At 59.9% G+C, this 111,357-nt stretch carries 107 protein-coding genes and 1 riboswitch (1 of these 108 running past the window's edge); of the genes, 53 read left to right on the top strand and 54 right to left on the bottom strand.

All coding sequences use genetic code 11. From position 1 onward, the window contains the following. From ACXPVS_RS03765 to ACXPVS_RS03755, 3 genes are all read right to left on the bottom strand, one after another. Window positions 1-895, bottom strand: the 5' portion of a protein-coding gene (locus ACXPVS_RS03765) for a GMC family oxidoreductase N-terminal domain-containing protein (protein ID WP_458508729.1). Its footprint begins 701 nt before the window's first position; 895 of the gene's 1,596 nt are visible here — the first part of the coding sequence; it begins with the start codon at window positions 893-895; its stop codon lies beyond the left edge, outside the window. A gap of 69 nt (window positions 896-964) precedes the next feature. Then, window positions 965-1,510, bottom strand: a complete 546-nt coding sequence (locus tag ACXPVS_RS03760) for a twin-arginine translocation pathway signal protein (RefSeq protein WP_458508728.1) — start codon at window positions 1,508-1,510, stop codon at window positions 965-967. 28 nt (window positions 1,511-1,538) lie between these two features. Then, on the bottom strand, window positions 1,539-2,969 hold the full coding sequence (locus ACXPVS_RS03755) for a coniferyl aldehyde dehydrogenase (RefSeq protein ID WP_458508727.1): 1,431 nt from the start codon (window positions 2,967-2,969) through the stop codon (window positions 1,539-1,541). 146 nt (window positions 2,970-3,115) lie between these two features. On the opposite strand from ACXPVS_RS03755, the gene ACXPVS_RS03750 reads away from it, so the two are divergent. Next, window positions 3,116-3,787: a TetR/AcrR family transcriptional regulator gene (locus tag ACXPVS_RS03750; RefSeq protein ID WP_458508726.1), complete on the top strand. Its 672-nt coding sequence runs from the start codon at window positions 3,116-3,118 to the stop codon at window positions 3,785-3,787. A gap of 44 nt (window positions 3,788-3,831) precedes the next feature. Continuing rightward, complete coding sequence (locus tag ACXPVS_RS03745; RefSeq protein WP_458508725.1) at window positions 3,832-4,686, top strand: sulfurtransferase; 855 nt, start codon at window positions 3,832-3,834, stop codon at window positions 4,684-4,686. 40 nt (window positions 4,687-4,726) lie between these two features. Here the strand turns inward: ACXPVS_RS03745 and ACXPVS_RS03740 are convergent, their stop codons facing one another. From ACXPVS_RS03740 to ACXPVS_RS03725, 4 genes are all read right to left on the bottom strand, one after another. Then, on the bottom strand, window positions 4,727-5,725 hold the full coding sequence (locus ACXPVS_RS03740) for a hydrolase (protein WP_458508724.1): 999 nt from the start codon (window positions 5,723-5,725) through the stop codon (window positions 4,727-4,729). A gap of 63 nt (window positions 5,726-5,788) precedes the next feature. Next, on the bottom strand, window positions 5,789-6,400 hold the full coding sequence (gene rsmD, locus ACXPVS_RS03735) for a 16S rRNA (guanine(966)-N(2))-methyltransferase RsmD (RefSeq protein ID WP_046053684.1): 612 nt from the start codon (window positions 6,398-6,400) through the stop codon (window positions 5,789-5,791). Continuing rightward, on the bottom strand, window positions 6,400-7,890 hold the full coding sequence (locus ACXPVS_RS03730) for a M16 family metallopeptidase (RefSeq protein WP_458508723.1): 1,491 nt from the start codon (window positions 7,888-7,890) through the stop codon (window positions 6,400-6,402). The genes rsmD and ACXPVS_RS03730 overlap by 1 nt, the downstream gene beginning before the upstream one ends. Further along, the gene (locus tag ACXPVS_RS03725; protein ID WP_458508722.1) at window positions 7,883-9,238 is read right to left on the bottom strand and encodes a M16 family metallopeptidase; all 1,356 of its coding nucleotides are present in this window, start codon (window positions 9,236-9,238) and stop codon (window positions 7,883-7,885) included. The genes ACXPVS_RS03730 and ACXPVS_RS03725 overlap by 8 nt, the downstream gene beginning before the upstream one ends. Before the next feature lie 344 nt (window positions 9,239-9,582). On the opposite strand from ACXPVS_RS03725, the gene ftsY reads away from it, so the two are divergent. The 4 genes from ftsY (at window position 9,583) to rpoH (ending at window position 13,623) form a co-directional block, all read left to right on the top strand. Beyond that, a complete protein-coding gene (gene ftsY, locus ACXPVS_RS03720) occupies window positions 9,583-10,968 on the top strand; it encodes a signal recognition particle-docking protein FtsY (protein WP_458508721.1) in 1,386 nt (461 codons plus the stop codon). Beyond that, window positions 10,965-11,636 (top strand): cell division ATP-binding protein FtsE, encoded by a 672-nt coding sequence (ftsE, locus tag ACXPVS_RS03715; protein ID WP_008152655.1) that lies wholly within the window; start codon window positions 10,965-10,967, stop codon window positions 11,634-11,636. Before ftsY ends, ftsE begins: the two co-directional genes overlap by 4 nt. Further along, on the top strand, window positions 11,633-12,655 hold the full coding sequence (ftsX, locus tag ACXPVS_RS03710; protein ID WP_458508720.1) for a permease-like cell division protein FtsX: 1,023 nt from the start codon (window positions 11,633-11,635) through the stop codon (window positions 12,653-12,655). The genes ftsE and ftsX overlap by 4 nt, the downstream gene beginning before the upstream one ends. 113 nt (window positions 12,656-12,768) lie before the next feature. Beyond that, the gene (gene rpoH, locus ACXPVS_RS03705; RefSeq protein ID WP_458508719.1) at window positions 12,769-13,623 is read left to right on the top strand and encodes an RNA polymerase sigma factor RpoH; all 855 of its coding nucleotides are present in this window, start codon (window positions 12,769-12,771) and stop codon (window positions 13,621-13,623) included. A gap of 66 nt (window positions 13,624-13,689) precedes the next feature. On the opposite strand, the gene mtgA is transcribed toward rpoH, so the two are convergent. Beyond that, window positions 13,690-14,412, bottom strand: coding sequence for a monofunctional biosynthetic peptidoglycan transglycosylase (gene mtgA / locus ACXPVS_RS03700; protein ID WP_458508718.1), 723 nt, complete (start codon window positions 14,410-14,412; stop codon window positions 13,690-13,692). 74 nt (window positions 14,413-14,486) lie between these two features. Between mtgA and ACXPVS_RS03695 the strand changes: the two genes are divergently transcribed. From ACXPVS_RS03695 to trmB, 4 genes are all read left to right on the top strand, one after another. Then, window positions 14,487-14,858 (top strand): DUF423 domain-containing protein, encoded by a 372-nt coding sequence (locus ACXPVS_RS03695; RefSeq protein WP_033060488.1) that lies wholly within the window; start codon window positions 14,487-14,489, stop codon window positions 14,856-14,858. Window positions 14,859-14,948: 90 nt separating this feature from the next. Continuing rightward, window positions 14,949-15,149, top strand: a complete 201-nt coding sequence (gene thiS / locus ACXPVS_RS03690) for a sulfur carrier protein ThiS (RefSeq protein WP_025109132.1) — start codon at window positions 14,949-14,951, stop codon at window positions 15,147-15,149. Between the two features lie 60 nt (window positions 15,150-15,209). Continuing rightward, a complete protein-coding gene (locus tag ACXPVS_RS03685) occupies window positions 15,210-16,004 on the top strand; it encodes a thiazole synthase (protein ID WP_008068101.1) in 795 nt (264 codons plus the stop codon). Window positions 16,005-16,013: 9 nt separating this feature from the next. Continuing rightward, window positions 16,014-16,739, top strand: coding sequence for a tRNA (guanosine(46)-N7)-methyltransferase TrmB (gene trmB / locus ACXPVS_RS03680; RefSeq protein WP_458508717.1), 726 nt, complete (start codon window positions 16,014-16,016; stop codon window positions 16,737-16,739). A 48-nt stretch (window positions 16,740-16,787) separates the two neighbouring features. On the opposite strand, the gene ACXPVS_RS03675 is transcribed toward trmB, so the two are convergent. The 10 genes from ACXPVS_RS03675 to ACXPVS_RS03630 all read right to left on the bottom strand — a co-directional run bounded on the left by ACXPVS_RS03675 (window position 16,788) and on the right by ACXPVS_RS03630 (window position 23,714). Further along, window positions 16,788-17,111: a DUF3392 domain-containing protein gene (locus tag ACXPVS_RS03675; protein ID WP_458508716.1), complete on the bottom strand. Its 324-nt coding sequence runs from the start codon at window positions 17,109-17,111 to the stop codon at window positions 16,788-16,790. A 22-nt stretch (window positions 17,112-17,133) separates the two neighbouring features. Next, window positions 17,134-18,339 carry a radical SAM family heme chaperone HemW gene (gene hemW / locus ACXPVS_RS03670; RefSeq protein ID WP_458508715.1) on the bottom strand — a complete coding sequence of 402 codons (1,206 nt, stop codon included), beginning with the start codon at window positions 18,337-18,339 and terminating at the stop codon, window positions 17,134-17,136. Beyond that, complete coding sequence (rdgB, locus tag ACXPVS_RS03665; RefSeq protein WP_458508714.1) at window positions 18,336-18,932, bottom strand: RdgB/HAM1 family non-canonical purine NTP pyrophosphatase; 597 nt, start codon at window positions 18,930-18,932, stop codon at window positions 18,336-18,338. The genes hemW and rdgB overlap by 4 nt, the downstream gene beginning before the upstream one ends. Continuing rightward, entirely contained in the window at window positions 18,929-19,363 is a 435-nt protein-coding gene (locus ACXPVS_RS03660; protein WP_458508713.1) for a DUF4426 domain-containing protein, read from the bottom strand. The genes rdgB and ACXPVS_RS03660 overlap by 4 nt, the downstream gene beginning before the upstream one ends. A 26-nt stretch (window positions 19,364-19,389) precedes the next feature. After that, on the bottom strand, window positions 19,390-20,010 hold the full coding sequence (gene metW, locus ACXPVS_RS03655; protein ID WP_458508712.1) for a methionine biosynthesis protein MetW: 621 nt from the start codon (window positions 20,008-20,010) through the stop codon (window positions 19,390-19,392). 7 nt (window positions 20,011-20,017) lie between these two features. After that, on the bottom strand, window positions 20,018-21,157 hold the full coding sequence (metX, locus tag ACXPVS_RS03650; protein WP_458508711.1) for a homoserine O-succinyltransferase MetX: 1,140 nt from the start codon (window positions 21,155-21,157) through the stop codon (window positions 20,018-20,020). A 108-nt stretch (window positions 21,158-21,265) separates the two neighbouring features. After that, entirely contained in the window at window positions 21,266-21,556 is a 291-nt protein-coding gene (locus ACXPVS_RS03645) for a DUF167 domain-containing protein (RefSeq protein WP_458508710.1), read from the bottom strand. A gap of 4 nt (window positions 21,557-21,560) precedes the next feature. Then, window positions 21,561-22,151, bottom strand: coding sequence for a YggT family protein (locus tag ACXPVS_RS03640; protein ID WP_150658372.1), 591 nt, complete (start codon window positions 22,149-22,151; stop codon window positions 21,561-21,563). 10 nt (window positions 22,152-22,161) lie between these two features. Beyond that, a complete protein-coding gene (proC, locus tag ACXPVS_RS03635) occupies window positions 22,162-22,980 on the bottom strand; it encodes a pyrroline-5-carboxylate reductase (protein WP_458508709.1) in 819 nt (272 codons plus the stop codon). 35 nt (window positions 22,981-23,015) lie between these two features. Next, on the bottom strand, window positions 23,016-23,714 hold the full coding sequence (locus ACXPVS_RS03630; RefSeq protein WP_458508708.1) for a YggS family pyridoxal phosphate-dependent enzyme: 699 nt from the start codon (window positions 23,712-23,714) through the stop codon (window positions 23,016-23,018). A gap of 55 nt (window positions 23,715-23,769) precedes the next feature. Between ACXPVS_RS03630 and ACXPVS_RS03625 the strand changes: the two genes are divergently transcribed. After that, a complete protein-coding gene (locus ACXPVS_RS03625; RefSeq protein WP_458508707.1) occupies window positions 23,770-24,804 on the top strand; it encodes a type IV pilus twitching motility protein PilT in 1,035 nt (344 codons plus the stop codon). Between the two features lie 49 nt (window positions 24,805-24,853). Here the strand turns inward: ACXPVS_RS03625 and ACXPVS_RS03620 are convergent, their stop codons facing one another. Beyond that, the gene (locus ACXPVS_RS03620; RefSeq protein ID WP_458508706.1) at window positions 24,854-25,471 is read right to left on the bottom strand and encodes a C40 family peptidase; all 618 of its coding nucleotides are present in this window, start codon (window positions 25,469-25,471) and stop codon (window positions 24,854-24,856) included. 250 nt (window positions 25,472-25,721) lie between these two features. On the opposite strand from ACXPVS_RS03620, the gene ACXPVS_RS03615 reads away from it, so the two are divergent. Continuing rightward, the gene (locus tag ACXPVS_RS03615; RefSeq protein WP_458508705.1) at window positions 25,722-26,141 is read left to right on the top strand and encodes an NINE protein; all 420 of its coding nucleotides are present in this window, start codon (window positions 25,722-25,724) and stop codon (window positions 26,139-26,141) included. 39 nt (window positions 26,142-26,180) lie between these two features. Here ACXPVS_RS03615 and ACXPVS_RS03610 read toward each other — a convergent pair whose 3' ends face one another. The 7 genes from ACXPVS_RS03610 to gshB form a co-directional block, all read right to left on the bottom strand. Further along, window positions 26,181-27,452, bottom strand: coding sequence for a dihydroorotase (locus ACXPVS_RS03610; RefSeq protein WP_458508704.1), 1,272 nt, complete (start codon window positions 27,450-27,452; stop codon window positions 26,181-26,183). After that, complete coding sequence (locus tag ACXPVS_RS03605; protein WP_007897943.1) at window positions 27,449-28,453, bottom strand: aspartate carbamoyltransferase catalytic subunit; 1,005 nt, start codon at window positions 28,451-28,453, stop codon at window positions 27,449-27,451. Before ACXPVS_RS03605 ends, ACXPVS_RS03610 begins: the two co-directional genes overlap by 4 nt. Before the next feature lie 27 nt (window positions 28,454-28,480). Beyond that, a complete protein-coding gene (gene pyrR, locus ACXPVS_RS03600; protein ID WP_458508703.1) occupies window positions 28,481-28,984 on the bottom strand; it encodes a bifunctional pyr operon transcriptional regulator/uracil phosphoribosyltransferase PyrR in 504 nt (167 codons plus the stop codon). Window positions 28,985-29,068: 84 nt separating this feature from the next. Further along, window positions 29,069-29,506 (bottom strand): Holliday junction resolvase RuvX, encoded by a 438-nt coding sequence (gene ruvX, locus ACXPVS_RS03595; RefSeq protein WP_458508702.1) that lies wholly within the window; start codon window positions 29,504-29,506, stop codon window positions 29,069-29,071. Then, the gene (locus ACXPVS_RS03590) at window positions 29,506-30,078 is read right to left on the bottom strand and encodes a YqgE/AlgH family protein (RefSeq protein ID WP_458508701.1); all 573 of its coding nucleotides are present in this window, start codon (window positions 30,076-30,078) and stop codon (window positions 29,506-29,508) included. The genes ruvX and ACXPVS_RS03590 overlap by 1 nt, the downstream gene beginning before the upstream one ends. 93 nt (window positions 30,079-30,171) lie before the next feature. Continuing rightward, window positions 30,172-31,071, bottom strand: coding sequence for a TonB family protein (locus tag ACXPVS_RS03585; protein WP_458508700.1), 900 nt, complete (start codon window positions 31,069-31,071; stop codon window positions 30,172-30,174). A gap of 77 nt (window positions 31,072-31,148) precedes the next feature. Next, window positions 31,149-32,102 carry a glutathione synthase gene (gshB, locus tag ACXPVS_RS03580; RefSeq protein ID WP_458508699.1) on the bottom strand — a complete coding sequence of 318 codons (954 nt, stop codon included), beginning with the start codon at window positions 32,100-32,102 and terminating at the stop codon, window positions 31,149-31,151. Window positions 32,103-32,336: 234 nt separating this feature from the next. Between gshB and pilG the strand changes: the two genes are divergently transcribed. The 15 genes from pilG (at window position 32,337) to madM (ending at window position 49,613) form a co-directional block, all read left to right on the top strand. Beyond that, window positions 32,337-32,741: a twitching motility response regulator PilG gene (pilG, locus tag ACXPVS_RS03575; protein ID WP_150711282.1), complete on the top strand. Its 405-nt coding sequence runs from the start codon at window positions 32,337-32,339 to the stop codon at window positions 32,739-32,741. 58 nt (window positions 32,742-32,799) lie between these two features. Next, complete coding sequence (pilH, locus tag ACXPVS_RS03570; RefSeq protein WP_008068134.1) at window positions 32,800-33,165, top strand: twitching motility response regulator PilH; 366 nt, start codon at window positions 32,800-32,802, stop codon at window positions 33,163-33,165. 10 nt (window positions 33,166-33,175) lie between these two features. Then, entirely contained in the window at window positions 33,176-33,709 is a 534-nt protein-coding gene (locus ACXPVS_RS03565) for a chemotaxis protein CheW (protein WP_458508698.1), read from the top strand. Window positions 33,710-33,756: 47 nt separating this feature from the next. Continuing rightward, entirely contained in the window at window positions 33,757-35,814 is a 2,058-nt protein-coding gene (locus tag ACXPVS_RS03560) for a methyl-accepting chemotaxis protein (protein ID WP_458508697.1), read from the top strand. A 52-nt stretch (window positions 35,815-35,866) separates the two neighbouring features. Then, window positions 35,867-41,773, top strand: a complete 5,907-nt coding sequence (locus ACXPVS_RS03555; RefSeq protein ID WP_458508696.1) for an Hpt domain-containing protein — start codon at window positions 35,867-35,869, stop codon at window positions 41,771-41,773. Continuing rightward, window positions 41,766-42,233, top strand: coding sequence for a chemotaxis protein CheW (locus tag ACXPVS_RS03550; RefSeq protein ID WP_458508695.1), 468 nt, complete (start codon window positions 41,766-41,768; stop codon window positions 42,231-42,233). The genes ACXPVS_RS03555 and ACXPVS_RS03550 overlap by 8 nt, the downstream gene beginning before the upstream one ends. Before the next feature lie 165 nt (window positions 42,234-42,398). Next, window positions 42,399-44,069 carry a malonate decarboxylase subunit alpha gene (gene mdcA / locus ACXPVS_RS03545; RefSeq protein WP_458508694.1) on the top strand — a complete coding sequence of 557 codons (1,671 nt, stop codon included), beginning with the start codon at window positions 42,399-42,401 and terminating at the stop codon, window positions 44,067-44,069. Beyond that, window positions 44,069-44,944, top strand: a complete 876-nt coding sequence (locus tag ACXPVS_RS03540; RefSeq protein WP_458508693.1) for a triphosphoribosyl-dephospho-CoA synthase — start codon at window positions 44,069-44,071, stop codon at window positions 44,942-44,944. Before mdcA ends, ACXPVS_RS03540 begins: the two co-directional genes overlap by 1 nt. Beyond that, window positions 44,944-45,243: a malonate decarboxylase subunit delta gene (locus ACXPVS_RS03535; RefSeq protein WP_458508692.1), complete on the top strand. Its 300-nt coding sequence runs from the start codon at window positions 44,944-44,946 to the stop codon at window positions 45,241-45,243. Before ACXPVS_RS03540 ends, ACXPVS_RS03535 begins: the two co-directional genes overlap by 1 nt. Then, a complete protein-coding gene (locus tag ACXPVS_RS03530) occupies window positions 45,236-46,078 on the top strand; it encodes a biotin-independent malonate decarboxylase subunit beta (RefSeq protein WP_458508691.1) in 843 nt (280 codons plus the stop codon). Before ACXPVS_RS03535 ends, ACXPVS_RS03530 begins: the two co-directional genes overlap by 8 nt. Then, window positions 46,075-46,863 (top strand): biotin-independent malonate decarboxylase subunit gamma, encoded by a 789-nt coding sequence (gene mdcE, locus ACXPVS_RS03525; protein ID WP_458508690.1) that lies wholly within the window; start codon window positions 46,075-46,077, stop codon window positions 46,861-46,863. The genes ACXPVS_RS03530 and mdcE overlap by 4 nt, the downstream gene beginning before the upstream one ends. After that, window positions 46,857-47,477: a malonate decarboxylase holo-ACP synthase gene (locus ACXPVS_RS03520; protein WP_458508689.1), complete on the top strand. Its 621-nt coding sequence runs from the start codon at window positions 46,857-46,859 to the stop codon at window positions 47,475-47,477. The genes mdcE and ACXPVS_RS03520 overlap by 7 nt, the downstream gene beginning before the upstream one ends. Continuing rightward, entirely contained in the window at window positions 47,474-48,385 is a 912-nt protein-coding gene (gene mdcH / locus ACXPVS_RS03515; protein WP_458508688.1) for a malonate decarboxylase subunit epsilon, read from the top strand. The genes ACXPVS_RS03520 and mdcH overlap by 4 nt, the downstream gene beginning before the upstream one ends. Before the next feature lie 65 nt (window positions 48,386-48,450). Then, window positions 48,451-48,843, top strand: coding sequence for a malonate transporter subunit MadL (gene madL / locus ACXPVS_RS03510; protein ID WP_458508687.1), 393 nt, complete (start codon window positions 48,451-48,453; stop codon window positions 48,841-48,843). A gap of 5 nt (window positions 48,844-48,848) precedes the next feature. Continuing rightward, a complete protein-coding gene (gene madM, locus ACXPVS_RS03505; RefSeq protein ID WP_458508686.1) occupies window positions 48,849-49,613 on the top strand; it encodes a malonate transporter subunit MadM in 765 nt (254 codons plus the stop codon). 34 nt (window positions 49,614-49,647) lie between these two features. On the opposite strand, the gene ACXPVS_RS03500 is transcribed toward madM, so the two are convergent. Continuing rightward, window positions 49,648-50,568: a LysR family transcriptional regulator gene (locus ACXPVS_RS03500; RefSeq protein ID WP_458508685.1), complete on the bottom strand. Its 921-nt coding sequence runs from the start codon at window positions 50,566-50,568 to the stop codon at window positions 49,648-49,650. 138 nt (window positions 50,569-50,706) lie between these two features. Here ACXPVS_RS03500 and trhA point away from each other — a divergent pair, with 138 nt between their 5' ends. Continuing rightward, window positions 50,707-51,324 (top strand): PAQR family membrane homeostasis protein TrhA, encoded by a 618-nt coding sequence (gene trhA / locus ACXPVS_RS03495; protein ID WP_458508684.1) that lies wholly within the window; start codon window positions 50,707-50,709, stop codon window positions 51,322-51,324. Window positions 51,325-51,329: 5 nt separating this feature from the next. On the opposite strand, the gene ACXPVS_RS03490 is transcribed toward trhA, so the two are convergent. After that, window positions 51,330-52,238, bottom strand: a complete 909-nt coding sequence (locus ACXPVS_RS03490; protein ID WP_458508683.1) for a LysR family transcriptional regulator — start codon at window positions 52,236-52,238, stop codon at window positions 51,330-51,332. A 107-nt stretch (window positions 52,239-52,345) separates the two neighbouring features. Here ACXPVS_RS03490 and ACXPVS_RS03485 point away from each other — a divergent pair, with 107 nt between their 5' ends. The 3 genes from ACXPVS_RS03485 to ACXPVS_RS03475 are packed head-to-tail and all read left to right on the top strand — an operon-like array spanning window position 52,346 to window position 54,886. Then, window positions 52,346-53,587 carry a D-amino acid dehydrogenase gene (locus ACXPVS_RS03485; RefSeq protein WP_458508682.1) on the top strand — a complete coding sequence of 414 codons (1,242 nt, stop codon included), beginning with the start codon at window positions 52,346-52,348 and terminating at the stop codon, window positions 53,585-53,587. An 18-nt stretch (window positions 53,588-53,605) separates the two neighbouring features. Beyond that, window positions 53,606-53,956: a RidA family protein gene (locus ACXPVS_RS03480; protein WP_458508681.1), complete on the top strand. Its 351-nt coding sequence runs from the start codon at window positions 53,606-53,608 to the stop codon at window positions 53,954-53,956. 27 nt (window positions 53,957-53,983) lie between these two features. Then, window positions 53,984-54,886 carry a transporter substrate-binding domain-containing protein gene (locus ACXPVS_RS03475; RefSeq protein WP_458508680.1) on the top strand — a complete coding sequence of 301 codons (903 nt, stop codon included), beginning with the start codon at window positions 53,984-53,986 and terminating at the stop codon, window positions 54,884-54,886. 9 nt (window positions 54,887-54,895) lie between these two features. Here the strand turns inward: ACXPVS_RS03475 and ACXPVS_RS03470 are convergent, their stop codons facing one another. Then, window positions 54,896-55,615, bottom strand: coding sequence for a 16S rRNA (uracil(1498)-N(3))-methyltransferase (locus tag ACXPVS_RS03470; protein WP_458508679.1), 720 nt, complete (start codon window positions 55,613-55,615; stop codon window positions 54,896-54,898). Window positions 55,616-55,692: 77 nt separating this feature from the next. Then, entirely contained in the window at window positions 55,693-57,099 is a 1,407-nt protein-coding gene (locus ACXPVS_RS03465) for an adenosylmethionine--8-amino-7-oxononanoate transaminase (protein WP_458508678.1), read from the bottom strand. A 222-nt stretch (window positions 57,100-57,321) separates the two neighbouring features. On the opposite strand from ACXPVS_RS03465, the gene ACXPVS_RS03460 reads away from it, so the two are divergent. The 3 genes from ACXPVS_RS03460 to ACXPVS_RS03450 all read left to right on the top strand — a co-directional run bounded on the left by ACXPVS_RS03460 (window position 57,322) and on the right by ACXPVS_RS03450 (window position 60,507). Beyond that, window positions 57,322-59,067: a flavin monoamine oxidase family protein gene (locus ACXPVS_RS03460; RefSeq protein ID WP_458508677.1), complete on the top strand. Its 1,746-nt coding sequence runs from the start codon at window positions 57,322-57,324 to the stop codon at window positions 59,065-59,067. Window positions 59,068-59,329: 262 nt separating this feature from the next. Next, on the top strand, window positions 59,330-59,881 hold the full coding sequence (locus ACXPVS_RS03455) for a cytochrome b (protein WP_458508676.1): 552 nt from the start codon (window positions 59,330-59,332) through the stop codon (window positions 59,879-59,881). Between the two features lie 32 nt (window positions 59,882-59,913). Then, on the top strand, window positions 59,914-60,507 hold the full coding sequence (locus ACXPVS_RS03450) for a YceI family protein (RefSeq protein ID WP_458508675.1): 594 nt from the start codon (window positions 59,914-59,916) through the stop codon (window positions 60,505-60,507). Between the two features lie 55 nt (window positions 60,508-60,562). On the opposite strand, the gene ACXPVS_RS03445 is transcribed toward ACXPVS_RS03450, so the two are convergent. Then, window positions 60,563-61,450 carry a LysR substrate-binding domain-containing protein gene (locus tag ACXPVS_RS03445; protein ID WP_458508674.1) on the bottom strand — a complete coding sequence of 296 codons (888 nt, stop codon included), beginning with the start codon at window positions 61,448-61,450 and terminating at the stop codon, window positions 60,563-60,565. A 127-nt stretch (window positions 61,451-61,577) separates the two neighbouring features. Between ACXPVS_RS03445 and ACXPVS_RS03440 the strand changes: the two genes are divergently transcribed. Further along, window positions 61,578-61,949, top strand: a complete 372-nt coding sequence (locus tag ACXPVS_RS03440; protein WP_458508673.1) for a nuclear transport factor 2 family protein — start codon at window positions 61,578-61,580, stop codon at window positions 61,947-61,949. An 86-nt stretch (window positions 61,950-62,035) separates the two neighbouring features. Here the strand turns inward: ACXPVS_RS03440 and ACXPVS_RS03435 are convergent, their stop codons facing one another. The 4 genes from ACXPVS_RS03435 to ahcY all read right to left on the bottom strand — a co-directional run bounded on the left by ACXPVS_RS03435 (window position 62,036) and on the right by ahcY (window position 67,447). Beyond that, complete coding sequence (locus ACXPVS_RS03435; protein ID WP_458508672.1) at window positions 62,036-63,922, bottom strand: DEAD/DEAH box helicase; 1,887 nt, start codon at window positions 63,920-63,922, stop codon at window positions 62,036-62,038. A gap of 223 nt (window positions 63,923-64,145) precedes the next feature. Beyond that, on the bottom strand, window positions 64,146-64,961 hold the full coding sequence (locus tag ACXPVS_RS03430; RefSeq protein WP_458508671.1) for a substrate-binding periplasmic protein: 816 nt from the start codon (window positions 64,959-64,961) through the stop codon (window positions 64,146-64,148). Window positions 64,962-65,102: 141 nt separating this feature from the next. Then, window positions 65,103-65,948, bottom strand: coding sequence for a methylenetetrahydrofolate reductase [NAD(P)H] (metF, locus tag ACXPVS_RS03425; protein WP_458508670.1), 846 nt, complete (start codon window positions 65,946-65,948; stop codon window positions 65,103-65,105). Between the two features lie 89 nt (window positions 65,949-66,037). Next, window positions 66,038-67,447, bottom strand: coding sequence for an adenosylhomocysteinase (ahcY, locus tag ACXPVS_RS03420; RefSeq protein WP_458508669.1), 1,410 nt, complete (start codon window positions 67,445-67,447; stop codon window positions 66,038-66,040). 23 nt (window positions 67,448-67,470) lie between these two features. Further along, a riboswitch (S-adenosyl-L-homocysteine riboswitch) is annotated at window positions 67,471-67,573 on the bottom strand. Window positions 67,574-67,771: 198 nt separating this feature from the next. On the opposite strand from ahcY, the gene ACXPVS_RS03415 reads away from it, so the two are divergent. From ACXPVS_RS03415 to ACXPVS_RS03400, 4 genes are all read left to right on the top strand, one after another. Further along, the gene (locus tag ACXPVS_RS03415) at window positions 67,772-68,176 is read left to right on the top strand and encodes an acyl-CoA thioesterase (protein ID WP_458508668.1); all 405 of its coding nucleotides are present in this window, start codon (window positions 67,772-67,774) and stop codon (window positions 68,174-68,176) included. Window positions 68,177-68,249: 73 nt separating this feature from the next. Then, complete coding sequence (locus ACXPVS_RS03410) at window positions 68,250-69,137, top strand: formate/nitrite transporter family protein (protein WP_458508667.1); 888 nt, start codon at window positions 68,250-68,252, stop codon at window positions 69,135-69,137. A 225-nt stretch (window positions 69,138-69,362) separates the two neighbouring features. Further along, on the top strand, window positions 69,363-70,196 hold the full coding sequence (locus ACXPVS_RS03405) for an EamA family transporter (RefSeq protein ID WP_458508666.1): 834 nt from the start codon (window positions 69,363-69,365) through the stop codon (window positions 70,194-70,196). A gap of 40 nt (window positions 70,197-70,236) precedes the next feature. Next, window positions 70,237-70,620, top strand: coding sequence for an MAPEG family protein (locus tag ACXPVS_RS03400; RefSeq protein WP_458508665.1), 384 nt, complete (start codon window positions 70,237-70,239; stop codon window positions 70,618-70,620). Window positions 70,621-70,665: 45 nt separating this feature from the next. Here ACXPVS_RS03400 and mltA read toward each other — a convergent pair whose 3' ends face one another. Then, window positions 70,666-71,838 carry a murein transglycosylase A gene (gene mltA / locus ACXPVS_RS03395; RefSeq protein ID WP_458508664.1) on the bottom strand — a complete coding sequence of 391 codons (1,173 nt, stop codon included), beginning with the start codon at window positions 71,836-71,838 and terminating at the stop codon, window positions 70,666-70,668. Window positions 71,839-71,966: 128 nt separating this feature from the next. Between mltA and ACXPVS_RS03390 the strand changes: the two genes are divergently transcribed. Then, window positions 71,967-72,416, top strand: coding sequence for a c-type cytochrome (locus tag ACXPVS_RS03390; RefSeq protein WP_458508663.1), 450 nt, complete (start codon window positions 71,967-71,969; stop codon window positions 72,414-72,416). Window positions 72,417-72,460: 44 nt separating this feature from the next. Here ACXPVS_RS03390 and ACXPVS_RS03385 read toward each other — a convergent pair whose 3' ends face one another. The 4 genes from ACXPVS_RS03385 to ACXPVS_RS03370 form a co-directional block, all read right to left on the bottom strand. Further along, the gene (locus ACXPVS_RS03385) at window positions 72,461-72,856 is read right to left on the bottom strand and encodes a DUF1090 domain-containing protein (RefSeq protein WP_458508662.1); all 396 of its coding nucleotides are present in this window, start codon (window positions 72,854-72,856) and stop codon (window positions 72,461-72,463) included. 115 nt (window positions 72,857-72,971) lie between these two features. Then, complete coding sequence (gene ligB / locus ACXPVS_RS03380) at window positions 72,972-74,651, bottom strand: NAD-dependent DNA ligase LigB (RefSeq protein ID WP_458508661.1); 1,680 nt, start codon at window positions 74,649-74,651, stop codon at window positions 72,972-72,974. Window positions 74,652-74,810: 159 nt separating this feature from the next. After that, window positions 74,811-76,001: a methionine adenosyltransferase gene (metK, locus tag ACXPVS_RS03375; protein ID WP_458508660.1), complete on the bottom strand. Its 1,191-nt coding sequence runs from the start codon at window positions 75,999-76,001 to the stop codon at window positions 74,811-74,813. A gap of 18 nt (window positions 76,002-76,019) precedes the next feature. Beyond that, entirely contained in the window at window positions 76,020-77,015 is a 996-nt protein-coding gene (locus ACXPVS_RS03370; RefSeq protein WP_458508659.1) for an ArsR/SmtB family transcription factor, read from the bottom strand. A 273-nt stretch (window positions 77,016-77,288) separates the two neighbouring features. Here ACXPVS_RS03370 and tkt point away from each other — a divergent pair, with 273 nt between their 5' ends. From tkt to fba, 6 genes are all read left to right on the top strand, one after another. Beyond that, entirely contained in the window at window positions 77,289-79,286 is a 1,998-nt protein-coding gene (tkt, locus tag ACXPVS_RS03365; protein WP_458508658.1) for a transketolase, read from the top strand. Between the two features lie 105 nt (window positions 79,287-79,391). Further along, window positions 79,392-80,459: an erythrose-4-phosphate dehydrogenase gene (gene epd, locus ACXPVS_RS03360; RefSeq protein WP_458508657.1), complete on the top strand. Its 1,068-nt coding sequence runs from the start codon at window positions 79,392-79,394 to the stop codon at window positions 80,457-80,459. A gap of 12 nt (window positions 80,460-80,471) precedes the next feature. Then, window positions 80,472-81,635: a phosphoglycerate kinase gene (locus ACXPVS_RS03355; RefSeq protein ID WP_458508656.1), complete on the top strand. Its 1,164-nt coding sequence runs from the start codon at window positions 80,472-80,474 to the stop codon at window positions 81,633-81,635. 34 nt (window positions 81,636-81,669) lie between these two features. Next, complete coding sequence (locus ACXPVS_RS03350; RefSeq protein ID WP_458508655.1) at window positions 81,670-81,891, top strand: hypothetical protein; 222 nt, start codon at window positions 81,670-81,672, stop codon at window positions 81,889-81,891. A gap of 56 nt (window positions 81,892-81,947) precedes the next feature. Next, window positions 81,948-82,280 (top strand): MliC family protein, encoded by a 333-nt coding sequence (locus ACXPVS_RS03345; protein ID WP_458508654.1) that lies wholly within the window; start codon window positions 81,948-81,950, stop codon window positions 82,278-82,280. A 126-nt stretch (window positions 82,281-82,406) separates the two neighbouring features. Continuing rightward, a complete protein-coding gene (gene fba / locus ACXPVS_RS03340; protein WP_046045276.1) occupies window positions 82,407-83,471 on the top strand; it encodes a class II fructose-bisphosphate aldolase in 1,065 nt (354 codons plus the stop codon). Between the two features lie 137 nt (window positions 83,472-83,608). Here fba and ACXPVS_RS03335 read toward each other — a convergent pair whose 3' ends face one another. Further along, complete coding sequence (locus tag ACXPVS_RS03335) at window positions 83,609-84,277, bottom strand: polysaccharide lyase family 7 protein (protein ID WP_458508653.1); 669 nt, start codon at window positions 84,275-84,277, stop codon at window positions 83,609-83,611. A 324-nt stretch (window positions 84,278-84,601) separates the two neighbouring features. Between ACXPVS_RS03335 and ACXPVS_RS03330 the strand changes: the two genes are divergently transcribed. The 3 genes from ACXPVS_RS03330 to ACXPVS_RS03320 are packed head-to-tail and all read left to right on the top strand — an operon-like array spanning window position 84,602 to window position 87,599. Beyond that, complete coding sequence (locus tag ACXPVS_RS03330; RefSeq protein ID WP_458508652.1) at window positions 84,602-86,725, top strand: putative bifunctional diguanylate cyclase/phosphodiesterase; 2,124 nt, start codon at window positions 84,602-84,604, stop codon at window positions 86,723-86,725. Between the two features lie 45 nt (window positions 86,726-86,770). Continuing rightward, a complete protein-coding gene (locus tag ACXPVS_RS03325; protein ID WP_458508940.1) occupies window positions 86,771-87,262 on the top strand; it encodes a M48 metallopeptidase family protein in 492 nt (163 codons plus the stop codon). A gap of 40 nt (window positions 87,263-87,302) precedes the next feature. Beyond that, window positions 87,303-87,599 (top strand): winged helix-turn-helix domain-containing protein, encoded by a 297-nt coding sequence (locus tag ACXPVS_RS03320; RefSeq protein WP_123369167.1) that lies wholly within the window; start codon window positions 87,303-87,305, stop codon window positions 87,597-87,599. A gap of 43 nt (window positions 87,600-87,642) precedes the next feature. On the opposite strand, the gene ACXPVS_RS03315 is transcribed toward ACXPVS_RS03320, so the two are convergent. Continuing rightward, a complete protein-coding gene (locus ACXPVS_RS03315; RefSeq protein ID WP_458508651.1) occupies window positions 87,643-88,095 on the bottom strand; it encodes a GNAT family N-acetyltransferase in 453 nt (150 codons plus the stop codon). Between the two features lie 257 nt (window positions 88,096-88,352). On the opposite strand from ACXPVS_RS03315, the gene ACXPVS_RS03310 reads away from it, so the two are divergent. Then, the gene (locus ACXPVS_RS03310; RefSeq protein ID WP_458508650.1) at window positions 88,353-89,090 is read left to right on the top strand and encodes a substrate-binding periplasmic protein; all 738 of its coding nucleotides are present in this window, start codon (window positions 88,353-88,355) and stop codon (window positions 89,088-89,090) included. Window positions 89,091-89,104: 14 nt separating this feature from the next. Here the strand turns inward: ACXPVS_RS03310 and yccS are convergent, their stop codons facing one another. From yccS to betI, 9 genes are all read right to left on the bottom strand, one after another. Continuing rightward, window positions 89,105-91,288: a YccS family putative transporter gene (gene yccS, locus ACXPVS_RS03305; protein ID WP_458508649.1), complete on the bottom strand. Its 2,184-nt coding sequence runs from the start codon at window positions 91,286-91,288 to the stop codon at window positions 89,105-89,107. Between the two features lie 106 nt (window positions 91,289-91,394). Then, on the bottom strand, window positions 91,395-92,573 hold the full coding sequence (locus ACXPVS_RS03300) for an NAD(P)/FAD-dependent oxidoreductase (RefSeq protein WP_458508648.1): 1,179 nt from the start codon (window positions 92,571-92,573) through the stop codon (window positions 91,395-91,397). A 57-nt stretch (window positions 92,574-92,630) separates the two neighbouring features. Continuing rightward, on the bottom strand, window positions 92,631-93,968 hold the full coding sequence (dbpA, locus tag ACXPVS_RS03295; protein ID WP_458508939.1) for an ATP-dependent RNA helicase DbpA: 1,338 nt from the start codon (window positions 93,966-93,968) through the stop codon (window positions 92,631-92,633). A 105-nt stretch (window positions 93,969-94,073) separates the two neighbouring features. Then, window positions 94,074-95,501, bottom strand: coding sequence for a multidrug transporter subunit MdtD (mdtD, locus tag ACXPVS_RS03290; RefSeq protein ID WP_458508647.1), 1,428 nt, complete (start codon window positions 95,499-95,501; stop codon window positions 94,074-94,076). A 73-nt stretch (window positions 95,502-95,574) separates the two neighbouring features. Further along, on the bottom strand, window positions 95,575-96,912 hold the full coding sequence (locus ACXPVS_RS03285) for a TldD/PmbA family protein (RefSeq protein ID WP_458508646.1): 1,338 nt from the start codon (window positions 96,910-96,912) through the stop codon (window positions 95,575-95,577). Then, window positions 96,912-98,354: a TldD/PmbA family protein gene (locus tag ACXPVS_RS03280; protein WP_458508645.1), complete on the bottom strand. Its 1,443-nt coding sequence runs from the start codon at window positions 98,352-98,354 to the stop codon at window positions 96,912-96,914. Before ACXPVS_RS03280 ends, ACXPVS_RS03285 begins: the two co-directional genes overlap by 1 nt. 183 nt (window positions 98,355-98,537) lie before the next feature. Next, a complete protein-coding gene (betA, locus tag ACXPVS_RS03275) occupies window positions 98,538-100,241 on the bottom strand; it encodes a choline dehydrogenase (protein ID WP_458508644.1) in 1,704 nt (567 codons plus the stop codon). Between the two features lie 77 nt (window positions 100,242-100,318). Beyond that, window positions 100,319-101,791 (bottom strand): betaine-aldehyde dehydrogenase, encoded by a 1,473-nt coding sequence (gene betB / locus ACXPVS_RS03270; protein WP_458508643.1) that lies wholly within the window; start codon window positions 101,789-101,791, stop codon window positions 100,319-100,321. 108 nt (window positions 101,792-101,899) lie between these two features. After that, a complete protein-coding gene (gene betI, locus ACXPVS_RS03265; protein ID WP_458508642.1) occupies window positions 101,900-102,493 on the bottom strand; it encodes a transcriptional regulator BetI in 594 nt (197 codons plus the stop codon). Between the two features lie 378 nt (window positions 102,494-102,871). On the opposite strand from betI, the gene ACXPVS_RS03260 reads away from it, so the two are divergent. Further along, window positions 102,872-104,821, top strand: coding sequence for a BCCT family transporter (locus tag ACXPVS_RS03260; RefSeq protein WP_458508938.1), 1,950 nt, complete (start codon window positions 102,872-102,874; stop codon window positions 104,819-104,821). 81 nt (window positions 104,822-104,902) lie between these two features. On the opposite strand, the gene choV is transcribed toward ACXPVS_RS03260, so the two are convergent. From choV to ACXPVS_RS03245, 3 genes are all read right to left on the bottom strand, one after another. After that, window positions 104,903-106,084: a choline ABC transporter ATP-binding protein gene (choV, locus tag ACXPVS_RS03255; protein ID WP_458508641.1), complete on the bottom strand. Its 1,182-nt coding sequence runs from the start codon at window positions 106,082-106,084 to the stop codon at window positions 104,903-104,905. Then, window positions 106,081-106,926, bottom strand: coding sequence for a choline ABC transporter permease subunit (choW, locus tag ACXPVS_RS03250; RefSeq protein WP_458508640.1), 846 nt, complete (start codon window positions 106,924-106,926; stop codon window positions 106,081-106,083). Before choW ends, choV begins: the two co-directional genes overlap by 4 nt. Before the next feature lie 66 nt (window positions 106,927-106,992). Further along, complete coding sequence (locus ACXPVS_RS03245; protein WP_458508639.1) at window positions 106,993-107,940, bottom strand: choline ABC transporter substrate-binding protein; 948 nt, start codon at window positions 107,938-107,940, stop codon at window positions 106,993-106,995. 438 nt (window positions 107,941-108,378) lie between these two features. On the opposite strand from ACXPVS_RS03245, the gene ACXPVS_RS03240 reads away from it, so the two are divergent. Further along, window positions 108,379-109,755 carry an L-serine ammonia-lyase gene (locus ACXPVS_RS03240; protein ID WP_458508638.1) on the top strand — a complete coding sequence of 459 codons (1,377 nt, stop codon included), beginning with the start codon at window positions 108,379-108,381 and terminating at the stop codon, window positions 109,753-109,755. 468 nt (window positions 109,756-110,223) lie between these two features. Beyond that, window positions 110,224-111,327, top strand: coding sequence for a choline metabolism transcriptional regulator GbdR (gene gbdR / locus ACXPVS_RS03235; RefSeq protein ID WP_458508637.1), 1,104 nt, complete (start codon window positions 110,224-110,226; stop codon window positions 111,325-111,327). Window positions 111,328-111,357: the final 30 nt, after the last annotated feature.

Here is a 111,357-nt window from a genome sequence, read left to right as displayed (position 1 = left end):
TGCTCACCAGGTGTAGAAAAGTCCTTTTACCCAGCCGTTTGTGCGGATCGGGCGCCTCGGAGCGCATGAGCAGCGCCGGGCTGTTGATCCCGCCGCCGGCTAGCACATAATGCCGCGCCTTGACCGTGATCGTGTGTCCGGTAGGTGCGACGCAGCGGTCGTCCATCGCTACGCAGTGCACACCTGTGACGGTGTCGCCGCTGATCAAGAGCTTTTCGGCGCGAGCCAGATAGAGCAACTCGCCCCCTTTTTCCAGGGTCGCCGGGATGGTCGTCACCAGCATCGATTGCTTGGCGTTGGTCGGGCAACCCATGCCGCAATACCCAAGGTTCCAACAGCCACGCACGTTGCGCGGGATCACATGCCAGGCGTAGCCGAGTTTTTCGCAGCCTTTGCGGATCACGTCGTTGTTGGCGTTGGGCGGGATCATCCAGGGGGCGACGCCCAGGCGTTGCTCCATTTTCTCGAACCACGGCGCCATCTCGGCCGGCGCGTGGCCTTTGACGTCGTGTTCTTTGGCCCAGTGGTCAAGGGTCGGCTCCGGCGTGCGAAAACTTGAAGTCCAATTGATCAGCGTGGTGCCGCCCACGGCCCGGCCCTGAAGGATGGTGATCGCGCCGTCCTTGCTCATGCGGCCGATCCCTTCCTGATAGAGGCTGGTGTAGGCCTGGTCTTCGAGCATCTTGAAGTCGCTGCTGGTCTTGAGCGGGCCTTCCTCAATCAGCAATACCTTGTAGCCCGCGGCGCTGAGGATTTCGGCGGTGGTGCCACCGCCCGCGCCACTGCCGATAATCGCCACGTCCGCTTCGAGGGTCAGGTCTTGGGTCAGTTGTGAACCGTTATAGGTTTTCCAGCCACGGGCAAGGCCTTCAAGGAACGGATCGGGTACGGGCATCTTCAGGATCTCTTATTGTTTTGGATTCGTTGGTGACGCGGCTGACGCCTTCGCGGGCAAACCACGGTTTCAGACCGTGGGCGGTCCGGGGTACCCGCAATGCGCCCACGATTGCGAGCGGCTGTACCACGCCATCATCACCAGTTTCAGCAGCGAGCTGTGACCCATGCGCAGCAGACTTAACGAGCTGTTTTCCCAGCGATCGAGAAAGTGCCGGATATCGTCGGCACGGGCGTTTTCCCAACGGCCCCAGATCCCGGTCAGTGGTCCGCGGGTGATGCTCATTCCCAACACATCGAATAACTGTTGGGTCAGCTTGAGCATTTCCGGCGACAGGTGATTCAGACCGTTATCCAGGCTGTGCAGGGTTTCACCGACAGACGTCGGCATTGTTTCGACGGCCACAGCGCCGTCGAGCATCACCGGAATCAGTGCCCGCAAAAACAGCAAGTCACCGCTGCGCAGAATCGCGAAACCGCTGGCCGGCAGGCTCGATGAGCAGCCGCTGAGGCTCGCTCCCAAACCGGCGGTGGCGAGAAAAGCGCTGGCACCCAGGCTGAATTTAAGCAATCCGCGCCGTGACAGCGCGGGTGTATCGGACAGGCTTGGGCTCATTCTTGTTATTACCCGAAGGGGATGATTGTTAGCGGATAAACAGCTTCTGAATCAGCTTCTGAATGGATTTTCCGTACGGCGGATAGATCAGTTTCGCCGCATTGAACCGCTGTTTGATCAGCACACCTTTGGCTTTACTGAAGGTCAGAAAACCTTCATGGCCGTGATAATGGCCCATGCCCGAGGCACCGATACCGCCGAAGGGCATGTCGTCCTGAGCGACGTGCAGCAGGGTGTCGTTCAGGCAAACGCCGCCGGAATGGGTTTCGTGAAGTACGCGGTGTTGCTCTCGCTTGTCGTAGCCGAAGTAGTACAAGGCCAGCGGACGGGGGCGTTGGTTGATGTAGGCAAAGGCCTGATCCAGATCCTTATAGGGAACGATCGGCAACAGCGGGCCGAAGATTTCGTCCTGCATCACCATCATGTCGTTGCTGACGTTGAGCAGCAGGCTGTGATTCATGCGCCGCCCCTGGCCCTGGTCGAACAGCGGAATCAGCAGCGCGCCCTTGCTGGTGGCGTCGCTGATGTAACCATTGAGGCGCGACAGTTGTCGGTCATTGATGATCGCTGTGTAGTCCGGGTTGTCAGTCAAGGTCGGATAAAACCCGCGAACCGCCTGGCGATAGGCTTCGACGAACGCTCCGACGCGATCTTCCGGCACCAGCACATAGTCCGGGGCCACGCAGGTCTGTCCGGCGTTGAGCGTCTTGCCGAAGGCGATGCGTTCGGCAGCATCCTTGAGCGGCACGTCGCGGGACACAATGGCCGGGGATTTACCGCCAAGTTCGAGGGTCACCGGGGTCAGGTTTTCGGCCGCCGCACGCATCACGTGTTTGCCGATGCTGGTGGCGCCGGTGAACAGCAAGTGATCGAAACGCAATCGGGAGAACGCTACGCCGATATCGGCTTCGCCCAGTACCACGCAGACCAGGTCCTGCGGGAAGATTCGGCCCAGCAATTCCTTGAGCAACACACTGGTGGCAGGGGTCGATTCGCTGAGCTTGAGCATCACCCGATTGCCTGCCGACAACGCGCCTACCAATGGGCCGATGGCCAGATACAGCGGATAGTTCCACGGCACGATTACCCCGACCACCCCCAACGGTTGATAAACGACTTTGGCCGCCGCGGGTTGAAAGGCAATCCCGACCTTGCGCTTCGACGCCTTCATCCAACCTTTGAGGTGCTGACTGGCGTAGTGAATGCCGTGCAGACTGGGCATCAGTTCGGCGAGCAGGGTTTCATCGGCGCTGCGATGGCTGAAATCCTGGCTGATGGCATCGATCAATGCCTGACGCTCATTGCTCAATAGATCGCGCAGGGCTTTTAGCCATTGCAGGCGCTGGGCGGCGGGTGGCATCGGGTTGGCGGCATACGCCGCGCGCTGGGTGTCGAACAGGGTCTGGAGCTCTTCCAGGGGCTGCTGAAGGTTCTGCAGGTAGGCGATGTCAGCCGTCATGGTCGGTTCCGGATTTATTGTAATCAAGGACTTTTTAGAGTCTATGCTCTAGAAAGTCAAATGACATCCTGGCGCAGCTTTGTTTTATCCGCTCGCGGATAGGTCGTAAGATGCCGGTCAACGCACTTTGAATTAAAGCCCAAGCCATGGCCCCTCGGATCAAAACCAGCGAGCGCATCGTGCAGAACAGCCTGGAGCTGTTCAATCAGCAGGGTGAGCGCAGCATCAGCACCAACCACATTGCTGCCCACATGGAAATTTCCCCGGGCAACCTGTACTACCACTTCCCCAACAAGCAGGCGATCATCGCCGTGCTGTTCAGTGAGTACGAAAGCCTGGTGGACAGCTTCCTGCGCCCGCCCCAGGGGCGGGCCGCCACGGTCGAAGACAAGCGCTTCTACCTTCAGGAATTGCTGTCCGCCATGTGGCGCTACCGGTTTTTGCACCGCGATCTGGAGCACTTGCTCGACAGCGATCCGGAGTTGGCTGCCCGTTACCGACGCTTTTCCCAACGCTGTCTGATCCATGGCACGCACATCTATGCGGGCTTCGTCGAGGCGGGCATCCTGCAAATGGACAAGGTTCAGATCGAATCCCTGACGCTCAATGCCTGGATCATCCTGACGTCCTGGGTGCGTTTTCTGTGCACCACGCGTGAAAATTCCAATCACCTGAGCGAACAGGCCATTAAACGGGGGGTGTATCAAGTGCTGGTGCTGGAGGCCGGTTTTGTCACGGATCGGTCTCGCGACGCGGTGAATGCGCTGTTCGAGGAGTTTTACGTGCCGCTGGCCCAAGCGCTTGAAGAAGTGGGATAGAAAGTCCAGTAGGATCAAGCGTCGCCCAATCACAGGAGCCCGTTATGCCCATTGCGCAACTGATCAGCCCGCACGCGTTGGACCTGAAAAAGGAGCAGCCGGGGCTGGTGATTCTGGATTGTCGTTTTGCCCTCGAAGACCCGGATTACGGTCAGCGCAGTTATGCCGAAGGGCATATCGCCGGGTCGAGCTTTGCCGATCTTGAGCGTGATTTAAGCGGAACAGTGGTCAAGGGTGTGACGGGGCGCCATCCGTTGCCTGAACCTGAACAGTTGATCGAGCGTCTGCAAGCCTGGGGCGTTAACGCCGACAGCGATGTGATTTTGTACGACGACGGTCCGGGTGCGTACGCGGCGCGGGCCTGGTGGTTGCTGGCCTGGCTGGGCAAATGTGACGGTGTGTTCATTTTGGACGGCGGGCTCAAGGCCTGGCACGCGGCCGGTTTGCCCCTGAGTCTTGATGCGCCGCAGGTTGAACGCGGCACCTTCACAGGGACGCCGGACAACGCGCTGATCTTGAGTGCCGAACAGCTCCAGAAACGTCTCGGCCAACCCGCGCTGACCTTGCTCGATGCCCGCGGCTTGCCGCGTTTCAAGGGCGAAGTAGAACCGATCGACCCGGTTGCCGGGCACATCCCTGGTGCGCAATGTGCGGCGTTCACCGACAACCTGAGCAGCGACGGGCGTTTTCTGCCGGCGGATCAGCTCAAACAACGCTTTGCTGCGAAGCTCGGCGATCGTTCGCCGGCCGATCTGGTGGCGTACTGCGGTTCTGGCGTAACGGCCTGTCACAACCTGTTCGCGCTGTGCCTGGCGGGTTATCCGTTGGGATCGTTGTATGCCGGGTCGTGGAGCGAGTGGATCAACGATCCTGCGCATGGCATCGCCATCGGCGAGTAATCCCCAATCTAAAAGTGGAAGCGGGCGTGCTCGCAACCCATTACTCGCGCCCCACGGCGGTCAGCCACTGCGGGATGCGCCGTTCCAGGTAGTAACCCGGTTGCCTGAACGAGCCATCGACGAAGCCGACATGCCCACCCTTGGTCTGTAACTCGAATTGAGTGCAGGCGGACAATTCGTCGGCTTGCGGCAGGCTATGAGGAAAGACAAACGGGTCATCGGCCGCTTGAATGATTAGGGTCGGTGTACGAATCTCGCCGAGGAAATAGCGACTCGACGCGCGGCGATAGTAATCCTCGGCATCGGCAAAGCCGTGCAGCGGCGCCGTGACCCGGCCATCGAAATCCCAGAACGTGCGCATGTTCTCCAGCGAGCCCAGCGCGGTCAATGCCGCCAGTCCATCCTCGCGTCCGTCATGCAGGAATTGTCGCTGCTTGTTCTTGATGTAGGCCACCATCTCGCGCATGAAATGCGCTTGATAAACCTTGGAGAAACCCTGGCCGATACGGTCGGCGCATTGGTCGAGACGAAACGGCACCGACACCGCCACCGCGCCGACCACGCCACTATTACTGCCGGATTCGCCCAAGTGCTTGAGCAAGACATTGCCACCCAGGGAATAGCCGACTGCATACAACGGCGCGAGCGGTCGTTGAGCCTTCAGGTGTTTGATGGCTTCGGCCAGGTCTTCACTGGCGCCGGAATGGTAACTGCGCGCCAACAGATTCGGTTCGCCCGAACAACCGCGCCAGTTCAGCGCGACGCTGGCCCAGCCTTGGGCGCCCAGTACTTTCTGCACCCCGGCCACGTAAGGCGAATTTGAAGAACCGGTCAGGCCGTGCAATACCAGCACCAATGGTGCATCGGCGCTGTGCGGGCCGTGCCAGTCGAGATCGAGAAAGTCGCCATCCTCAAGCCACAAGCGTTCGCGTTGGCGCTCGATGTGTGTGGTTTTGCGCCACAGTGGTCCCCACAAGGTTTGCAAGTGCGGGTTGCCGAGGCCGAAAGCGGGGGTGAAGCGATCTGGCGGATGGGACACGATGGTTCTCGATGCAGCGGTGCGAGCCTCGCTTGAGGCGCGCACCTTTTTCAGGCCGGTTGATTAACCGGCAATCTCTGCCATACGTTGCCACAACGCGTAATACACCCGCCCGGATTTCTGCTCCCGGTGCAGGCGCCAGTTGCCTGGCAAGCCAAGGCTCGATGGCGCATTCTCGCTTTCAGTGTAGATCCAGGCTTCATCGGCCAGCCACTGACGCTCTTCGAGCAATGCGCAAACGCCCGGCAACAGGTTCTGGTTGAATGGCGGGTCGAGGAACACCACGTCGTATGCAGTCGCTGTCTGGGTTTCCAGGTAGCGCAGGGCATCGGCGGTTTGAATCTGGCCGGTCGTGCAGCGCAACGTACCCAGATGTTCCTTGATGCTGGCGACTGCAATGTTGCTGGCGTCCAGCGCCTGACCCATGGCTGCGCCACGGGACAAGGCTTCGAGGAACAACGCGCCGCTGCCGGCGAACGGGTCCAGAACCTTGGCGCCAGCGACATAAGGCGCGAGCCAGTTGAACAGGGTTTCACGCACCCGGTCCGGGGTCGGACGCAGCCCTGGCGCATCCGGGAAGCTCAGCTTTCGGCTGCCCCATTCACCACCGATGATGCGCAATTGGTTCACGCCGTTATGGACGTTGTGAACGGGTTTTTTAGGACGAGTGGCCATTAATGCTCCGGAACCCCGAGCGGTTGCTCGGCAGGTTTATCAGTGGGGGCCGGTAACGGCTTTTGCGGCACGGTCGGGCCAGCGCTGACGATGACCATTTTGTCCGTGCTCAAGTGTTTGTTCAGTGCAGTTTTGACCTGCTCGACCGTCAGGCTCTGGGACTCGCGCATAAAGTCATCCAGATAGCTCAGCGGCAGGTTGTAAAAACCCATGGCGCCAAGTTGGCCGACGATATCGGCGTTGCTGGCAGTGGACAGCGGGAAGCTGCCGGCCAGTTCACGCTTGGCGTCGTCGAGTTCTTTTTGGGTCGGGCCGGTTTTAAGGTAGTCGGCGAGCACATCCTGCACCAGTTTCAGCGTGCCTTCGCTCATCTCGGCGCGGGTTTGCAGGTTGATCATGAACGGGCCGCGAGCCTGCATCGGGGTGAAGCCTGAATAGACGCCGTACGTCAGGCCGCGTTTCTCGCGCACTTCGCTCATCAAGCGTGTACCGAAACCACCGCCACCGAGGATCTGGTTACCCATGGACAGTGCCGCGTAGTCCGGGTCGTCACGGTCGATGCCCAATTGCGCGAGCATCAGGTTGGTCTGCTTGGACGGAAACTCGATGTGGTCGATGCTGGCTTTCGGCTCGATGGGTTGTGCGATTTTCGCCAGCTCCGGGCCTTTTGGCAGCGAGCTGGAAACGTGTGCGGCAATCGCTTCGGCCTCGGTGCGAGACAGGTCGCCCACCAGTGCAATCACCACGTTGCCAGCCGCATAGGCCTTCTCATGGAACGCGCGCAGTTGCGCCACGGTAATCGCCGGAACGGTTTTCGCCGTGCCGTCGCTGGAGTGCGCGTACGGGTGATCGCCGTACAAGCGCTTCATCAGCTCCAGGCTCGCCAGTTTGCCCGGGCTCTGCTTCTGGTATTCGAAACCGGCAAGCATCTGGTTCTTGATGCGCGCAAAGGAGTCGGCCGGGAAGGTCGGTTTGCCGACGACTTCAGAGAACAACTTCAGGGCCGGTTCGCGTTTGTCCGTGGCGCTGAGGCTGCGCAGGGAAGCCAGTGCCATGTCTTTAAACGCGCCGTTGCCAAAGTCTGCGCCCAAGCCTTCGAAGCCCTGAGCGATGGCGCCGACGTCTTTCCCGGCGACACCTTCGTTGAGCATGGCGTTGGTCAGCAGGGCGAGGCCAGGTGCAGCGCCGTCCTGGCTGCTGCCGGCAGCGAAGATCAGGCGCATGTCGAACATCGGCAGCTCCCGGGCTTCAACAAACAGCACCTTGGCGCCTTCCGCGGTTTTCCAGGTCTGCACGTCCAGGGTGCGGTGGCTTGGCGCTTTTCCGTCGAGTTCTGCCAGTGATTGCAGCTTCTGGGTGGCCTTGGCCTTGTCCAGGGCTTCGCTGGCCTTGGAATCGTCGGTCTTAGAGAAGTAAAACGCGGCAGATCCGATCAGGGCGACAGCAATCAGGCCAATCAGCGCCAGGCGCGGCTTTTTACGCTCACTCATGAGTCGTCTCCTCTGGCAATACATGGGCGACGCTGAGACGTTCGCGGGTGAAATACAGTTTGGCGGCCTTCTGGATGTCTTGCGGGGTCACGCTTTCCAGCTCGGCGAGTTCGGTATCCATCAGTTTCCATGACAGGCCGACGGTTTCCAGTTGGCCAATAGCGGTGGCCTGGCTGGTGATCGAGTCACGCTCGTAAACCAGGCCGGCGATGACCTGCGCGCGGACGCGTTCCAGCTCTTCAGCGGACGGCGCAGTGGTTTTCAGTTGGTCGAGCAGCTTCCACAGGCCAGCTTCAGCCTGGGCCATGGTTTTGTTTTTCTGGGTATTGGGTGTTGCCGACAAGGTGAACAGGCTGTCGCCACGGGTATAGGCGTCGTAACTCGACGAACCGCCGGAGACCAGCTCTTCGCCGCGCTCCAGTTGTGTCGGGATACGTCCGCTGTAGCCGCCGTCGAGCAGGGCGGAGATCAGGCGCAAGGCGTTGACCGAGCGTTTGTCTTCAGCAGTGGCGATGCTTGGCACGTTGAAACCCAGCATCAGGCTTGGCAGTTGGGTCTGCACATGCAGGGTGATCTGCCGTTCGCCGGGTTCGGCCAGTTCGAGCGGGATTTTCGCCGGCGGCACATCACGTTTGGCGATCGGGCCGAAATAGCGCTGGGCCAGGGTTTTGACCTCGTCCGGGGTCACGTCGCCCACCACCACCAGCGTGGCGTTGTTCGGCACGTACCAGGATTGGTACCAGTGGCGCAGCTCTTCGACTTTCATACGGTCAAGGTCGGCCATCCAGCCGATGGTCGGTGTGTGGTAACCGCTGGCCGGGTAGGCCATGGCCTTGAAGCGTTCGTAGGCCTTGGACATCGGCTTGTCGTCGGTGCGCAGGCGACGCTCTTCTTTAATGACTTCGATCTCGCGTGCGAACTCGTCGGCCGGCAGGCGCAGGCTGGCCATGCGATCGGCTTCCAGCTCGAAGGCCACACCCAGACGGTCGCGGGCCAGCACCTGGTAATACGCCGTGAAGTCATCGCTGGTGAACGCGTTCTCTTCGGCGCCGAGATCGCGCAGGATCAGCGAAGCTTCGCCGGGGCCGACTTTCTCGCTGCCCTTGAACATCATGTGTTCCAGCGCGTGGGACAAACCGGTCTGGCCCGGGGTCTCGTAGCTTGAGCCGACCTTGTACCAGACTTGGGAAACCACCACCGGCGCACGATGGTCTTCGCGCACGACGACCTTCAGGCCGTTTTCGAGGGTGAATTCGTGGGTGGGTTGTGGATCGGCAGCCAGGGCCGAGAGGGGCAGGCAAACTGTGCTGAGCAGCAGGCCTGCAGCGCGGCGGGCTAGAGCATTCATTCGTTTTTAAACCTTTGGGGTTGCCCGCTTGGTCTTAGCGTCGGCGGGCGAGAGGGTGCTAGGATACTGATCCGTTTTACTGGCGGCCACGCCTATCAGGTCTTTGATCGGTCAGCAGGTTGTTTTGGTTTACGGCTAAAGCTTTGATTTTGTCAGCTAAGCTCTGCGTTTTCGCCGACGATGCCGTTTCAGTCCTTCGTATTAGTCGACCTTTTAGGTGCTGTTTGCACCTCGACAAAATGTTGCGCGTGAACAAGCTGGGTCAATCGCAGTCTGTTCTGCATCGAATATTTATTTGCCGAGGCGCCCTTTGGCGCGTCGCTACCGTGAGATAGCCGTCCTCCATGTTTGGTTCCAACGACGACAAGAAAGCCCCAGCTGCGGCTGGTGAGAAGAAAAGCCTGTTCGGATGGCTGCGCAAAAAGCCGCAGGAACCCGTCGTCGAACAGCCACAGCCACTCCCTGAGCCCACGCCCACGCCTGCGCCGGTAATAGAAGAAGAGCTTGCGCCGATTGCCGAGCCTTGGCTGACGTTGCCTGTGGCAGAAGAGCCGGTGGCATTGGTCGAAGATGAGCTGGCGCCGCACGTTACGCCGCCGATTCCGGCGCCGACTGCGTTTGCTCCTGAGCCCGTTCAAGCGCCAGTGGTTGAGCCGGTTGTCGCGCCCGTTGTGGTGGCCGAGCCAGAACCGGTTGTTCAAGCGCCTGCGCCGGTAGTAGCGCCCGTAGTTCCCGTTGCCGTCGTACCTGTCGTTACCATCGACGTGCCTGCCGAGTCTGCACGTACCGACGAAACCAAAGCCGGTTTCTTCGCCCGCCTGAAACAAGGCTTGTCCAAGACCAGCGCCAGCATCGGCGAAGGCATGGCCAGCCTGTTCCTTGGCAAGAAGATCATTGATGACGAGCTGCTCGAAGACATCGAAACCCGCCTGCTGACTGCCGATGTGGGCGTGGAGGCGACTTCGGTGATCATTCAGCGTCTGACCCAGAAGGTCGCCCGTAAAGAATTGGCCGATGCCGATGCGCTGTACAAATCCCTGCAAGCGGAACTGGCGGCGATGCTCAAGCCCGTCGAGCAACCGCTGAAAATCACTTCGCAGAACAAGCCGTTCGTGATTCTGGTCGTCGGCGTCAACGGTGCCGGCAAGACCACCACCATCGGCAAACTGGCGAAGAAGCTGCAGCTCGAAGGCAAGAAAGTCATGCTCGCGGCCGGCGATACCTTCCGCGCCGCCGCCGTCGAACAACTGCAGGTCTGGGGCGAGCGCAACAAGATCCCGGTCATCGCCCAGCACACCGGCGCCGACTCGGCTTCGGTTATCTTCGATGCCGTGCAAGCGGCCAAGGCCCGTGGCATCGACGTATTGATCGCCGACACCGCCGGTCGCCTGCACACCAAAGACAATTTGATGGAAGAGTTGAAGAAGGTTCGCCGGGTCATCGGCAAACTTGACGCCGACGCGCCTCACGAGGTGCTGTTGGTGCTTGATGCCGGTACGGGGCAGAACGCGATCAACCAGGCCAAACAATTCAACCAGACCGTCCAACTGACCGGCCTGGCATTGACCAAGCTTGATGGCACCGCCAAAGGCGGGGTGATTTTTGCCCTCGCCAAGCAGTTTGGCCTGCCGATTCGCTATATCGGTGTCGGTGAAGGCATTGATGATTTGCGTACTTTTGAAGCAGAACCCTTTGTCCAGGCACTGTTTGCCGAGCGGGAGCGTTCATGATTCGTTTCGAACAGGTCGGTAAACGCTATCCGAACGGTCACGTCGGCTTGCATGAGCTGAGCTTTCGAGTCCGTCGGGGCGAGTTTTTGTTTGTGACCGGCCACTCTGGCGCCGGTAAAAGCACCTTGTTGCGTCTGTTGCTGGCGATGGAGCGTCCAACCACCGGCAAATTGCTGCTGGCCGGGCAAGACCTGAGCACCATCAGCAACGCACAGATTCCCTACCTGCGACGGCAGATCGGCGTGGTGTTCCAGAATCACCAACTGTTGTTCGATCGCACGGTGTTCAACAACATCGCGCTGCCCTTGCAGATCCTTGGGCTATCCAAGGCCGAGATCGCCAAGCGCGTGGATTCGGCGCTCGAGCGCGTGGCGCTGTCGGACAAGACCGACTTGTACCCTGGCGACCTGTCCACCGGTCAACAACAGCGCGTCGGCATCGCCCGCGCCATTGTCCACCGCCCGGCCTTGCTGCTGGCGGACGAACCGACTGGTAACCTCGACCCGCGTCTGGCGGCAGAAATCATGGGCGTGTTCGAAGACATCAACCGTCTGGGCACCAGCGTGCTGATTGCCAGTCACGACCTGGCACTGATCGCCCGCATGCGCCACCGCATGCTGACCTTGCAGCGCGGCCGATTGATCGGCGACGGGGAGGCAGGCGTATGAGTGCGACACGCAGCCCCAAGGTTTCCGAGCGCGTGGCCCCCAAGGCCGCCGACCAGCAACCGCAGAAGAAAAAACGCGACGAGGATGATGGCCCGGATTTCGCCACACTGTTCCGCGCCTGGGTCGAGAGTCATCGCGCCAGCCTGCTCGATAGCTTGCGTCGTTTGGGCAAGCAGCCCATCGGTAGTTTCTTCACCTGCATGGTGATGGCGGTTGCCCTGAGTTTGCCGATGGGCCTGTCACTTTTGCTAAGTAACGTCGAGCGTCTTGGCGGTTCCTGGCAGCGTGCGGCGCAGATTTCCCTGTATTTGCAAATCGAGGCCAGCGCCACTGAAGGCGAGTCGTTGCGTGAGCAGATCAAAGGCATGCCTGGCGTAGCCGATGCTGAATATATCGGCCGCGATCAGGCGCTGGAAGAGTTTCAGCAGCAGTCGGGTTTGGGCGAGGCGCTAAAGGAGCTGCCGGAAAACCCGCTGCCAGGCGTGGTTCTGGTGACACCGAACGAAGTCGACAAGCCGACCCTTGAAGCATTACGACAAAAACTTTCCGAGTTGCCCAAGGTACAACAGGCGCAACTTGATCTAGTCTGGGTCGAGCGTCTGGCAGCCATCCTCAAACTGGGCGACCGTTTTGTCTTCGGTCTGACCGTGCTTCTGGTTTCTGCATTACTTTTGGTGATAGGCAATACCATTCGTCTTCATATTGAAAACCGTCGCACAGAGATAGAAGTGATTAAACTCGTCGGCGGCACTGACAGCTATGTGCGCAGGCCCTTTCTGTATATGGGTGCGCTTTATGGCTTCGGTGCGGGGATTCTTTCCTGGGGCGTATTGGCGTTCGGTCTTGATTGGCTGAACGACGCGGTAGTGGGGCTGGCCGGTTTGTACGGCAGTAATTTTGCGCTGGCCGGAGTGCCAGTTGCCGACGGTCTGTCTCTCTTGCTTGGTGCGGTGCTGTTGGGGTATATCGGTGCATGGATTGCAGTCGCACGCCACCTGAGGGAGCTTGCGCCTAAGTAGCATCATTTTGCTCGTATTGACCTTTCAGCGTTTATGGGAACTTGTCATTCGGTTTCCGGTCAATTTTCGCAGTGCTGAACTGCACGAGTTATGTAAGTCGGAGGTTTTTTCGTATGACCAATTCTTTGCAACCTGCATATGCTCTGGTCCCGGGTGCGAACCTGGAGGCTTATGTGCACACGGTGAACAGCATTCCATTGCTGACACCGGAGCAGGAGCGTGAACTGGCCGAGAGTCTCTATTATGAGCAGGATTTGGGGGCGGCTCGGCAGATGGTCCTCGCCCACCTGCGTTTTGTTGTACATATCGCCCGTAGCTATTCCGGCTACGGTCTGGCTCAGGCTGACCTGATCCAGGAAGGCAACGTCGGCCTGATGAAGGCCGTGAAACGCTTTAACCCGGAAATGGGTGTGCGTCTGGTGTCGTTCGCGGTGCACTGGATCAAGGCGGAAATTCACGAGTTCATCCTGCGCAACTGGCGCATTGTGAAAGTTGCGACCACCAAGGCCCAGCGCAAGCTGTTCTTCAACCTGCGCAGCCAGAAGAAGCGTCTGGCGTGGCTGAACAACGAGGAAGTCCACCGTGTGGCGGAAAGCCTCGGTGTAGAGCCTCGGGAAGTGCGCGAGATGGAAAGTCGCCTGACCGGCCATGACATGGCCTTCGACCCGGCCGCGGAAGCGGACGACGACAGTGCTTTCCAATCGCCGGCCAACTATCTGGAAGACCACCGGTACGACCCGGCCCGTCAATTGGAAGATGCTGACTGGAGCGAAAACTCGAACCACAACCTGCACGAAGCGCTTGAAGTGCTGGACGACCGCAGCCGTGACATCCTCTATCAGCGCTGGCTGGCGGAAGAAAAAGCCACGCTGCATGACCTGGCGCAGAAGTACAACGTGTCGGCCGAGCGTATTCGTCAGCTCGAGAAGAACGCGATGAACAAGCTCAAGTTGTCGATCGCCGCCTAACCGCGACACAGGCATAAAAAAACGCCCCGATCATTGATCGGGGCGTTTTGTTTGTGCACCAAAAAATCACTGAGCCCAAGGTGCGCGGCGTGAATCATTGATCCCCACCAGATAGCTGTCGCCTCCGAGCTGACTCATCTGCTGTCGAATCCATCCCGCTCGCCGTGCGACATAGCGGGTTGGGTGACTGGCGCTCCACACTCGCGGGTTAGGCAGCACCGCAGCCAGCAAACTGGCTCGCTGCCGGGACAGCGAACGAGCGCCGACACCAAAGTGATGCCTGGCTGCTGCTTCAGCGCCAAACACACCCTCATCCCACTCGACACTGTTGAGGTACACCTCAAGAATTCGCTGCTTGGGCCAGAACACTTCGATCAGCCCGGTAAACCAGACTTCCAGGCCTTTGCGCAGCCAGCTGCGGCCGGACCACAGAAACAGATTCTTCGAGACCTGCTGGCTCAGGGTGCTGGCGCCGCGAATTGTTCCACCGAGTTCGTTGTGAGCCAGTGCGGCCCGGATCGCGCCGAAGTCAAAACCCCAATGCTCCGGGAATTTCTGATCTTCGCCGGCAATCACGGCGACTTTCAGATCATCGGAAATTTCATCCCAGGGTTTCCAGGTGCGTTGCAGGTCGATGGGCTCGCCGTCGAACCAGGATTCGACCTTGCGCTCGACCATCAGCGCGGTTCCCGGTGGCGGTACCACGCGAAAGAGCAGCACCAGCAATACGCTGCCACCCGCGAACCAGAGCAGGGCCTTCGTGAATCGTCGCAAAAATAAACGCAGCATAGAGATGGCTTGGCCGAACCCATTGAGCGGGCCATTATACAGACCCTGTGAATCGAGTCTGGCTGGAGTTCTTCATGCTGCGTGGTTTTCTGATGCTGGCCGCTTTTTTCGGCTTCACTGGGGTTGCCCTTGGCGCATTCGCCGCCCATGGCTTGAAAAGCCGCCTGACGCCCGAGTACCTGGCGATTTTCCACACCGGCGTGACCTACCAATTGGTGCACACCTTGGCGTTGCTGGGCGTTGCACTGCTGGCCACGCAGATTCCCGGTCGCCTGATCACATGGGCGGGTGCATCGTTTGTCGTCGGCATCCTGCTGTTTTCCGGCAGTCTGTACCTGTTGACCATGACCGGTGTCAGCAAGCTCGGGATTATCACCCCCTTCGGCGGGCTGGCATTTCTGGTCGGCTGGTTCTGCCTGGGGCTTGCCGCCTGGCGGTTGAGCTGACCGGGTGGTCCATTTCATGACGAATGGCTTGGGTCGCCAAGACTGATCGGGCTAGAATGCCAGCCCCTAAAAGTGATGGTGGCTTGCGGCATGCGCATTCAGTTGAACGGCGAATCCCTTGAACTGCCCGACGGTGAAACCGTTGCGGCCCTGCTGACCCGTCTGGAACTGACTGGGCGCAGGGTGGCGGTCGAGCTCAATCTGGATATCGTCCCGCGCAGCCAGCACGCCGAAACCACGTTGAACGACGGCGACAATGTCGAAGTGGTACACGCCATCGGCGGCGGTTAGTCGTCCGGCCCGCAAGGGCACAGAATTCTGCAAGAACCTCACCCCTACAGAGGATTTCCCATGAGCATCGTTCGTAGCGACAAGCCCTTCGTCCTGGCCGGTCGTACTTACCAGTCGCGTTTGCTGGTAGGTACCGGCAAGTACCGCGACATGGAAGAAACCCGCCTGGCCATCGAAGCCTCGGGTGCCGAGATCGTCACCTTCGCCGTGCGCCGGACCAACCTCGGGCAGAATCCGGGCGAACCGAACCTGCTTGAAGTCCTGTCGCCGGATCGCTACACCTTCCTGCCTAACACCGCCGGTTGCTTCGACGCTACCGAAGCGGTGCGCACCTGTCGCCTGGCCCGTGAGCTGCTCGGTGGCCACAACCTGGTGAAGCTGGAAGTGCTGGCGGACCAGAAAACCCTGTTCCCCAACGTGATCGAAACCCTCAAGGCCGCCGAAGTGCTGGTCAAGGAAGGTTTCGACGTGATGGTCTACACCAGCGATGACCCGATCATTGCCCGTCAACTGGCGGAAATCGGCGTTATCGCGGTCATGCCGCTGGCAGGTCTGATCGGCACGGGCCTGGGAATCTGCAACCCGTACAACCTGCAGATCATCCTTGAAGAAGCCAAGATTCCTGTGCTGGTCGACGCCGGTGTCGGTACTGCCTCCGACGCCACTATCGCCATGGAACTGGGTTGCGAAGCGGTGCTGATGAACTCGGCCATCGCCCATGCCCAGCAGCCGATCATGATGGCTGAAGCCATGAAACACGCCATCGTTGCAGGTCGCTTGGCCTACCTCGCCGGCCGCATGCCGAAAAAACTCTATGCCAGCGCCTCCTCGCCGCTGGATGGTCTGATCAAGTAAGAGCCATTGATGACTGAATCAAACGACACGCCTATCCAGCCGGAAGAAGGCGACGAGCGCCAACACCGCCGCATCAAGAGTTTCGTGATGCGCGCCGGGCGCATGACTGAAGGCCAGCAACGCGGTCTGGATCAGGGCACGCCACTGTTTGTGCTGCCTCTGGCCGACGCGCCGGTGGACTTCGACCAGGTGTTTGGCCGTTCGGCGCCGCGCTCGCTGGAAATCGGTTTCGGCATGGGCCATTCGCTGCTGGAAATGGCCGTGGCCTCGCCCGAGCAGGATTTCATCGGCGTGGAAGTGCACCGTCCGGGTGTCGGTGCGCTGCTCAATGGCGTGCTGACTCAGGGCCTGACCAACCTGCGGGTCTACGATTGCGACGCGATCGAAGTGCTCAACCGCTGCGTGGCCGACAACAGCCTCGATCGCCTGATGCTGTTTTTCCCGGACCCATGGCACAAAAGCCGCCACCACAAGCGTCGTATCGTTCAGGCGTCATTCGCTGAACTGGTACGCAGCAAGTTGAAGGTTGGCGGTGTGCTGCACATGGCCACCGATTGGGAACCGTACGCCGAGTACATGCTGGAAGTGATGAACGTCGCGCCGGGTTACCGCAACCTGGCCGAAGACGGCAAATGCGTCCCACGCCCGGCCGAGCGCCCGATCACCAAGTTCGAACGCCGTGGCGAACGTCTCGGGCATGGCGTGTGGGATCTGAAGTTCGAAAAACAGTCCTGACCGGACACTGATCGTTCCCGCGCAGAGCGTGGGAACGATCATCAGCCCTCAGCGGCGGTCGGCGACCACGCCAATCAATACCAGCACCACCAACAACACTGGCGCTAAGCTGTAGTTGTTGAACTGGCTCAGGCCTCTGATGATCCACGGAGTCGCGTAGATCAGCGCGACGCCACTGCCGATCATGCACAGCAGGGCCATCAGCGGGACGCGCAAGGCGCCGGCGATGCTGCCCAGTCGTTGGTCGACCCAGCCTTTGATATCGGCGCCAAACAACACCAGCAGGCAGCCCACCAGTGCCAGAGCGATTTCAGACAGGTTGCTACGGCTCCAGCGGGACGCGGTGGCGAGCAGGTCGAGTATCAAATCCATTCGTTTTCCCTTAAGGCTGAAATCAGCTCAAAAATGTCTGCAGCAAATCATTGAGGAAGAGTTGTCCGCGCTCGGTGGCCGCCAGACGTGATGGTTCGACCTGCAACAAGCCACTTTGTTCGGCTTCGTGGCGGCCTTCGGCGAGGCTTTCCAGGCTCAGCCCGGTGCGTTCCGGATACAGGCGCGATTCCACGCCCTCGTTCAGGCGCAAGGCGTTCATCAGGAACTCGAACGGCAGTTCTTCATTGGTCAGGGCTTTCTCCCCAGCCTTGAAGCTTTTGGCCGGGTTGAGGTAGTCCTTCGGTAACCGGGTCTTCCAGGTACGGACGATGCGCCCGTCCGGGTGACTGAGCTTGCCGTGAGCCCCGGCGCCGATGCCGATGAAGTCGCCGAAACTCCAGTAATTGAGGTTATGTCGTGCCGGACGGCCAGGCTGGGCGTACGCCGAGACTTCGTACTGCGCGTAACCGTGCTCGGCCAGTAACGCCTGGCCGGCTTCCTGAATGTCCCACAGCGTGTCGTCTTCCGGCAGCGTTGGCGGCTGGTTCCAGAACACTGTGTTTGGCTCCAGGGTCAGCTGATACCAGGACAAGTGGGTCGGTTTCAGGGCAATGGCCTGGCGCAAATCGCTCAGGGCGTCGTCCAGGGACTGATCGGGTAAACCGTGCATCAGGTCCAGATTGAAGTTGTCGAACCCGGCCTGACGGGCCATGCCGGCGGCACGTACCGCTTCGTCACCGTTGTGAATTCGCCCCAGCGCCTTGAGTTTCTCTTCCTGAAAGCTCTGAATGCCGATCGACAGGCGATTGATGCCCAGCGCCCGGTAGGCGAGGAACTTCTCTTGTTCAAACGTCCCGGGATTAGCTTCCAGGGTGATTTCGATGTCGCGGGCAAACGGAATGCGCTGCTCGACGCCCTTGAGCAAGCGGCCCAGCGCCTCGGCGCTGAACAGGCTCGGTGTGCCGCCACCCAAGAAGATCGAACTCAGCTCACGGCCGTAAACCGCATGCAGGTCCTGATCGAGGTCGACCAGCAGCGCGTCCACATATTCTTCTTCCGGCAGCACCGGGCTGGCAGTGTGGGAATTGAAGTCGCAATAAGGGCATTTGCGCACACACCACGGGATGTGGATGTACAACGCCAGGGGCGGCAGCACGGGGAGTGCGGCCCGAGGCGATTGAGCGGCACCGCCGAAGATCAGCGGCGACGCGGATGGGTCATGGATCATTTCAGGCCCAGACGCTGGCGCAGCAGATCCATTGCACGGGCGCGGTGGCTGATAAGGTTTTTGTCGCTCGAGCTCAGTTCGGCGCTGGAGCAGTCGCGTTCCGGTACCCAGAACAGCGGATCGTAACCAAAACCCTGTTCGCCACGGGCCGCTGGCAGGATTCGTCCGTGCCACAAGCCTTCGCAGATAATCGGCAACGGATCGTCGGCATGACGCACCAGCGCCAGCACACAGACGAATTGTGCGCCGCGCTCGGCTTGCGGCACGTCCTTCAATACGTCGAGCAGTTTGGCGTTGTTCGCCGCATCGCCCTGACCATCGGCGTAACGAGCCGAGTAGATACCCGGCGCACCGCCGAGGAAATCCACTGCCAGCCCCGAATCGTCGGCCAGCGCTGGCAGACCGCAGATGCGCGCGGCATTGCGGGCCTTGAGGATGGCGTTTTCGACGAACGACAGGCCGGTTTCTTCAGGTTCGACACGGCTGAACTCGCCGATCGAGCGCAGTTGCACCGAATCGCCGAGCATGGCCTGGAGTTCCTTGAGTTTGCCGGCGTTGTGGCTGGCCAGTACGAGTTGCGTGAAGTTGATCATTCGCCGGGGAAAAGCTCTTGGTTGAAATTGATGGTGTTGATTTTGTTACCGTTCTGCACCTTGATTTCGAAGGTGCGGATTTCCTGCTGATCCACTGGGTATTGCGCGATGTAGTAGACCGCGCCTTGTTCGGTGATTTGGCGGAAGGTCAGCGGGATGGTCTTGCTGGTCAGGTCTTTGACCGAGCCGCTCACCTGAGCGATCAGCGGCTTACCTTCCTTGATTACCGAGACGTTGATCACGCCCTGGTTTTTGCTGCGGATCAGCTCGGCCGATTTGGCGATGTCCGGTGTCAGAAAGGTGGAGTTGAAGGTGTTGTAGTGCACCGTCACGTCGCCAAAGGTTTCTTGGCGATCGCCCTTGATGGCGTCGGCGGCCATGGTGGTGACGCTCAGGCAGGCAGTAAGTACAAACAGCGCTAGACGACCCATGATCGTTCTCCTCGAAGTGTCGTGACTCAGACCGCGACCTTGTGGTCTTGCAGCGCGGGGCTGCTGACGCGGTAAATACCGATTTCACCTAATAGATTAGGCCATAGCTTACTGGCCCACCCGTGACGGTGCTGTTGATCCACGGCAAGCCGATCAATGACCTTGGCTTCACGTTCGCGACACAATGCTTCAAAGTCTTCGAAGGTGCAAAAGTGGATGTTCGGCGTGTTGTACCAGGTGTACGGCAGAAAATCGGACACCGGCATCCGGCCCTTGCTCGCCAGGTACCAGCGGCAGCGCCAGTGACCGAAGTTGGGGAAAGTGATGATGCACTGGCGACCGACGCGCAGCATCTCGTCGAGGATCTTGTCCGGGTAGTGCACGGCTTGCAACGCCTGGGTCATGACCACGACGTCGAAGCTGTTGCTGGCAAAGTTGCCCAGGCCCTTGTCCAGGTCCTGTTCAATAACGTTGATGCCCTTGGCCACGCAATCGGCGATGTTGTCCGGGTCATTTTCCAGGCCATAGCCAGTCACTTGCTTGTGGTCGCGCAGCCAGGTCAGCAGTTCACCGTCGCCGCAGCCAAGGTCGAGTACGCGGCTACCGGCGGGGATCCATTCCTGGATGATTTCCAGATCAGCTCTCATGGCTTTCTCACAACGTAATGCGGTTCATGTAATTGCTGAATGCCTGCAAGTAGCGCGGGATCGGAATCAGGAAGGCGTCGTGGCCTTGCGGAGCATCGATCTCGAGGTAGCAGACGTCTTTCTTGGCCGCCATCAGCGCGTCCACCAGTTCCCGCGAGCGGGCAGGGGAGAAGCGCCAGTCGGTGGTGAAGGACATCACGCAGAACCTGGCGGTGGCGCCGGCGAAGGTTTTGGCCAGGTCATCGTCGAAGTTCGCCGCAGGATCGAAGTAATCCAGCGCCTTGGTCATCAGCAGGTACGTGTTGGCGTCGAAACGTCCGGAGAACTCTTCGCCCTGATAACGCAGGTAGCTTTCGACCTGGAATTCGACGCTGTGGAAGTCGTAGTTGAGCTTTTCGCTCTTCAGGCCCCGACCGAATTTCTCACCCATGGAGTCGTCGGACAGGTACGTGATGTGCCCGACCATCCGCGCCAGCATCAGGCCGCGCTTGGGGATCACGCCCGCTTCCTGGAACGAACCGCCGTGGAACTCGGGGTCGGTGAGGATTGCCTGGCGCGCCACTTCGTTGAAGGCAATGTTCTGTGCCGACAGCTTGGGGGCCGAGGCGATGGCCAGGCAGTGGCGAATGCGATCCGGGTAAGTGATGCTCCACTGCATCGCCTGCATGCCACCGAGACTGCCGCCAATCACGGCGGCCCATTGGCCGATGCCGAGCCGGTCGGCCAGGCGCGCTTGGCTGTGAACCCAGTCTTCCACGGTCAACACCGGGAAGTCGGCGCCGAACGGCTTGCCGGTTTCCGGATTGAACCTGCTCGGGCCGGTAGAACCGTTGCAACCGCCGAGGTTGTTCAGGCTGACCACAAAGAATTTGTTGGTATCAATTGGCTTGCCAGGACCGATGCAACTGTCCCACCAACCGGGTTTACGGTCGTCAGGGCTGTGGAAGCCGGCAGCGTGATGATGACCGGACAAGGCGTGGCAGATCAGCACGGCGTTGCTCGCCGCGGCATTCAGCGCGCCGTAGGTTTCGTAGATCAGGTCATAAGCTGGGAGCGAACGACCGCAGGCCAAGGCCAGGGGTTCGCTGAAGTGCGCCACTTGCGGCGTCACCAGACCAACAGAATCGGGGGGAAAGGCAGTTGGCATCGACCCTGCTCTCGTTGAAATGAGGCGTAAGTCTAAAGACCACTGCCTTTAGCAGCAAGCTAACTTCCCCGTCGCTAACGATCGTTCCCACGCGCAGGGTGGGAACGATCAAGGACGGGTCAATTCAGGCAAATCAGGCAACTTCTTCGGAGCGCAGATCCGCACCCGTTTCTGCCGATTCAACTCGCCGCTAATCAAATTCACCTGGCGCTTGGAAACACCAAACGCCTGGGCCAAAAACGCTATCAAATACGCATTGGCCTTGCCTTCGACCGGCGGCGCCGTCAGGCGAATTTTCAATCGATCCCCATGCAGCCCGCAGAAATCATCGCTGCGGGCTGCCGGTTGCAGGTGACACTCCAGAATCAGGTCTTCACCGTCCCAGCGAAAGTAGCTCACCGGGTCAGATCAGCAGACGCAGGATTTCCGGCATCATCGTCATGGCGGCGAGGTTGTTGATCACCAGCATGTCGATCAGCTTGAGCGCCATGAACGCCAGGATCGGCGAGATATCCAGGCCGCCGAGGTTCGGCAGGATCTTGCGGAATGGCGCCAGGGCTGGCTCGCAGATCTGGTTCACCAGCTCGGCACCAGGGTTATGGCTGCCCGGTGCGACCCACGACAGGATCACGCTGATAATCAGCGCAAAGAAGAAAATCTTCAGGAACAGTGCGGTCACACCAATCAACGACCAGATCAGCAATTGCAGCGGGTTGCCGGTGGTGCCGTAAGTCAGCAGCAGGGTCAGGGCCATCAGTGCCAGTTGCACGAGGATCGCCAGCACCAGCGAGGACATGTCCAGGCCAAACATGCTCGGGATGATCCGGCGCAATGGCTTGAGCAATGGCTGAGTGGCTTTCACGGCGAACTGGCAGAGCGGGTTGTAGAAGTTTGCGCGGACCAGTTGCAGCACAAAGCGCAGCAGCACGATCAGCAGGTACAGGCTGCCGAGGGTTTGCAGCACGTAGACCGCTGCAGTGTTCAAACCAATCATGTGAGGCTCCTTATTGACCCAATTGTTCGGCCATTTCGGCCGAGCGGTGCGCAGCGGCGCCGAGTGCTTTTTCTACCAGGGCTTCGAAGCCGCCGGCCTGGAACGACTTGATCGCCGCTTCCGTCGTGCCCGCAGGCGAGGTCACGCGCCGACGCAGTTCCGCAGCGTCGACGTCACTGGCCACGGCCATTTGAGCCGCGCCCAAAGCGGTTTGCAGGGTCAGTTGTGCAGCGGTTTCCGGCGGCAGGCCAAGTTTCACGCCCGCGGCGGTCATGGCTTCGATCAGCAGGAAGAAGTACGCAGGGCCCGAGCCGGAAACGGCCGTGACCGCGTCCAGTTGTTGCTCTTCATCCAGCCATAGTGCGATGCCGACGGCGGACAGCAGTTCTTGCGCCTGTTTGCGTTGCTCGGTGCTCACTTCGGCGGTGGCGAACAACCCGCTCACGCCCTGACGCAGCAGTGCCGGGGTGTTGGGCATGCAGCGCACGATCGGTTGGGCGCCGAGCCAGCTGTTCATGCTGGCGCAGGTGATGCCGGCCGCAATCGAGACCACCAGTTGATTGGGCTTGAGGCTTGGGCGAAGTGCTTCGCAGACGGCTTTCATCGCTTGGGGTTTGACCGCCAGTACGACGACTTCGGCGCCCTGGATGGCTTCGGCGTTGTCGGCGAACACGTCGATACCGTGTTCAGTGTTCACGCGAGTGCGGGTTTCAGCGCCCGGATCGCTGGCGCGGATCTGCGCGGCGTCCAGACCTTTGGCGCGCAGGCCGCCGATCAGGCTGGCGGCCATGTTGCCGGCACCGATAAAGGCAATACGAGTCTTGCTCATGTCAGGTCCTTATAAAGAGAGGAGTCAGCCATTGATCAGGGCTGGCCATGCATTTGTTGAGAGCCGCGAGCGCCAAACAGGGCCGTACCGATACGGACCCAAGTAGCGCCTTGGGCGATGGCCGACTCGAGGTCGTGGCTCATGCCCATGGAAAGTGTGTCGAGCGGCAGGTTCAGGCGGGCTTGCAGGTTTTGCACGGCAGCAAAAGCGGCATCCTGAGCGGCGCGATCTTCCGTCGGCTCGGGGATTGCCATCAACCCGCGCAGCTTGATGCGCGGCAGTTCGCTGATGGCATTGGCCAGGGCCGGCAGGTCGGCCGGGGTGCAGCCGGATTTGCTGGCTTCACCGCTGACGTTGACCTGGATGCAGATGTTCAGTGGGGGTAGCTCGGCAGGCCGTTGTTCGGACAGGCGTTGTGCGATTTTCAAACGATCCACGGAATGCACCCAGGCAAAGTGCTCGGCGATAGCGCGAGTCTTGTTCGATTGAATGGGGCCGATGAAGTGCCAGATCAAGGGCAGGTCGACCAATTCCAGCTGTTTGCTCAAGGCTTCCTGCAGGTAGTTCTCGCCAAAGTCGCGCAGCCCGGCGGCATACGCTTCGCGCAGGGCTTCGGCGGGCTTGGTCTTGCTCACAGCCAGCAGATGGACGCTGTCTTCGTCGCGTTTTGCGGCGACGGCAGCGGCGTGGATGCGTGAACTAACCTGTGCAATGTTGTCTGCTATCGTGGACATCAAGAGGCGCCGGCGGCTGAAGGTTCGCGGCATTCTACTGGAATTGAGGAACGCTATGGATATCACTGAGCTGCTGGCTTTCAGCGCGAAACAGGGCGCGTCCGACTTGCATCTGTCCGCCGGCCTGCCACCGATGATTCGGGTCGACGGCGATGTACGGCGCATCAACCTGCCAGCCCTGGACCACAAGCAGGTGCAGGCGCTGATCTACGACATCATGAATGACACTCAGCGGGTGGATTTCGAGAAGCATCTGGAAACCGACTTTTCCTTTGACGTGCCCGGCGTGGCGCGTTTTCGGGTTAACGCGTTCAACCACCATCGTGGTGCTGGCGCGGTGTTCCGGACCATTGCGACCAAGGTCCTGAGCATGGACGACCTCGGTATGGGGGAGGTGTTTCGCAAGATTACTGAAGCGCCGCGGGGACTGGTGCTGGTGACCGGTCCGACCGGCTCCGGCAAATCCACCACCCTGGCGGCGATGATCGATCACCTGAACACCCATCGTCATCACCATATCCTCACCATCGAAGACCCGATCGAGTTCGTCCACGAGCCGCGCAAATGTTTGATCAACCAGCGTGAAGTCCATCGCGATACACGCAGCTTCGCCACGGCTCTACGCTCGGCCCTGCGCGAGGACCCAGACGTCATTCTGGTGGGGGAGATGCGGGATCTCGAGACCATTCGCCTGGCGTTGACCGCCGCCGAAACCGGTCACCTGGTGTTTGGCACGTTGCACACGACATCAGCGGCCAAAACCATCGACCGGGTGGTGGACGTGTTTCCGGGGGACGAGAAGTCGATGGTTCGTTCGATGCTTTCCGAGTCGTTGCTGGCGGTGGTATCGCAGACTCTGGTCAAGAAGATCGGCGGCGGGCGGATCGCGGCCCACGAAATCATGCTTGGCACGTCAGCGATCCGTAACCTGATCCGCGAAGACAAGGTGGCGCAGATGTACTCGTCGATTCAGACCGGGGGAAACCTGGGGATGCAGACGCTGGATATGTGCTTGAAGGAGCTGGTGACCAAGGGCTTGATCAGCCGCGAGCATGCGCGGGAGAAGGCGCGCACGCCGGATGGCTTTTGAAGGTCAGTAGATCGTTACCACGCGGCGCGTGGGAACGATCAGTGTCGGGTTAGCGCTGAACAACCTGCAGGGTGTTCTTCTCTTTGGGCATAACCCGCTTGGCAACCACGTAGTGGCTTTCCCAGTAGGGTTTTTTCAGCGTGTCGATGGTCACCGACTTGCCACGACGTGGTGCGTGGATGAAGCGGTCGTTGCCCAGGTAGATGGCAACGTGATTGATTCGACGGCTCTTGATGTTGAAGAAAATCAGGTCGCCAGGCTTAAGGTCCTTGCGATCGACTTTCTCCCCATGACCTTTGGCCATGGCGTTGGAAGTGCGCGGCAGGTCAAATTTGGCGTCATTGAACGCGTATTTCACCAGGCCACTGCAGTCGAACCCTTTACTTGGGCTGCTGCCGCCCCAACGGTAAGGCGTACCGAGGACGTTTACGGCGCGGCTCAACACGTTGCTGCTTTCCTTGGTTGCCATAGGCGGAACCAGGCTGCTTTTGCTGCTCAGTTGAGGAGAGCGTTTTACGGTCTGTTTATTTTTGCTCGAAGGAGCAGAAACATGGGATTTTTGGGTGTAACCATTAACGTTAGGAAGACGTTGCTCACGATTGGTGGCGTGGGCGGCCAGAGGCATTAACAGGCAAATGGTTAGCCATGTCTTGAAAAATGGACGCATTAGGCAAGGCTCATATAAGTTAGCGCGCAACTTTATAACAGCTTTTTTGACCTTTCCGAGGCCGTTGGTCGATTCACTTTTGGGGTCGACGGAACCAAATAAGCGGAAAGTTGACCCAATTGTCGGACACACGTCAGGCGTTATAAGGCTCTGACGGGAGACAAGGTGGCAGATGCCATTCGTCGGCCACTGGTAAAAAAGTCACAAATAATTCAAGAATATTTATCTATCGTGTGAAACGAGGACCTTCATGAATACCTATCAACAGTCCGATCCGCAACAAGATACCCACAGCAAAGTGATTGGCTACCTGCTGTGGATTTTGGGTTTTACCGGCGCTCATCGCTTTTATTACGGCAAGCCGGTAACCGGGACGATCTGGTTCTTCACCTTAGGGTTGTTGGGTATCGGTTGGCTGATCGACGTGTTTCTGATCCCGGCCATGGACCGTGAAGCGGACCTGCGTTTTACAGCCGGGCCCATTGAGTACAACGTTGCGTGGATTCTGCTGACGTTTCTTGGGGTGTTCGGCGTACACCGGATGTATCAGGGGAAGTGGATCAGTGGGTTGCTGTACCTGGTGACAGGTGGGGTGTTCTTTCTGGGGGTGCTGTACGACTTTTGGACGCTGAATGATCAGGTGTCGATTCGCAATGCGCAGAGCCGCTGATGATCGTTCCCACGCCGCGTGGGAACGATCAGATTGCGCTTACGCCTGGTGGCTAATGCGTCCATCCACCAAGGTGTAACGCACCACGCCCGGCAGGCTGTGGCCAATGAACGGGCAGTTTTCGCCTTTGGACAGCCATGTCTCGCCGGCCACGGTCGAAGCCGCCGGGTCGAACAACACGATGTCCGCCGGTCCACCTACCGCCAGTTTGCCCGCCGGCAGGCGCAATGCCTCGGCCGGTCCGGTGCTCAAGCGTGCCAACAGCGTTGGCAGGTCCAGCACACCGTCTTCCACTAGCGTCATCGCCAACGGCAGCAGCAGTTCAACGCTGCTGATGCCCGGCTCGGTGGCCCCGAACGGCGCCAGTTTGGCATCCCGCTCGTGGGGTTGGTGGTGACTGGAGATCGCCGAGACCACCCCCGATTTCACCGCTTCACGCAGGCCATCCCGGTCGGCGCGGGTGCGCAGCGGCGGCTGGACGTGATAGAGGCTGCTGAAGTCGATCAGCGCTTCGTCGGTCAGGATCAGCTGATACAGGGCGACATCGGCCGTCACCGGCAGGCCGCGAGCCTGGGCCTGAGCGATCAGGGCCACGCCACGTGCGCTGGTGAGTTGGCTGAAGTGCGCGCGCACGCCACTTTGCTCGACCAACAGCAGGTCGCGGGCCAGAGCCACGGTTTCGGCGGTTTCGGGAATGCCCGGCAAGCCGAGGAAGCTGGCGGTCGGGCCTTCGTGAGCCAGTCCACCTTCGGCCAGGTCATGGTCCTGAGAATTGAAAATCACCGTCAAGTCGAAGGTTGCGGCGTATTCCAGCGCCCGGCACAGCGTGCGGGTGTTGCGGAAGCTGTCCAGGCCATTGCCGAAGGCCACGCAACCGGCATCGCGCAAGGCGACCAACTCGGCCAGCTGTTCGCCGTCCAGGCCTTTGCTCAGGGCACCGATCGGGAATACCTTGGTGTTGCCGGCCTCGCGGGCTCGGTCGAGGATCAGTTCGGCCACGGCCGAGGTGTCCAGCACCGGTTTGGTGTTCGGTGGGCAGCACAGGCTGGTGACGCCACCGGCCGCGGCGGCGCGGGTTTCACTGACGATTGAACCTTTACGGCTGTAGCCCGGCTCGCGCAGGGCGACGTTCAGGTCAACCAGCCCAGGGGCGGCGACCAGGCCTTTGGCGTCGAGGGTGTCGACGGCGACAAAACCGGCTGGCGCGGCGCCAAGGGCAATGATCTTGCAGGCTTCAATATGGATATCGGTCACTTGATCCAGGCCGCTGGCTGGATCAATGACGCGGGCGCCGAGAATGCTGAGCTTCACTGGGCGTTCTCCTGCTCGAATTGGCGTTGGGCAGTCTGCCCGCTCATGGCCATGGACAGCACAGCCATACGAATCGCAATACCGTAGGTGACTTGATTGAGGATGACCGAGTGCGGGCCGTCGGCCACCGCCGACTCAATCTCCACGCCACGGTTGATCGGTCCCGGGTGCATGACGATGCAATCCGGTTTGGCTCCGGCCAGGCGCGCAGTGGTCAGGCCGAACAGGCGGTAGAACTCGCCTTCGCTCGGCAGCAGACCGCCGGTCATGCGTTCACGCTGCAGGCGCAGCATGATCACCACATCGACGTCTTTCAGGCCTTCGGTCATGTCGGTGTAGACCTTCACGCCGTATTGCTCGATGCCGATCGGCAGTAGGGTTTTGGGCGCGATAACGCGGATGTCCGGGCAGCCGAGGGTTTTCAGCGCCAGCATGTTCGAGCGCGCCACCCGCGAGTGCAGGATGTCGCCGACGATAGCCACCGAAAGGTTTTCGAAGCCGCCTTTGTGCCGGCGAATGGTGAGCATGTCGAGCATGCCCTGGGTCGGGTGGGCGTGACGGCCGTCGCCGCCGTTGATGATCGCCACTTGCGGGCAGACATGTTCGGCGATGAAGTGCGCCGCGCCGGAATCACCGTGGCGCACGACGAACATGTCGGCGGCCATGGCTTCCAGGTTGCGCAGGGTGTCGAGCAGGGTTTCGCCCTTGCTTGCCGACGACGTGGACACGTTCAGGGTGATGACGTCGGCCGACAGCCGCTGGGCCGCCAGTTCGAACGTGGTGCGGGTGCGGGTGGAGTTCTCGAAGAACACGTTGCACACGGTCTTGCCGCGCAGCAACGGGACTTTCTTCACCGCCCGGGCGCCGACTTCGAGAAACGAGTCGGCGGTGTCGAGGATTTCCGTCAGCAGCTCGCGGCGCAAACCGTCGAGCGAGAGGAAGTGGCGCAGCTGGCCCTGATCATTGAGCTGCAGCGGGCGCTTGGTTTCTAGAGGCGTCATCGCGAGGGGGACTCTCAATAGGGCGAATTAAAGGGCGAGGTCTTGCAGTTCGAGCTTGAGTTCCGGGCCGGACAGTTTCACCCGTTCGTGGGCGGCCAGCGACAGCGTCGCCCCGACCACATTCGGGCGGATCGGCAGCTCGCCGGCGTCCAGGTCCAGCAGGCATACCAATGTCACGCTGGCCGGGCGGCCGTAGTCGAACAGCTCATTGAGGGCGGCGCGGATGGTCCGGCCGCTCATCAGCACATCGTCGATCAGCACCAGGTGCTGGCCTTCGATCTCGAACGGCAGAGCCGAAGGGCGCACTTGGGGGTGCAGGCCGTTCTGGCTGAAGTCGTCGCGGTAGAAGGAGACGTCCAGGGTGCCGAGGGGCGAGTCGCTGCCCAGTTCATCGAGCAACGCCTGGGCCACCCAGACGCCCCCCGTACGAATACCGATGTAGCGCGGTTCGCTGATGCCACGCTTGGACAGATAGGCGTCAAGCCGGGTCGCCATCTGGCTGATCAGTTCAACGGGATTGGGTAGGCTCATGGTTGCTCCTTCTTGGGTCCGAGCCGGGTTCTGCTGGAGAGGTGGCTCGGGTTGTCGCTAAGTAGAGACGCTTGTTGCGGCTCTTCAGGATTCGAACAGTGCGGTGTTTTCGTCGAGCCAGCCTTGCAGCAGCAGGGCGGCGGCGATGGCGTCCACCGGGTTGTCGCGGTAGCTGCCCTTTTGTCCGCCGCGATCGCGCCGTTCACCCTTGGCTTCGAAGGTGGTCAGGCGTTCATCGTGGGTATAGAAGGGCACGTTGTAGCGGCCGTTGAGGCGGCGGGCGAATTTCTCGGCGCGCAGGCACATGTCGCTCGGCGTGCCGTCCATGTTCAAGGGCAGGCCAACCACCACGGCATCGGGTTTCCACTCTTTAATCAGGGCTTCGACCTGATTCCAGTCCGGAATACCGTTTTGTGCCTTCAAGGTACACAGCTCGCGGGCCTGGCCGGTAATCACCTGGCCGACCGCAACGCCGATCTGTTTGGTGCCGTAGTCGAAACCCAAAATCAGGCGCAGGGCCATCAGGCGTGTCCTGCCTGGCTGGTCAGCAGGCTGAGATTGACGCCCAGGCGCTTGGCTGCGGCTTCCAGGCGCAGTTCGCTGCTGGTGTTGAACAAAATATCGGCATCGAACGGGCAGGTCAGCCAGGCGTTCTGGGCCAGTTCGGCGTCCAGTTGCCCGGCTTCCCAGCCAGCGTATCCGAGGGCGATCAGACTTTTCGCCGGACCGACGCCGTCGGCGATGGCGAACAGCACATCCTGGGAGGTCGACAGGGCCAGTTTCTCATCAAGCTCAACGGTGGCCTGATAAGTCTGCCCCGAGGGGTGCAGGACAAAACCGCGATCGGTCTGCACCGGGCCGCCGATGAAGATCGGCACATGCTGGCAGAGGACCGGCGGTTCGATGTCGGGGCGCAGTTGCTCGAGGATATCGGCCAGGTTGAGATCTTGCGGACGATTGACCACCAGGCCCATGGCTCCATTGGCCGTGTGCTCGACGATGTAGGTCAAGGTGTGCGCAAAATTCGGGTCGACCATGTGAGGCATGGCGATCAGGAACTGATGCTTGAGGTAGCTGGGGCTGACGTTCTTCATGAGCGCTAGTGTGGCGTTGGAGGGGCGAGCTGACAAGCTGAGGATGGTGCAATTTGGCAGTCGACATCGATCACACAGGGGATTTGTGGGGTGTCAGTTGCTGAAGAGTTTGTCCCCGCGCGCAAACTTCCAGGTCCGGATGATTTCCAGACGATCGATATCCGACAGATCCCCGGTAAACGGTGAAAACGGCGCCGCCAGCCGCACGATGCGCTGCGCCGCCTGATCCAGCAGCGGTTGCCCGGACGACTCGAGCACCAGCACTTCAAAGAGCGAGCCGTCACGGTTGATCGAAACCATCAGGCGCAAATTGCCGTAGATCTGCTTGCGTCGCGCTTCGTCGGGGTAATTCAGATTGCCAATGCGCTCGACCTTTTTGCGCCACTCGTCCTTATACCAGGCGCCTTTGTCGCGCATGGTCGACGCGGCGCTCATGCGGTGGATACGCGGGCGCTTGGCGTACAACTGTTGTTCGCTGGCCAGTTCCGCTTCCAGGCTGGCGATGTCGCTGGACAGCTGTTCACTGTCGAACGTCGGCGCCGCGACTGCGGGTTTGGTGACCGGCTTGGGTGCTTCGGTTTTGGTCGCAGCCTTTTTCGGCTTGGGCGCGACGGTCGTCACGGCTGCTTTCGGTGCGGCTTCCCGCACTCGCGGTTTGGCCGCCGGCGGTGGCGTAACTTTCTGCACCTTGTTGTCCTGGAAAGGCGCGACCTCGGTGGTCTTGGGAGTCGCCTTTTTATCCAGCGTGCCGCTGCCTTGCTGATTCTCTTGAGCGAGGAAATCAGCTTTTTCAGGCTTCTTTTCGCTTTTGAAGGTAGCGAGGGTGATTTCCAGGGTTTTACTGATTTGCTTGGGTTCGACCATCGTAAAGCCGATGCCCAACAGCAAGGCCAGGTGAATCAGCGCCGCGAGAAACAGGGTAAAACCGAGGCGATCAGCCGGGCGCACGCCACGATGGGCGAGTTCAGCGGGCAGATCGGACGGAAGTGTCATGACAAAAAAACCAACATCGCGTTTTTCACAGGCCGCGGATGATAACGCAATGTTGGTCGTTTCTTGGCTGTTCTATATCAACGGGCCTTGAGCTTCTGATCGATGGCATCCATCAACAGGCCGCCGATGTCAGTGCCGAACGCGTTATCAATCTCGCGAATGCAGGTCGGGCTGGTGACGTTGATTTCCGTCAGATGCTCGCCGATCACGTCGAGACCGACGAACAGCAGGCCTTTTTCGCGCAGGGTCGGGCCGACTTGGGCGGCGATCCAGCGATCTTTCTCGGTCAGCGGTCGGGCTTCGCCACGGCCACCGGCGGCGAGGTTGCCACGGGTTTCGCCAGCGGCCGGAATTCGTGCCAGGCAGTAATCCACCGGCTCGCCGTCGATCATCAGAATACGTTTGTCGCCATCGACGATCGCCGGCAGGTAACCCTGAATCATGATCTGCTGTTTGCCATGCAGGGTCAGTGTCTCGAGGATCACCGACAGGTTCGGGTGGCCAGCGGTGTGACGGAAAATCGAAGAACCGCCCATGCCATCCAGCGGCTTGAGGATCACGTCGCCGTGGTGGTCGGCGAATTCGCGCAGTACGTCCGGGCGGCGGCTGACGATGGTCGGTGGGGTGCACTGCGGGAACAGCGTGGCGAACAGCTTTTCATTGCAGTCACGCAGGCTCTGCGGCTTGTTGACCACCAGCACGCCAGCGCGTTCGGCTTGCTCCAGGAGGTAAGTGGAGTAGACGAATTCCATGTCGAACGGCGGATCCTTGCGCATCAGGATCACGTCCAGATCGCTCAGCAGCGCGTCGTTCTCGGCTTCGAGTTCGAACCATTTTTCCGGGTTGGCGAAGACTTTCAACGGACGCATCCGCGCCCGCGCTTCGCCTTCGGCCTGGTACAAATCGCCCTGCTCCATATAGAACAGTTCCCAGCCGCGCTTCTGTGCGGCCAGCAGCATGGCCAGCGAGCTATCCTTTTTATAGGAAATGCTGGCAATAGGATCCATGACAATCCCGACGCGAACGCTCATGGGTTTTTCCTCGACATTGGGTGGGTCGCAGTGACCTGCAAAAGTGGCGTCAGAGTGGCGCTGAGTGTGTTCCCGGTCAAGGAAAAACCACCGCCAGGGTTGGCCGATAGATTGGTTTTGGAGACTGTGCTAAAAAGGCTGCCATATCGCGCTGGCCCCTGAACATCAAGGGTTTCAAGCCTCCGGTTATCGGAAATGGACAATTTGATTCGCAAAGGCGACGGCAGAGCATTTATGGAACAGCATTCCAGCGCCTTGAAGGTCATGGTGATCGATGATTCGAAGACGATTCGCCGCACTGCCGAAACGCTTTTGAAAAACGTGGGTTGTGAAGTGATCACCGCCATCGATGGTTTCGATGCCCTGGCCAAGATTGCCGACCATCACCCCGGCATCATCTTTGTCGACATCATGATGCCGCGTCTGGATGGTTATCAGACCTGCGCTTTAATCAAGAACAACAGTGCGTTCAAGTCCACGCCAGTGATTATGCTGTCGTCCAAGGACGGGCTGTTCGACAAGGCCAAGGGGCGCATCGTCGGCTCCGACCAGTTTTTGACCAAGCCTTTCAGCAAGGAAGAGCTGCTGAACGCGATCCAGGCCCATGTACCGGGCTTTGCCGCTGTTTTGCCGCAGTAGGACACGCACAGTGACGCTCGGCCAGCGGGTCCGGCGTCGACAAAGAATGGGGAAGACCATGGCACGTATTCTGATCGTCGATGATTCGCCGACCGAAATGTACAAACTGACCGGCATGCTGGAAAAGCACGGTCATGAAGTGTTGAAAGCCGAAAACGGCGCCGACGGCGTGGCCCTGGCCCGCCAGGAAAAACCCGACGCCGTGCTGATGGACATCGTCATGCCTGGCCTCAATGGTTTCCAGGCCACCCGTCAGCTGACCAAAGACCCGGAAACCGGGCACATCCCGGTGATCATCATCACCACCAAGGATCAGGAAACCGACAAGGTCTGGGGCACGCGCCAGGGCGCCAAGGACTACCTGACCAAACCGGTCGACGAAGAGACCCTGATCAAGACCCTGAACAACGTGCTGGCCGGTTGATCGTCCGGCCATGACCGAGTCGCTAACGGCTTTCGAACTGCTGCTGCAGATCGACCAGCGTTGTCGTCTGCTGGCGGCGGACTTGCCGTCCCAGCCGACCCGACAAGACAGTTGGAGCGGCATCGGCTTCCGTCTGGGCGAGCGCTGGTACGTCGCGCCGATGGGCGAGGTCAGCGAAGTGTTGCACGAGCCTTGGTTCACCCAGCTGCCCGGGGTCAGACCCTGGGTCAAGGGCGTGGCCAATCTGCGCGGGCGTCTGTTGCCGATCATCGACTTGTGCGGCTTCTTCGGGCATGAGCTGTCAACAGTGCGCAAGCAGCGCCGGGTATTGGTGGTGGAGCATAACGACGTGTTTACCGGGTTGATGGTCGATGAGGTTTTCGGCTTGCAGCACTTTGCCCGGGACAGTCTGGAGCCGGCAGATACCTTGAGCGGCCCGATTGCACCGTTCATCAAAGGCCGGTTTCAGCGCGAGCAGGCCTGGCAGGTATTCAGCCCGTTTGCATTAGCGCAGTCGCAGAGCTTTATGCACGTCGCGCTGTAAACGCTCCCACAGATCCTTCGGCAAGCTTTAAAGGGTGTTGGTTACCGATGATAAAAGCAAAAACAGGCAAGCCAGAAGGGTCGCGCAGCCGGTCACAGATCATCGCGCTGTTCATCGCGCTGATCGTCTTCATCATGCTGCTGTTCGCTAACTTCGCTTACCTCAATACCCAGGCCACGTATGACAAACAGTACATCGGCCACGCCGGTGAGTTGCGCGTGCTGTCCCAACGCATTGCCAAGAACGCCACCGAAGCGGCTGCCGGCAAGGGGGCGGCGTTCAAGCTGCTGAGCGATGCGCGCAATGACTTTGCCCAACGCTGGGGCTATCTGAAGAAAGGTGACCCCGTCACCGGCCTGCCGCCGGCGCCGTCCACCGTGCGCCCGCAAATGCGCGCCGTGCAACTGGACTGGGAACGCCTGCTGAAAAATACCGACGCGATCCTCTCCAGCGAACAGACCGTGCTGTCGCTGCATCAAGTCGCCGCGACCCTGGCCGAAACCGTGCCGCAGTTGCAGGTCGAGTACGAAAAAGTCGTCGAAACTCTCCTCCAGCGCGGCGCCCCGGCCTCGCAAGTGGCCATGGCGCAGCGCCAGTCGCTATTGGCTGAGCGGATTCTCGGTGCGGTGAACACGGTGCTGTCCGGTGATGAAAATTCGCAGCAGGCCGCCGATGCCTTCGGTCGCGATGCGGCGCGATTCGGCCAGGTGCTCAACGGCATGCTTCAGGGCAATCCGTCACTGAAAGTCAGCCAGGTTGAAGACCGCGATGCTCGCGCGAGGCTGATCGAAATTTCCGAGCTGTTCGAGTTCGTCTCGGGTTCGGTGGATGAAATCCTTGAAACCTCGCCGGAGCTGTTCAAGGTCCGTGGGTCGGCCACCAGTATGTTCACCCTGTCACAGACCCTGCTCGAGGAAGCCTCGCACCTGGCCGGCGGTTTCGAAAACCTGGCAGATGGGCGCAACACCGACACCATTGGTGGCTACGTGCTGGGGCTGTTGGCGCTGATGTCGATCATCCTCATTGGTCTGGTGATGGTTCGGGAAACCAATCGTCAGCTGCGCGAAACGGCTGAGAAGAACGAGCGTAACCAGAACGCGATCATGCGCCTGCTTGATGAGATCGAGGACCTGGCGGACGGCGACCTGACCGTGACCGCCTCGGTGACCGAAGACTTCACCGGGACCATCGCCGACTCGATCAACTATTCCGTGGACCAACTGCGCGATCTGGTGGCGACTATCAATCTCACCGCTGGCCAGGTTGCTGCCGCCGTGCAGGAAACCCAGGCCACCGCCATGCACCTGGCGCAAGCTTCGGAGCATCAGGCGCAGCAGATTGCCGAAGCCTCCACTGCGATCAACGACATGGCCCAGTCTATCGACCAGGTCTCGGCCAACGCCGCCGAATCATCGGCGGTGGCCGAACGCTCGGTGGAAATCGCCAACAAGGGCAACGAGGTGGTGCACAACACCATCCACGGCATGGACAATATTCGCGAGCAGATTCAGGACACCGCCAAGCGTATCAAGCGCCTCGGCGAGTCTTCTCAGGAAATCGGCGACATTGTCAGCCTGATCGATGACATTGCCGACCAGACCAACATCCTTGCGCTGAACGCGGCGATCCAGGCCTCCATGGCCGGTGATGCCGGGCGCGGTTTTGCGGTGGTTGCTGATGAAGTCCAGCGGCTGGCCGAGCGCTCGTCCGCCGCCACCCGGCAGATCGAAACCCTAGTGCGGGCGATTCAGACCGACACCAACGAAGCGGTGATTTCCATGGAGCAAACCACCACCGAAGTGGTGCGTGGCGCTCGTCTGGCGCAGGATGCCGGAGTGGCCCTGGAAGAAATTGAAGGCGTGTCGAAGACCCTTGCCGCGTTGATCCAGAGTATTTCCAACGCAGCGCAGCAACAGACGTCTTCGGCGGGTCAGATTTCCCTGACGATGAACGTGATCCAGCAGATCACTACACAGACCTCGTCTGGCTCCACCGCCACGGCCGAGAGCATTGGCAACCTGGCGAAAATGGCCAGCCAGCTGCGGCGTTCGGTATCCGGTTTCACCTTGCCGGCCGCCAAGGCGCAGGCGTCGGATAACGTGTGAAACGCCTGCGAGCGGATGCTTTTTTTGAGTAGCGCCGTAATTTGGAGTGGTTATGGGTGATCGGCACGACTATGTGGCCCTCGAGTGGGTCAAAGGCGAGATTGCCGAAACGCTGAAAGTGGCTCATCAGGCGATTGAAACATTGCTTGATGACCCGCAGGCGACGTACGCGCTCAGTGAATGCCTGGCGTGCATCCATCAGGTTCACGGCAGTTTGCAGATGGTCGAATTCTATGGCGCGGCGCTGCTCGCCGAAGAGATGGAACACCTGACCACGGCTTTGCAACAGAACCGCGTCAATCATCGCGATGAGACGCTCCACCTGTTGCTGCAAGCCCTTGGGCAGTTGCCGATTTACCTCGAGCGGGTGCAAGGTGCGCGCCGCGAACTGCCGCTGGTGGTGCTGCCGCTGATCAACGATCTGCGCAGCGCCCGTGGCGAAAGCCGGTTGTCGGAAACCAGCCTGTTCAGCCCGCAATTGCCGGGCCTGCCGCCCTTGGACGAAGAGTCGCTGGCACTGCTGGAACCAACGGATTTACCGAACGTGCTGCGCAAGTTGCGGCAGATGTTGCAGATGGCCCTGGTCGGGTTACTGCGTGAACAGGACGGCGAAACCAATCTCGGTTACCTGACCAAGGTTTTTGCGCGCCTCGAAGCGCTGTGCGCCAACGCACCCTTGAACCCGTTGTGGCAGGTCGCCTCGGCGCTGGTCGAAGGTATGCGCGGCGGTTCGATTGCTAACAGTCCGGCGTTGCGCAGTCTGTTCAAGGAGGCCGACAAAGAACTCAAGCGCCTGCTCGAACAGGGCATGCACGGAATCAATCAGCCGGCGCCGCCGGAGTTGCTCAAGAGTTTGCTGTTCTACATTGCCAAGGCCGAACATCCCACCGGGCAGATGCTGACCATGAAAGATCGCTACGGACTGGACGACGCGCTGACTGACGGCGCGATGGTCGACGAAGAACGAACACGGCTGGCCGGTCCCGACCGCGATGCCATGCGCTCGGTGTTGGCCGCTTTGTGTGAAGAGTTGGTGCGGGTCAAGGAGCGCCTGGACCTGTTCGTGCGCAGCGACCGCCAACACATCTCGGACCTTGAAAGCCTGCTGGCGCCCCTGCGGCAAATCGCCGACACCCTGGCGGTGCTCGGTTTCGGCCAACCACGCAAGGTCATCATCGATCAATTGGCGGTGGTGCTGAGCCTCGTCCAGGGCCAGCGTGAGCCCAACGACGCGATCCTGATGGACGTCGCCGGCGCCTTGCTCTACGTCGAAGCGACGCTCGCCGGGATGGTCGGCACCGTCGAGCCGCAAAGCCAGGAAGAAAGCCGCCTGCCGACCACCGACCTGACACAGATCCATCAGATCGTGATCAAGGAAGCGCGCATCTGCCTGCAACAGGCCAAGGACATGATCGTCGACTACATCGACGCCGACTGGGACCGCCAGCACTTGCAGCCATTGCCGGCCTTGCTGACCCAGGTGCGCGGTGCACTGGCAATGATTCCGTTGAGCCGTGCGGCGAGCCTGATCGAGACGTGCAACCACTTCATCCGCGAACACCTGCTGCTGGATCCGGATCATCCCGGCTGGCAGGAACTGGACAGCCTGGCCGACGTCGTCACCAGCATCGACTATTACCTGGAGCGCCTCAGCGACGACCCCGAAGCGCCGGGTGAAAAGTTGCTCGACGTCGCGGAAAAAAGCCTGGCCTCACTCGGCTTTTTCCCCAGCGAGCAGCAGGTGCCGGTGCTTGAAGATGTGCTCAGCCCGAGTGAAGCGCAGGTCATGCAGGATCTGCAGGAACTGGACGACCCTGAGACCGTCAAGTCACTGGCCGATGTATTGGCCAGCCCGGTGTCCTCTGTCAATCCGCCTGCCCTGACCACACCGGCAAGCCTGTTGCCACCGCCCACCGGTGAAGAACCGGTGGACGATGAGCTGCGGGAAGTTTTCCTTGAAGAAACCGATGAAGTCCTGGAAATTCTCCGGGAGTACCTGCCGCGCTGGTCGGTTAATCCCGACGACAAATCGGCCCTGAGCGAACTGCGCCGGGCCTTCCATACGTTGAAAGGCAGTGGCCGGATGGTCCGCGCTTTAGTCTTGGGCGAACTGGCTTGGGCGATGGAAAACCTGCTCAACCGCGTCCTGGAGCACAGCGTTCTACCGGGGCCGGCGGTGCAACAACTGCTGGGCGATACGCTGAATCTGCTGCCGGAACTGGTGGCCGAGTTTGCCCACCATGCCCAGCGCCAGCGCAACGACGTTGACCAATTGGCCGTACGCGCCCACGCCTTGGCCAAGGGCAAAGAGCCGATACCCGATGAGGATGCCCTGGACGTCGCAGCCCTCGATCCGCTGCTGCTTGAGATTTTCCGCAACGAAGCTGAAACCCATTTGGGCAGCCTCAATCGGTTCCTCGATCAAGCCGCCGAGCACGTGCCGTTGCTGGCCAGCGACGAGTTACAGCGGGCGCTGCATACCCTCAAGGGCAGCGCCTCCATGGCGGGCGTATTGCCGATCGCCGAACTGGCAAGGCCGCTGGATCATCTGACCCGGGAGTACAAGGCGCACCTGATCGCCCTCGACCTGGACGAAGTCGAGCTGTTACTCGAAGCCGAAGGACTGTTCCGTCTCGGGTTGCGGCAGCTCAAGCGTGATCCACTGGCGCAGATTCCCGGCGCCCGCTCATTGATCGAGCGAACCCAGGCGTTGCTGGCCGAGCGTCTGGACACGCTCCTGAGTGCACCGAATACCGGGTTGCGCATCAAGCGAGATCCACAACTGATCAACAACTTCCTCGCGCAAGGCATGGACATCCTGCTGGACGCCGAAAGCCTGTTGCAGCGCTGGCAGCAACATCCTGGCGAGCGTCAGGAACTCAGCGCGTTGCTGGATGAGTTGACCACCCTTGGCGAAGGCGCGCACCTGGCTGATCTGCATCCGGTGGATGAACTCTGCGAAGCCTTGCTCGACCTCTATGGTGCGGTGGAGGAAAGCAGCCTGGCGGTCAGCGAGGCGTTTTTCCACGAGGTGCAAAGTGCCCATGAAGCGCTGATCAACATGCTCGACGAACTGGCCGCCGGCCAGGAAGTCAGCCCGCAACCGGAACGCATCCGGGCGTTGCGCGGGTTGCTCGATGAGAGCCTGGATCCGTCGGCGACGGGGCTGATCCGCAGCGATGGCAGCCGCACGTTGAGTATTCGGGAACTGGGCAGCGCCACGGCTGAGCTGGAACAGACCGCCACCCAGGTTGAGCTGGACGATGAGATTGTTTCGATCTTCCTCGAAGAGGCGGTGGATATCCTTGAAAGCGCCGGCCAGGCTTTGCAGCGCTGGCTGAGCGACCCGGACAACGTTGCGCCGTTGTCGTCGTTGCAGCGAGATTTGCATACCCTCAAAGGGGGTGCGCGGATGGCCGAGGTCGAGCCGGTCGGTGAACTGGCCCATGAACTGGAAAGCCTTTACGAAGGTCTGGTGGACCGCCGTTATACCTACAGCGAAGCATTGGCGCACCTGCTGCAACACAGTCATGACCGGCTCGCGCAGCTGCTTGATCAGTTGCGGAACCAGCGGCCATTGGGCGATCCGGGTGAGGTGATCGAGGCTATTCGCGAGTTTCGCCAGGGCAACGCCAGCGCGGTTGAAACGGTCGACCCGGCACGGGCCGAGGATTCACCTGGGCAGGATCCGGAGCTTCTGGAAATCTTCCTCGAAGAAGGTTTCGACATCATCGAAAACTCCGGCGCGGCGCTGGTGCGCTGGCAGGCCGAGCCGTCTAATCGTCAGGAAGTGGAAACCCTGCTACGTGATTTGCACACCCTCAAGGGTGGCGCGCGGATGGTGGAAATCGCGCCGATTGGCGACCTCGCCCATGAGCTGGAATTCCTCTACGAAGGCCTGTCCGCTGGCGTGTTGCAGTCCACCGCCGCGTTGTTCGGTTTGTTGCAAAGCAGCCACGACCGACTGGCGCAAATGCTCGACGCGACCCGTGCCGGTCAGCCATTACCCCCCGCCGATCAACTGATCGACGCGATCAAGAACTTCAGTCATCCGGCCGTGCCCGAAACACCGGTCCCGGTCGTGGCGTGCGCAACGCCGAAAGTCGAGACGCCGCCACCACCGCCGGATGCTGGCGCGGATATGGTCAAGGTCTCGGCAGAGCTGCTCGACGACCTGGTCAACCTGGCCGGTGAAACGTCGATTTTCCGTGGCCGAATCGAACAACAGGTCAACGATGCACGTGTGACGCTGAGCGAAATGGAAACTACCATCGAGCGCATGCGCGACCAATTGCGCCGGCTCGATACCGAAACCCAAGGGCGGATTCTCAGCCGCCAGCAAGTCGAAGCCGAACGCCTGGGTTACGAAGAATTCGATCCGCTGGAAATGGACCGCCACTCACAGTTGCAGCAACTGTCGCGCGCGTTATTCGAATCCGCCTCAGACTTGCTCGACCTTAAGGAAACCCTCGACCGACGCAATCAGGACGCGGAAAACCTGCTGCAACAGCAGGGCCGCATCAATACCGAATTGCAGGAAGGCCTGATGCGTACGCGCATGGTGCCGTTCGAGCGGATGCTACCGCGCTTGAAGCGGATCGTCCGTCAGGTCGCCGGTGAGTTGGGGAAAGATGTGCAGTTCATCGTCGGCAATGCCGAAGGCGAAATGGACCGCAACGTTCTCGAACGCATGGCCGCGCCGTTGGAGCACATGCTGCGCAACGCCGTGGATCATGGCCTGGAATCGGCCGAGGTGCGTATTGCGGCGGGTAAACGGGCTCAGGGGCGAATCACCCTCGACCTGTCGCGAGAGGGCGGCGACATTATTTTTGATATCCGCGACGACGGTGCCGGCGTGCCGCTGGACGCAGTGCGGCGCAAGGCGATCAAGCGCGGGTTGCTGGCGCCGGACAGCGACATCAGCGACCGCGATGTACTGCAATTCATCCTGCAGCCGGGGTTCTCCACCGCCGAGAAAATCACCCAGATATCCGGGCGCGGCGTCGGCATGGACGTGGTGCATGAAGAGGTCCGGCAACTCGGAGGCAGCATGAACATCGACTCTGTGCCGGGGCAGGGCGTGCACTTCCGGATTCGCCTGCCATTCACCGTGTCGGTTAACCGGGCGCTGATGGTGCAGTGCTTTGATGATCAGTACGCGATCCCGCTGAACACCATTGACGGCATCGTTCGCGTGTTGCCCAACGAGCTTGAAGGGCGTTACCGGCTTGATCCGCCGACCTACAAATACGCCGGTCAACACTATGAACTGTGCTACCTGGGTGAACTGCTGAAAACCAGCCATCGCCCGAAACTGCTGGGCCAGAGCTTGCCGCTGCCCGTATTGCTGGTGCAGTGCAACGAGCGGCACATCGCGGTGCAAGTCGACGCCATGGCCGGCACTCGCGAGATCGTGGTCAAAAGCCTCGGTCCGCAGTTTGCAGCGGTGCAGGGTTTGTCCGGGGCCACGATTCTGGGCGATGGGCGGGTGGTGCTGATTCTCGACTTGCTGGCGCCGATCCGCGCGATGCAGGCCCGCGTGCCGCAACAGTCAGCGACTCAGGGGGCGGAGGTTGAGCCGCACAAGCCACTGTTGGTGTTGGTGGTCGACGATTCAGTCACGGTGCGCAAGGTCACCAGCCGTCTGCTGGAACGCCACGGCATGAACGTGCTGACCGCCAAGGACGGTGTCGACGCCATGCTGCTGCTTGAAGAACACATGCCCGACCTGATGCTGCTGGACATCGAAATGCCGCGCATGGACGGCTTCGAAGTCGCGACCCAGGTACGTACCGACGAACGTCTGCAGCACCTGCCGATCATCATGATCACTTCCCGCACCGGGCAGAAACACCGCGATCGCGCCATGGCCATCGGCGTCAACGACTACCTCGGCAAGCCGTACCAGGAATCGGTGCTGCTCGAAAGCATCGCGTTGTGGAGCAAAACCCATGCTTGATGACCATTTTTACCCGCGCACCAACACCCTCACCGGGCTGCTGCTGCCCTTGGCTGACCGCAACCTGATTTTGCCCAACGTCGCTGTTGCGGAGCTTATTGATTACCAACCCGGTGCCTTCGACCTCGACACGCCGCCGTGGTACCTCGGGCGGGTAATGTGGCGCAAGCGGCAGATTCCGTTGCTCAGTTTCGAGTCGGCGTGCGGCCAAAAAACCGTCATCGGTGAGCGGGCGCGGATCGTCATCCTCAATGCGCTCGGTGGGCGGCCCGATCTGAAATTCATCGCCTTGCTGGTGCAGGGGATTCCGCGGTCGTACAAGCTCGACAGCCAGTTGAGTTATGTGGATGTGCCGTTGTGTTCGCTGGAACAGGCGGCGGTGCAGGTGGGGGAACAAGTGGCCAAGGTGCCTGACTTGCTGGCGTTGGAGGAGTTGCTTGTAAGCGCGGGGTTGATCTGACCGGCACCTTCACGCGAGCAAGCTCGCTCCGGGCGGCGTTCCGACGATGGCGTCCGCCCAGTCAACCATTACCCTAAGCGTAACTATCCACCACTCTGCTTGATTGATGCCCCCCACCCAACGCTCCTAAGGTGACTCCCACGACAGCGAACCCGTGGAGTGGTCATGACAACAACAATATCCCCCGACTCGCGATGGACGCGGCGGCGCAGCGAAAAGCAGCGGCGTCTCGAGCGGGTACGGGGTTTAGCCGACGGTGTGGTCCTGCCCACCGACAAAATCATTGCGGCGCTGGAGGCCTTGATCTTGCCCGGTGACCGTGTGGTGCTGGAGGGCAATAACCAGAAACAGGCGGATTTCCTGTCCCGCTCCCTGGCCAAGGCCGATCCCGCGAAGCTGCATGACCTGCACATGATCATGCCCAGCGTCGGACGCTCCGAGCATCTGGAGCTGTTTGAACGCGGCATCGCCCGCAAGCTCGACTTCTCTTTCGCCGGCACTCAAAGCCTGCGCATCAGCCAATTGCTGGAAGACGGCCTGCTGGAAATCGGCGCGATCCACACCTACATCGAGCTCTATGCTCGGCTGGTGGTCGACCTGATTCCCAACGTCGTGCTCTCGGCCGGTTTCATGGCCGACCGCGCCGGCAACATCTACACCGGCCCAAGCACCGAGGACACCCCTGCATTGATCGAACCGGCTGCCTTCAGCGACGGCATCGTGATCGTTCAGGTCAATCAACTGGTGGACGATGTCAGCGACCTGCCTCGCGTTGACATCCCGGCCTCCTGGGTCGATTTCGTGGTGGTGGCCGACAAACCGTTCTACATCGAACCGCTGTTCACCCGCGACCCTCGCCACATCAAGCCTGTGCACGTGTTGATGGCAATGATGGCGATCCGTGGGATCTACGAAAAACACAACGTCCAGTCCCTGAACCACGGCATCGGTTTCAACACCGCCGCTATCGAATTGATCCTGCCGACCTACGGCGAATCCCTCGGCCTTAAAGGCAAGATCTGCCGCAACTGGACGCTCAATCCGCACCCAACCTTGATTCCCGCCATCGAAAGCGGTTGGGTCGAAAGCGTGCATTGTTTCGGCACCGAACTGGGCATGGAAAACTACATTGCCGCTCGGCCCGACGTGTTCTTCACCGGTCGCGACGGCTCCCTGCGTTCGAACCGGATGTTCTGCCAACTGGCGGGGCAATATGCGGTGGACCTGTTCATCGGCGCCACGCTGCAAGTCGATGGCGACGGCCATTCCTCCACCGTGACACGCGGCCGCCTGGCCGGTTTCGGTGGTGCGCCGAACATGGGCCACGACCCGCGCGGTCGTCGTCACGGTACGCCGGCCTGGCTCGACATGCGCCATGACGATGCGCCCGAAGCGCTGCTGGAGCGAGGCAAAAAACTCGTGGTGCAAATGGTCGAGACCTTCCAGGAGGGCGGCAAACCGACCTTCGTCGACACCCTCGACGCGGTAGAAGTGGCGCGCAAAAGCGGCATGCCGCTGGCCCCGATCATGATCTACGGCGACGACGTGACTCACCTGCTGACCGAGGAAGGCATCGCCTATCTGTACAAGGCGCGTTCGCTGGAAGAGCGTCAGGCGATGATCGCGGCCGTGGCCGGGGTAACCGTCATCGGCCTGCGCCACAATCCCAAAGACACCGCGCGCATGCGCCGCGAAGGGCTGATTGCGTTGCCTGAAGACCTCGGCATTCGCCGCACCGACGCCACCCGCGAATTGCTGGCGGCGAAAAGCGTGGCGGATCTGGTCGAGTGGTCCGGTGGCCTCTACAACCCGCCCGCCAAGTTCAGGAGCTGGTAATGCACGCATTTAACCTGCAACCGAAAACGCTGTCCCTGGCTGAGCGGCTGGCGGATCTGGCCGTGGACGCACTGATCGACGAAGCGGACCTGTCGCCGAAACCAGCGCTGGTCGACCGTCGCGGCAATGGCGCGCACACCGATTTGCACCTCGGGCTGATGCACGCTTCGGCACTGTCCCTATGGCCTGCATTCAAGGACATGGCGGAGGCCGCGATCGAGTTTGGCGAAGTCGGTTTGCCGCTGCGCGAAGCCATTGGCCTGATCGGTCGTGAAGGCGAACAAACGATGCTCGCCACCACGGGGGGCGTGAATACCCATCGCGGGGCGATTTGGGCCTTGGGTCTGTTGGTCGCGGCGGCTGCACTGCAACCCGAATCCAAGGCTGCAGGCTCGATTACTTTGCGTGCTGCACGCCTGGCCTTGCTCGACGACCGTGCCGCGCCACGTCCTCTGAGCCACGGTGCGCAAGTCGCCCAGCGTTATGGCGCACGCGGTGCCCGCGAAGAAGCGCAGCTCGGTTTTCCGGCGGTGATTCAACGGGCGCTGCCGCAACTCAAACGCAGCCGCGCCGCCGGTCATGGCGAGCAGAACGCCCGGCTCGATGCCTTGCTGGCGATCATGACGAATCTGGCCGACACCTGCGTGCTCTACCGCGCAGGCGAACAAGGCCTGCAGACCATGCAGCTCGGCGCCCAAGCGGTACTCGACGCGGGCGGCAGTGCCAGCCTCGCCGGCCGCCGCCGTTTGCATGAACTGGACCAACAGCTCATCGCCTTGAATGCCTCACCCGGCGGCGCTGCCGACTTGCTCGCAGCCTGTTTGTTCATCGACCGCATCGAGTCTGGCGCCGGCCTCAACCAGGGAGCTTTCTGATGGAAACCTTATCTTTTGAATTCCCCGCCGGGCAGCCGCCACGCGGCCGGACGCTGGTGGGCTGTGTTGGCTCGGGCGATCTGGAAGTGCTGATAGAACCGGGTCAGACCGGCAAACTGACGATCAAGGTGCAGACCTCGGTCAATGGCAGTGAACAGCGCTGGCAGCATCTGTTCGCGCGGATGTTCGACGGCCAGACACCGCCTGCAATGGCCATCGATATCCACGATTTCGGCGCGACGCCTGGTGTGGTGCGCTTGCGTCTGGAACAAGGCTTTGAGGAGATCGGCCATGACTGATCTCCTCCACAAACATAGCTTCGTCGAACTCGGCGCCCGGCAACGGGCGAAAGCCTTGCTCGACGCCGGCACCTTTCGCGAATTACTCGACCCATTTCAGCGCGTCATGTCGCCGTGGCTGGCGCGTCAGGGCGTAGTGCCGCAAGCCGATGACGGCGTGGTGATCGCCAAGGGCTGCATCGGCGGTTTGCCGGTGGTGATCGCTGCCATCGAAGGCGCGTTTCAGGGCGGCAGTCTCGGTGAAGTCGGCGGGGCGAAGATTGCCGGCCTGCTGGAGTTGGCCGTCGAAGACAACCGAAATGGCCTTCCTACTCGCGCCGTGCTGCTGCTGGAAACCGGTGGCGTGCGTTTGCAGGAAGCCAACCTGGGGCTGGCGGCGATAGCCGATATTCATGCGGCGATTGTCGATCTGCGCCAATACCAGCCAGTGGTGGGTGTGGTGGCGGGCAGCGTTGGATGTTTTGGCGGGATGTCGATTGCCGCCGGATTGTGCAGTTATTTGCTGGTAACGCAGGAAGCGCGGCTTGGTCTTAACGGTCCGCAAGTGATCGAACAGGAAGCCGGGCTTGAGGAATACGACTCCCGTGATCGTCCCTTCATCTGGAGCCTGACCGGTGGCGAGCAACGTTTCGCCAGTGGTCTGGTGGATCGTTTTGTCGCTGACGACGTGGCGCAGGTTCAGCGGCAGGTCAGCGAGCTGCTGCAACAGGGTTTGCCAGCGCAACAACGCAGCCGTCAGGCCGATCTGTTCCTGCAACGGCTGGCCCGCCTGGACGCCGAGCCGCAAATCGAGCCGTCAACGGTTCGTGATCTGTATCAAGGAGAGCGCTCATGAGAGGTTTGAACTGGTTCAACGCCTTGAGCTCCGGTGCGAAACCGATCGAAGGGTTGCCTGCTTCGTTGGCAGTGGCCGACGGCGTATTGGGCGATCAGTCTGTGCGGTTTATTGCGGTGGTGACCGACCCCGACAACCGTTTCGTTCGCGCCCGCAATGGCGAGGTCGGTTTGCTGGAAGGTTGGGGGCTGGCCAAAGCCGTGGATGAAGTCATCACCGAGGATCTGGATAAACCGCACAAGCGAGCTTTGATCGCCATCGTCGATGTGCCGAGTCAGGCCTACGGTCGGCGTGAAGAAGCGCTCGGCATTCATCAGGCATTGGCCGGCGCGGCGGACAGTTATGCCCGCGCCCGATTGGCCGGCCACGCAGTGATCGGTTTGCTGGTGGGCAAGGCGATGTCCGGGGCGTTTCTCGCCCATGGGTATCAGGCCAATCGGCTGATCGCCCTGCGCGACCCCGGCGTGATGGTTCATGCGATGGGCAAGGCTTCGGCGGCGCGGGTGACGTTACGCAGCGTCGAAGAGCTCGAAGTCTTGGCTGCCCGCGTGCCGCCGATGGCATACGACATCGACAGCTACGCGAGCCTTGGGTTGCTCTGGGACATCTTGTCGGTGGAACAGATCGAGCAACCGACGGCGGCGGATCTGAGGCGAGTGACTGAATGCCTGACCCAGGCAATTGACGATGTCGCCGCCAATGGTCGCGACCTGAGCAGCCGCTTGGGCGCGACCAACCGCGCGGCGTCGAGCCAGGTTCGCCAACTGTTGAGAGAACAGTGGTGAACTCGCTTCTGGCCCACGACCTGCTCTGGGGGCTGACCCCGGAGCAGTTGCCCGCGGATGCACCTTCGTGGGTGATTGAGTCGATCAGTGCCGGTCAACCGGTGGTGGTTCGGCGTGCGTTGAGCGCGGCGGGCCACATCGCGGTCGGCGTGCGTGGACAGTTGCGTGAGCAGCGTTTTGCAACGGTGATGTCGGTTGACGCGCTCCAGCGTCAAGTCCGGCCGGAAGCGCTTTGCCATGTCTCGATTGATCGGGATTTGCCGGCAGTGCGCGCCCTCAATCAACTGCGGCCGATGCTCGATTCCTGTGAGTGGGTTTGGGGTGTCAGCGGCAGCGCCGGGTTTGAATTGGCCAGCGGTTTTCAGGCCTTGCACGAAGGCAGTGATCTCGACTTGATCCTGCGAACACCGCAGCCGTTGGATCGTGTGCAGGCGCAGAGACTGGTGAAGCTTCTCGATGCCGCGGTGTGCTGGGTGGACATGCAATTGCAAACGCCAAACGGCGCTGTCGCCCTGCGCGAATGGGCCGGTCCTTCGCAACGGGTCCTGTTGAAAAACGCCAGTCAAGCATGCCTGGTAACCCATCCCTGGCACCTGCAGGAGCAAGCAGCGTGAGCAGTTTGCTGGTGTTTCCCGGCCAGGGCACGCAGCAGCCGGGCATGCTCCATCGTTTGCCTCGCGAGACGGTGATCGAGGCGAGTGAAGTGCTTGGCGAAGATACTTTGCTGCTGGATTCTGCCGAGGCGTTGAAGTCGACAAGGGCGGTTCAGCTCTGCCTGCTGATTGCCGGCGTCGCTACTTCACGCCAATTGCTGTTGGCGGCGGATTACGTGGCCGGGCTTTCCATCGGCGCTTACCCGGCAGCGGTGGTCGCCGGCGCCTTGAGCTTCAGCGATGCGTTGCATCTGGTGAGCCTGCGCGGTGAGCTGATGCAGCAGGCTTATCCGCAGGGCTATGGCATGACCGCGATCATCGGCCTGGACCTGGCCACGGTGGAAGAGTTGCTGACGCAGGTTCACAGCGCCGACACGCCGGTTTACCTGGCCAACATCAACGCCGATAACCAGGTGGTGATTGCCGGTAGCGATGGCGCTATGAAGGTCGTCGCGGCGTTGGCCAAAGGTCGCGGTGCAGGTCTGGCCAAACGTCTGGCCGTCAGCGTGCCGTCTCACTGCCCGCTGCTGGATATTCCTGCGAAAACCCTGGCCGACGCCTTCGCCAACGTGCAGTTGAAAACACCGACGCTGGGCTACCTGAGCGGCAGTCGCGCCCGGCCCGTTATCAACGTTGAAGCCTTGCGCGACGACCTGGCCTTCAACATGTGTCGCGTCGTCGATTGGCGTGGCACGGTGCAAAGTGCTTACGAGCGCGGCGTACGTCTACAGATCGAACTGCCGCCCGGTGCGGTGCTGACCGGGCTGGCGCGCCGGGTGTTCGAGCAGGGCACCGTGATTGCCTTCGACGGTGCGCGGCTCGATACCTTGCAAGCGCTATTGCGTGAGGAGGGACGTCGCCACTCCTAGATCACCTGACTCAGGCTTCGAACAACAAAAACAACATTCGACGATGCAACTTGAGGACTACAACAATGATTATTTACGGTGTGGCGTTTCTCGCCTTTTGTACCCTGACGGGTATTTTTATCGGCGAGTTGCTCGGCAAGCTGATAGGCATACCGGCCAACGTCGGCGGTGTCGGTATTGCGATGCTGCTGTTGATCGGGCTCGGCAGTTACCTGAACAAAAGCGGCTGGTTCAAAGGTAAAACCGAACAGGGCGTAGAGTTCTGGAGTGCAATTTACATTCCGATTGTTGTTGCCATGGCGGCACAGCAGAACGTTTATGGCGCGCTCAAGGGTGGGCCCATGGCGATTCTGGCGGGAGTGGCTGCAGTCACCATCGCTTTTGCCTTAGTGCCGGTCCTGGTTCGCATTGGTAACAAAGAACCGGCCTCGGTCATTCCACCTAAGACTGTAGGGTGATTGCCATGTACGAATCGATGATGAAGGTGATTACCGGTTACAGCCTGATCAGTGGCTTTGCGATTGTCGGCGTGACCATGTGGGTGTCCTACTGGATGTCCAATACGTTCACCAAAGGCCGCTTGCACGGTTCGGCCATCGCCATTTTGCTCGGCCTGTTGTTGTCGTATGTCGGTGGTGCGTTGACCGGGGGCCAGAAAGGCGTGGTGGACATCCCGTTGCTGTCCGGGATCGGCTTGTTGGGCGGTGCCATGTTGCGGGACTTCGCCATTGTGGCCACGGCGTTCGGCGTCAGTGTCGATGAGCTCAAACGTGCCGGTTTTGTCGGCGTACTGGCGTTGTTCGTTGGCGTCGGGACGTCGTTCATTGCCGGTGTCGCGGTGGCCATGGCCTTCGGATACACCGATGCGGTGAGCCTGACCACCATTGGTGCCGGGGCCGTGACGTATATCGTCGGTCCGGTAACCGGGGCTGCCATCGGTGCCAGTTCCGAGGTCATGGCGTTGTCGATTGCGGCCGGGTTGATCAAAGCCATTCTGGTGATGGTCATGACCCCATTCGTGGCGCCAATAATTGGTCTGAACAGCCCACGTAGTGCGGTGATTTTTGGGGGCTTAATGGGGACATCCAGCGGAGTGGCGGGTGGATTGGCGGCCACGGATCCGAAACTGGTGCCTTACGGTTGCCTGACCGCCGCTTTCTACACGGCGTTAGGCTGTTTGCTCGGGCCTTCGGTGCTGTTTCTGATCATGCGCGGGTTAATGGGCTGATGAATGATCGTTCCCATGCCCCGCGTGGGAACGATCATTGGGTGGCATTGCGATTGGCATACATCCGACACTCCGCCAACAACGCCAGCAAATTCGGATCCCGCTCCTTGGCCTTCAAGAACACCACCCCAATGTGCTGCTGCAACCGATACTTTTTCTGCAACGGAATCAGCTTCACCCGATTCTCATACACCGCCGCAATCCTCCCCGGCAGCAACGCATAACCCACGCCCGAGCTGACCATGCTCAGCAGGGTGAAGATGTCGTTGACCTGCATCGCCACCTTCGGCTCGAACCCCGCCTGCTTGAACACCCGATTACCGTCCTGGTGCGTGGCAAAGCCCTGGGTCAGCGTAATGAATGTCTCATCGCGCACTTCGGCAAGATCAACTTCGGTCCGTTGGGCAAACTTTGAATCCGCCGGCGTGGCGAGAAAAATGTCGTCGGAAAACAGCTGAATCTGCTCGCAGTCCGGGTCGTTGACGCTCTCGTCCAGCGACACCAGGATCGCGTCGACTTCCATGTTCTTGAGCTTGTACAGCAGGTCGAAATTAGAACCGAGGATCAGGTCGATGTTGAGCTCGCTGCGGCGGATCTTCAGGCCCATGATCAGCTGCGGCACCGTCTTCACCGTCAATGAATACAGCGAACCAAGCTTGAAGCGCTCGGCGGAGAACCCGGCCGCTTCGCGGGTCAGTCGCACGGTTTCGACCACGTCCTGAATCAACTTCTGCGCCCGTTCTTCCAGCACATAAGCGCTTTCCAGCGGCGTGAGATTACGGCCTTCGTGCTTGAACAGCGGGCAGCGCAGGGCGCTTTCCAGGGAGTGGATCGCCCGGTGCACGCTGACATTGCTGGTCTGCAATTCGGCGGCGGCCCGGGCCAGGTTGCCGGTGCGCATGAAGGCCAGGAACACCTCGAGTTTTTTCAGGGTCAACTCTTCATCAATCAGCATGATGCAGACTCTTATTCGAATGGCTCGATTGTGCACGTATGTGGGTTCTTGGGGGATTTGTCTTTTGAAGCATTGCGCTTTTAACTTTCAGGCGTGAGCCTTACGCGATGTTGCAACGAACGTTGAGGTGAGCAACACATGTATCACGGGGAAAAATTGAACGCCTGGACGCATCTGGTCGGGGCGCTGGCGGCGGTGGTCGGGGTGGTGTGGATGCTGGTGATCGCCAGCATGGACGGGAGTCCGTGGAAGATCGTCAGCGTGGCGATTTACGGCTTCACCTTATTGGTGCTTTACAGCGCGTCGACCGTTTACCACAGCGTGCGTGGGCGCAAGAAAGCGATCATGCAGAAGGTCGATCACTTTTCGATCTACCTGTTAATTGCCGGCAGCTACACGCCTTTTTGTCTGGTGACATTGCGTGGGCCGTGGGGCTGGACGCTGTTCGGGATTGTCTGGGGGCTGGCGCTGATCGGCATCCTGCAAGAAATCAAACCGCGTTCGGAGGCGCGGATTTTGTCGATCGTGATCTACGCGGTGATGGGCTGGATCGTACTGGTGGCCGTCAAGCCGTTACTGGCGGCATTGGGCAGTACAGGTTTCGCCTGGCTGGCCGCTGGCGGCGTGCTGTACACCGTGGGCATTGTCTTTTTTGCGCTGGATAGTCGTTTGCGCCATGCCCACGGGATCTGGCACCTGTTCGTGATTGCCGGGAGTTTGCTGCACTTCGTGGCGATTATGTTTTATGTCCTTTGAGGCCTCTACGGAATCAAACGATCCAGCTGCGCCTGCGCCCGTCGGCTGAACACCTGCAACAAGTCACTCAAGGTATGGGGGGGTGGTTCATCGGCGCGGGTGACCGCATACAAGGTGATCGGTAGCGCCGGTGCCAGAGGTCGGATGGCCGTGGTGGCGGGGGATGCGCCGAGCGCGGTAAACGGGTCGATCACTGCCAGCCCGGCGCCGGATTCAACCATTGCCCGCGCCAGCGAATAGGTCTGCACGGCGACACGAACCCGTGGCGGCGGATCGACCGCCTCAAGGTAGCTGTCGAGCCTGGCCGCCAGCGGGTCGGCGCTGGACAGGCCGATCAGCGGCGCACCCGCCAGTTCGCTCAACGGCAACGGTTGGCTCAAGGCGTCGTCGGCCCAATAACCCAACGGCGCCAGTGCCACCAACACCCCGCAGGCCAGGGCTTGCGCCTTCAGGCCCGGATGATCTGGCGGCTGCAAGGTCAGCGCGACATCCACTTCGCGCATCAATAAATTCTGCATCAGCTCACGGCTGTGGGCGCTGGACAGTTCGCAGACGATGTCCGGGTAGCGTTGCGTCCATTCGTTGATGGCCGGCGGCAGCAGCGACAGGGCGAGCGCCGGGATCGCGCCGATCCGTACGCTGTGACCCGGCTCGCGCCGCAGGCTCTGAGCCAGACGTCGCACGCCTTGCAGGCTTTCGGTGACCTTGTCGACTTCGCGCTCAAGTTCCAGCGCTTCAGGCGTGGCCTGCAATTTGCCGCGCACCCGCAGGAATAACGGAAAACCCAGTTGCTGTTCGGCGTGTTGCAGCACTTTGCTCACCGCCGGCTGCGACACGTGAAGCAACTGTGCGGCGCCGCTGACCGAACCGGTCTGGCGAATGGCCTGGAAAATCTCGATGTGTCGCAGTCGCATGGCAAGTCCATAACCTTTGTTTATGGGGCAGGCATCTTTATGCATTGTTCAACGCCTGTCACCTGGTCCTAACCTGAAGCCTGTTTCAACAACGGTTAAGGACAGACATGGCTCAGCGGGTTTGCATCATCGGCGGTGGCGTTATCGGGCTGACGACGGCTTACGCACTGGTTCGCGACGGCATCGACGTGACCCTGATCGAGGCCCGGGACTCGCTGGGCAGCGAGACCAGTTTCGCCAACGGTGGCCAGTTGTCCTACCGCTACGTCGCGCCGCTGGCCGATGCCGGCGTACCGTTACAGGCGCTTGGCTGGATGCTGCGCGGTGACTCGCCGTTGAAGCTGCGCCCGCGCCTGGACCCGGCGCAATGGCGCTGGATGGCGTCCTTCCTGGCGGCCTGCCGTCGTTCAGTGAATCAGCGCAACGGCGCGCACCTGCTGCGTCTGGCACTGCTGAGCCAGTCCACGCTGCAAGGCTGGCGCGACGAAGACCGTCTCGACGGTTTCGACTGGCGGTGCAACGGTAAACTGGTGACGTTTCGTGAAACCGCCAGTTTCGAGCACGCTCGCCGTGGACTGGCTGATCCGCGACAGCAGCACGTGCTGTCGCGGGCCGAATGCGCCCAACTTGAGCCTGCACTCGCCGAGGCGCCGTTTGTGGGCGCGATTTATACCGCTGACGAGGAGGTCGCCGATTGCCATGGGTTCTGCCAGCAACTGCTGGCTCGGCTCCAGGCGTCGGGGCGTTGCGAGTTTTTGCTCGGGCGCAAGGTCACCGGCATTCGCCACGCCGACGGCGCGGTGCAGGCCGTCGAAATAGGTTCGCAAGTGCTGCCGGTCGAGCAACTGGTGATTGCCGCCGGTCATCGCAGTCCGGCGCTGGCATTGCCGGGCATGAACCTGCCGCTGTATCCGCTCAAGGGCTACAGCCTGACCTTGCCCATCCGCGCCGAACACCGCGCCCCGGACCTGAGCATCACCGATTACAACCGCAAGATCGTTTACGCCCGCATCGGTGAACAACTGCGGGTGGCGGCAATGGTCGACATTGTCGGTTTCGACCCGGCGCTCGACCCCAAACGCCTGGCGCTGATCAAGCGCCAGGCGCAGGAAACCTTGCCCAATGCCGGCGATTACACCGCGGCCATCGAATGGGCCGGCATGCGCCCGGCCACCCCCAGCGGCGTGCCGTTGATCGGCGCCACGGCCTATCGCAACCTGTGGCTCAACCTCGGACATGGCGCCCTGGGGTTTACCCTGGCCTGCGGCAGCGCCCGGGTGCTCAGCGAGTTGATCGCCCGGCGCACACCTTCAATCGAAATGCAGGGCCTCGCCCCCCGCGTCGCCTGACTTGAAAAGGAAAAACCGATGAGCATCAACCGTCTCAACAGCAACAGCCGACTCTCTGGCGCGGTGACCTTTGGCGATCTGGTGTTTCTCTCGGGACAGGTTCCGGGTGACAGCACCGACGCCACCGGCCAAACCGCCGAAGTGCTGGCGAAAATCGATGCGTTGTTGGCCGAAGCTGGCAGCGACAAGGACCATCTGCTCAACGCGACCATTTACCTGAGCGACATTGGCCGCGATTTTGCCGCCATGAATGAGGTCTGGTCGCAGTGGCTGTCACCGGGCAACGCGCCGACCCGTACCACCTTGCAGGCGCAACTTGCCCGTCCAGAGGTTTTGGTGGAAATCACCGTGATCGCCGCCCGCCGTTAATCAACTGACCCACAACGGAGAATAACAATGCAAAAAATCACGTTGATCGGCTGCACCCTCGGCCTGCTGCTCGCCAGCCAGGTCCAGGCCAACGAAGCGCCATTGACCGGCACGCTGAACAAGGTCGCCAATGCCAAAAGCATCACGCTGGGCTATCGCGACGCGTCGGTGCCGTTTTCCTACGTGGGTGATCACACGGGGCAGCCGATGGGCTATTCGGTGGACCTGGCAAGCAAGATTGTCGAGCGGATCAAGCAAAAACTTGAGCTGCCGGATCTGCAGGTGAAATACAACCTGGTGACCTCACAAACGCGCATTCCACTGGTGCAGAACGGCACGGTTGACCTTGAATGCGGCTCCACCGGCGTGACCGCCGAGCGCATGCAGCAAGTGACGTTCTCCTACGGCTTCATCTACGTGAAGGGTCAGTTGCTCACGGCGAAGGACAGCGGCATCAAGCGCTTTGCGGACTTGCGCGGCAAGAACGTCGTGACCACGGCGGGCACCACCAACGAACGGTTTCTGAAGAGCTACAACGTCGATCACAAGATCGATATGTTCGTGATCAGCGCCAAGGACCACGGCGAAGCCTTCCAGATGCTGCAGTCAGGTCGAGCGGCGGCGTTCTATATGGATGACGCGCTGCTTTACGGCGAACGCGCCAAGGCCCGCGATCCGCATAAGTGGGTGGTGGTGGGCGAGGAGCAGTCGCGGGAAATCTACAGCTGCATGGTGCGCAAGGGCGACCCGCAGTTTCTCGAATTGGTGAACTCGACCCTCGCCGATCTGTACGGTTCGGGCGAGATCAACGGCATCTATCAACGCTGGTTTCAGCAACCGATTCCACCCAAAGGGCTGAACCTGGAATTTCCGATGACCCGCGAACTGAAAGCAATCATCGCCAAACCAGTGAGTGATCCGGTGCAATAGGATCAGAACCTAAAAGTCGCCCCACAGTTGTTGCGCCACCGCCAATGCCACGACGGGAGCGGTTTCGGTGCGCAAGACACGAGGGCCGAGGCGGGCGGCGTGAAAACCGCCAGCCTTGGCCTGATCCACTTCCGCATCGGACAACCCGCCTTCAGGCCCGATCAGAAACGCCAGCGTCCCGGGTTTGGCATGGCTCAGCAGCGGCTCGGCCACCGGATGCAGCACCAACTTCAATTCTGCCTGGGTCTGCTTCAACCAATCCGCCAGCAGCAACGGCGGATGAATCACCGGCACCCGTGAACGCCCGCATTGCTCGCAAGCGCTGATCGCAACCTGGCGCCAGTGCATCAGGCGTTTGTCGGCGCGCTCGTCCTTCAGCCGGACTTCACAGCGGTCGCTGAAGATCGGGGTGATTTGCGTGACGCCCAACTCGGTGGCTTTCTGAATCGCCCAGTCCATCCGCTCGCCACGGGACAAGCCCTGGCCAAGATGGATCGACAAGGGCGACTCGACCTGCCCGGCGAAGCTTTCATCGATCTGCACGACGACGCGCTTTTTGCCGACCTCCACCAGCGTGGCGCGAAACTCATGGCCCGAACCGTCGAACAGTTGCAGCGCATCACCCTCGGCCATGCGCAACACGCGGCTGATGTAATGAGCCTGGGCCTCGGGCAATTCGTGTTCGCCAATGCTCAAGGGGGCGTCGATAAAGAAGCGGGACAGTCTCATGCTGGGTCTCTAAAAATTGGATCGGAGTTGCTTTTGTGGCTGCTGACTCGGTGTGGCGAAGGGAACTGCCTCGGTCTTTAGCCCGGATCGCGAAAGCCCGGATGAAAGTCTTTCGGTACCGAAACACTGACGCTGTCACGGGTCGCAGTGTCGATGCCTTCGCTGGCCACTTCAGCCAGAAAGTCGATCTGCTCCGGTGTAATCACATACGGCGGCAGAAAGTACACCACGCTGCCCAACGGTCGAAGTAAAGCACCACGCTCCAGCGCGTGCTGGAACACTTTCAAGCCGCGACGTTCCTGCCACGGATAAGCTTCCTTGGTGGCCTTGTCCTTGACCATCTCGATGGCCAGCACCATGCCGGTCTGACGCACTTCCGAAACGTTCGGGTGATCGGCCAGGTGCGCAGTGGCACGGGTCATGCGCTGAGACAGGGCCTTGTTGTTCTCGATGACATTGTCTTCTTCGAAGATATCCAACGTCGCCAATGCCGCCGCGCACGCCAGCGGATTGCCGGTGTAGCTGTGCGAATGCAGGAAGGCGCGCAGGGTCGGGTAATCATCGTAGAACGCGCTGTAGACATCTTCGGTGGTCACGCAGGCCGCCAACGGCAGGTAACCGCCGGTCAGGGCCTTGGACAGACAGAGGAAGTCCGGGCGGATGCCGGCCTGTTCGCAGGCGAACATCGTCCCGGTGCGGCCGAAACCGACGGCGATTTCGTCGTGGATCAGGTGCACGCCGTAGCGATCACAGGCTTCGCGCAGCAGTTTCAGATACACCGGGTGGTACATGCGCATGCCGCCGGCGCCCTGAATCAGCGGCTCGACGATCACCGCCGCCACGGTGTCGTGGTTCTCGGCCAGGGTCTGTTCCATCGCCGCGAACAGGTTGCGCGAATGTTCTTCCCAGCTCATGCCTTCCGGGCGCAGGTAGCAATCGGGGCTCGGCACCTTGATGGTGTCCAGCAGCAAGGCCTTGTAGGTTTCGGTGAACAGCGGCACGTCGCCCACCGACATCGCCGCCATGGTCTCGCCGTGGTAGCTGTTGGTCAGGGTGACAAAGCGTTTCTTGTTCGGCTGGCCGCGGTTGAGCCAGTAGTGAAAGCTCATTTTCAGTGCGACTTCGATGCAGGACGAGCCGTTATCGGCGTAGAAACATCGGGTCAGACCTTCCGGCGTCATCTTCACCAGGCGCTCGGACAACTCGATGACGGGCTGATGACTGAAACCAGCGAGGATCACGTGTTCCAGTTGATCGACCTGATCCTTGATGCGCTGGTTGATCCGTGGGTTGGCGTGACCAAATACGTTGACCCACCAGGAGCTGACGGCGTCGAGGTAGCGTTTGCCTTCGAAGTCTTCCAGCCAAACGCCCTCACCGCGTTTGATGGGGATCAGCGGCAGCTGTTCGTGGTCTTTCATCTGGGTGCAGGGATGCCACAACACCGCAAGATCGCGTTGCATCCACTGATTATTCAGGCCCATCTTCAGTCTCCTCGAGGCGGCTCGCTGGGTGCGCGGGCAAACAATCGCGCAAGCCTATGCAATGCATGGCGTGGGGACAACCCATTGTGTCGATTGAGCTACTTTGTATAGGTGGATAGACGTCGCTGGCGGCCTTTTGATGGCTGACGTATTCTTCGCGGTTCTTTGGGTCGTCTGACTCGTAAAACCGCTATTTCCTCGTGTATTTCCGGAGTTCGCTGAATGTCTGCTGGTTGGCTGCGCGCCTGTGCGCTGGTGATGTTGGGGCTGTTCAGCGTGTCCGCGCTGGCCAAGGATAAAACGGCGATCGTGATCGGCGGAGGGCTGTCGGGCCTCACCGCTGCTTACGAACTGCAAAACAAGGGCTGGCAGGTCACTCTGCTGGAAGCCAAACCGAGCTTGGGCGGTCGCTCCGGCATGGCCACCAGCGAGTGGATCGGCAACGAGAAGACTCAACCGGTACTGAACAAGTACGTATCGATCTTCAAACTGAGCACCACGCCGGCCCCAGAGTTCGTGCGGACCCCCAGCTACCTGATTGACGGTGAGTATTTCACCGCCGCCGATCTGGCCACCAAGCAGCCGGCCACCAGCGACGCGCTCAAGCGCTACGAAAAGACCCTGGACGATCTGGCGCGCTCGATCGAAGACCCGCAGAACCCGGCGGCCAATAGCACATTGTTCGCGCTTGACCAGATCAGCGTGGCCAACTGGCTCGAACGTCTGAATCTGCCCGCCACGGCACGTCAGTTGGTGAATCAGCAGATCCGTACCCGTTATGACGAACCGTCTCGCCTGTCGCTGCTGTACTTCGCACAGCAAAGCCGCGTTTACCGTGGCGTTGCCGACCGTGACCTGCGTGCTTCGCGCCTGCTCGGCGGCAGCCCGGTGCTGGCGCAGGCCTTCGTCAAACAACTGAAAATCATCAAGACCAGCTCTCCGGTCTCGGCAATTGCCCAGGACAAGAACGGCGTGACCGTCAAAGTCGGCAGCGTTGGCTACCAAGCTGATTACGTGGTTGTGGCCGTGCCACTGCGCGCACTGAACAAGATTCAGATGACTCCGTCGCTGGATGCCCAGCACATGGGCGCGATCAAAGGCACCAATTACGGTTGGCGCGACCAGATCATGCTGAAGTTCAAGACACCCGTATGGGAAAGCAAGGCGCGGATGACCGGCGAGATCTACAGCAACGCCGGTTTGGGCATGTTGTGGGTTGAACCGGCGCTGAAGGGTGGCGCCAACGTGGTGATCAACCTGTCCGGCGACAACGCGCGCGTGATGCAGGCCTTCGGCGACAAGCAGATGGTCGATCAGGTGCTGATCCGTCTGCACGCCTTTTATCCACAGGCGCGCGGTTCGTTCACCGGTTACGAAATCCGTCGTTACAGCACCGACCCATCGATGGGCGGCGCTTACCTGGCGTTCGGCCCTGGCCAGATCAGCAAGTACTGGCGTCTGTGGGAGCGTCCGATTCAGCGTGTAGTCTTTGCCGGCGAACACACTGACACTTTGTACCCGGGGACGCTGGAAGGTGCGCTGCGCACAGGTCAGCGGGCAGCCAGTCAGGTCGAAGACCTGGCAGCCGGCAAGTCGTTTGAACCGGCGAAGGTTGTTACGGCGGCGACCGTTGGGGCGGCCGGCGCGGTGGCGGCGAAGAAAGGCAACTTCTTCACCAACCTGTTCGGTGGCTCTGACGACAAACCGGCACCGGTCAAGGCGCCAGAGCCAGTGGCAGCGGCTGCTCCGGCACCGGCGCCAACACCTGCGCCGGCCCCAGCCGAAGCGCCGAAACCAGTGGCGCCGGTGAAAGCCGAACCCGCCAAAAAAGCCCCGGCCAAAGCTGCAGCGAAAAAGCCTGCGGCCAAAGCCGAGGCTAAAAAGGCCCCGGCGAAGAAGGCTGAACCGGCGAAGAAAGCAGCGGTCAAGCCCGCTGCGACTCCGGCGACGTATACCAAAGCGCAGTAAGCGTTGAGACTAAAAAAACGTGGCAGAAATGCCGCGTTTTTTTTTGCCCGAAGAAAATTAATATCAAGAATCGAATAAACCTTGTGGCGAAGGTGTTCTTTAGTTGGCCTTCATTTTTCTTACCTATGGGTCTTTAATCTTTCCTTAACTCACCTATTTGAGACTCTTGATCGTATTTCTCGATATTTCAAAGCGAAATTTTCCGCTTTAACTCGATAGATAACTCGATAGTCTTAGTCGCAGTTCTCACGGGATTTGAGCAATGCAGCTACGTAACTCTTCTTCGCGCTACGGTTGGGTCAGCATCTTCATGCACTGGGGTGTGGCGCTGGTGGTCTTCGGCCTGTTTGCGTTGGGCTTGTGGATGGTCGGTCTCGATTACTACAGCGTCTGGCGCAAAGATGCGCCCGACTTGCATAAGAGCATTGGCCTGGTGTTGTTAACCGTCATGGTTCTGCGGGTACTGTGGCGCTTCATCAGCCCACCGCCACCCACGCTTGAAAGCTATAGCCGCATGACACGCATTGGCGCCAAGTGCGGCCATTCGTTCCTGTACCTCAGTCTGTTTGCTGTAATGATTGCCGGTTACCTGATCTCCACCGCAGAAGGTGTCGGGATTTCGGTGTTTGGCCTGTTTGAAGTTCCTGCACTGGTGTCCGGACTACCGGACCAGGCAGACACCGCGGGTGTGATTCATTTGTATCTGGCGTGGGGGGTGGTGGTATTTTCCGGCCTCCATGCGCTGGCAGCACTGAAGCACCACTTTATCGATCGTGATGCGACCCTGACGCGAATGCTGGGCCGCAACGCTTGAAGTTCAACCTCGACTCCAAAGGAATAGAAAGCATGTTGAAAAAGACTCTCGCCGCTCTGGCCATCGGTTCTGCTCTGCTGTCCGCCAACGTGATGGCGGCCGACTACGTCGTCGACAAAGAAGGCCAGCACGCCTTCGTTGACTTCAAGATCAGCCACCTGGGCTACAGCTTCATCACCGGTACCTTCAAGGATATCGACGGCAAGTTCAGCTTCGACGCTGCCAAGCCAGAAGACAGCAAAATCGAGTTCAACGTGAACACCGCCAGCGTGTTCACCAACCATGCCGAGCGCGACAAGCACATCGCCAGCGGTGATTTCCTGAATGCGAGCGAGTTCGCCAAAGCCACGTTCGTGTCCACCAGCGTCAAATCCACCGGCAAAAACGCCGCTGGCAAAGACACTGCGGACGTGACCGGTGACCTGACCCTGCTGGGCGTGACCAAGCCAGTCGTGGTCAAGGCTACTTTCCTGGGTGAAGGCAAGGATCCATGGGGCGGCTACCGTGCCGGCTTCGAGGGCACCACCAGCATCAAGCGTTCCGACTTCGGCAAGCAAAAAGACCTGGGCCCACAGTCCGACGCGGTCGAGCTGTATGTTTCGTTTGAAGGCGTGAAAGCGAAGTAAGCTGTTTGCGTCATCAAAACGCCGACCTCAGGGTCGGCGTTTTGCTGCCTGGTGTTCAGGAGAGGCTGCTTTGGTAGTCGGCGATTTCATTGCGTAGCCAAGTCAGCAGGCTCGCCAACTGCGCCGAGCGTTGTGTGTGGGTCGGCCAAAGCATGAAATAACGGGATGCGTGCAGCGGTTCAACGTCGGTCAGTTTAACCAGTTGCCCGCTCTGGATCATGGCGTGAGCAATCGAGCGACGGGTTAGCGCAATTCCATAACCCAGGCGCGCCGCTTCAAGCATCAAAGTCGAGTCAGTGAACTCTAGTGCCGCGAGCGGACGCATCTGTTCAACGCCAGCGGCAGCAAGCCAGGTCGACCAGCTTTCACTGGCGTGGAGTAATGGATGTCCCAGAACGGACTCGGCATCGACAGGCAAGCATCCTAGATTGAATCCCGGCGCGGCGACGACCAACAAGGAGTCCTGCATCAACGGCTCACAGTGCACATCGGGCCATTTTCCGTGGCCGAACCGGATCGCCGTATCGATCAGGCCGCCCTCGAAACTTGAAAACTCCATACTGGCTGCCAGCTTGAGGCGCAAGCCGGGCTGCGCGTCGATAAACCTTTGCAAGCGTGGCAATAGCCAAAACATTCCAAAGGACGGCAGCACCGAAAGGGTCAGTTGCGGGTGTCGGGTTTTGGACAGGAATCTTTCCGTTACCCCGGCAATTTCACCCAGGGTTTGCCGGATCTGATAGGCGTACACACGCCCCTCTTCTGTCAGCACCACACCGCGGCCACTACGTTCTGTCAGTCTAACGTCCAGGTATTCCTCCAGCGAGCGTATCTGGTGGCTGACAGCGCTGTGCGTGACGTGCAGTTCCAATGCCGCGAGGTTGACCTTGCCCAATCGTGCCAAGGCTTCAAAGGCCCGGAGGGCCGCTAGCGGAGGTAATTTCAATAGGTGAATTCCATTCACTGAACCGGGCAGAAATCGCCGCTATACATGAATTGACGAGGCTACGGATAATCCGTCTCACGCTCAGTGAGCGTTGGTGACTTCATTTCCGCTCGACAAGGATCCGTACATGCTAATCAATGAAATTCAGAGAACGTTGGAGAATTATTTCAGCGTGTTGCAAAACCAGGATTTGAACCGGTTTGACGAGGTTTTCCATCCCGGCTGTGTCCTCTATAGCGCTCAGGACGGGGTGGTAACGGTGCGTTCTTTCGCAGAATATCGCGCCATCGTACAAGGACGTCAGTCGCCGCAGGAGCGCGGGTTTGCGAGCCTGGATGAGATTTTGATGATTGACGTCATGTCTGCGGAAATGGCAATGGTCAAGGTGCGTCTGCGACTGTTCGACAATGTCATGGTTGATTATCTGAACGTGATGAAAGTCGATGGCCGCTGGATGATCGTTGCCAAACTCTTTCATAAAGAAGGAAGCGTTGCGTGAGTGCGGCGGTTTGACCAAAAACGATCGTGATGATCGGTACAAACAAAAACGCCCCGAATCAGTAGGGGCGTTTTTGTGAGTGACACTCAGCGATTGCGGGTCAGCAACGCTGGTTTCTCGCCGCGCGGACGGCCTGGCAGTTGATCAAGTTGCTCAGGCGTCGGGAAACGATCGGTTTTCGACTCTTTGTGAATGATCTTCGGTGCCGGGCCGCTCGGGTTTTGCACCGCCGGTTCCGAACGCGGTTGATCGTCACGAGCCGGGCGGCGATTGCGGGACTCTTCGCGACGGGCCTGGCCGTCACGTGGAGCACCGTTGCGTGGGCCGCTGCGCTTGGCCGGCGGAGTGCCGGTGGTGGCACCATCGCTGCTGCGCGGGCCACTTTGACGACCCTGAGGCTTGCCGCTGCCGCTGCCGCTGCGCGGAGCACCTGCGCCAGCTGTCGTGCCTTGTGCCGGAGCACCCGGACGGCGACCACGGCCCTGAGCCGGTTTGGCTTGAGGGACGTAGTCGACGCGGTTACCGAAGTTATCGATATCGTCGTCCAGGAACTCGTCCGGAGCACGGTCTGCAGCAGCAGCGCGTGGTGCTGGACGCTGTTGCTCGCGGGCCGGAGTGCCTTCGCGTGGTTTGTGTTCTCGCGCCGGGCGATCACCGCGGCCAGTGGCTGCAGGTTTTTCCTTGCCGCCCTTGTCCTTGCCTTTGTCTTTACGACCACCACCACCGCCGGTGCCGTTCGGACCGTCGCCGCGCGGGCCCCGTGGGTTGCGCGGGTTACGCACATCCGGACGCTCGCGAACTTCTGGTTTCTCGGCTTCTACAGCGCTGGAGTCGAAGCCCATCAGGTTGCCGTCGGCAATCTTCTGCTTGGTCATGCGCTCAATGCTTTTCAGCAACTTTTCTTCGTCCGGGGCCACCAGCGAGATCGCCTCGCCCGAACGACCGGCACGGCCAGTACGGCCGATACGGTGAACGTAGTCTTCGTCGACGTTTGGCAATTCGAAGTTGACCACGTGTGGCAACTGATCGATGTCCAGGCCGCGAGCGGCGATGTCGGTGGCGACCAGGATGCGCACTTCGCCGGCCTTGAAGTCGGCCAGGGCCTTGGTGCGAGCGTTCTGGCTCTTGTTACCGTGGATCGCGACGGCGCTCAGGCCATGTTTGTCCAGGTACTCGGCCAGACGGTTGGCGCCGTGCTTGGTGCGAGTGAACACCAGCACCTGTTCCCAGGCGCCTGCGGTGATCAGGTGCGCCAGCAACGAACGCTTGTGGCTGGCGGCCAGACGGAATACACGCTGTTCGATACGCTCGACTGTGGTGTTCGGCGGCGTGACTTCGATGCGTTCCGGGTTGTGCAGCAGCTTGCCGGCGAGGTCGGTGATGTCTTTGGAGAAAGTGGCCGAGAACAGCAGGTTCTGGCGTTTGCTCGGTAGACGGGCGAGGACCTTTTTCACGTCATGGACGAAGCCCATGTCGAGCATGCGGTCGGCTTCGTCCAGCACGAGGATTTCCACGTGGGACAAGTCGACGCTGCCTTGGCCTGCGAGGTCGAGCAGGCGGCCAGGGCAGGCGACCAGCACGTCCACACCGCGGGACATGGCTTGAACCTGCGGGTTCATGCCGACGCCACCGAAGATGCAGGCACTGACGAACTTCAGGTCACGAGCATAGACCTTGAAGCTCTCATGTACTTGAGCCGCGAGTTCGCGGGTAGGGGTCAGGACCAGTACGCGCGGTTGGCGCGGGCCGTGACGCTGGGATTTGTCCGGGTGACCGTTGGGGAACAACCGCTCCAGAATCGGAAGGGCGAAGCCGCCGGTTTTACCGGTACCTGTCTGAGCCGCGACCATCAGGTCGCGACCTTGCAACACGGCGGGAATGGCCCGCTGTTGCACCGGAGTAGGCTCGGTATAGCCCGCTGCCTCGATGGCACGGACTAAAGCCTCGGAGAGACCGAGGGAAGCAAAGGACATGAGTAATCCTGTTTTAGTTAGGGCTTGGCCCAATGGGAGTCTTGCCTGGCGCGAATGGCGTTTAAGAGGAACGCAATCCCGTCCGGTCCTGCTGGGCCAAGAAGGCTCATCTGGAGCGCTCGCGCGGGCTGAAAAGCTGCGCTGTAGCGGGGTCGAGATGCCTTGAACAAGTCCGAGCGTCCGGGCGTGAGCCTGGCGGGAAGGCCGGAGTATAACAGAGCAATCACTGTGCGCCGCTTTCCTGCTGCTCAACGGTTTTTCCGTTGGCGATGGTGGCGCGGGTGGTTTTCACCTCGGCCGCGGGGGCGGCGCCATAACGGGCGCTCAATTCAGCGTACGCGGGCTCGCGCTTGAAGCGTTTGAGTTCGGCGCCGAAGCGCTGCACCAACAAGTCCATACCGGCGTTGCGGCGTACTGCCAGGAACTGGCTCTGGTGGCTGATGACGGTCGGGTTTTCGGTAATCTGGTCGCGGATGCCCAATTCGTCGAGTAAGTGCTGACCAACCCTGCGATCAGTAATCAGCAGGTCGATCCGCCCGCGCAGCAATTTGCCGAAGTTGGCTTCATGGGTCGGCGCCGGTTCGTGAGTGAACAGGGTCGATTCACGAAAGTCCTGGCTGTACAGATAGCCTGGGGAGGTGCCTATGGTCAGTCCTTTCAGGTCGGACAGGGTGCGAAAAGGGTGGGGCCGTTCATTGGCGTAGAACATTACGAACTCCACTTCCGAGAGCGGCTCGCCGGGGTAGAGCAGGGTGGCGTCGCGCTCATCGCTGTGGAAGATGTCCAGTGCGCCGTCTGCCTGGCCCGTTTCGAGCATCGACAGGCAGCGTTTCCATGGCAGGAACTGCCATTGCACTTCGATGCCCAGGCGTTTGAAGACGATGGCGGTGGTTTCGTAGTCCAGCCCCAGGGATTTGCCGTTTTCCTCATACACGTAGGGCGCCCAAGGCTCAGTGACAATGCGCAGCTTCTCGCCCCGAGCGGCGAAGCTCAGGCAAGTAAAAAGAAACACGGTCAGTAACTGCGTGATCAAAGGCATGGCTTGAGATTACGACGAGAAACCGGAAAGAGCCAGAAACGGGATCCAGAAGCTCTGACGCAGAGTCTTGATGAGCAATAAAAGGGCGTTAAAAGCAAAAGATCGCAGGCTGCGATCTTTTGATCTTGCGGGTATTGACTATCAGCGCGGCAACTTCAGATTGTTCCACACCGCCAGGCTCGGTTCGGCCTGGTTCAGCGTGTAGAAGTGTAGCCCTGGAGCGCCACCTTGCAGCAGGCGTTCGCACATCTCGGTGATGACTTGCTCACCAAAGCCTTGAATGCTTTGGGTGTCGTCGCCGTAGGCTTCCAGCTGCTTGCGGATCCAGCGCGGGATTTGCGCACCGCAGGCATCGGAGAAGCGCGCCAGCTTGCTGTAGTTGGTGATCGGCATGATCCCCGGAACAATCGGGATGTTCACGCCCATCGCCCGTACACGCTCGACGAAGTAGAAGTAGCTGTCGGCGTTGAAGAAGTACTGGGTGATTGCACTGTTGGCGCCAGCGTTGGCCTTGCGCACGAAGTTGGTCAGATCGTCTTCGAAATTGCGCGCTTGCGGATGCATTTCCGGGTAGGCGGCGACTTCGATGTGGAAATGATCGCCGGTTTCTTCACGAATGAATTCAACCAGGTCATTGGCGTGGCGCATTTCACCACTGGCCATGCCCATGCCGGAAGGCAGGTCACCGCGCAGGGCAACGATACGGGTGATGCCGCTCGCCTTGTATTGGGTCAGCAGGCCGCGCAAGTCGTCCTTGCTGTCGCCAACGCAGGACAAATGCGGTGCGGCAGGGACTTTGACTTCGCTTTCGAGCTGCAACACGGTGTTGAGGGTGCGATCACGGGTCGAACCACCAGCGCCGTAGGTGCAGGAGAAGAAATCGGGGTTGTATGTGGCCAACTGACGGGCAGTGGCGAGCAGCTTTTCATGCCCAGCGTCGGTCTTCGTAGGGAAGAACTCAAAGCTGTAGCGACGGTCTTCGGACATGGGAATACCCTTTGCAATCGCAAAAGGCGGGCCGGTGATGGCCGGTCCGCCTGGTCAGGATCGGCGGGCGCAAAGCCCGCCGGGTCCAATCAGTAGCGGTAGGCGTGCGGCTTGAACGGACCTTCAACGGTCACGCCGATGTAGTCAGCCTGGGTCTTGGTCAGTTGAGTCACCACGCCGCCGAAACCGCGAACCATTTCCAGCGCCACTTCTTCGTCGAGTTTCTTGGGCAGTACTTCAACGGTCAGGCGCTCGGCTTTCTGGGCTGGCGACAGGTCGGCGTACTTCTGACCGAACAGGAAGATCTGAGCCAGCACCTGGTTGGCGAACGAACCGTCCATGATGCGGCTTGGGTGGCCGGTGGCGTTACCCAGGTTAACCAGACGGCCTTCGGCCAGCAGGATCAGGTAGTCGTCGTTCTGGGCGTCGAACGCGCCAGGACCGGTACGGTGGATTTTGTGAACCTGTGGCTTCACTTCTTCCCATGCCCAGTTCTTGCGCATGAAAGCCGTGTCGATTTCGTTGTCGAAGTGGCCGATGTTGCAGACAACAGCGCGCTTCTTCAGGGCTTTGAGCATGTTTGCGTCGCAAACGTTGACGTTGCCGGTGGTGGTCACGATCAGGTCGATCTTGCCCAGCAGTGCTTTGTCGATGCTTGCTTCGGTGCCGTTGTTGAGGCCGTCGATGAACGGCGAAACCAGCTCGTAACCGTCCATGCACGCTTGCATGGCGCAGATCGGGTCGACTTCGGAGACTTTAACGATCATGCCTTCCTGACGCAGGGACTGAGCGGAGCCCTTGCCCACGTCACCGTAACCGATGACCAGCGCTTGCTTGCCGGACAACAGGTGGTCGGTACCACGCTTGATCGCATCGTTCAGGCTGTGACGGCAGCCGTACTTGTTGTCGTTCTTGCTCTTGGTCACCGAGTCGTTGACGTTGATGGCCGGGATTTTCAGCTCGCCCTTGGCCAGCATGTCCAGCAGGCGGTGAACGCCAGTGGTGGTTTCTTCGGTGACGCCGTGGACGCGGTCCAGGATCGCCGGGTATTTGTTGTGCAGCAACTCGGTCAGGTCGCCGCCGTCGTCGAGGATCATGTTGGCATCCCATGGCGCGCCATCTTTGAGGATGGTTTGCTCCAGGCACCACTCGTACTCTTCTTCGGTTTCGCCTTTCCAGGCGTAAACCGCGATGCCGGCAGCGGCGATAGCAGCAGCGGCCTGATCCTGAGTCGAGAAAATGTTGCAGGACGACCAGCGTACTTCGGCACCCAGGGCAACCAGGGTTTCGATCAGCACGGCAGTCTGAATGGTCATGTGGATGCAGCCGAGGATTTTCGCGCCTTTGAGCGGCTGCTCACCGGCGTACTTGCGGCGCAGGCCCATCAGGGCAGGCATTTCGGATTCGGCGATGATGGTTTCGCGACGGCCCCAGGCAGCCAGGGACATGTCGGCAACTTTGTAATCGTTAAAATCTGCAGGCGTGATAACAGCGCTCATGATGAGCCTCCATTCGTAATGTATGCGAATGGGCGCCGTTGTGCGTTTAGTGTCTGACCGATAACGGTCAAGCAACGCCCCATCCGAGCCTGACAGGTCGAACCTGCTGCAGCGCCCCTCGGACAGGTGGCGGGAAAACGGTATCAACCGAAGATGACCGTTTTGAAACGGTGGCGATTATAGCCGTGTGAGCGATACTTCCAAAGCGTTTCTGTTGGCCAATGCCTGAACGGTAATCGAGACCATAGTCAATGCTTGATAGAGCTCTAGGTCGGGCTCTGCCATGATGCCCGCCATCATTCGGCAAGACGCTCAGGAGTGAATATGAATTTCCACACCCGCAAATGGGTAAAACCCGAAGACCTCAACCCCAACGGCACGCTGTTCGGCGGCAGCCTGTTGCGCTGGCTCGACGAAGAAGCGGCGATCTACGCCATCGTCCAGCTGGGTAATCAGCGCGTGGTCACCAAGTACATTTCCGAGATCAACTTCATCAGCGCCTCGCGCCAGGGCGACATCATCGAACTGGGCATCACCGCCACCGAGTTCGGTCGCACTTCCATCTCCCTGAGGTGCGAAGTGCGTAACAAGATCACCCGCAAAAGCATCCTGACGGTGGAGAAGATTGTCTTCGTCAATCTGGGTGAAGACGGCTTGCCAGCGCCGCACGGCTGCACCGAGATCACGTATGTCAAAGACCAGTTCAAGGATGATGACATTAGCGAGTGACATAGGCGGCCAGTGAACAGCTCCGAACCGCGCGTGTCGTACCTAAATGACACGCCACAGGTTCAGGAGCTTTATGGGCACGCAAAAAGACGGCAAAACCCCAAACCTTTCGCCTGAAGAACAGCACGACGTCGACAAGAGCCAGCCACCACGGGCGGCGGTGCTGCACGAAATCATCCGCACTCAGGGTGATCAGGAACTCGAGCGCAGTGTCGCCGCCTTGTGGTGGTCGGCGCTGGCGGCCGGGCTGACCATGGGCCTGTCGCTGATGGCCATGGGGCTGCTCAATTCCCGTCTGCCGGACGGTGAAGGCTTCAAGGTGATCGCCAGTTTTGGTTACTGCGCAGGCTTTCTCGCGGTGATCCTCGCCCGTCAGCAGTTGTTCACCGAAAACACCCTGACGGCGGTGCTGCCGATCATGACCAAACCCACACTGAACAATGTCGGTCGATTGCTACGCCTGTGGTCGGTGGTGCTGGTGGGTAACCTCTGCGGCACGTTACTGGTGGCGTTTGTGATGCTGAATCTGCCGATTTTCGACAGCAAGACCGACCTGGCTTTCCTCGATATCGGACGCAAGATCATGGAGAACGACGTCAGCCAGATGTTCGCCAAAGGCATTGTGTCGGGCTGGATGATCGCCACCATGGTCTGGATGATCCCGTCCATGGAGAGCGCGAAGATATGGATCATCATCCTCATCACCTACCTCATGGCGCTGGGGGACTTCACCCACATCGTGGTCGGCTCGGCGGAGGTCTCGTATCTGGTGTTTGCCGGCGAGTTGCCGTGGAGAGATTTCTGGCTGGTGTTCGCCGGGCCGACGCTGGCGGGGAATATCATCGGCGGCAGCTTCATTTTCGCGCTGATCAGCCATGCGCAGATTCGCAGTGAGAGTGGCCCACCGAAGAAGTCAGCGGATCAAGGCCCGGAGCCCGACTCGCAGAAGACCGAAAAATGATCAGTGATGCTCGGTCTGTGCTTGATCAGTTTGCCAATGCACAAACCCTGCAACAGGTCCTTTGGATAAGGAAGTAGATAGAAAGGGATTTCAGGGTTGGGCAGTCACACCGTGTCAGCAACACCGCGACGTTGCAGATAGATGTAGAGAACAGCTGCTGACATATGGCGAATCAATTATCTGGACGCTTCCCGTAAGGGACAACAACCAATAAAGGAGTGTGCCGTGCTTGCAACAGCACTGGTGTTAGTCGCGGCGCTGTTGCATGCGGCGTGGAATACCCTGATCAAATTCAGTGCCGAACGGCTGCTGGTGGTGGCCTGCATGGACAGCGTGGCAATGCTGTTTGTCGCGCTGATGCTGCCGTTCGTGGCGTTGCCACCCCCGGATATCTGGCCGTGGATTCTGGCGTCGGCGGCATTTGAATTGCTCTATCGCTACCTGCTGATCCAGGCCTATAGGGTCGGTGATCTCGGGCTGGTCTATCCGCTGATGCGTGGCTTGTCGCCGCTGGTGGTGCTGGCACTGACGCTGATTTTTGCCGGGGAAGTGCTGACGAACCAGCAGATCTTCGGGATTCTGCTGATCCCGTTCGGCATGCTTTTCCTGCTCTGGCAGGGCGGCGGCGGTGCGCGATTGCCGTGGTCGATGCTGCCGGTGGTGGCGTTGATCGGCCTGTGCATCGGCTGCTACACCTTCATCGATGGACAGGCGTTGCGGCGCTGGTCGCATCCGCTGGATTACCTGGTGTGGGTCACGTTGCTCAGCGCCTGGCCGTTCCCGTTATTGGCGCTGGTGCGTAAGCGACCGGCCTTCATGTTGTTCTGGCGTGAGCAGTGGCGACTGGGGTTGGCGGTCGGTTTTTGCGTGTTATTCAGCTACGCTCTGGTGCTGTGGGCCATGCAGCTGGGCTCGATTGCCGAAGCGGCGGCATTGCGCGAAGTCAGCGTAATTCTGGTGGTGCTGTTCGGCATGCGTTACCTGAAAGAACCTTTTGGTAGGCCACGGCTCTTGGCTTGTGGGCTGGTGCTGATCGGCATGTTGGTGATGAAGTTTTGACTGGGGCTCGACTCTTGAAACTTGAAGAAGGGATTGCGTTATGACGGTTGCTCTGTGGTGCATTTTGATCGCGATTTTCCTGCCCTATATCTGCACGGGTATCGCCAGAGTCAGTGGCGGGTTCAGACCGAAAGACAACCATGATCCCCGGGATTTTCTCGAGTCACTGAATGGTTTGGGCCGGCGCGCGTATGCGGCGCATCTGAACAGTTTTGAAGTGACTCCCGCGTTCGCAGCGGCGGTGATCGTTGCGCACCTGGCCGGCAATGCCGAACTGGTGACGATCAATGTACTGGCGGTGTTGTTCATCACCAGTCGGCTGTTGTACATCATTTGCTACTTGGCGGACTGGGCGATTTTACGGTCGCTGATGTGGTTGGTAGGGATGGGGTTGATCGTCAGTTTCTTTGTGGTTTCTGTTTAAGAGCAAGCGCAAAAGATCGCTGGCGAGGCCAGCGATCTTTTGACTTTAAAGCGTGTCGGTCACCTGAGGCGCTTGAGGCAGGGCTGCGCCTTTAGGCCAGAGCATCCAGATTTGCCCCTGCTGTTTCATGTCGCCGGCCAATTGCCCGGCCGCATCGCCCGTACCCCAGAACAGGTCCGCACGGACTTCGCCGGCAATTGCGCCGCCGGTATCCTGAGCGGCTACGGGACGTACCAGTGCGGTACCGTCCGGTTTAGTGGTTGATAACCACAACAGGCTGCCCAGCGGAATCACTTTGCGATCCACCGCCGCGCTATAGCCTGCGGTCAGCGGTACGTTCAACGAGCCGCGAGGCCCTTCGTTGCTGTCCGGGTTGCGGGTAAAGAATACGTAACTGGGGTTGCTGCCCAGCAGTTCTGGAATGCGCGTCGGGTTGGCCTTGGCCCAATTGCTGATGACGCCCATGGTCACTTCTTCTTTTTTCAGTTCGCCCTGGTCCACCAGCCAGCGGCCGATCGGTCGATACGGGTGACCGTTCTGGTCTGCGTACGCAATGCGCAATTGACGGCCGTCGTCGAGCTGGATACGACCCGAACCCTGGATTTGCAGGAATTGCAGGTTCATCGGGTCGGTCAGCCAGGCAACAATCGGCGCCTTGACCCCTTTGGTTTCAATCGTGGCCGCATCGTCGTAAGGCTTGAGCACGCGACCTTCGAGTCGGCCTCGCAGGCGTTTGCCTTTGAGTTCCGGGTAGATGCTGTCCAGAGAGACGATGATCATGTCCTCGGGCACGCCGTACACCGGGATGTTTGCCACTTCGGTCTGGGTCAGACTGCCGGGGTAGACCGGCTCGTAATAGCCGGTGATCAAACCGTTGGGATTATCATTGGCGGCGCGCAGGCCGTAGACGTCGAGGTTCTGCTTGAGGAAGCCACGAATGTCGCTGGCGGTTTGCGGCACATTGGCGGCAGCCGCACATGTCGAGCCCCACACCGTGTCGGCTTTGAGTCGGGTGCAGGCGCTTCGCCACGAACCGAAGCCTGCGATCAGGTCGTCGTCGGACACCGTCGGAAGTGCTTCCCACGTGGCGCTGGAATAGGTGGCCAGAGCGTGGGTTTTCGGTTTGTTGTTGTCGCCACCGGTGCAGCCCGCAAGCACGGCCACCATCGGAAGGGTCCAGGCGAGGTGGTGACGCCATGCCTTGAAACGGTTGTTCATGGAGTAATTCCTTTGTCGGTTGCCTGAGTGCTCCATGCGCTCAAACAACCCGTATTGATAATAGGGCTATTGGTCTTTGCCGATGACGCGAGGATACTGGCCGCCGTTTCCCGTGACCTGAAGCCACCATGACTCTTAAAAAACTTTCTGTTGTATTGCTGGCCTGCCTTACGTTATCTGCCTGCGGTGGTGTCGATCCCAACTCGCCGCTGGGCCAGCGCAAGGCGATCTTCAAACAAATGCTCAAGACCGCCGAAGACCTGGGCGGCATGTTGCGTGGTCGCATCCCGTTTGACGGTCCGAAATTCGCTGACGGTGCCGTGAAGCTTGATGCATTGTCCCGTGAACCCTGGAAACATTTTCCGCAGGTGCGCGAAGAAGATCACACCAGCGCCAAGAGTGATGTCTGGCAGAAACAGGCAGACTTCCAGGGCATGGCCCGCACCCTTGAAGTCGCCACCGGTGAATTGGTGACTACCAGCAAGGTTCAGCCTTACAAGGCCAGTAACCTGGGGCCGGCCGTGCAGAAGGTTGAAGATGCTTGCAGTGCGTGCCATAAAGAGTTCCGGGACCATTGAGTCCTGATTGATCGATCGATCACCACAAGCGCTCAGAGGGGGACTTACTTGCCCAGCTCGTCGAGTGCGTCCTGCAGTTCCTTGCGGGACTCGGCGAGTTTGTCTTTGCGCTTATTGATCTTCTCGGCGTCGCCTTTCTTCATGGCCTTGTCGAGGTCCGCCTGACGCTTGCTGACTTCGTGCTTGGCGTCGAGCACTTTGTTCTCCCGTTCTTTCTTCAGGGAAGCATCGGTGCAATGAGCGGTGACTTCGCTCAGGGCCGTTTCAAGGCCTGCCTGCTGATCGGCGTTGCCGTGAGACTTGGCCAGTTCAATCTGGTTGATGAGGCCCTGCTTCTTTGCGGCGCAGCCGGTCAGGCCTGGAGCTTCTTGGGCGGCCATCAGTGGAGCGGCCAGCACGCTGCAAAGGGTCAACAGGGCGAGCGGTGAAAGAAGTTTCATAAAAGCTCCATGTGAAAAGGCAATCGGGTCGATGTGGCGGTGGGGTGTTTGAGCCCGACGGCACCATTGGGTTCCTGGGTTCCTGGGTTCCTGGGTTGGCGGGCATCGCCGGCCGCTAAAAACCGACAATCCCCGCAACGCGTAATGTTTCTCTCAAGGCCAGGACCTGCGGGTCGCGGAAAAATGCGCTCAATTGCGCTGCGCGTCCCGGGCCGACGCCTGCTTCTGCCTGCCATTGTTCGATATTTCGTTGTGCCAGTTCCTGCCATGAATCGACGAGTCGCGCTTGGCCGGTCGGCGGTAAGCCCAGGGCTTTGAGCCAGCGAGCGAAAGGGCGTTGTCGGGCACTGGTGAAACTGTTCAGAAGACGAGCGCTGTTGCGTTCACCGAAGCCGTTAATGTTAGCAAGCTCTTGAGCATCGAGGGTCAACCAATCCAGCAGGCCATTCAGGCGGCCTGTTTCGAAAAGTTTCTCCCAAGTGCCAGGGCCGACATGGGGCAGGGCCAGGCCCTGCTTGCCGCTGAGCCAGGTCAGTCGGGCGAGGAATTGGCTTTCGCACCCCGGTGTTGGCTGCCAGCAGCTCAAATGATGAAAGTCCTCCGCCAGCGGTACGCTCAGTTCAGTGCGTTGGGTGCTGCGCAGCATGACACCGTCAAGCCTGGGAATGGTCAGGCCTGCGAGGCTGATGGCGACCTGATCTCCGGGCCGGATATCAAGTGCTTCCCAGCGTTGCAGTGAGCTCACACTGACTCGCTTGATCTGCCGGTCATCGAGCATTACCGGTGTCAGTTCCAGTACCGGGGTGATTCGTCCGGTCCGTCCAATCTTGAAGTGGACCTTGCGCACCTCGGCCAGGGCCTGGGCAAAAGGGTATTTCCAGGCGGCGCTCCAATAAGGTGGTTTTGCCTGCCAGCGCTCGGCGGGTGGGCGCTGATCCTGGCGCAGGACGATGCCATCACTGGTAAACGGAAGGGGCGAGCGATACCAGTGATCGCGCCAGCGTTCAGCGTCGGCAAATACCTTGATCGAGTGACTGTAAGGTGCGGTGCTCGGGAAACCCAACTCATCCAGGACTGCGATGCGGGCGGGCAAACTGTCCGGGCCTTGGGGCCAGTCCCAGACAAACAGGCCGATCCCGGCGGCGTGCTCGGTGCTTAACTTTTTGCGGGCCATCAAACCGGCCACAGTGGTGCGTGCATTGAGGCTGCCGGCACGGGCCTGTACGTGGTCGGTCAGGCGCCAATAGAGTTCACCTTGCAGCAGCAGGTCCAGTCGTTGCGGCAATTGTTGGGGGATGGCGGCGATCTGACGCGCCGAAGCCGTCCAGTCCTGGCCATTTATTCCGTCACCGCGGCTGATTGCCTGAGTCAGCCGGCCTTTGCGGTAGATCAGCGTCACCGCCACGCCGTCGATCTTGGGCTGAATCCAGACATCGCTTCGTCCTTTTAGCCAGGCTTCGACGGCGCGACCATCGCGGAGTTTTTCCAGGCCCGTGTGGGCGATGGGATGAAGCATCGTGCCGCCCGCGTTACGTAGTGGCTCCGCGGATGGGGCCAGATCGAAACAAGTGCGCCATTCGGTCAGTCGTGCACGGGATTGATCGTAGAGTTCATCGGCGACCAGTGAGCGGCCCCGCCGGTGATAGCTGTCGTCCCAGAGGTCGATTTGTTTTTGCAGTGACGTGATTTCGTCCAGGGCGCGTGCGGGTGGCCAGTCGGGGCACTCGTCAGCTTGGATGCTCAGACAGAAAAGGATCAGTAGAAAACCGAAAAACACGCGCAGTTGGAGCGGCATCGTGAGCGTCCTTGCCCAAGTGGAATGTTTGAAGGCTAGGACGGATTTTCAGGATGAGAGGGCCCGCTGTTTTTCAGCGTGTGTCGGCCTCTGGAAAGCAGGCAATAAAAAGCCCCGCACGGCGCGCCGTGCAGGGCTTTTGGTACCGCCGGGGAAGTCTTACAGGCCGGCAGCCGCGCGCAAGGAATCGGCGCGGTCGGTCTTTTCCCAGGTGAAGGTGGTGAAAGTGTCTTCGCCCACAGTCTTGGTTTCCGGCGTACGACCGAAGTGGCCGTATGCAGCGGTTTCCTGGTACATCGGGTGCAGCAGGTCGAGCATGGTGGTGATTGCGTATGGACGCAGGTCGAATACTTCGCGAACCAGTTTGGCGATTTTGTCGTCGCTGATTTTGCCGGTGCCGAAGGTGTTCAACGAGATCGACGTTGGCTGAGCAACACCGATGGCGTAGGAAACCTGGATCTCGCAACGCTCGGCCAGGCCGGCCGCCACGATGTTCTTGGCCACGTAACGACCCGCGTAGGCGGCCGAACGGTCAACCTTCGATGGATCTTTCCCGGAGAACGCACCGCCGCCGTGACGGGCCATGCCGCCGTAGCTGTCAACGATGATCTTGCGACCGGTCAGGCCGCAGTCGCCTACCGGGCCACCGATGATGAACTGGCCAGTCGGGTTGATGTGGAACTGGGTGTCTTTGGTCAGCAGTTCGGCAGGCAGTACGTGCTTGACGATCAGCTCCATCACGCCTTCGCGCAAGTCCTTGTAGGACACTTCAGGGTTGTGCTGAGTCGACAGTACAACGGCGTCGATACCGACAACCTTGCCGCCTTCGTAACGGCAAGTCACTTGCGACTTGGCATCCGGGCGCAGCCAAGGCAGCAGGCCGGATTTGCGGGTTTCGGCCTGACGCTGGACCAACTGGTGCGAGAAGGTGATCGGTGCTGGCATCAGCACGTCGGTTTCGTTGCTGGCATAGCCGAACATCAGACCCTGATCGCCGGCGCCTTGATCTTCAGGCTTGGCACGGTCGACACCCTGGTTGATGTCCGGGGACTGCTTGCCAATGATGTTCATCACGCCGCAAGTGGCGCCGTCGAAGCCGACATCGGAGCTGTTGTAGCCGATGTCCAGAATCACGTTACGCACGATCTCTTCCAGGTCGACCCAGGCCGACGTGGTGACTTCACCTGCGATGATTGCAACGCCGGTTTTTACCAGTGTCTCGACCGCTACACGGGCGAATTTGTCTTCAGCAATGATGGCGTCCAGCACCGCATCGGAAATCTGGTCGGCGATTTTGTCCGGATGCCCTTCGGACACGGACTCGGAGGTGAAGAGGGAGTATTCGCTCATCTCGATTTTTTCCTGAATTTACCGATGGTGAGTGTCGCCAGCCGGTCGCTGAAAATGGCGGACCTGGATCTGGAAACCATTACGTAAGCCTACATAGAGACTTTCCCCGGGAACGAGTCCCGCAGCGGTGGCCCAACGGGCCAAATCGTCCTGTTCAAACCCCAACCATAGATCACCGCAGGCCTCCCTGGCCCAACTCTGGTTGTGGCTACATAACTCTGTCACGAGCAGGCTACCGCTCGGTTGCAGCAAGTCGGCCATGTGCTTGAGTGCTTCGGCCGGCGCGGCGAAATGGTGCAGCACCATGTTCAGTACAACGCAGTCAGCCTTGAGGCGGACACCGTTCAATGCATCGGCCAGTTGCAGGCTGACGTTAGCCAGCGTTTCACGTTCACAAACCTGGCGCGCCAGTTCGAGCATCGCCGGGCTGTTGTCCAGCGCCGTGACCTGGGTGAAGCGGCGCGCCAGTTCCGGCAAAAATGCGCCGTCGCCGGGGCCGACTTCGATGGCCGTGGCACCTTCGCTGAAACTCAGCTTGTCGAGCAATGCCACCACGCTTTCGCGGTATTGCGGCAGCCCCGCGATCAAGTCTTGCTGGGCGCGAAATTTCTCCGCGACCCGTGAGAAGAAGTCCTGGCTGGCCGCCGCTCGTTGCCCATGGACCTGCGCGATCCGCGACTGCACCTCGGCAGGCAAGGTCAGGTTGTCCACTTCTTCCAGCAAGGCTGCGTGCAGTTTGCCGCCCGGCAGGTCGGTGTGGGGCAGGGCGCGACGGTAGAAAATCGCGTTGCCTTCACGGCGCGTCGCCACCAGATCGGCCTGGGCCAATACCTTGAGGTGATGACTCATGCCGGACTGGCCAATGCCAAAGATCTGCGCCAGCTCCAGTACGCCAAACGAATCATTGGCCAGCGCGCGCAATACATTCAGCCGCAGCGGATCGCCGCCGGCCTTGCACAGGGCCGCCAGCTCATCGCATGGGTCATGTCGAATGGAAGGCACACGTAAATTCATAAGGCCAGCAGTCTAGTGACGGTCAGAAAGCACCGCAAGAGCAATATCAAAAAGTTTTGATATTGCTCGATAGATGGCACTTCTCGGGGGGAGGGTCACTCTACAAATCGTCAGCGGAAAGGTTTCATCAGGCAAATGCGACTTTATCCACCGGAAAAACGCCTTCAGATGACTATCTGTCATTGCCCCGAGGCGGGTGGGTGAGGGAAAATGCTCGCCTTTTTTCCGTTTCGTTTTATTCACTCTCGATTCAATACCCGCAGGAGAACAGCGATGCCCAGCCGTCGTGAGCGTGCCAACGCCATTCGTGCCCTCAGCATGGATGCCGTGCAAAAAGCCAACAGCGGCCATCCCGGTGCCCCTATGGGTATGGCGGATATCGCCGAAGTACTTTGGCGTGACTACCTGAAGCACAACCCGAGCAATCCATCGTTCGCCGACCGTGACCGCTTCGTGCTGTCCAACGGTCACGGCTCGATGTTGATCTACTCGCTGCTGCACCTGACCGGCTATGACCTGTCGATCGATGACCTGAAGAATTTCCGCCAACTGCACAGCCGCACCCCGGGTCACCCGGAACTGGGCTACACCCCAGGCGTTGAAACCACTACCGGTCCACTGGGCCAGGGCCTGGCCAACGCGGTGGGTTTCGCCCTGGCAGAGAAAGTCCTGGCGGCGCAGTTCAACCGTCCGGGCCACAACGTTGTCGACCACCACACCTATGTGTTCCTGGGTGATGGCTGCATGATGGAAGGTATTTCCCACGAAGTCGGCTCGCTCGCCGGTACGTTGGGCCTGGGTAAACTGATCGCCTTCTACGATGACAACGGCATCTCCATCGACGGCGAAGTCGAAGGCTGGTTCACCGACGACACACCGAAGCGTTTTGAAGCCTACAACTGGCAGGTTATCCGCAACGTCGACGGTCACGACCCGGAAGAAATCAAGACCGCGATCGAGACGGCGCGAAAAAGCGATCAGCCCACCCTGATCTGCTGCAAGACCACCATCGGTTTCGGTTCGCCGAACAAGCAAGGTAAAGAAGATTGCCACGGCGCCCCATTGGGTGACGCGGAGATCGCGCTGACCCGTGCAGCGCTGAAATGGAACTACGGCCCGTTCGAAATCCCGGCCGACATCTACGCTGAATGGGACGCCAAGGAAGCCGGCCGCGCGGCTGAAGCCGAATGGGATCAGCGTTTCGCTGCCTATTCTGCTGCTTTCCCTGAGTTGGCCAACGAGCTGATTCGTCGTCTGAGCGGCGAACTGCCGGAAGACTTCGCTGAAAAAGCCTCTGCTTATATTGCTGAAGTCGCCGCCAAGGGCGAAACCATCGCCAGCCGTAAAGCCAGCCAGAATGCACTGAATGCCTACGGCCCGCTGTTGCCTGAACTGCTGGGCGGCTCTGCTGACCTGGCCGGTTCCAACCTGACCCTGTGGAAAGGTTGCAAAGGCGTCACCGCTGAAGACGCCAGCGGCAACTACATGTACTACGGTGTTCGCGAGTTCGGCATGAGCGCGATCATGAATGGCGTGGCCTTGCATGGCGGTCTGGTGCCTTACGGCGCGACCTTCTTGATGTTCATGGAATATGCCCGCAACGCCGTGCGCATGGCCTCGCTGATGAAGCAGCGTGTCGTGTTCGTCTACACCCACGACTCCATCGGTCTGGGCGAAGATGGCCCGACTCACCAGCCGATCGAGCAACTGACCAGCTTGCGCAGCACGCCGAACCTCGACACTTGGCGCCCAGCCGATGCTGTTGAATCGGCGGTGTGCTGGAAACTGGCTCTGGAACGCAAGGACGGCCCTTCGGCGCTGATTTTTTCGCGTCAGAACCTGCAGCACCAAACCCGTAATGCGCTCCAGATCGCCGACATCGCCCGTGGCGGTTACGTGTTGAAGGACTGCGACGGCGAGCCTGAGTTGATCCTGATCTCCACCGGTTCGGAAGTCGGTCTGGCGGTTCAGGCCTACGACAAGCTGACCGAACAAGGTCGCAAAGTACGTGTTGTTTCGATGCCTTGCACCAGCGTGTTCGATGCTCAGGACGCCGGCTACAAGCAAGCAGTTCTGCCGTTGCAGGTCAGTGCCCGTATCGCCATCGAAGCCGCGCACGCGGACTATTGGTACAAGTACGTGGGCCTGGAAGGCCGCGTGATCGGCATGACCACCTACGGCGAGTCGGCGCCTGCGCCTGCCTTGTTCGAAGAGTTTGGCTTCACCCTGGAAAACATCCTGGGACAGGCTGAAGAACTGCTGGAAGACTGATCCAGAGACGCGGCGTCTGAACCACCGTCTTCGCGAGCCTGCTCGCGAAAGCGGTGGCTCAGACAACGCTGCAATGACGGATTCATCACAGTAATCGAGAACCCCATGCCTCAACCGCGTCCTTACAAAGTTGCACTCAACGGCTACGGCCGGATTGGTCGTTGCGTCTTACGTGCGTTGTTTGAGCGAGGCGACAAGGCCGGGTTTGAAATTGTTGCGATCAACGATCTGGCGGACATGGCCAGCATCGAATACCTGACACGCTTCGACTCCACTCACGGGCGTTTTCCCGGCGAAGTGAAGGTCGACGGCGATTGTCTGCATATTAATGGCGACTGCGTGAAAGTCCTGCGCAGTGCCACCCCCGAAGGCATCGATTGGGCGTCGCTGGGCGTCGATCTGGTGCTGGAGTGCTCCGGCGCTTACCACACCCGGGAAGACGGACAGCGTTTCCTCGACGCCGGTGCGCCGCGCGTGCTGTTTTCCCAGCCGATGGCCAGCGAAGCGGATGTCGACGCCACCATCGTCTACGGTGTGAACCAGGATTGCCTGACCGGCGATGAGTTGCTGGTGTCCAACGCGTCCTGTACCACCAACTGCGGTGTGCCGCTGTTGCGCCTGCTGGATCAGGCCATTGGTCTGGAATACGTGTCGATCACCACCATTCACTCGGCGATGAACGATCAGCCGGTGATCGACGCCTATCATCACGAAGACTTGCGCCGTACCCGTTCGGCGTTTCAGTCGGTGATTCCGGTGTCCACGGGTCTGGCACGAGGCATCGAACGGCTGTTGCCGGAACTTGCCGGGAGAATTCAGGCCAAAGCCGTGCGGGTGCCGACGGTCAATGTGTCTTGCCTCGACATTACAATGCAGACCGTGAGCGACACCGACGCCACCGAGGTCAACCGGATACTTCGCGAGGCCGCCACCACTGGCCCGCTCAAAGGCCTTCTGGCCTACACCGAGTTGCCTCACGCCAGTTGTGATTTCAACCATGACCCACATTCGGCCATCGTCGATGCCAGTCAGACGCGAGTTTCCGGCCCACGGCTGGTGAACATCCTGGCCTGGTTCGACAACGAATGGGGGTTTGCCAACCGAATGCTGGACGTTGCAGAGCACTATCTGCAAACAGCTGGCTCTCCAAAACACTGCTCTCCAAAACAGTAGGAAATGCGACCCATGACCGTGTTGAAGATGACCGACCTCGATCTGCAAGGTAAGCGCGTATTGATCCGCGAAGACCTCAACGTCCCAGTCAAGGACGGTGTTGTCACCAGCGATGCGCGAATCCTGGCCTCGCTGCCGACCATCAAGCTGGCCCTGGAAAAAGGCGCGGCCGTGATGGTCTGCTCGCACCTTGGCCGTCCGACCGAAGGCGAGTTCTCGGCCGAGAACAGCCTCAAGCCAGTCGCTGACTACCTGAGCAAGGCTCTGGGCCGCGAAGTGCCGCTGGTGGCCGATTACCTGAACGGCGTTGACGTGAAGGCCGGCGACATCGTGCTGTTCGAAAACGTGCGCTTTAACAAGGGCGAGAAAAAGAACGCTGACGAACTGGCCCAGCAATACGCCGCGCTGTGCGACGTGTTCGTGATGGACGCCTTCGGCACCGCTCACCGCGCCGAGGGCTCGACCCATGGCGTGGCCAAATTTGCCAACGTTGCTGCCGCTGGCCCGTTGCTGGCTGCCGAGCTGGACGCGCTGGGCAAAGCCCTCGGCGCCCCGGCCCAGCCTATGGCGGCGATTGTTGCCGGCTCCAAGGTCTCGACCAAACTTGAGGTCCTCAACAGCTTGAGCCAGATCTGCAACCAGTTGATCGTCGGCGGCGGCATTGCCAACACCTTCCTGGCCGCTGCCGGTCACCCGGTCGGCAAGTCCCTGTACGAGCCGGACCTGCTGGACACGGCTCGCGCCATTGCCGCCAAGGTCAGCGTGCCGTTGCCGGTCGACGTGGTGGTTGCCAAGGCGTTCGCTGAAAGCGCCACCGCTACCGTGAAGCTGATCGCTGATGTGGCCGCAGACGACATGATTCTGGACATCGGCCCACAGACTGCGGCGAATTTCGCCGAGTTGCTGAAGTCGTCCAAGACTATCTTGTGGAACGGCCCGGTGGGCGTGTTCGAATTCGATCAGTTCGGTAACGGCACCAAGGTGCTGGCCCAGGCCATCGCAGAAAGTTCGGCATTCTCCATCGCTGGCGGCGGCGACACCCTGGCCGCCATCGATAAATATGGCGTTGCCGATCAGATCTCCTACATTTCTACCGGTGGCGGCGCGTTCCTCGAGTTCGTCGAAGGCAAGGTGCTGCCGGCCGTTGAAGTCCTGGAAAGCCGGGCCAAGGCCTGAGGCCGCCCATTTGACCAGAAAAAGGAGTGTTCAAATGGTCAAAACGTTAGCGTTGTTGATTGTCGCGGGGGCGTTGGCTGCGTGCGGGAGTCACCCGAAAGCTCCGAAGGTGCCCGAGACGCCTGAGCAGGACAAAGGCTGCTACCAGGCCGACTGGCAGGCCGAAACCAACCCGGTGATCAACAAGCGTTCAGGGCCTGATGGCCTGGACAAATATGAGACACAGACCCCGGCCAAGGAACATGGTTGCCCTTGACGGGTCTGACACTTTACTCAGGGCTGGCGGCGTGCGTCGTCAGTCGAGGAACATGGATGAAAGGTTTTATCGCCGTTGCGGCGCTCGCTCTACTGGCAGGTTGCGCTAATTTGAACCTGTTCAAGCCTGCCGAGTCGACGGACAGCTGGACCACCTGGACCTGCGACAGTCAGGCCAGAGTGCTCTGGCGCTACACCGAAGAAAGCCGCAAGGAAGTCGACGTTCGCCTGGGCGGTGCCGATCAGGTCTACCGCTTGAAGCATGAGCCGGGCGCCGAAGGTTCGCTGTACAGCAACGACGTGCTGGCGTTTCACATAAAAGGTGAGCAAGGCCTGGTGTACTGGGTCGCCACCAATGATTTGATCGGCCGCGGTTGCACTGCGCAGTAACGCCGCAAGATTGAGGCAATACCGAATTGGCAGACAGGGCTAACCCCCGATCTGCAATAACTTGAATAGCCGCCGCTACGGCAGGCTGGCACGATTAACGACCCTCAACCGGGAGAGACACACACAATGGCACTTATCAGCATGCGCCAGATGCTGGACCACGCAGCCGAGTTCGGCTACGGCGTTCCAGCCTTCAACGTAAACAACCTTGAGCAGATGCGCGCCATCATGGAAGCCGCTGACAAGACTGACTCCCCGGTGATTGTCCAGGCCTCGGCCGGTGCTCGCAAATACGCCGGCGCACCATTCCTGCGTCACCTGATCCTGGCAGCAATCGAAGAATTCCCGCACATCCCGGTGTGCATGCACCAGGACCATGGCACCAGCCCTGACGTCTGCCAGCGCTCCATCCAACTGGGCTTCAGCTCGGTGATGATGGACGGTTCCCTGGGCGAAGATGGCAAGACCCCGACCGACTATGACTACAACATCCGCGTCACCCAACAAACTGTAGCCCTGGCTCACGCCTGCGGCGTATCGGTAGAAGGCGAGCTGGGCTGCCTGGGTTCGCTGGAAACCGGCATGGCCGGTGAAGAAGACGGCATCGGCGCTGAAGGCGTTCTGGATCACAGCCAAATGCTGACCGACCCGGAAGAAGCCGCTGACTTCGTCAAGCGCACTCAGGTCGACGCCCTGGCCATCGCCATCGGCACCAGTCACGGCGCGTACAAGTTCACCAAGCCGCCTACCGGCGACGTGCTGGCCATCGACCGCATCAAAGAAATCCACAAACGCATCCCGAACACCCACCTGGTGATGCACGGCTCGTCTTCGGTTCCGCAAGACTGGCTGGCGATCATCAACCAGTACGGCGGCGACATCAAAGAAACCTACGGCGTACCGGTTGAAGAAATCGTCGAAGGCATCAAGCACGGCGTGCGCAAGGTCAACATCGACACCGACCTGCGTCTGGCGTCCACCGGTGCGATGCGTCGCCTGATGGCCACCAACCCGAGCGAGTTTGATCCGCGTAAATTCTTCGGCGCGACTGTTACTGCCATGCGTGATGTGTGTATCGCACGTTATGAAGCGTTTGGCACGGCGGGCAATGCTTCGAAGATCAAGCCGATCTCGTTGGAAGCGATGTATCAGCGTTACCTGAAAGGTGAGTTGAACGCTAAGGTCAACTAAGCCTTCAGCGTTTTTACCGGTATTAAAAAACCCGCAGCGATGCGGGTTTTTTTATTGGTGCGCCAGCCTCGCAGGCTCGGCAGCGGCTACAGAAATCGAGTTGTTCTGGGGAGCGTCCCGATCTGGGGTGAGGGGGATTATTTATCGTGATCAATATCCAGCTTGCTGAACGTCACTTTCCCGCCTTCGCTGGTGTAGCCGGTGTGGTCCTGCACATATACCCCGGCCTTGAAGTACAGCGGCTTGACGCGCCAGGTCTTGCTGATGGCGGTGTCCCACTGGTAGCCCGCCGCACTGATGCCCAGCGCTCCGCCCGGGCTCAGGTGGATGAGGTAGGAAAACTCTCGATCCAGTTTCACCCCGGTCGCAATGGTGATCACCCGCCCTTCACCGTCTTCAGGGCGCATACGAACCTTGGCGACGATGTTGCCCGTTTGAGTGCTGGTCTTGTACTGATACTCGAGCTTCACCATGGGTTTGTGGCTTTCATAGGCGTGGATTTGACCAATAACGATCTTCCCCGAACTCGGTACCTGATTCACCGCCAGGGTGGCGCGCAAGGTATTGTCGGCGTCCGGGTAGAGCCAGTTTTTCAGGGTGCCATTGCTGTAGGTTTCGCGAAGTTCGGTGCGTGGATACTTTGCGTTTTCAGTTTTCGATCCGGTGACCGGGGCCCAGAAAAACAAGGTGCCGGTGTCGGAGTGGAAGTATTGGTCCTTGAAGCCATCCACCAGTTTTGATGTATCAACGGTGTACGGCGGATTGCCGACGGGAACGCTGAGGTTCCAGGTTGCGAGATCGATCATAGACAAAAGCTTCCACGGATTTTTTACTGCACGCACATGCCAGAAGCTCTAGCACGCACCTTGGAGGGCGGCCTTTATAAGCGCCGAAGGGGTATTTGTTAATGCCCGTCTGGCAGATGGTTGACGCCAACATCCTGTCGAAATGCCATCTTTCCCGGTTTTAGGGGGCTGCGCCGCCGACCGTTAGTCGGTAAATGGACGCTTTGGTTAAATGATGGCGTACTGATAGCTTCTGCTTTTGCGGAACCCGGTCTAGAGTGAAGGCTCAGTATTTGTCCGGTTTTCACGAGAAACCGGCCTGACGCCCCGCATAAGAGAAGCAGCATGGAATGCGCTCAACCCACGCCAGCTGAAGGCAGTTCAATTCTTTTAATCGTCGATGATTACCCTGAAAACCTGATCAGCATGCGCGCGTTGTTGCAGCGCCAGGACTGGCAGGTCATGACCGCCGCCTCGGGCTTCGAGGCACTCAGTCTGTTACTCAAACACGATGTCGACCTGGTGCTGCTGGATGTGCAGATGCCGGGCATGGACGGTTTTGAAGTGGCGCGCCTGATGCGCGGAAGCCAGCGAACCCGCCTCACGCCGATCATTTTCCTTTCCGCCAACGAACAGTCCCAGGACGCCGTGCTCAAGGGCTACGCCAGCGGCGCGGTGGATTACCTGTTCAAACCGTTCGACCCGCAAATTCTCAAGCCCAAGGTCCAGGCGCTGCTCGAGCATCAGCGCAATCGCCGTGCGTTGCAGCGCCTGAGTCACGATCTGGAGGTCGCGCGCGCGTTTAATGCCTCGGTGCTCGACAATGCCGCCGAAGGCATCCTGGTGGTGGGTGAGGATAGTTTGATCCGCTTTGCCAATCCGGCGATGTCGCGGCTGCTCAATGCCACGGTGCAAGACCTGCAAGGTAAAGAGTTCCTGGATTTCCTGCAAAAACCGCACATCCCGATCTGGGCCGACTCCGAACTGGTCGCCGGTTACAAGCGCGGTGAAACCCTGCGCCTGCACGATGCATTGCTGCGTACGGCGCCTGGCCAGCAGGTGCCCGTGGCGCTGTCCTGCGCACCGTTGCCCAGTGAACAGCATGCGATGGTGGTGACGGTGCTGGACATGTCGGTGGTGCACCATCTGCATCAGCAACTGGAGTTCCAAGCGGTCACTGATCCATTGACCGGGTTGCTCAATCGTCGCGGTTTTTACCAGACGGCGGAAAACCTGCTGTTGCGTGGCGACCGCTCCGAGACCGCCTGGGTACTGCTGTATCTGGACCTCGACGGCTTCAAACGGGTTAATGATTCCCTCGGTCACGATGCCGGCGACCGGGTGCTGCGCTGGGTGTCGGAGCAGTTGAAGGCCTGTTTGCGGCCCTTCGACATTCTGGCGCGCATGGGCGGTGATGAGTTCACCGCGTTGCTGGATCTGGAATTCCCCGAGCAAGCGGCCAAGATTGCCGAGAAGCTGATTGAGCGGGTGTCGATCTGTCAGCAGGTCGATGGTCTGGATATCGCGTTGGGCGTCAGCATCGGCATTGCGACGTACCCGGATTGCGGTTCCAATCTCGACGGCTTGATGCGCGCATCCGACATCGCGATGTACGAAGCCAAGCGCGCCGGCCGTCAGCAATATCGTTTCTACGATCACGAAATGAACGGCCGGGCGCGCTCGCGGCTGATGCTCGAAGACAGTGTGCGCGCGGCGATCGAGAACCGTGATTTCAGTTTGGTGTATCAACCTCAGGTGGCCATTGGCAGCGGGCAGATTCGCGGGTTCGAAGCGCTGATCCGCTGGCAGCACCCGAGCGTCGGTGATGTACCTCCGGGGCTGTTTTTGCCATTGCTGGAAGAGGCGCGATTGATCAGTCGCCTGGGCAGCTGGATCTATCAACAAGGGGCGAGCCAGCGAAAAGCCTGGGAAACCTTGTTTGCCGACGACCTGGTGCTGGGTGTCAGTTTGAGCAGTACGCAATTCGGCATGCCCAATCTGGTCACTGAGTTGCGCCAGGTACTGGAGCGCCATGGTTTGCAGGCGCGCCATCTGGAAGTCGAGGTCACTGAAGAGGCCTTGATGCAAAACCCCGAGGAAACCCGCAAACAGCTGCGCCTGCTGCGTAACCTGGGGGTGCGAGTGGCCCTGGATGACTTTGGTTCCGGGCTGTGTTCGCTGTCTCATTTGCGCGATCTGGAATTGAACACGCTCAAGTTCGACCGGCATTTGATTGCCCGGCTTCCGGAGTCCTCACGCGATGCGGCGCTGGTGCGCAATGTGATCGAACTGTGCAAGCAGTACGGGATGCTGGTAATTGCCGAAGGGGTGGAAACCGTTGCGCAATATCAGTGGCTGCAAGCCAATGGTTGCGAGTACGTGCAAGGGTTTCTGGTCGCTCGTCCGATGATGGCCGAGGGCGTCGGCGACTTTGTGCGGCCGTTCGACTGGAACACGCTGACCAGCTGAATTCGTTACACTGGCGACCTTTTCGTGAATCGTGTTGCCGCCCCAATGACCGCGTTGAAATACCTCCAGGCCTATCCTGCAGCACTGCAGGACCAAGTGCGCCAGCTGATCGCCGACGGTCGGCTGGGCGACTACCTGGGCCAGCGTTATCCGGAAAAACATCGGGTGCAGAGCGACAAAGCGTTGTACACCTATACGCTGGACCTCAAGCAGGAATACCTGCGTAACGCCCCGGCCATCGATAAGGTGTTGTTCGACAACCGCCTGGACCTGACCCACCGTGCCCTCGGATTGCACACCGCGATATCCCGGGTGCAGGGCGGAAAGCTCAAGGCCAAGAAAGAAATTCGTGTTGCTTCATTGTTCAAGGATGCCCCTGCCGAGTTTCTGAAAATGATCGTGGTGCATGAGCTGGCGCACTTCAAAGAGTCAGATCACAACAAGGCGTTCTACAAGCTTTGCGAACACATGCTGCCGGGGTATCACCAGGTGGAGTTCGATGTACGGGTGTACCTGACGTGGCGGGATATGCAGTAGTCGATCAACAGATCAAGAACGCGCAACAAGGAGTGGGTGGATGGACGTAAGCAAGACCAAGAGCAGCTTCTATCGTCGGTTGTACGTGGCGTACCTGATTGATAGCGGGTTGGCCAGCAGCGTCCCGGCGCTGACCGAAGTGACCGGCATGCCCCGGCGCACGGCTCAGGACACCATCGCGGCATTGGCGGATCTGGACATTGTTTGCGAGTTCGAGCAGGAAGACGGTGCGCGCAATCATGCCGGACGCTATCGGATTCGCGAATGGGGGGCGATAGATCGGGGGTGGATCGAGCGCAATCTTCGGCAGATCAAAGCGGTGCTGGAATATCCCTGAATGAGCACCCCGATCAATCCCACGCAGAGCGTGGGATTGATCGTTACGGACGGCGCATCCCGATATGCGCAATGTCATCCTCGAGAAATGCCTCGCCTGCCACGACAAACCCGTATCGCCCGTAATACCCCTGTAAATGCGCTTGGGCCGAGAGATAGATTGATACTTCAGGCCAGCGTTTTTCAGCCTGTTTCAACGCCCGCGCCATCAATTCATGCCCAAGCCCTGTACCGCGCGCTTGAGGGGCAATGATCACCCGCCCGAAGACCACGTCGCCACCCTGTGACTCCGGGTCGAGCAATCGCAGGTACGCCACCAGCCGATCCCCGTCCCAAGCCATTAAATGGCAGGTGTCACCTTCCAGGTCCTGGCCATCGACGTCCTGATAGACGCATTTCTGCTCAACGACAAACACCTCTGCACGTAGCTGCAGAATGGCGTACAGCTGCTCTTTGCCCAGATCGCTGTGGTGTTTGCAGACCCAATCGATTGTCATCTTCACACTCCTTGAACGTCGTCGTTCCGATACTAAGCGCCCAGACGAAAGATGTCTTTAAGGCAGAGAAATCTGTGACAAAGGCCAAAATGCCATCATTCATTTCGTGCGGCTTTGTCTTGTTTGTGTAATCTGAGATGAAGCGCTGGGCAGTGGCTTCGGTGAGCTGATGTTAGGGCCTGGGTTTGCCAGTACGGGGGCCTTGGATTTTTGGCTGAAAACACGTCGGGCGTCCAGCCCGCTAAGGATTTTCTAGCATGCCACGATTGCATCGAGCCTTTGCTTTGATTGGATTGCTGTTGCTGACCCAAGGCGCGGCAGCGCAAAAACTGCGATTGGTAGCCGATGTCTGGCCACCCTTTACCGACGCCACGCTGGTCAACGGTGGGTTGGCCACGGACATCGTCAGCACCGCGCTGGCACGGGCCGGTTATGCCAGCGACTTTGAACAAGTGCCTTGGGCGCGGGCCCTGCAGGGGGTTGGCGACGGTCGATACGACGTGTTGGTCAACGCCTGGTACACCGACGATCGTACGAAACTTGGCCGGTTTTCCGGCGAATACCTGCTCAACCGGGTGCGTTTTCTCAAGCGCAAAGACACACCGATCGAATACAGCAACCTGCAACAACTGCATGCCTACCCGATAGCGGTGGTGCGCGGCTACGCCTATTCGCCAGCGTTCGATGACGACGTGTCGTTGCAGAAAGTCCCGGTGCACAGCTTTTCCATGGCTGTGCGCATGGTCGCCGCCGCCCGGGTCAAATTGACGCTGGAAGACGAATACGTCGCGCGTTACTACCTGGCCCGGGAATCCACCAAGGTGCGCAATGCCGTGGAGTTTTTGCCCAAGCCATTGAGCGAGAACAGCCTGCACATTCTGGTCAGCCTGAAGAATCCCAGGCATGAACAGATTGTCGCCGGTTTCGACCGCGAGATCGCGGCGATGAAAGTGGATGGCAGTTATCAGCGGTTGATGAAACAGCACGGAATGTAAGCGCCGGGCCCGTTTCAATCCTCGCTCGTTTCCTTGATGAGGTGCGCTGCCAGCGTCCGCAATGGCCCAAGCTGGCGGCAGATCAACGCCAACTGTGTCTGCACCAGCCGTTGGCCTTCATCGATTTCGTCCGGCATCTGTTCAAGCGTATTGGCCAGTGCCTCTTCCTCATCGCTTTGAATCGAAATCGGCAGTTTGCTCGCCAGGCCTTGGGCAATTTCATCGATGCTGGCGGCCAGTCTCACGCCGGCACCGTCGATCAAATGCTCGCGCACGTCGGGGGGTAGCTGGGTTTCCCGGTGTGCGCCCAGTCCGGACAAATAACTGAGCAAGGTGTGCGACAGCACCAGGAAACGGAACCCGACATCCGCCTCCTTACGGAAGTGCCCCGGTTCCATCAGCATGTTGGCGAGCGTCGTCGACAGTGCCGCGTCAGCGTTGTGCGCATTGCGTCGAGCCAGGCGATACGCCAGGTCATCGCGTTTGCCGGCGGCGTATTGCTGCATGATCTGGCGCAGGTAAATGCTGTTGCACGTCAGGGTGTTGGCCAGCACTTTGTTCAGGCGTCGGCCCTGCCAATCCGGCAGAAACAGGAACACCGCCAGCCCGGCGATCAGGCTGCCGAGCAAGGTATCGAACAACCGCGGCAGGAACAGCCCGTAACCATCCCCGACCTGGTTGAAGCAGAAGAGCACCATCAAGGTGATCGCGGCTGTCGCCAAGGTGTAGCGGGTGGTGCGGTTGATAAAGAACACCACCCCGGCGGCGATTGCGAAGCACGATTGGACCAAGGGATTGGGAAACAGATCGAACAGCGCCCAGGCCACGGTCAGGCCGATGGCGGTGCCGATGATCCGCTGGCCGAGTTTGCGGCGAGTGGCGCCGTAGTTTGGCTGGCAGACAAACAGCGTGGTGAGGATGATCCAGTAACCCTGAGACGGGTGGATCAAATGCACCATCGCGTAGCCGATACTCAAGGCCAAGGGCAAGCGCAGTGCGTGACGAAACAGCAATGACGTCGGTGTCAGCTGCGTGCGTAACCGAATCCACACATCTTTGAGGCTACGGGGCGAACGGTCGAGCAGGCTGCTGTCAGTGGCGTCCGCCAGGGCATCGGGGTTGCTGGCGTCGCTGAGCAAACGATCGAGTGTGCCGAGGTTGGCCGCCAGTGCCCGCAACGAACGCAGCAATCCGCGCCACGCCGGATTGCTTTGAATGCGCAGGTGTTCGAGGGCGGCGTGCAGGTCGCCCAGGGCTTCGGCGAAGCTGGCGTCATAGATGAACGGCTGACGCATCTGAATCGACTCGGCCAGCGCTCGGCAGGCCTTGCCTTGCTGGCGCAGCAGGCGCTGGCAGCGGAACATCACGTCGCTGTGAAAGAAGGCATCGGCGAGGGCGTTATAAGGGTAGTGCGAGGAGCTGGCGCGCTCGTGGATGTCCTGAGCGAGGAAGTACAGCTTCAGGTAACGGCTGACTTTCGAGCCCGGTCGACCGTTGCCGACCCGGTGCAGGATGATTTCCTTGGCGGCGTTCAGTGCTGCTACGACACGACCGTTTTGCTGCGCCAGTTCCAGTCGACGCGCCTCCACGTCCATCTGCCGGATCGGCTCGAACAGCGACGATTTCAGTTTCAGGTAAAAACCCAGTTCACGGAACAAGCGCGCCAGGCTTTGCTGCACCGGCTGATTGGAAAACATCGCCTGCCACAGCACCGAGAGCAAACCGTACCAGGCCGCACCCGTCACCAGCAGCACCGGCTCGTGCCAGAAATCGGTGACCGCCCCGCCACGCTGGTCGACGCCGATCATCGTGTAGACCGACAGAATCAACGTCGCCGACGCAATCGCGCCGTAGCGTTCGCCCAAGGCGCCGAGCATGGTCAGGCCGAAACTGGCCAGGGCCAGCGCGATGATAAAAATAACGGGGTAGGGGAAGAGCAGTTCGACGGAGAGGGCGGCGACGCTGAAACACACCAGCGTCACCGCCAGTGCGTTAAGGCGGCCCTGCCAGCTGTCGTCGGTCTCGGCCAGGGCGCTGGCAATGATCCCGAGGAACAGCGGGATCAGCAGGCCCATTTCATCCTTGTACCAACACAACGCCATGCTACCGGTCAGGGCGATGAACACCCGCACGCTGTAGCTGAATTTATCCAGCGCCCAGAGGCGACGCAGAGACTGAGTAAAGGGGGTCGATGACATGAAGTGCGAGGGCCTTCCGAGGCAATGACGCTAAATTGAGCCAGTAATGACGTCGACGCAATGGCGCCGATCACATCTGACAGCAAAATCTGTTCCTTCCTGGTGATCAGACGAATTGCGCGGCGGCGTAGCCGGAGGCCCAGGCCCACTGGAAGTTGAAGCCGCCCAGATGCCCGGTGACGTCGAGCACTTCGCCGATGAAATACAGGCCGGGGCTTTTCAGCGATTCCATGGTCTTGGACGACACCTCGTGGGTGTCGACGCCGCCCAATGTCACTTCAGCGGTGCGATAACCTTCAGTGCCGGCCGGAACCACTTTCCAGCTCGCCAGTTTTTCGGCGATGTCGGCAATTTCTGCGTGGGTGTACTGCTTCATCGGTTTGGAGGCGAACCAGTTGTCTGCCAGCAGGTTGGCCATCTTCTTGGTGAAGATTTCCCCCAGCAGGGTTTTCAGCTCGCTGTTCGGACGTTCGACTTGCTGCTGTTGCAGCCAGCTCGGAACGTCGTGGTCCGGCATGAGGTTGATCTCCACCGCATCGCCGGATTCCCAGAACGATGAAACCTGCAAAATCGCCGGACCACTGAGGCCGCGGTGAGTGAACAGGATATTCTCGCGGAAACTCTGGTCGTTGCAGCTCACCAGGCAATCCACCGACGTACCGGACAGCTCGGTGCAAAGCTCTTTGAGCTGATCGGTGATGGTGAACGGCACCAGCCCGGCGCGGGTCGGCAGCAAGTCGTGGCCGAACTGTTTGGCCACTTGATAACCGAAACCGGTCGCACCCAACGTCGGGATCGACAAGCCGCCCGTGGCGATCACCAGGGATTCGCAGGTGATCTGGTCGAGGGTGGTTTGCAACAGATAGCCGTTTTCCATTTTCTCGATGTGCTGGATCGAGGTGTCCAGGTGCAGGCTGACGCCGACCTGATCGCACTCGTTGAGCAGCATGTCGAGGATGTCGCTGGATTTGTTATCGCAGAACAGCTGGCCGAGTTTTTTCTCGTGGTACGGCACGCCGTGTTTGGCGACCATGCCGATGAAATCCCACTGGGTGTAGCGCGCCAGGGCGGATTTGCAGAAATGCTCGTTCTGCGAGAGGAAGTTGCCAGGTTCGGTGTACATGTTGGTGAAATTACAGCGTCCACCACCCGACATCAGGATTTTCTTGCCGGCCTTGTTGGCATGGTCGAGCAACATTACCTTGCGCCCGCGCCCGGCGGCAGCCAGCGCACACATCAAACCTGCGGCGCCAGCGCCAATGATCACGACTTCGGTAGAGCGCAAAACGGTGTCCTCACAAATCTCAACGCTGACCCACCCCCTGTAGGAGCGGTGTCGGTTTTACAGGATGCGAACGCGCAGCGAACGGCCTTTGATCTTGCCGTCGTTCAGACGCTGCAAGGCTTGCTTGGCGATCCCGCGTTCCACAGCGACATAGGCCTGGAAGTCGAAAATCGCGATCTTGCCAACCTGAGCGCCCGGAATGCCGGCATCACCGGTCAATGCGCCAAGAATGTCGCCCGGACGCACCTTGTCTTTACGGCCGGCGCCGATGACCAGCGTGCTCATCACCGGCAGCAGCGGTGCGCCGCCTTGGGATTTGAGGTTGTCCAACTGATCCCAGCTCAACGGCGACTTCTGCAGTAGCTCGATGGCTTGGGCGCGGTGCGCTTCGGACGGTGCGACCAGGCTGATCGCAATGCCTTTCTCACCGGCGCGGCCCGTACGGCCAACACGGTGGATGTGGATTTCTGAGTCACGAGCCAGTTCGACGTTGATCACCATGTCCAGCGCATCGATGTCCAGGCCGCGAGCGGCGACGTCGGTGGCAACCAGCACCGAGGTGCTGCGGTTGGCGAACATGGCCAATACCTGATCACGATCACGCTGTTCCAGATCGCCGTGCAGGCCTACGGCGCAGATGCCTTTGGAGGTCAGGTGATCGACGGTTTCCTGAACCTGCTGCTTGGTGAAGCAGAAGGCTACACAGGAGGCCGGACGATGATGCGCGAGGACTTTGATCACGGCGTCCATGCGCTCTTCCGGGGAAATCTCGTAGAACCGCTGCTCGATCTGCGTGTCGTCGTGGAACGCCTCAGCCTTCACGATCTGAGGGGTGCGCATGAATTTCGACGCCAACTGCTTGATGCCCACCGGGTACGTGGCGGAGAACAGCAGGGTCTGGCGACGCTCCGGGCACTGGGCGATGATTTCTTCGATGGAATCGTAGAAGCCCATGTCGAGCATGCGGTCGGCTTCGTCGAGGATCAGGGTATTCAGGCCATGGAGAATCAGCGAACCCTTGCGCAGGTGTTGCTGAATACGACCCGGGGTGCCGACGATGATGTGCGCGCCATGCTCCAAAGAGCCGATCTGCGGGCCGAAGGACACGCCGCCGCACAGGGTCAGAACCTTGATGTTGTCTTCGGCGCGGGCCAGACGACGGATTTCCTTGGCGACTTGGTCGGCCAACTCGCGTGTCGGGCAAATGACCAGCGCCTGGCAGCCGAAGAAGCGCGGATTGATCGGGTTCAGCAAGCCGATACCGAAGGCGGCGGTCTTGCCGCTGCCGGTCTTGGCCTGGGCGATCAAGTCCATCCCCTTGAGGATCACCGGCAAGCTTTGCGCCTGGATCGGCGTCATCTGGGCATAACCGAGGGAGTCGAGGTTAGCCAGCATGGCGGCGGACAGCGGCAAAGTATTAAAAGCGGTGGCGATGGTGGTCACGGGACTGGCCTGCAAAACAAAATGTCGCGCAGTGTACCAGTCCGGGGGGCATTCGCCCTAAGGCTCTATGTGCTCTTCCGGACGCTTGACGCGCCGTCCGTCTTCCCTTGAGAGCTGGGAGAAGATGGTTGCAGCCAGCATCGCCATGATTCCGACCGTTACAAAGGTCAGCTGGAACGCGCCCAACACCGTGTCCACCCCATCGTTGCCGACTTCTGCGGTGAACCCGCCGAGCAAGGCGCCGGCACAGGCAACGCCAAGGCTCAAGGACAATTGCGCGACCACCGACAGCAGGCTGTTGCCGCTACTGGCGCTGGCGTCGTCGAGGTCGATCAGGGTTACGGTGTTCATTGCGGTGAACTGCAAGGAGTTGATCGCCCCAAGAATCGATAGCATCACCAGCAGCAGCCAGTACGGCGTTTGCTCGCCAACCAGGCCCATGCTCGCCAGCATCAACCCCAGCGCCACCGTATTACCGGTGAGCACGATGCGATAGCCCAAGCGCTCGATCAGTGGTCGCGCCACCGACTTGGCGGCCATCGCAGCCGCCGCTAGCGGCAGCATGCTCATCCCGGCCTGGGACGGCGAGTAACCCAGCGCCACTTGCAGCAGCAATGGAACGAGAAACGGCAGGGCGCCGCTGCCCAGGCGGGCGAACAGGTTGCCGAGGATGCCCACGGCAAACGTCCGGGTTTTGAACAGTGACGGCGCGAACAGCGGGTTATCAATGTGCCCCGCCCGCAACCAGTACGCCGCCAGACAGGCCATGCCGCCGAACAGCAGTAACATCACGCGCAAGTGCGGCAGGTGCAATTCGCCGAGACCTTCCATGGCGATGGTGATCAACACCATCGCCGCGCCGAACAGTAAAAAGCCCAGGCTATCGAAGCGGGTGCGTTCAGTGCCGCGCAGGTCAGGGATGAATTTCCACACGGCGTAGCAACCGACAGCGCCGACCGGCAGGTTGATCAGAAAGATCCAGTGCCAGCTCAGGTACTCCACCATCCAGCCGCCCATGGTCGGGCCGAGCAACGGACCGAGCAATCCGGGGATGGTGATGAACCCCATGATTCGCACCAGATCCGAGCGCGGGTACGCACGCAGCACCACCAACCTTCCGACCGGCAACATCAGTGCACCGCCCAGGCCCTGAATCACCCGCGCGCCAATCAACATGCTCAAGGTGCTCGACAGCGCGCAGAGCAACGAGCCGAGGCTGAACAACAGGATCGCGCCGAAGAAGATTTTCTTGGTGCCGAAACGGTCTGCGATCCAGCCTGAGGCAGGGATCAGCAAGGCAACGGTGAGCATGTAGGCGATGATCACGCCCTGCATGCGCAAGGGGTCTTCGGCCAAGTCCCGGGCCATGGCGGGCAGGGCGGTGTTGAGGATGGTCCCGTCGAGGGATTGCATGAAAAACGCAATGGCGACGACCCAGGGCACCCAGCGGGCGGTGGCTGCGTCGAGAGGCGGGCGGTCGGGCATGGGACCTCTTGTTGTTGGAGATGATCGTTCCCGATCTCCGCGTGGGAACGATCAGGGGCAGAGGGTCAGAGGGTCAGAGGGTCAACGTCAGTTTGCGGATCAGCGCTCCTGGCAATAACGCCGACGCTGTGGCCCGCTGGCTGTAGGTACTGGCCGACAACATCAGTTCGCGCTCCTCGGTCAATGCTTCCAGCTGCGCCCCGAGCAAACTGTAGGCACTGTCATCAAACCGCATGGTGCTCACGGGCGCCTGAATCTCGCCATTCTCGACCCAGAAGGTCGCAAACCGCGTCATGCCGGTCAGGCGTGCCGCCGGTTGGTCTGAGTAGTTCAGGTACCAGAGGTTGCTGATGTACAAGCCCGTGCCCAGTTGCTTGAGAATCTCTGCATCAGGCAACGTACCGGCCGCCATGATCACGGCGCTGGGCATTTCACCACCGCTGGCGCCGTTGGCGGTCAGGCCGTACTCGGCCGCACTGCGTGAACTGACCATCTGTGCGCCGGCCTTGCCGTTGACAATCAACCCAAGATCGCTGCGCGGATAACCTTCTGCGGAGAATGCCGGGCTCAACGAACCGCTGACCTTTTCATCCACTGACACCAATGGGCTGAACGCACCGTCGCCCGCGTAAAGCTTCTGCAGCGGGCTGTTTTTGCTGGCAATCGACTGCGCCGAGAATCCCCCCCAGCCCAGCATGTCCATGATCTCTCCCAGGGCTGCCGGCGCCAGATAGGCGCGGTACTGACCGGGCGCCAGGGTGTGTTGCGGTCTGCCGAGAAACGCCAACTGCTCGCGTGCCTGTGCAAAGCGCTTGGCAAACCCTTCGCTGTTCCAGTCGTGCCCGGCGTAGCTGGCTTTCACCGCTTGGCCGTTGTCATGGAACAGGCTGAAGTCGAAGTTGAAGCTGTTGGCTTGGTGCCAGCCGAACGCACCCGAAGAACTGGCGAAGCCGCGACTGATCGGGCCGGCGGCGTAGAAACCCACCAGATCCAGCCCTTCGGCCGCCTGGGTAATTTCCGCGACCACCTGCTCGGTGTCCGGCAGCGGGTGATCCTGCACGTTCTTGCTCTGCCAGCCGTTGTGGTTGAGCAGCAGGTACGGATCCTGCGGCAGCAACGGCAAGGTTTCGCGCAGCTGTTGCAGGCCTTCGGCCAGGCGCTGCACATCGACTGCGGCTTCACCCGACAGCGTGATGTTCAGGTTGGCGTGGCGCCCCTCGTTGATCAGTTTGAAACCGACGCTCGCCTGTTGCACCTGCCCGGCCTGACGGACCTTGGCGTGGTTGAAACGCACGAAGGCCGAGGATTCGGCGGCGTAACTGAGGGTGAATTGTTCTGGCTCGCCAATTGCCTCGCGCAACCAGTTGACCAAGGCTTTGAACGCGTCGGCCTGATTCTTGGACGTACTCATCAGGCGTCTCCCCCAAACACATCAACGTTGCTGAATACACAGGCCGGCGACGCATGGCCGACGCGGATCACCTGGTTCGGTTCGCCCTTGCCGCAGTTCGGCGTGCCCAGGACTTTGACGGTATCGGCGTCGCCGACGGCGCTGAGGCTTTTCCAGAAGTGCGCGGAAATCGCCCGGTAGTTCGGGTTCTTGACCACGCCTTTGAGTTCGCCGTTCTCGATCAACTGGCCCCACTCGCAGCCGAACTGGAACTTGTTGCGGGCATCGTCGATGGACCAGGACCGGTTGGTGCTCATCAAGATGCCGTGCTCGATGTTGCCGATCATCTGCTCCAACGGTTGATCGCCAGCCTCGATGTTCAGGTTGGCCATGCGGTCGATGGGTGGACGGTTCCAGCTGCAGGCGCGGCTGTTGGCAACACCTTCCATGCCGGCACGAAATTGCGACAGCGCGCCGCCCAATGGGCGCAGTAGCAAGCCTTCTTTAATCAGCAATTGTTTGCTCGCGGCAGTACCGTCGTCGTCATGGCCATAGCTGGCCAACTGCTCGGGAATGTCCGGGTCGAAGGTCACGTTAAGCAGTTTGGAGCCGTACTGCAGGCTGGCGAAGTCTTCTGTCTTGACGAAACTGGTGCCGGCGTAATTGCGCTCGTCACCGAGGATGCGGTCCAGCTCCAGCGGGTGACCGATGGACTCATGGATCTGCAGCATCATTTGGTCCGGCATCAACAGCAGGTCGCGCGGGCCTTGCGGGGTGTTCGGCGCCAGCAGCAATTGCAGCGCCTGATCGGCGATTTTCGGGCCGGCGCCGACCAGTCCACAGCGGCTGATCACATCAAAACCGCCCTGTTGGCCGAAGTTCTCGCGGCCCAGGGTTCGGGTTTGGCTGTCGTTACCGTCGTAGGCGGTGACTTCCAGGCTCGGGTACACGAACCGCTGGGCCTGGCGCAGTTCGGCGCCGGCGTTGCTGAGGTAGATCTGTTCGACATGGGTGATGCCGATGCTCACTTCCCAGTTGACCAGTCGCTCATCCTTGGGCACGGCGGCGGACTCGGCACCGAGCAGTTGGTAGCAATCGCTCAGGGAGGGGAAGGGCTGGTCGAGGTTCGGCGAAAAGTAGTCGGCGCGGTCGCTGGAGACCACTTGCGCGCTCAGGTCGAGCAGGGCGTGGGGCTTGAGTCGGCGGGCTTGTTGCTCGGCCTTCTCCAGTGCAGCTTGCAGGCCTTGTTGCGACAGGTCGTTGGTCGCCGCGTAGGCTTCGACGCCGTCGATTCGGACGGTCAGCATCGCGCCTTCGTCGCGGTTCAGGCTGGGAGGTTCCGCGACATTCTTGCGCACCGACAGGTACTGACCGGACTCGCGCACATAACGCAGCGAAAAGAACTCAGCGCCCGTGCGCAAGGCAGCGAAGCGCTGCTTGAGCTGGGGGTGGAAATCGAACATTCGGGAACCTCCTTGGTATGGAGTGGCGGTGTATCGATGTTGCGAGGGGGTGAAACGTTTGCGTGGCGCTAGATTAGGCCTGCGCGGGGGGTAGGATCAAGCACGGAACGGTGTAGGAAGTCTGGTGACGCAGAGCGCCACGGGATGCGTTCCCACGCAGAGCGTGGGAACGATCAGGGGCGGTTACTGCGCAGTCAGGCTCACATCGCGCAACGGCTTGCCACGCACCGGCGCATCGCCAGCGACGAAGTAAGCCGCCTCGCTCCGCGGCAACGGCTTGCGACTACGGATCTTGTCAGCGATTTTTTCGGCGATCATGATCGTCGGCGCGTTCAGGTTGCCGGTGGTGATGATCGGCATGATCGAGGCATCGACTACACGCAGGCTCTGCATGCCGTGCACACGACCTTCAGCGTCAACCACCGCCATTTCGTCGGAGCCCATTTTGCATGAGCAGGACGGATGGAACGCGGTTTCGGCGTGTTCGCGGATGAACTCGTCGAGCTGCTCATCGGTTTGCACGTCGATGCCCGGGCTGATTTCTCGGCCACGGAAAGCGTCCAGTGCAGGCTGTTGCATGATTTCACGGGTCAGGCGGATGCCGTCGCGGAATTCCTGCCAGTCCTGCTCGGTGGCCATGTAGTTGAACAGGATGCTCGGGTACTCGCGCGGATCCTTGGACTTGGCCTGAATTCGACCACGGCTCGGCGAACGCATGGAGCCCATGTGCGCTTGGAAACCGTGCTCTTTCACACCGTTGCTGCCGTTGTAGTTAATCGCGACCGGCAGGAAGTGGTACTGGATGTTCGGCCAATCGAACTCTTCGCGAGTACGGATGAAACCGCCGGCTTCGAACTGGTTGCTGGCGCCGATACCGGTGCCGTTGAACAGCCACTCGGCCCCGATGGCCGGCTGGTTGTACCAGAGCAGCGACGGGTACAGCGAGACCGGTTGGGTGCAGGCGTATTGCAGGTACAACTCGAGGTGATCCTGCAGGTTTTCACCCACGCCCGGCAGGTCGTGGACCACCGGGATGTCGAGTTTTTTCAGCAACTCGGCCGGGCCGACGCCGGAACGCTGAAGAATCTGCGGCGAAGCGATGGCGCCGGAGCACAGCAGCACTTCTTTGCGGGCGCGGGCTTCAACGCGCTCTTCAGCGGCACCGATCAAGTACCGCACACCGACCGCACGCTTGCCTTCAAACAGGATCTTGTCGGTCAGGGCGTGGGTGATGATGGTCAGGGTCGAGCGCTTCTTGGCGATGTCCAGGTAACCGCGAGCGGTGCTGGCGCGACGGCCGTTCGGCGTCACGGTGCGGTCCATCGGACCAAAACCTTCCTGCTGGTAACCGTTCAAGTCTTCGGTGCGCGGGTAACCGGCTTGCACGCCGGCTTCAACCATCGCGTTGAACAGCGGGTTGTTGCCGGCTTTTGGCGTGGTTACGCTGACCGGACCTTCGCCACCGTGATAGTCGTTCGGGCCGATGTCACGGGTTTCAGCCTTGCGGAAATACGGCAGGCAGTTCAGGTAGTCCCAGTCTTCAAGACCTGGCAGTTTGGCCCAGTTGTCGTAGTCCATCGCGTTGCCGCGGATGTAGCACATGCCGTTGATCAGCGAAGAACCACCCAGGCCCTTGCCGCGACCGCATTCCATCCGGCGACCGTCCATGTGTGGCTCTGGATCGGTTTCGTAGCCCCAGTTGTAGCGACGTCCTTGCAACGGGAACGCCAAGGCCGCCGGCATTTGCGTGCGGAAGTCTAAACGGTAGTCCGGGCCGCCTGCTTCGAGCAGCAGGACGGTGACGCCTTCGTCTTCAGTCAGACGGGTCGCCAGGGTGTTACCGGCCGAGCCGGCACCGATGATGATGTAATCGAATTCTTGGGACATTGAATGCACCCTCTTTGAAGTTGGTCAGGTCCCAGCCTGCGGGCGATGAAGGCCTCGCAGGCAAAGCCGATGCCTGCTTAGAAAACCGAGGCGTAATCGCCCAGTTCGACCTGTACCGATTTGATGCGTGTGAAGTTGTTCAGCGAGCTGATGCCGTTCTCACGGCCCACGCCCGACTGCTTGTAGCCGCCGACCGGCATCTTGGCGTCGGATTCGCCCCAGGCGTTGATCCAGCAGATACCGGCTTCGAGTTGATGAATCACGCGGTGAGCGCGGTTCAGGTCCTTGGTGACGATGCCTGCGGCCAGACCGAAGTCGGTGTCGTTGGCACGACGGATCACTTCTTCTTCGGTTTCGTAAGTCAGGATGCTCATCACCGGGCCGAAGATCTCTTCGCGAACGATGGTCATTTCGTCGGTGCAGTCGGTGAACACGGTCGGTTCCACGAACGCGCCTTTGGCGTATTCGCCTTCGGTCAGACGGTTGCCGCCGCACAGGACGCGGGCGCCTTCTTCCTTACCTTTGGCGATGTAACCCAGCACGCTTTCCATGTGGGCGAAGCTGACCAGCGGGCCGAAGTTGGTGTTCTCGTCTTCCGGGTTGCCGATGCGGATGCGGGCAACGCGTTCCACGATCTTGGCTTCGAAAGCGGCTTTCAGGTGGCTTGGCACGAACACGCGAGTGCCGTTGGTGCAGACCTGGCCGGAGCTGTAGAAGTTGGCCATCATGGCGGTGTCGGCGGCGCGGTCGAGGTCGGCGTCGTCGAAAATGATCAGCGGGGATTTGCCGCCCAGTTCCATGGTCACGTCTTTGAGCGAAGACGCAGAGGCGCTGGCCATCACCTTCTTGCCGGTGTCGGTGCCGCCGGTGAAGGAGATTTTTTCGATGCGTGGGTGCTCGGTCAACCAGGTGCCGACTTCACGGCCACTGCCGGTCAGGACGTTGAACACGCCCGCCGGAACGCCGGCTTCAGTGTAGATCTCTGCCAGTTTCAGCGTGGTCAGGGAAGTGACTTCGCTTGGCTTGAAGATCATCGCGTTACCGGCCGCCAGGGCAGGAGCGGATTTCCACAGGGCGATCTGGATCGGGTAGTTCCACGCGCCGATACCGGCCACGACGCCCAGTGGCTCGCGACGGGTGTAGATGAACGAAGTGGTGCGCAGCGGGATTTGCTCGCCTTCGATGGCCGGAACCAGACCTGCGTAGTACTCCAGCACGTCAGCGCCGGTGACGATGTCGACGTACTTGGTTTCGGAGAAGGATTTACCGGTGTCCAGGGTTTCCAGAGCGGCCAGTTCGTCGTTGCGCTCGCGCAGGATATCGACGGCACGACGCAGGATGCGCGAACGCTCCATGGCCGTCATGGCGGCCCAGATTTTCTGGCCCTTTTCGGCACTGACCACGGCGCGCTCAACGTCGTCCTTGGTCGCACGTTGTACGGTTGCGAGGACTTCACCGTTAGCCGGGTTGATGGCTTCGAAGGTGGCGTCGCTGCTGGCGTCACTGTAACCGCCATCGATGTAGAGTTTTTGCAGTTCGAAACGGGCCATATAGTCCTCGCAAGAGCATAAGTTAGTTGGCGCTAACCACTGGGCGTGCCTTATAGCTTGGGCAACGCTGGTCAGTGGTGGTTCAGGTGTTGAGCGGTTCTGTGTGCTCTAACTCACCCGTTTGGCCAATTGGATGTCCATGTATTCGTAAGCGATCTGTTGCGCCTGCTCGGTGTCGAAAGCGTCTCCCGACAGCGCGCCGCGCAACCACAAACCATCAATGAGCGCTGCCAGACCCCGTGCTGCACTGCGCGCGTCATCGAGCGGTAATGCACGGCGGAACTGGCAACACAGGTTGGAATACAGACGGTGATCGTTGATCCGCTGCAACCTGTGCAATGACGGCTGGTGCATGCTGGTCGCCCAGAAGGCCAACCAGGTTTTCATTGCCGGGCCATTGACCTGGCTGGCGTCGAAGTTGCCTTCGATGATCACCTGCAGATGCGCCCGTGGGCTGTCATCTCCAAGATCCAGGCGGCGCGCGGTGACGTTCTCGCTGAGGACGCTCATCAGGTACCGCATCGTGGCGGCGATCAGGCCATTCTTGTCCTGAAAATAATGACTGATGATGCCATTCGAGACACCGGCCAAACGGGCGATCAGCGCAATGCTGGCGTCCCCCATTCCTACCTGATCTACAGCCTGTAATGTGGCTTCGATCAATTGCTGGCGGCGGATGGGTTGCATACCGACCTTGGGCATCTTGCACGTCTCCTTAGGCCTTCCGACGGACGAAAACGTCTGTCGGAGTGAAGGCCAGTCTATTTTGTTTTGATTGAACGTTCAATCAACAAAGAATAAGATCTGCGACAATTCGTCGCTGCCTACAGGTTTTTCCTACATGTAGTTGGCGGAAAAACGACATCCGAAACGCTCGAAACCCACGCGCACTGGCGCTCCTGGGCTTCGGTTTTTTTTCCGGGGTGTCTTTATATCACCCGCCGGTCGGCTGCCAACTAACCGATTGGTCGGGTAACGCGTTGCCTTGTGTTCTTCTCTCGCACTGCCTGGAGCATCTGTGCCATGAGTTCTGCCTCTCTTATAAAGACCCCACCCGATAAGGTGACGGTCAACGGTTGGGTGTTCTACACCTCTACCGCGTTGATCCTGTTGTTGACCGCCATTCTGATCATCGCCCCGCAAGAGGCCGGTAGATTGCTTGGTATTGCCCAGGCCTGGTTGTCCCGCAGCTTCGGCTGGTACTACATGGTGGTGATCGCCGCTTACCTGGTCTTCGTGGTCGGCCTGGCGTTTTCGTCCTACGGCAAGCTCAAGCTGGGCAGCAAGGACGACACCCCGGACTTCAGCTACGGCGCTTGGGCGGGGATGCTGTTCTCGTCGGGTATCGGCATCTCTCTGCTGTACTTCGGTGCTTCCGAGCCGCTGGACCATTACTTCAACCCGCCGGAAGGCGTTGCCGGCAGCAACCTCGCTGCACGTCAGGCCGTTCAGCTGACGTTCCTGCATTGGGGCCTGCACGGCTGGGCGATCTACGCATTGGTCGGCCTGGCCGTTGCTTACTTTGCTTACCGTCATAACCAGCCGCTGGCGTTGCGTTCGGCGCTGTATCCGCTGGTTGGCGAGCGTTGGGTCAAAGGCGCCGCCGGTCATGCGGTGGACGGTTTCGGCATGTTCGTGACCCTGCTGGGTCTGGTGACGAACCTGGGGATTGGTTCGCTGCAAGTGTCGTCGGGCCTTGAAAACCTGTTCGGCATGGAACACAACAACACCAACCTGCTGATCGTGATCATCGTAATGAGCACCGTGGCGACCATCGCGGCTGTGTCCGGCGTGGAGAACGGCATCCGCCGTCTGTCCAACCTGAACATCGTGCTGTTCAGCGGGCTGCTGATTTTTGTGCTGTTGTTCGGCCCGACTTTGCACTTGCTCAACGGCTTCGTGCAAAACATCGGCGATTACCTGAACGGCGCGGTTCTGAAGACTTTCGACCTCTATGTGTACGAAGGCGACAGCGAGAAGTCCGACCGTTGGTTGGGCCTGTGGACCCTGTTCTACTGGGCCTGGTGGATTTCCTGGGCCCCATTCGTGGGTATGTTCATCGCGCGTATTTCCCGTGGTCGCACGGTGCGTGAACTGGTCGCTGGCGTATTGCTGATCCCGCTGGGCTTTACCCTGGCGTGGCTGTCTATCTTCGGTAACTCGGCCCTGGACCTGGTGATGAACCATGGGGCGGTGGAACTCGGCAAGACGGCGCTGGAACAGCCGTCGATGGCGATTTACCAGTTGCTGGAGCATTACCCAGCGTCGAAAATCGTGATCGGCGTGTCGATCTTTGTTGGTTTCGTGCTGTTCCTGACCCCGGCGGATTCGGGCGCGGTGATGATGGCGAACCTTTCCTGCAAGGGTGGTAACGTCGACGAAGACGCCCCGCACTGGCTGCGGATCTTCTGGTCGGCGGTGATCACGCTGGTGACCATCGGCCTGCTGTTCGCCGGTAACTTTGAAGCGATGCAAACCATGGTGGTGCTGGCCGGTTTGCCGTTCTCGGTGGTGCTGGTGTTCTTTATGTTTGGCCTGCACAAGGCGATGCGCCAAGACGTGCAGATCGAGCAGGAGCAAGCGGAGCTCGCAGCCCGCGGTCGTCGTGGCTTCAGCGAGCGTTTGACGCAGATGGACTTGCAGCCGAATCAGTCGATTGTTCAGCGTTTCATGGACAAGCAAGTCAGTCCGGCGCTGGAAGAGGCCGTGGTGCAATTGCGTGGGCAGGGTCTGGAGGTGCAAACGTTGCTGGGCAAGGCCAAGCGTTGCATGGGCCTGCGGATCGAGATGGAAGAGGGCAATCCTTTTGTCTACGAAGTAAGCCTGGACGGCTATCTGGCAGCGGCGAGCGACAAGGTCTCGGCTCAAAGTACTGATGAGCCCCGCGCACGTTACTACCGTGCCGAGGTGTACCTGTACAACGGCAACCAGGATTATGACCTGATGGGCTTCACTTCGGATCAGATCACCCATGATGTGCTCGATCAGTTTGAAATCCATCGGCAGCTCCTTGGCCGTGTGTATAGCTGAGACAGAGGTCCGCGATACAGCTGAATATCTGTACTAACAAAAACGCCGCGATCCTCTCGCGGCGTTTTTGTGTGTATTGCCTTAACCCAGGTTCTTGCCGAGCAGTGCGTGATACAGCTCACTGTCACCGAGAATCCCGACCACCTTGTTGTTGTTGTCGTGCAGCACCAGCTTATTACCCGTCTGATACCGAATCTGCAGCGCGTCACGCATGCCGATGTTCGAATCCACCAGCGTTGGACGACGACCTAGCCCTTCAACGGCTTGCCCAGGGATCCAGTTCTGCAGGTCCAGGCTCGCGCCATTCTGGTGTGCGCCTTTTAGGGTGTTGCCTTCGGCCAGGTCCAGCCAGGAATCGTCGCTCGGATCGAGGCATACCGAACCGTTGATGCGTTTGCAGTTGTCCAGGGTACGCATCAGGCTGCGACCGCACAGTACGTTCAGCGGATTGGTGTGGGCGACGAAGGTCCGCACGTAATCGTCCGCAGGGTTCAGCACGATCTCTTCCGGTTTGCTGTACTGGACGATCCGGCCGTCTTTCATGATTGCGATACGGCTGCCGAGCTTCAGGGCTTCATCGAGGTCGTGGCTCACGAACACGATGGTTTTGTTCAGCCTGCTTTGCAGTTCCAGCAGTTCGTCTTGCAGGCCTTGGCGGATCAGTGGGTCAAGGGCCGAGAACGGTTCGTCCATCAGCAGAATGTCGGCATCCATCGCCAGCGCGCGGGCCAGGCCCACACGTTGCTGCATACCACCGGAGAGCTCGTCCGGTTTTTTGTTGCGCCACTGGGCCAGGCCCACCAGCTCAAGTTTTTCGTCGACCAGTTTTCTCCGTTCCTTCTCCGGACGACCCTGCATTTCCAGACCGAAACTGATGTTCTCGCGAACGGTCAGCCAAGGCATCAAGGCGAACTTCTGGAACACCATCGCAATGCGCTTGGTGCGCATCATTTTGAGTTCTGCCGGGGTGCAGGATGCGATGTCGATCTGATTGCCTTCGTGCTCGACGAACAACTTGCCACGGCTAACGGTGTTGAGGCCGTTGATGCAACGCAGCAGGCTGGACTTGCCGGAGCCGGACAGACCCATCAGCACGCAGATTTCGCCTTTTTCGACGTCCAGGCTGGCTTTTTCAACGCCAACAATCTGTCCGGTCTTTTTCAGGATCTGGTCACGGGTCATGCCTTCATCGAGGAGCTTGAGCGCCTCGCGTGGGTCTTTGGAGAAAATTACGTCTACGTCTTCGAAGCGAATAATGCTCATGCGTCACCCCTTGCTTTAGCTTCGGGTTGTTTGCAGATACGGTCGAGCATGATCGCCAGCAATACGATCGCCAGGCCTGCTTCGAAGCCCAGGGCGATATCAGCAGTGTTCAGTGCATTGACCACGGGTTTGCCCAGGCCGTCGGCGCCCACCAGTGCGGCGATCACTACCATCGACAACGACAGCATGATGCACTGGGTGATACCGGCTGCGATGCTTGGCATGGCATAGGGCAGTTCAATTCGTGAAAGCAATTGGCGGCGCGAGCAGCCGAAGGCTTTGCCGGCGTCCATCAATTCTGCGGGGACATCGCGAATACCCAGGTAAGTCAGGCGGATGGGCGCGGCAATCGCAAACACCACCGTGGAGATCAGGCCCGGGACCACACCCAACCCGAAAAGGGTCAGGGTAGGAATGAGGTACACGAAGGTCGGTACGGTCTGCATCAGATCGAGCACCGGACGCATCAGGGTGTAAAACAGCGGTTTATGCGCGGCGACGATGCCTAGCGGCACACCGATGAGCACACAGACCAAGGTAGCGAATAGCACTTGGGCAAGGGTTTCCATGGTTTCCTGCCAGTACCCCAGATTGAGGATCAGCAGGAAGGCGGCGATGACAAAAACAGTCAGCCCCCACTTTCGTTGAATGAAATGTGCCAGTAGCGCGATGAGGCCGATCAATGCCAGCGGGTTGAACCAGGTCAGCGCAAAAGTCACGCCGTGGATCATCGTTTCCAGTGACATGGCGATTGCGTCGAAGGTGTCGGCGCCGTTTTGCGTCAGCCATTCAACGAAGCCCGCGATGTACTGGCCTAAAGGTATTTTCTGATCAATCAGCATGGTAGTGAACGTCCGCATGCAAGGAAATAAACAGCCCGGGCGACCTAAATCGCCCGGCGTAAGCGATTACTGTGCGAGCTGAGCTTTCACGGCCTCCAGGCCTGGTTTACCGTCAATGGTGGTCACGCCAGCGAGCCAGGTATCGAGCACCTGTGGATTCTTTTTGAGCCAGGCCTTGGCGGCCGCGTCAGGGCGCATTTTGTCGTCCAGGACATTGCCCATCAGGGTGCTTTCCATGTTCAGGGTGAACTCGAGGTTCTTCAGCAACTGACCGACGTTGCTGCATTCCTGCGCATAGCCCTTGCGGGTGTTGGTGTAGATGGTCGCCTGACCGAAGTTCGGGCCGAAGTAGTCGTCGCCACCCGTCAGGTATTTCATCTTGAAGCGTGTATTCATTGGATGTGGTTCCCAGCCCAGGAACACCACGGCAGTTTTGCGGCGCTGAGAGCGATCGACTTGCGAGAGCATGCCTGCCTCGCTGGACTCGACCACCTTGAAGCCGGCGTCTTTCAAGCCGAAGGCGTTCTTGTCGATCATGCTCTGGATCAGGCGGTTGCCGTCGTTACCCGGCTCGATGCCATAGATCTTGCCGCCGAGTTCTTTCTTGAACTTGGCGATGTCGGCGAAATCTTTCAGACCTTTGTTATACAACTCTTCGGGCACGGCGAGTGTGTACTTTGCGTTTTCCAGGTTGGCGCGAAGGGTGTCCACGGTGCCGGCTTCACGGTAAGACTTGATGTCGTTTTCCATGGTCGGCATCCAGTTGCCGAGGAATACGTCCATGTTCTTGCCGTCAGCCAGGGACTTGTAGGTCACCGGCACGGAAATCATGGTGGTCTTGGTTTTGTAGCCCAGGGCATCGAGGATGACGCTGGTGGTGGCGGTGGTGACAGTAATGTCAGTCCAACCGACATCGGAGAAGTTTACGGTGCTGCATTGTTCGGGTTCTGCGGCTTGAGCCAGTAACGGCAGACTCAGCATTGCGGCCAACATCAACGACGGGGAACCTTTCATGGATGGACTCCTTGGGGTTTTTTTTTTTGGCAGTGTTCCGACTGGACCACCGCACTTATAGGTTGCGGTTGGATGGCGTTCTGGAGACAGCTTTATCACTGCGCCTTGCAATCGAGTCGATACGATCATGTACCACTGAAAATCTGACGCCTACAGGGTGCGTCGCATCCAGTACAGGGATGGTCGCATCTAGTGTCGATAAGGTCGCTTACAGCTTTTTTTCGCCCTCTTTGCCTCTCTTAGCCGCAAAAAAACGGCGAAAACGCTGCGTAAAACACCTGCGGCGTTGGTGAGCATGAGTGCGTCGGTGTGAGACGTCGAACGACATGGCAAAAGCCTGATGATGCGGCCATCTCGGCGGATTGCAGCTTGAGCGTAGCAGCTCCGTCACCGGGCGTTTTCACGTCCGGCGTTGGCACATCCAGGAGTTCGGCAGTAATGGCTATCAGTGTTTTCGACCTGTTCAAAATCGGCATCGGACCTTCCAGTTCGCACACCGTGGGGCCTATGCGGGCCGCAGCGCTGTTCGTGCAAGGCTTGCGTGAGCAGGGTCTTTTGGAACAAGTGCGGCGCGTCGAAGTTCAACTTTTTGGTTCGTTGTCGGCCACCGGCATCGGTCACGGCAGCGACAACGCAGTGATCATGGGCCTGATGGGCGAGTGGCCGGATGCAATCGATCCGTCGCAAATCGGCATTCGCATCGACACCCTGCGTGAAACTCATACGCTGTTGCTCGACGGTCGTTTGTCGGTCCCGTTTATCTGGGCCCGGGACATGCGCCTGATCGACGAAAACCTGCCATTCCATCCCAATGCCATGACCCTGATCGTCGAAGGTGATCACGGTGAACTGCATCGCGACACCTACTATTCCATCGGCGGCGGTTTTGTCGTCGATCAAGCACAAGCCTCCAGCGGCGTAGTGGACCTGGACCGCACGGTGTTGCCGTACGATTTTTCCAGTGCCGTCGAGCTGCTCAGCCTCTGTAAGCAGCACAACCTGCGCGTCGCCGAACTGATGATGGCCAACGAGAAGGTCTGGCGCAGCGAAGAGGACATTCGCGCCGGCCTGATGACACTCTGGCGTGCCATGCAGGATTGCGTCGAAGAAGGCCTCAAGCACGAAGGCATCCTGCCCGGAGGCCTGAATGTACGCCGTCGCGCGGCCAGGTTGCATCGCAGCCTGCAAGAACTGAACAAGCCCAACGTGATCGGCTCGACCTTGAGTGCCATGGAGTGGGTCAACCTGTTCGCCCTGGCGGTCAACGAAGAAAACGCCGCTGGCGGGCGCATGGTGACGGCGCCGACCAATGGGGCGGCGGGGATCATTCCGGCGGTGCTGCACTACTTTATGAAGTTCAGCGAGGTGGTGACCGACGCCAATGTGGTCGACTATTTCCTCAGTGCGGCAGCGGTCGGGATTCTGTGCAAGAAGAACGCGTCGATTTCCGGTGCCGAAGTCGGTTGCCAGGGCGAAGTCGGTTCGGCCTGCGCCATGGCAGCGGCCGGGTTGTCGGAGATTCTGGGGGCGACACCGGAGCAACTGTGCAACGCCGCGGAAATCGGCCTGGAACACAACCTCGGCCTGACCTGCGACCCAGTGGGTGGGTTGGTGCAAGTGCCGTGCATCGAGCGCAACGCCATTGCCGCGGTGAAAGCCATCAACGCGGCGCAGATGGCGCTGCGTGGCGACGGCCAGCACTTTATCTCGCTGGATCGGGTGATCCGCACCATGCGTGATACCGGCGCGGACATGCATGACAAATATAAAGAGACATCGCGCGGTGGGTTGGCGGTTAGCGCGGTTGAGTGCTGAACCGAGTCGACCCCGTCGCGGGCTTACCGACGATGGGGTCCGACCAGTCAAAACTGCGCGCAAAGTGAACACCCGATTCAAACCGCGCCACGTTTTGGCGCGTCGCTTACAGATAAGCGACCTGACCAGGATCGCGGATCCAAGTTGGCCATTACCGCCTGTCGCCTGTGCTTGTGGTGACACTCTTCATCAGGTCGCTGTAGCCCTGTTCCCACAAGTGCTACCGATATGCTCACGCCCTACAGTGAAGAACGCCTCCCGGCGATAATGGCACTTATAGCCCCTACTCGCGGCGCGGCTTATATAGACACGGCGCGAGGTCGTTTTCAGGAGTTATTGAACGCCTATTCAACTTTAGGCATGGCAATTGCTCTGTCATTACAAAGCCCGTCTCCCACGCGAGAACGATGGCAATAACAAGAGCCTCCGCCTGAGGCCATCATCCGCTTTGTGTGAGGAGATACCGCGATGACGACGTTCAACTCGGGGGCTCAACCCCAGAACCGTGCGCCTCAATCCATTGGCTTTTTGCTGCTGGACAATTTCACGCTTATTTCTCTGGCTTCCGCAGTAGAACCCCTGCGTATGGCCAACCAACTGTCCGGCCGCGAGCTGTATCGCTGGACCACACTTACCGTCGACGGTGGTCAGGTCTGGGCCAGTGACGGTTTGCAGATCACCCCCGACTGCGCCATGCACAAAGCCCCCGCCATGGACACCATCATTGTCTGCGGTGGTATCGGCATCCAGCGCACTGTTACCCGTGAACACGTGTCGTGGCTGCAAAGCCAGGCGCGCCAGTCCCGCCGTCTCGGTGCCGTCTGCACCGGCAGCTGGGCCCTGGCGTGCGCGGGCCTGCTGGATGGTTTCGATTGCAGCGTGCACTGGGAATGTCTGGCCTCGATGCAGGAAGCGTTCCCGCGCGTGGCCATGAGTACTCGTCTGTTCACCCTCGACCGTAACCGTTTCACCAGCTCCGGTGGCACCGCGCCGCTGGACATGATGCTGCACCTGATCAGCCGCGATCATGGCCGTGAACTGTCGGCCGCGATTTCGGAGATGTTTGTCTACGAACGTATCCGCAACGAGCAGGATCACCAGCGTGTACCTCTCAAGCACATGCTCGGCACCAACCAGCCGAAATTGCAGGAAATCGTCGCGCTGATGGAAGCCAACCTGGAAGAGCCGATCGACCTCGACGAACTGGCTGTGTATGTCGCCGTATCGCGTCGTCAGCTGGAGCGGCTGTTTCAGAAGTACCTGCACTGCTCGCCATCGCGTTATTACCTGAAACTACGCTTGATCCGCGCCCGACAGCTGCTCAAGCAAACGCCGATGTCGATCATCGAAGTGGCGTCGGTGTGTGGTTTCGTGTCTACGCCGCACTTCTCCAAGTGCTACCGCGAATACTTCGGCATTCCGCCGCGTGACGAGCGCGTAGGTTCCAACACCACGCAACAAGTGGCAATGATGCCGCTGCCGCAAGCACTGGTGCTGTCGCCGTTGTCCGGGCCGTTGGCGGCGTTGAGTCAGGCGCGCAATGAGTCGACGTTCGCCAGCGTAAGGCTCTAATGCACTGGTCGTTCCCACGCGAGCGTGGGA

The sequence above is a fragment of the Pseudomonas sp. Ma2-10 genome, assembly GCF_054330215.1.
The sequence above is the reverse complement of the archived record's forward strand: the minus strand, read 5'-3'. Positions and strand labels throughout refer to the sequence as shown.

What these genes read in the sequence shown, in the direction of transcription:
- ACXPVS_RS03280 (WP_458508645.1), bottom strand. Translation starts at nt 98,354, where the DNA reads ATGTTCGATTTCCACCCCCAGCTCAAGCAGCGCTTCGCTGCCTTGCGC.
- ACXPVS_RS03330 (WP_458508652.1), top strand. Translation starts at nt 84,602, where the DNA reads ATGGAATGCGCTCAACCCACGCCAGCTGAAGGCAGTTCAATTCTTTTA.
- ACXPVS_RS03565 (WP_458508698.1), top strand. Translation starts at nt 33,176, where the DNA reads ATGACCGAGTCGCTAACGGCTTTCGAACTGCTGCTGCAGATCGACCAG.
- ACXPVS_RS03625 (WP_458508707.1), top strand. Translation starts at nt 23,770, where the DNA reads ATGGATATCACTGAGCTGCTGGCTTTCAGCGCGAAACAGGGCGCGTCC.
- ACXPVS_RS03620 (WP_458508706.1), bottom strand. Translation starts at nt 25,471, where the DNA reads ATGCGTCCATTTTTCAAGACATGGCTAACCATTTGCCTGTTAATGCCT.
- mdcE (WP_458508690.1), top strand. Translation starts at nt 46,075, where the DNA reads ATGAGAGGTTTGAACTGGTTCAACGCCTTGAGCTCCGGTGCGAAACCG.
- ACXPVS_RS03350 (WP_458508655.1), top strand. Translation starts at nt 81,670, where the DNA reads ATGGTCAAAACGTTAGCGTTGTTGATTGTCGCGGGGGCGTTGGCTGCG.
- mdtD (WP_458508647.1), bottom strand. Translation starts at nt 95,501, where the DNA reads ATGCCCGACCGCCCGCCTCTCGACGCAGCCACCGCCCGCTGGGTGCCC.
- ACXPVS_RS03755 (WP_458508727.1), bottom strand. Translation starts at nt 2,969, where the DNA reads ATGACGGCTGACATCGCCTACCTGCAGAACCTTCAGCAGCCCCTGGAA.
- ACXPVS_RS03470 (WP_458508679.1), bottom strand. Translation starts at nt 55,615, where the DNA reads ATGAGACTGTCCCGCTTCTTTATCGACGCCCCCTTGAGCATTGGCGAA.
- thiS (WP_025109132.1), top strand. Translation starts at nt 14,949, where the DNA reads ATGCGCATTCAGTTGAACGGCGAATCCCTTGAACTGCCCGACGGTGAA.
- ACXPVS_RS03320 (WP_123369167.1), top strand. Translation starts at nt 87,303, where the DNA reads ATGGACGTAAGCAAGACCAAGAGCAGCTTCTATCGTCGGTTGTACGTG.
- ACXPVS_RS03675 (WP_458508716.1), bottom strand. Translation starts at nt 17,111, where the DNA reads ATGGATTTGATACTCGACCTGCTCGCCACCGCGTCCCGCTGGAGCCGT.
- dbpA (WP_458508939.1), bottom strand. Translation starts at nt 93,968, where the DNA reads ATGCTGGCTAACCTCGACTCCCTCGGTTATGCCCAGATGACGCCGATC.
- ftsY (WP_458508721.1), top strand. Translation starts at nt 9,583, where the DNA reads ATGTTTGGTTCCAACGACGACAAGAAAGCCCCAGCTGCGGCTGGTGAG.
- ACXPVS_RS03245 (WP_458508639.1), bottom strand. Translation starts at nt 107,940, where the DNA reads ATGAAAGGTTCCCCGTCGTTGATGTTGGCCGCAATGCTGAGTCTGCCG.
- ACXPVS_RS03315 (WP_458508651.1), bottom strand. Translation starts at nt 88,095, where the DNA reads ATGACAATCGATTGGGTCTGCAAACACCACAGCGATCTGGGCAAAGAG.
- pilH (WP_008068134.1), top strand. Translation starts at nt 32,800, where the DNA reads ATGGCACGTATTCTGATCGTCGATGATTCGCCGACCGAAATGTACAAA.
- ACXPVS_RS03390 (WP_458508663.1), top strand. Translation starts at nt 71,967, where the DNA reads ATGACTCTTAAAAAACTTTCTGTTGTATTGCTGGCCTGCCTTACGTTA.
- ACXPVS_RS03605 (WP_007897943.1), bottom strand. Translation starts at nt 28,453, where the DNA reads ATGACGCCTCTAGAAACCAAGCGCCCGCTGCAGCTCAATGATCAGGGC.
- ACXPVS_RS03615 (WP_458508705.1), top strand. Translation starts at nt 25,722, where the DNA reads ATGAATACCTATCAACAGTCCGATCCGCAACAAGATACCCACAGCAAA.
- madL (WP_458508687.1), top strand. Translation starts at nt 48,451, where the DNA reads ATGATTATTTACGGTGTGGCGTTTCTCGCCTTTTGTACCCTGACGGGT.
- choV (WP_458508641.1), bottom strand. Translation starts at nt 106,084, where the DNA reads ATGAGCATTATTCGCTTCGAAGACGTAGACGTAATTTTCTCCAAAGAC.
- ACXPVS_RS03465 (WP_458508678.1), bottom strand. Translation starts at nt 57,099, where the DNA reads ATGGGCCTGAATAATCAGTGGATGCAACGCGATCTTGCGGTGTTGTGG.
- ACXPVS_RS03240 (WP_458508638.1), top strand. Translation starts at nt 108,379, where the DNA reads ATGGCTATCAGTGTTTTCGACCTGTTCAAAATCGGCATCGGACCTTCC.
- ACXPVS_RS03430 (WP_458508671.1), bottom strand. Translation starts at nt 64,961, where the DNA reads ATGCCTTTGATCACGCAGTTACTGACCGTGTTTCTTTTTACTTGCCTG.
- ACXPVS_RS03585 (WP_458508700.1), bottom strand. Translation starts at nt 31,071, where the DNA reads ATGACACTTCCGTCCGATCTGCCCGCTGAACTCGCCCATCGTGGCGTG.
- madM (WP_458508686.1), top strand. Translation starts at nt 48,849, where the DNA reads ATGTACGAATCGATGATGAAGGTGATTACCGGTTACAGCCTGATCAGT.
- ACXPVS_RS03455 (WP_458508676.1), top strand. Translation starts at nt 59,330, where the DNA reads ATGCAGCTACGTAACTCTTCTTCGCGCTACGGTTGGGTCAGCATCTTC.
- ACXPVS_RS03440 (WP_458508673.1), top strand. Translation starts at nt 61,578, where the DNA reads ATGCTAATCAATGAAATTCAGAGAACGTTGGAGAATTATTTCAGCGTG.
- trhA (WP_458508684.1), top strand. Translation starts at nt 50,707, where the DNA reads ATGTATCACGGGGAAAAATTGAACGCCTGGACGCATCTGGTCGGGGCG.
- ACXPVS_RS03450 (WP_458508675.1), top strand. Translation starts at nt 59,914, where the DNA reads ATGTTGAAAAAGACTCTCGCCGCTCTGGCCATCGGTTCTGCTCTGCTG.
- tkt (WP_458508658.1), top strand. Translation starts at nt 77,289, where the DNA reads ATGCCCAGCCGTCGTGAGCGTGCCAACGCCATTCGTGCCCTCAGCATG.
- ACXPVS_RS03560 (WP_458508697.1), top strand. Translation starts at nt 33,757, where the DNA reads ATGATAAAAGCAAAAACAGGCAAGCCAGAAGGGTCGCGCAGCCGGTCA.
- hemW (WP_458508715.1), bottom strand. Translation starts at nt 18,339, where the DNA reads ATGATCCATGACCCATCCGCGTCGCCGCTGATCTTCGGCGGTGCCGCT.
- rdgB (WP_458508714.1), bottom strand. Translation starts at nt 18,932, where the DNA reads ATGATCAACTTCACGCAACTCGTACTGGCCAGCCACAACGCCGGCAAA.
- metK (WP_458508660.1), bottom strand. Translation starts at nt 76,001, where the DNA reads ATGAGCGAATACTCCCTCTTCACCTCCGAGTCCGTGTCCGAAGGGCAT.
- ACXPVS_RS03695 (WP_033060488.1), top strand. Translation starts at nt 14,487, where the DNA reads ATGCTGCGTGGTTTTCTGATGCTGGCCGCTTTTTTCGGCTTCACTGGG.
- betA (WP_458508644.1), bottom strand. Translation starts at nt 100,241, where the DNA reads ATGTCCCAAGAATTCGATTACATCATCATCGGTGCCGGCTCGGCCGGT.
- ACXPVS_RS03550 (WP_458508695.1), top strand. Translation starts at nt 41,766, where the DNA reads ATGCTTGATGACCATTTTTACCCGCGCACCAACACCCTCACCGGGCTG.
- ACXPVS_RS03385 (WP_458508662.1), bottom strand. Translation starts at nt 72,856, where the DNA reads ATGAAACTTCTTTCACCGCTCGCCCTGTTGACCCTTTGCAGCGTGCTG.
- fba (WP_046045276.1), top strand. Translation starts at nt 82,407, where the DNA reads ATGGCACTTATCAGCATGCGCCAGATGCTGGACCACGCAGCCGAGTTC.
- rpoH (WP_458508719.1), top strand. Translation starts at nt 12,769, where the DNA reads ATGACCAATTCTTTGCAACCTGCATATGCTCTGGTCCCGGGTGCGAAC.
- choW (WP_458508640.1), bottom strand. Translation starts at nt 106,926, where the DNA reads ATGCTGATTGATCAGAAAATACCTTTAGGCCAGTACATCGCGGGCTTC.
- gshB (WP_458508699.1), bottom strand. Translation starts at nt 32,102, where the DNA reads ATGAGCGTTCGCGTCGGGATTGTCATGGATCCTATTGCCAGCATTTCC.
- ruvX (WP_458508702.1), bottom strand. Translation starts at nt 29,506, where the DNA reads ATGGCCCTGCGCCTGATTTTGGGTTTCGACTACGGCACCAAACAGATC.
- rsmD (WP_046053684.1), bottom strand. Translation starts at nt 6,400, where the DNA reads ATGGCCACTCGTCCTAAAAAACCCGTTCACAACGTCCATAACGGCGTG.
- mtgA (WP_458508718.1), bottom strand. Translation starts at nt 14,412, where the DNA reads ATGCTGCGTTTATTTTTGCGACGATTCACGAAGGCCCTGCTCTGGTTC.
- ACXPVS_RS03370 (WP_458508659.1), bottom strand. Translation starts at nt 77,015, where the DNA reads ATGAATTTACGTGTGCCTTCCATTCGACATGACCCATGCGATGAGCTG.
- ACXPVS_RS03725 (WP_458508722.1), bottom strand. Translation starts at nt 9,238, where the DNA reads ATGAATGCTCTAGCCCGCCGCGCTGCAGGCCTGCTGCTCAGCACAGTT.
- ftsE (WP_008152655.1), top strand. Translation starts at nt 10,965, where the DNA reads ATGATTCGTTTCGAACAGGTCGGTAAACGCTATCCGAACGGTCACGTC.
- trmB (WP_458508717.1), top strand. Translation starts at nt 16,014, where the DNA reads ATGACTGAATCAAACGACACGCCTATCCAGCCGGAAGAAGGCGACGAG.
- ACXPVS_RS03355 (WP_458508656.1), top strand. Translation starts at nt 80,472, where the DNA reads ATGACCGTGTTGAAGATGACCGACCTCGATCTGCAAGGTAAGCGCGTA.
- ACXPVS_RS03325 (WP_458508940.1), top strand. Translation starts at nt 86,771, where the DNA reads ATGACCGCGTTGAAATACCTCCAGGCCTATCCTGCAGCACTGCAGGAC.
- ACXPVS_RS03400 (WP_458508665.1), top strand. Translation starts at nt 70,237, where the DNA reads ATGACGGTTGCTCTGTGGTGCATTTTGATCGCGATTTTCCTGCCCTAT.
- ACXPVS_RS03460 (WP_458508677.1), top strand. Translation starts at nt 57,322, where the DNA reads ATGTCTGCTGGTTGGCTGCGCGCCTGTGCGCTGGTGATGTTGGGGCTG.
- ACXPVS_RS03485 (WP_458508682.1), top strand. Translation starts at nt 52,346, where the DNA reads ATGGCTCAGCGGGTTTGCATCATCGGCGGTGGCGTTATCGGGCTGACG.
- metW (WP_458508712.1), bottom strand. Translation starts at nt 20,010, where the DNA reads ATGAGAGCTGATCTGGAAATCATCCAGGAATGGATCCCCGCCGGTAGC.
- ACXPVS_RS03475 (WP_458508680.1), top strand. Translation starts at nt 53,984, where the DNA reads ATGCAAAAAATCACGTTGATCGGCTGCACCCTCGGCCTGCTGCTCGCC.
- ligB (WP_458508661.1), bottom strand. Translation starts at nt 74,651, where the DNA reads ATGCCGCTCCAACTGCGCGTGTTTTTCGGTTTTCTACTGATCCTTTTC.
- metF (WP_458508670.1), bottom strand. Translation starts at nt 65,948, where the DNA reads ATGTCCGAAGACCGTCGCTACAGCTTTGAGTTCTTCCCTACGAAGACC.
- ACXPVS_RS03530 (WP_458508691.1), top strand. Translation starts at nt 45,236, where the DNA reads ATGACTGATCTCCTCCACAAACATAGCTTCGTCGAACTCGGCGCCCGG.
- ACXPVS_RS03555 (WP_458508696.1), top strand. Translation starts at nt 35,867, where the DNA reads ATGGGTGATCGGCACGACTATGTGGCCCTCGAGTGGGTCAAAGGCGAG.
- ACXPVS_RS03685 (WP_008068101.1), top strand. Translation starts at nt 15,210, where the DNA reads ATGAGCATCGTTCGTAGCGACAAGCCCTTCGTCCTGGCCGGTCGTACT.
- ACXPVS_RS03335 (WP_458508653.1), bottom strand. Translation starts at nt 84,277, where the DNA reads ATGATCGATCTCGCAACCTGGAACCTCAGCGTTCCCGTCGGCAATCCG.
- metX (WP_458508711.1), bottom strand. Translation starts at nt 21,157, where the DNA reads ATGCCAACTGCCTTTCCCCCCGATTCTGTTGGTCTGGTGACGCCGCAA.
- ACXPVS_RS03640 (WP_150658372.1), bottom strand. Translation starts at nt 22,151, where the DNA reads ATGATTGGTTTGAACACTGCAGCGGTCTACGTGCTGCAAACCCTCGGC.
- mdcA (WP_458508694.1), top strand. Translation starts at nt 42,399, where the DNA reads ATGACAACAACAATATCCCCCGACTCGCGATGGACGCGGCGGCGCAGC.
- ACXPVS_RS03590 (WP_458508701.1), bottom strand. Translation starts at nt 30,078, where the DNA reads ATGAAGAACGTCAGCCCCAGCTACCTCAAGCATCAGTTCCTGATCGCC.
- proC (WP_458508709.1), bottom strand. Translation starts at nt 22,980, where the DNA reads ATGAGCAAGACTCGTATTGCCTTTATCGGTGCCGGCAACATGGCCGCC.
- ACXPVS_RS03490 (WP_458508683.1), bottom strand. Translation starts at nt 52,238, where the DNA reads ATGCGACTGCGACACATCGAGATTTTCCAGGCCATTCGCCAGACCGGT.
- ahcY (WP_458508669.1), bottom strand. Translation starts at nt 67,447, where the DNA reads ATGAGCGCTGTTATCACGCCTGCAGATTTTAACGATTACAAAGTTGCC.
- ACXPVS_RS03415 (WP_458508668.1), top strand. Translation starts at nt 67,772, where the DNA reads ATGAATTTCCACACCCGCAAATGGGTAAAACCCGAAGACCTCAACCCC.
- ACXPVS_RS03500 (WP_458508685.1), bottom strand. Translation starts at nt 50,568, where the DNA reads ATGCTGATTGATGAAGAGTTGACCCTGAAAAAACTCGAGGTGTTCCTG.
- ACXPVS_RS03285 (WP_458508646.1), bottom strand. Translation starts at nt 96,912, where the DNA reads ATGAGTACGTCCAAGAATCAGGCCGACGCGTTCAAAGCCTTGGTCAAC.
- pyrR (WP_458508703.1), bottom strand. Translation starts at nt 28,984, where the DNA reads ATGAGCCTACCCAATCCCGTTGAACTGATCAGCCAGATGGCGACCCGG.
- pilG (WP_150711282.1), top strand. Translation starts at nt 32,337, where the DNA reads ATGGAACAGCATTCCAGCGCCTTGAAGGTCATGGTGATCGATGATTCG.
- ACXPVS_RS03310 (WP_458508650.1), top strand. Translation starts at nt 88,353, where the DNA reads ATGCCACGATTGCATCGAGCCTTTGCTTTGATTGGATTGCTGTTGCTG.
- betI (WP_458508642.1), bottom strand. Translation starts at nt 102,493, where the DNA reads ATGCCCAAGGTCGGTATGCAACCCATCCGCCGCCAGCAATTGATCGAA.
- ACXPVS_RS03410 (WP_458508667.1), top strand. Translation starts at nt 68,250, where the DNA reads ATGGGCACGCAAAAAGACGGCAAAACCCCAAACCTTTCGCCTGAAGAA.
- ACXPVS_RS03760 (WP_458508728.1), bottom strand. Translation starts at nt 1,510, where the DNA reads ATGAGCCCAAGCCTGTCCGATACACCCGCGCTGTCACGGCGCGGATTG.
- ACXPVS_RS03540 (WP_458508693.1), top strand. Translation starts at nt 44,069, where the DNA reads ATGCACGCATTTAACCTGCAACCGAAAACGCTGTCCCTGGCTGAGCGG.
- ACXPVS_RS03750 (WP_458508726.1), top strand. Translation starts at nt 3,116, where the DNA reads ATGGCCCCTCGGATCAAAACCAGCGAGCGCATCGTGCAGAACAGCCTG.
- ACXPVS_RS03435 (WP_458508672.1), bottom strand. Translation starts at nt 63,922, where the DNA reads ATGTCCTTTGCTTCCCTCGGTCTCTCCGAGGCTTTAGTCCGTGCCATC.
- mltA (WP_458508664.1), bottom strand. Translation starts at nt 71,838, where the DNA reads ATGAACAACCGTTTCAAGGCATGGCGTCACCACCTCGCCTGGACCCTT.
- gbdR (WP_458508637.1), top strand. Translation starts at nt 110,224, where the DNA reads ATGACGACGTTCAACTCGGGGGCTCAACCCCAGAACCGTGCGCCTCAA.
- ACXPVS_RS03660 (WP_458508713.1), bottom strand. Translation starts at nt 19,363, where the DNA reads ATGGGTCGTCTAGCGCTGTTTGTACTTACTGCCTGCCTGAGCGTCACC.
- ACXPVS_RS03730 (WP_458508723.1), bottom strand. Translation starts at nt 7,890, where the DNA reads ATGAGTGAGCGTAAAAAGCCGCGCCTGGCGCTGATTGGCCTGATTGCT.
- ACXPVS_RS03745 (WP_458508725.1), top strand. Translation starts at nt 3,832, where the DNA reads ATGCCCATTGCGCAACTGATCAGCCCGCACGCGTTGGACCTGAAAAAG.
- ACXPVS_RS03480 (WP_458508681.1), top strand. Translation starts at nt 53,606, where the DNA reads ATGAGCATCAACCGTCTCAACAGCAACAGCCGACTCTCTGGCGCGGTG.
- epd (WP_458508657.1), top strand. Translation starts at nt 79,392, where the DNA reads ATGCCTCAACCGCGTCCTTACAAAGTTGCACTCAACGGCTACGGCCGG.
- ftsX (WP_458508720.1), top strand. Translation starts at nt 11,633, where the DNA reads ATGAGTGCGACACGCAGCCCCAAGGTTTCCGAGCGCGTGGCCCCCAAG.
- ACXPVS_RS03345 (WP_458508654.1), top strand. Translation starts at nt 81,948, where the DNA reads ATGAAAGGTTTTATCGCCGTTGCGGCGCTCGCTCTACTGGCAGGTTGC.
- yccS (WP_458508649.1), bottom strand. Translation starts at nt 91,288, where the DNA reads ATGTCATCGACCCCCTTTACTCAGTCTCTGCGTCGCCTCTGGGCGCTG.
- betB (WP_458508643.1), bottom strand. Translation starts at nt 101,791, where the DNA reads ATGGCCCGTTTCGAACTGCAAAAACTCTACATCGATGGCGGTTACAGT.
- ACXPVS_RS03630 (WP_458508708.1), bottom strand. Translation starts at nt 23,714, where the DNA reads ATGTCCACGATAGCAGACAACATTGCACAGGTTAGTTCACGCATCCAC.
- ACXPVS_RS03535 (WP_458508692.1), top strand. Translation starts at nt 44,944, where the DNA reads ATGGAAACCTTATCTTTTGAATTCCCCGCCGGGCAGCCGCCACGCGGC.